Source organism: Mesorhizobium sp. ES1-1 (genome assembly GCF_020164785.1).
In the GTDB taxonomy this organism is placed as follows: Bacteria; Pseudomonadota; Alphaproteobacteria; order Rhizobiales; family Rhizobiaceae; genus Mesorhizobium.
In genome coordinates this window covers 1-114097 of sequence record NZ_JAIUGX010000008.1, presented here as the reverse complement: position 1 = coordinate 114097, position 114097 = coordinate 1, and the positions used below count along the sequence as shown (strand labels likewise).

The 114097-nt window shown below is 62.3% G+C and carries 108 protein-coding genes and 1 pseudogene (1 of these 109 cut by a window edge); 65 read left to right on the top strand and 44 right to left on the bottom strand.

Features of this window, described 5'->3' with window-relative positions; genetic code table 11:
* The 7 genes from mfd to LB513_RS15390 form a co-directional block, all read left to right on the top strand.
* Window positions 1–1216: the final stretch of a transcription-repair coupling factor gene (gene mfd, locus LB513_RS15420; RefSeq protein ID WP_224664352.1), read on the top strand. 2282 nt of this gene lie to the left of the window's left edge; only the last 1216 of its 3498 coding nucleotides appear in the window; the start codon falls outside the window, past its left edge; its stop codon occupies window positions 1214–1216.
* Window positions 1217–1385: 169 nt separating this feature from the next.
* Complete coding sequence (locus tag LB513_RS15415; RefSeq protein ID WP_224664351.1) at window positions 1386–1724, top strand: Mpo1-like protein; 339 nt, start codon at window positions 1386–1388, stop codon at window positions 1722–1724.
* Between the two features lie 5 nt (window positions 1725–1729).
* Window positions 1730–2155, top strand: a complete 426-nt coding sequence (locus LB513_RS15410) for a DUF3995 domain-containing protein (protein ID WP_224664350.1) — start codon at window positions 1730–1732, stop codon at window positions 2153–2155.
* 136 nt (window positions 2156–2291) lie between these two features.
* Window positions 2292–3665 carry a class II 3-deoxy-7-phosphoheptulonate synthase gene (locus LB513_RS15405; protein WP_224664517.1) on the top strand — a complete coding sequence of 458 codons (1374 nt, stop codon included), beginning with the start codon at window positions 2292–2294 and terminating at the stop codon, window positions 3663–3665.
* Between the two features lie 179 nt (window positions 3666–3844).
* The gene (locus LB513_RS15400; RefSeq protein ID WP_224664349.1) at window positions 3845–4261 is read left to right on the top strand and encodes a GFA family protein; all 417 of its coding nucleotides are present in this window, start codon (window positions 3845–3847) and stop codon (window positions 4259–4261) included.
* Between the two features lie 77 nt (window positions 4262–4338).
* A complete protein-coding gene (locus LB513_RS15395; protein ID WP_224664348.1) occupies window positions 4339–4698 on the top strand; it encodes a diacylglycerol kinase in 360 nt (119 codons plus the stop codon).
* 40 nt (window positions 4699–4738) lie between these two features.
* Window positions 4739–5326, top strand: a complete 588-nt coding sequence (locus tag LB513_RS15390) for a hemerythrin domain-containing protein (protein ID WP_224664347.1) — start codon at window positions 4739–4741, stop codon at window positions 5324–5326.
* 3 nt (window positions 5327–5329) lie between these two features.
* Here LB513_RS15390 and LB513_RS15385 read toward each other — a convergent pair whose 3' ends face one another.
* The gene (locus LB513_RS15385) at window positions 5330–5917 is read right to left on the bottom strand and encodes a DedA family protein (RefSeq protein ID WP_224664346.1); all 588 of its coding nucleotides are present in this window, start codon (window positions 5915–5917) and stop codon (window positions 5330–5332) included.
* Complete coding sequence (locus LB513_RS15380; RefSeq protein WP_224664345.1) at window positions 5914–6477, bottom strand: DUF1003 domain-containing protein; 564 nt, start codon at window positions 6475–6477, stop codon at window positions 5914–5916. The genes LB513_RS15385 and LB513_RS15380 overlap by 4 nt, the downstream gene beginning before the upstream one ends.
* Before the next feature lie 94 nt (window positions 6478–6571).
* Between LB513_RS15380 and LB513_RS15375 the strand changes: the two genes are divergently transcribed.
* From LB513_RS15375 to gltX, 4 genes are all read left to right on the top strand, one after another.
* Entirely contained in the window at window positions 6572–7336 is a 765-nt protein-coding gene (locus LB513_RS15375; protein ID WP_224664344.1) for a DNA-3-methyladenine glycosylase I, read from the top strand.
* 75 nt (window positions 7337–7411) lie between these two features.
* On the top strand, window positions 7412–9088 hold the full coding sequence (locus LB513_RS15370) for an NAD+ synthase (protein WP_224664343.1): 1677 nt from the start codon (window positions 7412–7414) through the stop codon (window positions 9086–9088).
* 51 nt (window positions 9089–9139) lie between these two features.
* Window positions 9140–9550, top strand: a complete 411-nt coding sequence (locus LB513_RS15365) for a GNAT family N-acetyltransferase (protein ID WP_224664342.1) — start codon at window positions 9140–9142, stop codon at window positions 9548–9550.
* Window positions 9551–9714: 164 nt separating this feature from the next.
* On the top strand, window positions 9715–11088 hold the full coding sequence (gltX, locus tag LB513_RS15360; RefSeq protein ID WP_224664341.1) for a glutamate--tRNA ligase: 1374 nt from the start codon (window positions 9715–9717) through the stop codon (window positions 11086–11088).
* On the opposite strand, the gene LB513_RS15355 is transcribed toward gltX, so the two are convergent.
* The 3 genes from LB513_RS15355 to LB513_RS15345 all read right to left on the bottom strand — a co-directional run bounded on the left by LB513_RS15355 (window position 11006) and on the right by LB513_RS15345 (window position 15541).
* Window positions 11006–12190 carry a DUF2865 domain-containing protein gene (locus LB513_RS15355; protein WP_224664340.1) on the bottom strand — a complete coding sequence of 395 codons (1185 nt, stop codon included), beginning with the start codon at window positions 12188–12190 and terminating at the stop codon, window positions 11006–11008. The two genes, gltX and LB513_RS15355, sit on opposite strands and share 83 nt — an antisense overlap.
* Before the next feature lie 72 nt (window positions 12191–12262).
* Window positions 12263–14587: an NADP-dependent malic enzyme gene (locus tag LB513_RS15350; RefSeq protein ID WP_224664339.1), complete on the bottom strand. Its 2325-nt coding sequence runs from the start codon at window positions 14585–14587 to the stop codon at window positions 12263–12265.
* 174 nt (window positions 14588–14761) lie between these two features.
* Window positions 14762–15541 carry an SDR family oxidoreductase gene (locus LB513_RS15345; protein WP_224664338.1) on the bottom strand — a complete coding sequence of 260 codons (780 nt, stop codon included), beginning with the start codon at window positions 15539–15541 and terminating at the stop codon, window positions 14762–14764.
* 117 nt (window positions 15542–15658) lie between these two features.
* On the opposite strand from LB513_RS15345, the gene LB513_RS15340 reads away from it, so the two are divergent.
* Window positions 15659–16474, top strand: a complete 816-nt coding sequence (locus LB513_RS15340; RefSeq protein WP_224664337.1) for a UDP-2,3-diacylglucosamine diphosphatase — start codon at window positions 15659–15661, stop codon at window positions 16472–16474.
* A gap of 123 nt (window positions 16475–16597) precedes the next feature.
* On the top strand, window positions 16598–17812 hold the full coding sequence (locus LB513_RS15335) for an MFS transporter (RefSeq protein ID WP_224664336.1): 1215 nt from the start codon (window positions 16598–16600) through the stop codon (window positions 17810–17812).
* On the opposite strand, the gene dgcA is transcribed toward LB513_RS15335, so the two are convergent.
* Window positions 17783–18766 carry an N-acetyl-D-Glu racemase DgcA gene (dgcA, locus tag LB513_RS15330; protein ID WP_224664335.1) on the bottom strand — a complete coding sequence of 328 codons (984 nt, stop codon included), beginning with the start codon at window positions 18764–18766 and terminating at the stop codon, window positions 17783–17785. The genes LB513_RS15335 and dgcA overlap by 30 nt on opposite strands.
* Window positions 18767–18844: 78 nt before the next feature.
* Here dgcA and LB513_RS15325 point away from each other — a divergent pair, with 78 nt between their 5' ends.
* From LB513_RS15325 to LB513_RS15310, 4 genes are all read left to right on the top strand, one after another.
* Window positions 18845–20032, top strand: a complete 1188-nt coding sequence (locus LB513_RS15325; RefSeq protein ID WP_224664334.1) for an MlaE family ABC transporter permease — start codon at window positions 18845–18847, stop codon at window positions 20030–20032.
* Between the two features lies 1 nt (window position 20033).
* Window positions 20034–20855 carry an ABC transporter ATP-binding protein gene (locus LB513_RS15320; protein WP_224664333.1) on the top strand — a complete coding sequence of 274 codons (822 nt, stop codon included), beginning with the start codon at window positions 20034–20036 and terminating at the stop codon, window positions 20853–20855.
* 14 nt (window positions 20856–20869) lie between these two features.
* Window positions 20870–22243, top strand: a complete 1374-nt coding sequence (locus tag LB513_RS15315; protein ID WP_224664332.1) for an MCE family protein — start codon at window positions 20870–20872, stop codon at window positions 22241–22243.
* Window positions 22244–22382: 139 nt separating this feature from the next.
* A complete protein-coding gene (locus tag LB513_RS15310) occupies window positions 22383–22952 on the top strand; it encodes an ABC-type transport auxiliary lipoprotein family protein (protein WP_224664331.1) in 570 nt (189 codons plus the stop codon).
* 102 nt (window positions 22953–23054) lie between these two features.
* On the opposite strand, the gene LB513_RS15305 is transcribed toward LB513_RS15310, so the two are convergent.
* Window positions 23055–30005, bottom strand: coding sequence for a kinesin (locus LB513_RS15305; RefSeq protein WP_224664330.1), 6951 nt, complete (start codon window positions 30003–30005; stop codon window positions 23055–23057).
* A gap of 270 nt (window positions 30006–30275) precedes the next feature.
* Between LB513_RS15305 and LB513_RS15300 the strand changes: the two genes are divergently transcribed.
* The 3 genes from LB513_RS15300 to LB513_RS15290 all read left to right on the top strand — a co-directional run bounded on the left by LB513_RS15300 (window position 30276) and on the right by LB513_RS15290 (window position 32255).
* The gene (locus LB513_RS15300) at window positions 30276–30644 is read left to right on the top strand and encodes an Hpt domain-containing protein (protein ID WP_224664329.1); all 369 of its coding nucleotides are present in this window, start codon (window positions 30276–30278) and stop codon (window positions 30642–30644) included.
* A 173-nt stretch (window positions 30645–30817) separates the two neighbouring features.
* On the top strand, window positions 30818–31138 hold the full coding sequence (locus LB513_RS15295; RefSeq protein WP_224664328.1) for a 2Fe-2S iron-sulfur cluster-binding protein: 321 nt from the start codon (window positions 30818–30820) through the stop codon (window positions 31136–31138).
* Window positions 31139–31226: 88 nt separating this feature from the next.
* On the top strand, window positions 31227–32255 hold the full coding sequence (locus LB513_RS15290; protein ID WP_224664327.1) for an NAD(P)/FAD-dependent oxidoreductase: 1029 nt from the start codon (window positions 31227–31229) through the stop codon (window positions 32253–32255).
* 42 nt (window positions 32256–32297) lie between these two features.
* Here LB513_RS15290 and LB513_RS15285 read toward each other — a convergent pair whose 3' ends face one another.
* Together LB513_RS15285 and LB513_RS15280 are read right to left on the bottom strand one after the other, a co-directional pair.
* Entirely contained in the window at window positions 32298–33779 is a 1482-nt protein-coding gene (locus tag LB513_RS15285) for an MDR family MFS transporter (RefSeq protein WP_224664326.1), read from the bottom strand.
* A gap of 173 nt (window positions 33780–33952) precedes the next feature.
* A complete protein-coding gene (locus LB513_RS15280) occupies window positions 33953–34570 on the bottom strand; it encodes a DUF922 domain-containing Zn-dependent protease (RefSeq protein WP_224664516.1) in 618 nt (205 codons plus the stop codon).
* A 120-nt stretch (window positions 34571–34690) separates the two neighbouring features.
* Here LB513_RS15280 and folP point away from each other — a divergent pair, with 120 nt between their 5' ends.
* The 3 genes from folP to folK are packed head-to-tail and all read left to right on the top strand — an operon-like array spanning window position 34691 to window position 36402.
* On the top strand, window positions 34691–35542 hold the full coding sequence (gene folP / locus LB513_RS15275; RefSeq protein WP_224664325.1) for a dihydropteroate synthase: 852 nt from the start codon (window positions 34691–34693) through the stop codon (window positions 35540–35542).
* 4 nt (window positions 35543–35546) lie between these two features.
* Window positions 35547–35906: a dihydroneopterin aldolase gene (folB, locus tag LB513_RS15270; protein ID WP_224664515.1), complete on the top strand. Its 360-nt coding sequence runs from the start codon at window positions 35547–35549 to the stop codon at window positions 35904–35906.
* Entirely contained in the window at window positions 35890–36402 is a 513-nt protein-coding gene (gene folK, locus LB513_RS15265) for a 2-amino-4-hydroxy-6-hydroxymethyldihydropteridine diphosphokinase (RefSeq protein WP_224664324.1), read from the top strand. The genes folB and folK overlap by 17 nt, the downstream gene beginning before the upstream one ends.
* A gap of 183 nt (window positions 36403–36585) precedes the next feature.
* On the opposite strand, the gene LB513_RS15260 is transcribed toward folK, so the two are convergent.
* Window positions 36586–37131: a DUF924 family protein gene (locus LB513_RS15260; protein ID WP_224664323.1), complete on the bottom strand. Its 546-nt coding sequence runs from the start codon at window positions 37129–37131 to the stop codon at window positions 36586–36588.
* 14 nt (window positions 37132–37145) lie between these two features.
* The gene (locus LB513_RS15255; protein WP_224664322.1) at window positions 37146–38981 is read right to left on the bottom strand and encodes a monovalent cation:proton antiporter-2 (CPA2) family protein; all 1836 of its coding nucleotides are present in this window, start codon (window positions 38979–38981) and stop codon (window positions 37146–37148) included.
* A 163-nt stretch (window positions 38982–39144) separates the two neighbouring features.
* On the opposite strand from LB513_RS15255, the gene LB513_RS15250 reads away from it, so the two are divergent.
* The gene (locus LB513_RS15250; RefSeq protein WP_224664321.1) at window positions 39145–40134 is read left to right on the top strand and encodes an AraC family transcriptional regulator; all 990 of its coding nucleotides are present in this window, start codon (window positions 39145–39147) and stop codon (window positions 40132–40134) included.
* 59 nt (window positions 40135–40193) lie between these two features.
* Entirely contained in the window at window positions 40194–41402 is a 1209-nt protein-coding gene (locus tag LB513_RS15245) for an MFS transporter (RefSeq protein ID WP_224664320.1), read from the top strand.
* Window positions 41403–41459: 57 nt separating this feature from the next.
* On the opposite strand, the gene LB513_RS15240 is transcribed toward LB513_RS15245, so the two are convergent.
* From LB513_RS15240 to LB513_RS15225, 4 genes are all read right to left on the bottom strand, one after another.
* Window positions 41460–42011 (bottom strand): hypothetical protein, encoded by a 552-nt coding sequence (locus LB513_RS15240; protein WP_224664319.1) that lies wholly within the window; start codon window positions 42009–42011, stop codon window positions 41460–41462.
* A 123-nt stretch (window positions 42012–42134) separates the two neighbouring features.
* Window positions 42135–43226, bottom strand: coding sequence for a YcjF family protein (locus LB513_RS15235; RefSeq protein WP_224664318.1), 1092 nt, complete (start codon window positions 43224–43226; stop codon window positions 42135–42137).
* Window positions 43223–44701 carry a YcjX family protein gene (locus tag LB513_RS15230; protein ID WP_224664317.1) on the bottom strand — a complete coding sequence of 493 codons (1479 nt, stop codon included), beginning with the start codon at window positions 44699–44701 and terminating at the stop codon, window positions 43223–43225. The genes LB513_RS15235 and LB513_RS15230 overlap by 4 nt, the downstream gene beginning before the upstream one ends.
* Before the next feature lie 75 nt (window positions 44702–44776).
* A complete protein-coding gene (locus LB513_RS15225) occupies window positions 44777–45280 on the bottom strand; it encodes a SixA phosphatase family protein (protein WP_224664316.1) in 504 nt (167 codons plus the stop codon).
* Between the two features lie 270 nt (window positions 45281–45550).
* Here LB513_RS15225 and dksA point away from each other — a divergent pair, with 270 nt between their 5' ends.
* Window positions 45551–45967 (top strand): RNA polymerase-binding protein DksA, encoded by a 417-nt coding sequence (gene dksA, locus LB513_RS15220; RefSeq protein WP_010909647.1) that lies wholly within the window; start codon window positions 45551–45553, stop codon window positions 45965–45967.
* A gap of 97 nt (window positions 45968–46064) precedes the next feature.
* Here the strand turns inward: dksA and LB513_RS15215 are convergent, their stop codons facing one another.
* Window positions 46065–46829, bottom strand: coding sequence for a flagellar biosynthetic protein FliO (locus LB513_RS15215; RefSeq protein WP_224664315.1), 765 nt, complete (start codon window positions 46827–46829; stop codon window positions 46065–46067).
* A gap of 223 nt (window positions 46830–47052) precedes the next feature.
* Here LB513_RS15215 and cckA point away from each other — a divergent pair, with 223 nt between their 5' ends.
* Together cckA and LB513_RS15205 are read left to right on the top strand one after the other, a co-directional pair.
* The gene (gene cckA / locus LB513_RS15210) at window positions 47053–49626 is read left to right on the top strand and encodes a cell cycle histidine kinase CckA (RefSeq protein WP_224664314.1); all 2574 of its coding nucleotides are present in this window, start codon (window positions 47053–47055) and stop codon (window positions 49624–49626) included.
* Between the two features lie 83 nt (window positions 49627–49709).
* The gene (locus LB513_RS15205; protein WP_224664313.1) at window positions 49710–50423 is read left to right on the top strand and encodes a DeoD-type purine-nucleoside phosphorylase; all 714 of its coding nucleotides are present in this window, start codon (window positions 49710–49712) and stop codon (window positions 50421–50423) included.
* Between the two features lie 102 nt (window positions 50424–50525).
* Here LB513_RS15205 and LB513_RS15200 read toward each other — a convergent pair whose 3' ends face one another.
* Complete coding sequence (locus LB513_RS15200) at window positions 50526–50831, bottom strand: ribbon-helix-helix domain-containing protein (protein ID WP_224664312.1); 306 nt, start codon at window positions 50829–50831, stop codon at window positions 50526–50528.
* 222 nt (window positions 50832–51053) lie between these two features.
* Between LB513_RS15200 and LB513_RS15195 the strand changes: the two genes are divergently transcribed.
* From LB513_RS15195 to LB513_RS15185, 3 genes are all read left to right on the top strand, one after another.
* Window positions 51054–51449: a VOC family protein gene (locus LB513_RS15195; protein WP_224664311.1), complete on the top strand. Its 396-nt coding sequence runs from the start codon at window positions 51054–51056 to the stop codon at window positions 51447–51449.
* Window positions 51450–51529: 80 nt separating this feature from the next.
* Window positions 51530–52060, top strand: coding sequence for a gluconate 2-dehydrogenase subunit 3 family protein (locus LB513_RS15190; protein WP_224664310.1), 531 nt, complete (start codon window positions 51530–51532; stop codon window positions 52058–52060).
* A 48-nt stretch (window positions 52061–52108) separates the two neighbouring features.
* Complete coding sequence (locus LB513_RS15185; RefSeq protein WP_224664309.1) at window positions 52109–53680, top strand: GMC family oxidoreductase; 1572 nt, start codon at window positions 52109–52111, stop codon at window positions 53678–53680.
* A gap of 61 nt (window positions 53681–53741) precedes the next feature.
* On the opposite strand, the pseudogene LB513_RS15180 reads toward LB513_RS15185, so the two are convergent.
* A pseudogene (locus tag LB513_RS15180) lies at window positions 53742–54139 on the bottom strand (hypothetical protein).
* Window positions 54140–54428: 289 nt separating this feature from the next.
* On the opposite strand from LB513_RS15180, the gene urtA reads away from it, so the two are divergent.
* From urtA to LB513_RS15150, 6 genes are all read left to right on the top strand, one after another.
* Window positions 54429–55739, top strand: coding sequence for an urea ABC transporter substrate-binding protein (urtA, locus tag LB513_RS15175; RefSeq protein ID WP_224664308.1), 1311 nt, complete (start codon window positions 54429–54431; stop codon window positions 55737–55739).
* A gap of 105 nt (window positions 55740–55844) precedes the next feature.
* A complete protein-coding gene (gene urtB, locus LB513_RS15170) occupies window positions 55845–57461 on the top strand; it encodes an urea ABC transporter permease subunit UrtB (RefSeq protein WP_224664307.1) in 1617 nt (538 codons plus the stop codon).
* The gene (gene urtC, locus LB513_RS15165) at window positions 57458–58684 is read left to right on the top strand and encodes an urea ABC transporter permease subunit UrtC (RefSeq protein ID WP_224664306.1); all 1227 of its coding nucleotides are present in this window, start codon (window positions 57458–57460) and stop codon (window positions 58682–58684) included. Before urtB ends, urtC begins: the two co-directional genes overlap by 4 nt.
* A gap of 4 nt (window positions 58685–58688) precedes the next feature.
* Window positions 58689–59435: an urea ABC transporter ATP-binding protein UrtD gene (gene urtD, locus LB513_RS15160; RefSeq protein ID WP_224664305.1), complete on the top strand. Its 747-nt coding sequence runs from the start codon at window positions 58689–58691 to the stop codon at window positions 59433–59435.
* A 68-nt stretch (window positions 59436–59503) separates the two neighbouring features.
* Window positions 59504–60199, top strand: a complete 696-nt coding sequence (urtE, locus tag LB513_RS15155) for an urea ABC transporter ATP-binding subunit UrtE (RefSeq protein WP_224664304.1) — start codon at window positions 59504–59506, stop codon at window positions 60197–60199.
* Between the two features lie 433 nt (window positions 60200–60632).
* Window positions 60633–61103 carry a DUF6894 family protein gene (locus LB513_RS15150; RefSeq protein WP_224664303.1) on the top strand — a complete coding sequence of 157 codons (471 nt, stop codon included), beginning with the start codon at window positions 60633–60635 and terminating at the stop codon, window positions 61101–61103.
* 389 nt (window positions 61104–61492) lie between these two features.
* Here the strand turns inward: LB513_RS15150 and LB513_RS15145 are convergent, their stop codons facing one another.
* The 8 genes from LB513_RS15145 to LB513_RS15110 form a co-directional block, all read right to left on the bottom strand.
* The gene (locus tag LB513_RS15145; protein WP_224664302.1) at window positions 61493–62641 is read right to left on the bottom strand and encodes a GGDEF domain-containing protein; all 1149 of its coding nucleotides are present in this window, start codon (window positions 62639–62641) and stop codon (window positions 61493–61495) included.
* A 139-nt stretch (window positions 62642–62780) separates the two neighbouring features.
* A complete protein-coding gene (locus tag LB513_RS15140) occupies window positions 62781–63587 on the bottom strand; it encodes a DUF72 domain-containing protein (RefSeq protein ID WP_224664301.1) in 807 nt (268 codons plus the stop codon).
* A gap of 21 nt (window positions 63588–63608) precedes the next feature.
* On the bottom strand, window positions 63609–64121 hold the full coding sequence (locus LB513_RS15135; protein WP_224664300.1) for a GNAT family N-acetyltransferase: 513 nt from the start codon (window positions 64119–64121) through the stop codon (window positions 63609–63611).
* Between the two features lie 34 nt (window positions 64122–64155).
* On the bottom strand, window positions 64156–67077 hold the full coding sequence (gene uvrA, locus LB513_RS15130) for an excinuclease ABC subunit UvrA (RefSeq protein ID WP_224664299.1): 2922 nt from the start codon (window positions 67075–67077) through the stop codon (window positions 64156–64158).
* An 808-nt stretch (window positions 67078–67885) separates the two neighbouring features.
* Window positions 67886–68164, bottom strand: a complete 279-nt coding sequence (locus tag LB513_RS15125) for a hypothetical protein (protein WP_224664298.1) — start codon at window positions 68162–68164, stop codon at window positions 67886–67888.
* A 69-nt stretch (window positions 68165–68233) separates the two neighbouring features.
* Window positions 68234–68839: an ATP-dependent Clp protease proteolytic subunit gene (locus LB513_RS15120; RefSeq protein ID WP_224664297.1), complete on the bottom strand. Its 606-nt coding sequence runs from the start codon at window positions 68837–68839 to the stop codon at window positions 68234–68236.
* 22 nt (window positions 68840–68861) lie between these two features.
* The gene (locus LB513_RS15115; protein WP_224664296.1) at window positions 68862–69350 is read right to left on the bottom strand and encodes an SRPBCC family protein; all 489 of its coding nucleotides are present in this window, start codon (window positions 69348–69350) and stop codon (window positions 68862–68864) included.
* Complete coding sequence (locus tag LB513_RS15110; protein WP_224664514.1) at window positions 69347–69661, bottom strand: ArsR/SmtB family transcription factor; 315 nt, start codon at window positions 69659–69661, stop codon at window positions 69347–69349. The genes LB513_RS15115 and LB513_RS15110 overlap by 4 nt, the downstream gene beginning before the upstream one ends.
* A 217-nt stretch (window positions 69662–69878) precedes the next feature.
* Between LB513_RS15110 and LB513_RS15105 the strand changes: the two genes are divergently transcribed.
* A complete protein-coding gene (locus LB513_RS15105; RefSeq protein ID WP_263482135.1) occupies window positions 69879–70391 on the top strand; it encodes a single-stranded DNA-binding protein in 513 nt (170 codons plus the stop codon).
* A gap of 126 nt (window positions 70392–70517) precedes the next feature.
* On the opposite strand, the gene LB513_RS15100 is transcribed toward LB513_RS15105, so the two are convergent.
* Entirely contained in the window at window positions 70518–71147 is a 630-nt protein-coding gene (locus LB513_RS15100) for a MarC family protein (protein ID WP_224664295.1), read from the bottom strand.
* Between the two features lie 430 nt (window positions 71148–71577).
* On the opposite strand from LB513_RS15100, the gene gyrA reads away from it, so the two are divergent.
* The gene (gene gyrA, locus LB513_RS15095) at window positions 71578–74382 is read left to right on the top strand and encodes a DNA gyrase subunit A (RefSeq protein ID WP_224664294.1); all 2805 of its coding nucleotides are present in this window, start codon (window positions 71578–71580) and stop codon (window positions 74380–74382) included.
* Window positions 74383–74442: 60 nt separating this feature from the next.
* Here gyrA and LB513_RS15090 read toward each other — a convergent pair whose 3' ends face one another.
* On the bottom strand, window positions 74443–74595 hold the full coding sequence (locus LB513_RS15090) for a hypothetical protein (protein WP_224664293.1): 153 nt from the start codon (window positions 74593–74595) through the stop codon (window positions 74443–74445).
* Between the two features lie 269 nt (window positions 74596–74864).
* Between LB513_RS15090 and coaD the strand changes: the two genes are divergently transcribed.
* The 7 genes from coaD to tgt are packed head-to-tail and all read left to right on the top strand — an operon-like array spanning window position 74865 to window position 79448.
* Complete coding sequence (gene coaD / locus LB513_RS15085) at window positions 74865–75365, top strand: pantetheine-phosphate adenylyltransferase (protein WP_224664292.1); 501 nt, start codon at window positions 74865–74867, stop codon at window positions 75363–75365.
* 17 nt (window positions 75366–75382) lie between these two features.
* On the top strand, window positions 75383–75970 hold the full coding sequence (locus LB513_RS15080) for a peptidylprolyl isomerase (protein ID WP_224664291.1): 588 nt from the start codon (window positions 75383–75385) through the stop codon (window positions 75968–75970).
* Between the two features lie 27 nt (window positions 75971–75997).
* Window positions 75998–76510 (top strand): peptidylprolyl isomerase, encoded by a 513-nt coding sequence (locus LB513_RS15075; RefSeq protein ID WP_224664290.1) that lies wholly within the window; start codon window positions 75998–76000, stop codon window positions 76508–76510.
* Window positions 76511–76521: 11 nt separating this feature from the next.
* A complete protein-coding gene (locus LB513_RS15070) occupies window positions 76522–76971 on the top strand; it encodes a DMT family transporter (protein WP_224664289.1) in 450 nt (149 codons plus the stop codon).
* Window positions 76972–76977: 6 nt separating this feature from the next.
* A complete protein-coding gene (queA, locus tag LB513_RS15065; RefSeq protein ID WP_224664288.1) occupies window positions 76978–78063 on the top strand; it encodes a tRNA preQ1(34) S-adenosylmethionine ribosyltransferase-isomerase QueA in 1086 nt (361 codons plus the stop codon).
* On the top strand, window positions 78056–78325 hold the full coding sequence (locus LB513_RS15060) for a hypothetical protein (RefSeq protein WP_224664287.1): 270 nt from the start codon (window positions 78056–78058) through the stop codon (window positions 78323–78325). The genes queA and LB513_RS15060 overlap by 8 nt, the downstream gene beginning before the upstream one ends.
* Window positions 78318–79448, top strand: coding sequence for a tRNA guanosine(34) transglycosylase Tgt (gene tgt, locus LB513_RS15055; protein ID WP_224664286.1), 1131 nt, complete (start codon window positions 78318–78320; stop codon window positions 79446–79448). The genes LB513_RS15060 and tgt overlap by 8 nt, the downstream gene beginning before the upstream one ends.
* Before the next feature lie 3 nt (window positions 79449–79451).
* Here the strand turns inward: tgt and LB513_RS15050 are convergent, their stop codons facing one another.
* The 3 genes from LB513_RS15050 to LB513_RS15040 all read right to left on the bottom strand — a co-directional run bounded on the left by LB513_RS15050 (window position 79452) and on the right by LB513_RS15040 (window position 81923).
* Window positions 79452–79871 carry a DUF4864 domain-containing protein gene (locus tag LB513_RS15050; RefSeq protein WP_224664285.1) on the bottom strand — a complete coding sequence of 140 codons (420 nt, stop codon included), beginning with the start codon at window positions 79869–79871 and terminating at the stop codon, window positions 79452–79454.
* 242 nt (window positions 79872–80113) lie between these two features.
* Window positions 80114–81523, bottom strand: a complete 1410-nt coding sequence (gene glnA, locus LB513_RS15045; RefSeq protein ID WP_224664284.1) for a type I glutamate--ammonia ligase — start codon at window positions 81521–81523, stop codon at window positions 80114–80116.
* A 61-nt stretch (window positions 81524–81584) separates the two neighbouring features.
* The gene (locus tag LB513_RS15040) at window positions 81585–81923 is read right to left on the bottom strand and encodes a P-II family nitrogen regulator (RefSeq protein WP_006205430.1); all 339 of its coding nucleotides are present in this window, start codon (window positions 81921–81923) and stop codon (window positions 81585–81587) included.
* Window positions 81924–82272: 349 nt separating this feature from the next.
* Here LB513_RS15040 and LB513_RS15035 point away from each other — a divergent pair, with 349 nt between their 5' ends.
* On the top strand, window positions 82273–83820 hold the full coding sequence (locus LB513_RS15035) for an NAD(P)H-hydrate dehydratase (RefSeq protein ID WP_224664283.1): 1548 nt from the start codon (window positions 82273–82275) through the stop codon (window positions 83818–83820).
* Between the two features lie 24 nt (window positions 83821–83844).
* Here the strand turns inward: LB513_RS15035 and LB513_RS15030 are convergent, their stop codons facing one another.
* Entirely contained in the window at window positions 83845–85377 is a 1533-nt protein-coding gene (locus LB513_RS15030; protein WP_224664282.1) for an acyl-CoA carboxylase subunit beta, read from the bottom strand.
* Window positions 85377–85502, bottom strand: a complete 126-nt coding sequence (locus tag LB513_RS25195; protein WP_263482134.1) for a hypothetical protein — start codon at window positions 85500–85502, stop codon at window positions 85377–85379. Before LB513_RS25195 ends, LB513_RS15030 begins: the two co-directional genes overlap by 1 nt.
* 275 nt (window positions 85503–85777) lie before the next feature.
* On the opposite strand from LB513_RS25195, the gene LB513_RS15025 reads away from it, so the two are divergent.
* Complete coding sequence (locus LB513_RS15025) at window positions 85778–87211, top strand: DEAD/DEAH box helicase (protein ID WP_224664281.1); 1434 nt, start codon at window positions 85778–85780, stop codon at window positions 87209–87211.
* A gap of 101 nt (window positions 87212–87312) precedes the next feature.
* On the opposite strand, the gene LB513_RS15020 is transcribed toward LB513_RS15025, so the two are convergent.
* Entirely contained in the window at window positions 87313–88287 is a 975-nt protein-coding gene (locus LB513_RS15020) for an alpha/beta hydrolase (protein WP_224664280.1), read from the bottom strand.
* An 86-nt stretch (window positions 88288–88373) separates the two neighbouring features.
* Entirely contained in the window at window positions 88374–89195 is an 822-nt protein-coding gene (locus LB513_RS15015; protein WP_224664279.1) for an SDR family oxidoreductase, read from the bottom strand.
* 224 nt (window positions 89196–89419) lie between these two features.
* Here LB513_RS15015 and LB513_RS15010 point away from each other — a divergent pair, with 224 nt between their 5' ends.
* The 5 genes from LB513_RS15010 to LB513_RS14990 all read left to right on the top strand — a co-directional run bounded on the left by LB513_RS15010 (window position 89420) and on the right by LB513_RS14990 (window position 93270).
* Complete coding sequence (locus LB513_RS15010; RefSeq protein WP_224664278.1) at window positions 89420–90454, top strand: cysteine synthase A; 1035 nt, start codon at window positions 89420–89422, stop codon at window positions 90452–90454.
* Window positions 90454–91197, top strand: a complete 744-nt coding sequence (locus tag LB513_RS15005; RefSeq protein ID WP_224664277.1) for an alanyl-tRNA editing protein — start codon at window positions 90454–90456, stop codon at window positions 91195–91197. The genes LB513_RS15010 and LB513_RS15005 overlap by 1 nt, the downstream gene beginning before the upstream one ends.
* A 34-nt stretch (window positions 91198–91231) precedes the next feature.
* Window positions 91232–92083: a 3-mercaptopyruvate sulfurtransferase gene (sseA, locus tag LB513_RS15000; RefSeq protein ID WP_224664276.1), complete on the top strand. Its 852-nt coding sequence runs from the start codon at window positions 91232–91234 to the stop codon at window positions 92081–92083.
* A 5-nt stretch (window positions 92084–92088) separates the two neighbouring features.
* Window positions 92089–92652 (top strand): GNAT family N-acetyltransferase, encoded by a 564-nt coding sequence (locus tag LB513_RS14995; RefSeq protein WP_224664512.1) that lies wholly within the window; start codon window positions 92089–92091, stop codon window positions 92650–92652.
* Window positions 92653–92802: 150 nt separating this feature from the next.
* On the top strand, window positions 92803–93270 hold the full coding sequence (locus LB513_RS14990) for a DUF1203 domain-containing protein (protein ID WP_224664275.1): 468 nt from the start codon (window positions 92803–92805) through the stop codon (window positions 93268–93270).
* Between the two features lie 307 nt (window positions 93271–93577).
* Here LB513_RS14990 and ald read toward each other — a convergent pair whose 3' ends face one another.
* A complete protein-coding gene (gene ald, locus LB513_RS14985) occupies window positions 93578–94693 on the bottom strand; it encodes an alanine dehydrogenase (RefSeq protein WP_224664274.1) in 1116 nt (371 codons plus the stop codon).
* Window positions 94694–94848: 155 nt separating this feature from the next.
* Between ald and LB513_RS14980 the strand changes: the two genes are divergently transcribed.
* Complete coding sequence (locus tag LB513_RS14980) at window positions 94849–95322, top strand: Lrp/AsnC family transcriptional regulator (protein ID WP_013531467.1); 474 nt, start codon at window positions 94849–94851, stop codon at window positions 95320–95322.
* On the opposite strand, the gene LB513_RS14975 is transcribed toward LB513_RS14980, so the two are convergent.
* A complete protein-coding gene (locus LB513_RS14975) occupies window positions 95323–95958 on the bottom strand; it encodes a 5-formyltetrahydrofolate cyclo-ligase (protein WP_224664273.1) in 636 nt (211 codons plus the stop codon).
* 175 nt (window positions 95959–96133) lie between these two features.
* Here LB513_RS14975 and LB513_RS14970 point away from each other — a divergent pair, with 175 nt between their 5' ends.
* Window positions 96134–97399, top strand: a complete 1266-nt coding sequence (locus LB513_RS14970) for an NAD(P)/FAD-dependent oxidoreductase (RefSeq protein WP_224664272.1) — start codon at window positions 96134–96136, stop codon at window positions 97397–97399.
* Window positions 97400–97456: 57 nt separating this feature from the next.
* On the opposite strand, the gene LB513_RS14965 is transcribed toward LB513_RS14970, so the two are convergent.
* From LB513_RS14965 to LB513_RS14955, 3 genes are read right to left on the bottom strand one after another with little or no spacing between them, the layout of a single operon-like run.
* Window positions 97457–98713, bottom strand: coding sequence for an SAM-dependent methyltransferase (locus LB513_RS14965; RefSeq protein WP_224664271.1), 1257 nt, complete (start codon window positions 98711–98713; stop codon window positions 97457–97459).
* A gap of 58 nt (window positions 98714–98771) precedes the next feature.
* Window positions 98772–99617: a DUF1365 domain-containing protein gene (locus LB513_RS14960; RefSeq protein WP_224664270.1), complete on the bottom strand. Its 846-nt coding sequence runs from the start codon at window positions 99615–99617 to the stop codon at window positions 98772–98774.
* Window positions 99618–99626: 9 nt separating this feature from the next.
* Window positions 99627–100985: an NAD(P)/FAD-dependent oxidoreductase gene (locus LB513_RS14955; protein WP_224664269.1), complete on the bottom strand. Its 1359-nt coding sequence runs from the start codon at window positions 100983–100985 to the stop codon at window positions 99627–99629.
* Between the two features lie 172 nt (window positions 100986–101157).
* Here LB513_RS14955 and LB513_RS25190 point away from each other — a divergent pair, with 172 nt between their 5' ends.
* Together LB513_RS25190 and LB513_RS14950 are read left to right on the top strand one after the other, a co-directional pair.
* Window positions 101158–101292 (top strand): hypothetical protein, encoded by a 135-nt coding sequence (locus LB513_RS25190; RefSeq protein ID WP_263482133.1) that lies wholly within the window; start codon window positions 101158–101160, stop codon window positions 101290–101292.
* Window positions 101293–101389: 97 nt separating this feature from the next.
* Window positions 101390–101680 (top strand): Dabb family protein, encoded by a 291-nt coding sequence (locus LB513_RS14950; protein ID WP_224664268.1) that lies wholly within the window; start codon window positions 101390–101392, stop codon window positions 101678–101680.
* On the opposite strand, the gene LB513_RS14945 is transcribed toward LB513_RS14950, so the two are convergent.
* From LB513_RS14945 to LB513_RS14930, 4 genes are read right to left on the bottom strand one after another with little or no spacing between them, the layout of a single operon-like run.
* A complete protein-coding gene (locus tag LB513_RS14945) occupies window positions 101650–102720 on the bottom strand; it encodes a glycosyltransferase family 2 protein (protein WP_224664267.1) in 1071 nt (356 codons plus the stop codon). The genes LB513_RS14950 and LB513_RS14945 overlap by 31 nt on opposite strands.
* A complete protein-coding gene (locus LB513_RS14940) occupies window positions 102615–103628 on the bottom strand; it encodes a GNAT family N-acetyltransferase (RefSeq protein WP_224664266.1) in 1014 nt (337 codons plus the stop codon). Before LB513_RS14940 ends, LB513_RS14945 begins: the two co-directional genes overlap by 106 nt.
* Complete coding sequence (locus LB513_RS14935; protein WP_224664265.1) at window positions 103621–104598, bottom strand: hypothetical protein; 978 nt, start codon at window positions 104596–104598, stop codon at window positions 103621–103623. The genes LB513_RS14940 and LB513_RS14935 overlap by 8 nt, the downstream gene beginning before the upstream one ends.
* Complete coding sequence (locus LB513_RS14930) at window positions 104595–105890, bottom strand: glycosyltransferase family 4 protein (RefSeq protein ID WP_224664264.1); 1296 nt, start codon at window positions 105888–105890, stop codon at window positions 104595–104597. Before LB513_RS14930 ends, LB513_RS14935 begins: the two co-directional genes overlap by 4 nt.
* A gap of 241 nt (window positions 105891–106131) precedes the next feature.
* Between LB513_RS14930 and LB513_RS14925 the strand changes: the two genes are divergently transcribed.
* The 8 genes from LB513_RS14925 to LB513_RS14890 all read left to right on the top strand — a co-directional run.
* Complete coding sequence (locus tag LB513_RS14925) at window positions 106132–107022, top strand: VOC family protein (protein WP_224664263.1); 891 nt, start codon at window positions 106132–106134, stop codon at window positions 107020–107022.
* On the top strand, window positions 107019–107879 hold the full coding sequence (gene kdsA / locus LB513_RS14920; RefSeq protein ID WP_224664262.1) for a 3-deoxy-8-phosphooctulonate synthase: 861 nt from the start codon (window positions 107019–107021) through the stop codon (window positions 107877–107879). The genes LB513_RS14925 and kdsA overlap by 4 nt, the downstream gene beginning before the upstream one ends.
* A 156-nt stretch (window positions 107880–108035) precedes the next feature.
* Window positions 108036–108401 carry a PRC-barrel domain-containing protein gene (locus tag LB513_RS14915; RefSeq protein ID WP_224664261.1) on the top strand — a complete coding sequence of 122 codons (366 nt, stop codon included), beginning with the start codon at window positions 108036–108038 and terminating at the stop codon, window positions 108399–108401.
* 383 nt (window positions 108402–108784) lie between these two features.
* Complete coding sequence (gene eno / locus LB513_RS14910; RefSeq protein ID WP_224664260.1) at window positions 108785–110059, top strand: phosphopyruvate hydratase; 1275 nt, start codon at window positions 108785–108787, stop codon at window positions 110057–110059.
* A 166-nt stretch (window positions 110060–110225) separates the two neighbouring features.
* On the top strand, window positions 110226–110549 hold the full coding sequence (locus tag LB513_RS14905) for an FtsB family cell division protein (protein WP_224664259.1): 324 nt from the start codon (window positions 110226–110228) through the stop codon (window positions 110547–110549).
* A gap of 193 nt (window positions 110550–110742) precedes the next feature.
* On the top strand, window positions 110743–111780 hold the full coding sequence (pdhA, locus tag LB513_RS14900) for a pyruvate dehydrogenase (acetyl-transferring) E1 component subunit alpha (protein WP_224664258.1): 1038 nt from the start codon (window positions 110743–110745) through the stop codon (window positions 111778–111780).
* A gap of 15 nt (window positions 111781–111795) precedes the next feature.
* Window positions 111796–113223: a pyruvate dehydrogenase complex E1 component subunit beta gene (locus LB513_RS14895; RefSeq protein WP_224664257.1), complete on the top strand. Its 1428-nt coding sequence runs from the start codon at window positions 111796–111798 to the stop codon at window positions 113221–113223.
* Window positions 113224–113240: 17 nt separating this feature from the next.
* Window positions 113241–114097, top strand: an 857-nt coding sequence (locus LB513_RS14890; protein WP_224664256.1) for a biotin/lipoyl-containing protein, incomplete at its 3' end; no start/stop codon positions are given.

Genomic DNA, 114097 nt, shown 5'->3' with positions numbered 1-114097 from the left:
AGACCTGAAGAGCGACGTCCATGTGTTGACGCTGTCGGCGACGCCGATCCCGCGCACCTTGCAACTGGCGCTGACCGGTGTGCGCGAACTGTCGCTGATCGCCACGCCGCCGGTGGACCGCATGGCGGTGCGAACTTTCATCTCGCCCTTCGACCCGTTGGTAATCCGGGAGACGCTGCTGCGCGAGCGCTATCGCGGCGGGCATTCGTTCTATGTCGTCCCGCGCATCAGCGATCTCTCTGAAATCAATGATTTCCTGAAGGCATCCGTTCCTGAGCTGAAGGTGGCGGTGGCCCATGGCCAGATGCCGCCGGGCGAACTCGACGACATCATGAACGCCTTTTACGACGGGCAATATGACGTGCTGCTGTCGACGACCATCGTCGAATCCGGGCTGGACATCCCGACCGCCAACACGCTGATCATCCACCGCGCCGACATGTTCGGGCTGTCGCAGCTCTATCAGCTGCGCGGCCGCGTCGGCCGCTCGAAAGTGCGCGCCTATGCCCTGTTCACGCTGCCGGCCAATCGCAAGCTGACCGACACCGCCGAGCGGCGGCTGAAGGTGCTGCAGTCCCTCGACACGCTGGGCGCCGGCTTCCAACTGGCCAGCCACGACCTCGATATCAGGGGCGCCGGCAATCTTCTCGGCGAAGAGCAGTCCGGCCATATCAAGGAGGTCGGCTTCGAGCTCTACCAGCAGATGCTTGAGGAGGCCGTCGCCGAAGTGAAGGATTCCGGCGAGGTCCAGGATGGCGGCTGGTCGCCGCAGATCGCCGTCGGCACGGCCGTGATGATCCCGGAAAGCTATGTGCCGGACCTGCAGCTGCGGCTGGCGCTCTACCGCCGCCTGGGCGATCTCGAGAACACCGAGGAAATCGATGCTTTCGGCGCCGAACTAATCGATCGCTTCGGGCCGTTGCCGGACGAGGTCAAGCATCTCTTGAAGATCGTCTTCATCAAGGCGCTTTGCCGGAAGGCCAATGTCGAGAAGCTCGACGCCGGGCCAAAGGGCGTCGTCATCCATTTCCGCAAGCGCGAGTTCCCCGACCCGGTCGGGCTGGTCCGCTTCATCGGCGAGCAGGGTTCGTTGGCCAAGATCCGGCCCGACCATAGCGTGGTGTTTGCCCGCGATTGGCCAACTGCCGAGAAGCGGCTGGCGGGTTCTGCCGTCGTCATGACGCAGTTGGCGCGGCTGGTGGATAAAGCCGCCTAGCATCAAAGCCGTGCTCTGTTGCAAAGGTCGCACTGCGATCGATGTATGATCAAAGCAGCCGTGACTCAGAGCTTGGGCGCGACTGGTATCTGCGACGAATCGGACCATTGAAGTATTGTGCCGTAAATGTGCAGATGGTCCCGCAACTCATCGCTCAACGGGGAAAATCATGAACCCGCGGACATTCGATGAATACTGGCTCGGCTATCTGGCTGGCCATTCAAGACCTTCAACCCGGTTCGTCCATTATCTGGGTCTGTTTTTCGCGCCGATTGCCGGGGCAATGGCGTCCGTGCTTGTCGTCTGGTGGGCATTCCTAGTCATTGTTCCGTTGTTTTATCTCGCTGCCCTGCTCACCCATCCTTTGCTTGAGCATAACAGCAACAAGCCTTTCGCTGAGCGGCCTCTATGGAGCGCCATCGCTCTATTGCGCATGCTTGCCCTCGATTTGACCGGTGGGCTTGGCCGCGAGTTGAAGCGCCTGGATGAGGTCGCTCGACGAGGATGACGCCTGTGGTCATCGCCCTCTGCTCGGCGCTTTTGATGCTTGGCGCTGGCTTTCATATCTACTGGGGCTTTGGCGGCCACATCGGCGCCAGCGTTTCGCTTCCGCAACGCGAAGACGGTGTTCCGGCTGTGAAGGAAACAGCCTTGGGCGCCATCGCCGTCGGTTTGATGCTGGCACTGGTGCTTCTGCTGCTCCTTGCCTTCACCGGGACGGTACGTTTGCCTTTGTCACAACAGGTCCTGAGGATTGGAGTCCTCGTTTGGGCCCTCATCTTCACGGCGCGGGCATTGAGCTGGTCCAGATATTTCGGGCTGTTCAAGCACGTCAGAAGCACCCGTTTCGCCAGCTACGATACCTGGTTCTATAGCCCGTCATGTTTGCTCCTGGGGTTGGGGCTCTTCTATCTCGCAGTATTGGACCACATACAGTGAGCCTTCGGCCATCATTCGCCAGCGCTGAAATTCCGGTCTAGAATAGGAAATCGGCTTCGTGTATGGAGCCGCCACCCCATATGGGGCGGGAAGTGGCGGGTGAGATTACTCGCAGGAAAGAGCGTTGGGTGCAGCGATGACGAAATGGTCGCCGAATTCTTGGAGAGCAATGCCGATCAAGCAGGTGCCCGCCTATCCGGACCTTGCCGCGCTGAAGAACACGGAAGCCCAGCTTGCCACCTTTCCGCCGCTGGTCTTTGCCGGTGAGGCTCGCAAGCTGAAGAAGCAGCTCGCCGCTGTCGCTGCCGGCGAAGCTTTCCTGCTGCAAGGAGGCGACTGCGCCGAGAGTTTTGCCGAGCATGGCGCGGACAACATCCGCGACTTCTTCCGCGTCTTCCTGCAGATGTCCGTCGTGCTGACCTTTGCCGGCGCACAGCCGGTTGTGAAGGTCGGCCGGGTCGCCGGCCAGTTCGCCAAGCCGCGCTCTTCCGACAACGAAACCAAGGGCGGTGTGACGCTGCCCAGCTATCGCGGCGACATCATCAACGGCATCGAATTCGACGCCAAGTCACGCATTCCTGATCCGGCGCGCCAGGAGATGGCGTATCGCCAGTCGGCGGCGACGCTCAACCTTTTGCGCGCCTTCGCGCAGGGCGGCTATGCCAGCCTGGAGAATGTGCATCGCTGGATGCTCGGCTTCGTTTCCGACAGCCCGCAGGGCGAGAAGTACGGCAAGCTCGCCAACCGGATCACCGAGACGATGGACTTCATGAAGGCCGTCGGCATAACCTCGGAAACCAACTATGCGCTGCGCGAGACCGATTTCTACACCAGCCATGAGGCACTGCTGCTTGGCTACGAAGAGGCGCTGACCCGTGTCGATTCGACTTCCGGCGACTGGTACGCCACCTCGGGCCATATGATCTGGATCGGCGACCGCACCCGCCAGCCGGACCATGCCCATGTTGAATATTGCCGCGGCATCAAGAACCCGCTTGGGCTCAAATGCGGCCCGTCGCTGACCCCGGACGGCTTGCTCGAACTGATCGACCTGCTCAACCCCGAGAACGAACCCGGCCGCCTGACGCTGATCGCGCGTTTCGGCTCCGACAAGGTCGCCGAGCATCTGCCGAAACTGGTGCGCGCGGTGCAGAAGGAAGGCCGAAGCGTGGTCTGGTCGTCGGACCCGATGCACGGAAACACCATCGAGGCCGCCGGTTACAAGACACGGCCATTCGACCGCATCCTGAAGGAGGTCCAGACCTTCTTCGAGGTGCACCGCGCCGAGGGCACGCATCCCGGCGGCATCCATGTCGAGATGACCGGCAAGAATGTCACCGAATGCACTGGCGGTGCGCGCGCCATCACCGCCCACGAACTGCAGGATCGCTACCACACCCATTGCGACCCCCGCCTCAACGCGGACCAGGCGATCGAGCTGGCTTTCCTCGTGTCCGACCTGCTGAAGAAGAGCCAGCCCATTCAGCATAAACAGGTTGCAAACGGCTGATCGCGGATCGCCGACCCTCGCGGGGAGCCCGGCGTTGGTCGCCTAGCGGGCCGTCGCGTGGAGAAACAATTTTCCGACGCCCCTAATGGCGCATGTCGCATTTGCTTATGACAACGGGCGGCGAAGCTGGAATCCTGACGAATACGCCAATGCAGGGCATCGTTCTTTAAGGTGACAGGATGAGCGACAATCACAAGGGATCGTGTCTGTGCGGAGCGGTTCGCTTCAGGACACAGGGCGCGTTGCGGGGCGTCGTCTATTGCCACTGCACGCAATGCAGGAAGCAGAGCGGGCATTTCTATGCCGCCACCAATGTCGCCGACGCCAATATCGTGATCGAAGGCTCGGAAAGCATCACCTGGTACGAAGCGTCCGAATTCGCCAGGCGCGGCTTTTGCAAGGCATGCGGCTCCGTGATGTTCTGGAAGCCCAGAGACAATGACTATATTTCGGTCATGGCGGGTTCATTCGACCGTCCAACCGGCCTGCAGGGCGAATGCCATATCTTTGTCGGCGACAAGGGGGACTATTATTCGATCGACGACGGACTGCCGCGATTTGAAAAGTCTACGCCCTCGATACCTGTTGCCGAATGAAGTTTCGGCGAGCCGCCTTATTCCATTGACCGGGCCGTTGCTTTATCCGTGCCGGTAATTCCGAACGGAGTTTGGGCATGCAGCGACTGATCGGTGCTTATTTCAATTCGCTGCGCGCGTTTCGCAAGCTTGCCGTCAGCGAAAAGGCTTTTCAGCAGGAGTTGGCGCTGCTCGCCCTCGCTGTGCCGCTCGGCTGGTTTGTTTCAACCTCGTGGCGCGGCTATGTCCTGCTGATCGGCGCGGTACTGCTGTTGATCATGGTCGAGGTGCTGAACACCGGCATCGAGGCGGCCTGCGACGCGTTCAGCCGGGAATTCAACGTCGACATTCAACTGGCGAAGGATTGTGGGTCGCTGGCCGTGCTGATTTCGGTGCTGATCGTCGCGGGCGTCTGGGGCATCGCCGTCATCGAGCGGATCACGGGGCTACCGATCTAGCAGCGGCCATCCCATATGACGGTCACCATAGGAGACTGTCATGTCCGAAGCCACCAATTCTTTGCTCCTCGAGCGCGGGGGCCTGCCGGAAGACTTGCGCTGGCTGGCTGAAAAGTACCCGCGTGAAAACTGGCAGAAGCACGCCAACATTCATGGTATCGCCACGATGTGGCTGCAGCGGCACGACATGTTTCGCGAGCTCGGCAGCCTTCTGACCAACGGAATAGGCGACTACCGCGAAGGCAGGCTGACGGCGCCCGATTTCGCGCGCTGGTTCGCGCCTCGCCTCAATCATTTTCTCGGTCATTTGGATGGCCACCACAATGTCGAGGATCATCATTATTTTCCGGTTTTCGCCAAGGCCGAGGCGCGGCTGAAGCGCGGCTTCGAGATCCTCGATGCCGATCATCACACCATTCACGAAGGGCTCGAGCGCAATGCCGAAGCCGCCAACGCGTTCATGAAGACGCTTCAGGAGAGCGAGGACAGACAGCGCTTCGCAGCCGACGTCTATGCCGATGAAAACAGCCGGCTGATCGCCATGCTGGCCCGGCATCTCGCCGACGAGGAAGACCTGATCATCCCGCTGATCCTCGACCGCGGTGATCGGGCACTCGGTGTGGACTGACGTTCAGCCTTCCTTGGCGCGTTCTTTCCCGGCGATATGACGGGCGACAAACCAGCCAAGGATCGCCACAGCCAGGCCTATGCCGAGCCCGACCAGCAATCGCTCATGACGCAGCAAAGCCTGGCCGATGAAGCGTTCCGCGCCCAATCCAAAGATATAGCCGATAGCGCTGAACAGCACCGCCCAGACAACAGATGAGATGGCGTTGAGGATGACGAAGCGCCACGTTGGTATGGTCGACAGACCTGCCGCGATGCCGCCAACCAGGCGCATGCCGTAGATGTAACGGTTCGACAGCACGAAGATGTCGGGATGGGTGTTCAGAAGTCGGTAGGCGCGGCCAAATCCTGGCCGCCGGCGAAATTTGTCGACCTGGCGGTTGTCAGCGAAACTCCGGCCGAGAAGGAAAAAGAGCGTGTCGCCGATAAAGGCGCCGAGGGCAGCCGCAACAATGGCCTGCCACAGCACGAATATATGCTGATGCGCGAAGAAGCCGCCGAGGATCGCCGCACTTTCGCCCTCCGCGACGCAGCCGAGAAAGACGGCGAGGAGGCCGTATTGTTCGATCAGATGATGGATCGCCTCGGTCACGAAGCCGAGTGCTGCCGTGTCAGCCTCTCGTCAATCCGCTTGACCATTTCGGCCAGTTGCCCGATCTCGTCGCGCATGCCGATGATCTGGCTGTGACGCAGTTCGTCCAGCTTTTCATGCAGCGCCATGATCTCGATCTCGGCCTTGAGGTTGACTTCGTAGTCGTGGGCGGCGTCGATGCGGTCGCGCACCGCCTGGCGGTTCTGCGACATCATGATCACCGGGGCCTGCAGGGCGGCGATCATCGACAGCACCAGGTTGAGAAAGATGAAGGGGTAGGGGTCGAACGACTTCTGCCCAAGCAGCCACCAATTGGAGCCGATCCAGAGGACCAGGAAGGCGATGAAGGACAGGATGAACGTCCACGATCCGCCGACGCGCGCGATGGCGTCGGCGATCCGGTCTCCCGCATCCTGGAGGCCGGCTAGGCTCTCATTGACATTCTCCGACAAGGGCTTGCGGTCGACTGTGCTTTGCAGCACTCGCCGTTCGGGATCGGTCAGGGTTTCCGCTGTTCGCGTTAGCCAACGGTTCGCGAGTTCGGGCACAGTCTTGTTCATGGATGTCTCCATATCAGAAGCGTCGGCTTGGCAGCTTCGTCTCCATATAGGAAGATGCCGCGCCGTCAAAAACGCGGCATCGAGATGGGAGCAAATGTCAGATTTCGCCAAGATCCGTAGGCGTGCCGCCACTCGAAAGGGCGGCGAGGCCGAGCTCGCGTCCCTGCTTGGGCCGGTGCCCGACAATGCCGCGGTGGCCGATATTGCGGACGACCGTGTGTTGTCGACCATGGCCGAGCGCGTCTTTGCGGCCGGCTTTGTCTGGCGCGTCATAGAGCAGAAATGGCCTGGCTTCGAAGAGGCCTTTCTGGGCTTCGAACCGAAGCGGCTCCTGTTCCAGCCCAACGATTTCTGGCACGATCTGGCATCCGACCAGCGCATCGTGCGTAATCCGCAGAAGATCAGGTCCGTGCGCGAAAACGCCGCTCTCGTCGAGCGCGTTTCCAAGGAACATGGTGGTTTCGGCCGTTTCCTTGCTGAATGGCCGGCCGAAGATCAGGTCGGACTGATGGCCTGGCTCGGCAAGCATGGCAGCCGGCTCGGCGGCAATACCGGACAGTATTTCCTGCGCTGGCTGGGCTGGGACGCTTTCGTTATTTCGGGCGATATGGCGGCGGCACTGCGCGATGCGGGTCTCGATATTGCCGAGAGCCCAACGTCGAAGCGGGACCTCGACAAGATCCAGGCGCAACTCAACCGGTGGGTGGCCGAGACAGGCCTGCCGCGCCGACACATCTCGCGCATCCTGGCGATGTCGATCGGCGACAATCATTCTCCGCAGGCGTTGCGCGACTATATGGGCGAGGACGGATCGCCGCCGTCCAGCCGCGCTTCGCGGTCGCCGATCGGACATGGTTGAGAGGAGTATTATCCGGTCTGATTGGTCCAAGCGAACGCCATTGCCCGGTGAATTGCGTCGCGCTAAGTCAGCAGCATGACCAAGACGCTCGATATCCTCCGCATCGCCATTGCCCAGCTCAATCCGACCGTCGGCGACATAGCAGGCAATCTCGCCAAGGCGCGCGAGGCGAGGGCGGACGCCGCCCGCCAGGGCGCCGATCTGGTGCTTTACACGGAGCTTTTTCTTGCCGGCTATCCGCCGGAGGATCTGGTGCTGAAGCCGGCGTTTCTCAAGGCCTGTGAAAAGGCCGCACAGGACTTTGCCGCCGACACATCGGATGGGGGCCCCGGAATCATCATCGGCACGCCGCTGAAGCGCAAGAGCGGCACGCACAATTCCATAATATTCGCCGATGGCGGTAAGGTCATCGCCGAGCGTTACAAGCTCGATCTTCCGAATTATGGCGAGTTCGACGAAAAGCGCGTCTTCCAGGCCGGCCCCGAAATCCAGGGGCCGGTCAATTTCCGCGGGGTGCGCATCGGCGTCCCAATCTGCGAGGACATCTGGGGTGATTTCGGCATCTGCGAGACGCTCGCCGAGAGCGGCGCCGAGATCCTTCTTGTGCCGAACGGCTCGCCCTACTACCGCGCCAAGATCGATGTCCGCCATCAGGTCGTCATTCGGCAGGTCATAGAAAGCGGCCTGCCGATCCTCTACGCCAACCAGCTTGGCGGCCAGGACGAGCTGATCTTCGACGGCGCGTCATTCGCCATAGGGTCGGACAAGCGGCTTGCCTTCCAGATGAGCCAGTTCGAGGAGGCCGTGGACGTCACGGTCTGGAAGCGTCAGGGCGAGGGCTGGGTCTGTTCCCAGGGGCCGATGTCGAAGATCCCGGAAAGGGACGAGGCGGATTACCGCGCCTGCATGCTTGGGTTGCGCGACTACGTCAACAAGAATGGCTTCAAGAATGTCGTGCTCGGTCTGTCGGGTGGCATCGATTCGGCGATCTGCGCCGCCCTTGCCGTCGATGCGCTCGGCGAGGAACGGCTGCGCGCTGTGATGATGCCTTACCGCTATACGTCGAAGGACTCTCTGAAGGACGCCGAGGATTGCGCCCGTGCGCTTGGCTGCCGTTACGACATCGTGCCGATCTTTGAGCCGGTCGAAGGGTTCCTGCATGCGCTGGCACCGCTTTTCGAGGGCACCAAGGAAGGCATTACCGAGGAGAACCTGCAGAGCCGTGCGCGCGGCACCATCCTGATGGCGATCTCCAACAAGTTCGGCTCGATGGTGGTCACCACGGGCAACAAGAGCGAGATGTCGGTCGGCTATGCCACGCTCTATGGCGACATGAATGGCGGCTTCAATCCGATCAAGGACCTCTACAAGATGCAGGTCTACGCGCTGTCGCGCTGGCGTAACAGCCATGTGCCGCCGGACGCGCTCGGACCCTCCGGTGCAATCATTCCGAAGAATATCATCGACAAGGCGCCGTCGGCGGAACTGCGCGAGAACCAGACCGACCAGGATTCGCTGCCGCCCTATCCGGTGCTGGACGACATTCTCGAATGCCTGGTCGAGAATGAGATGGGGGTCGATGACATCGTCGCGCGCGGCCACGACCGGGCGACCGTGACGCGCATTGAGCACCTGCTTTACATCGCCGAGTACAAGCGCCGGCAGGCGGCACCGGGCGTCAAGATCACCAGGAAGAATTTCGGCCGCGACCGCCGCTATCCCATCACCAACCGGTTCAGGGATCGCGGGTAGGCGACACGCTGCGCGCAACCTCCCGCCATGCCGCCGGCAAGGGGTGTAACCATGCCCGATTGCGAGATCAGTTTCGAGCTGTCGCGGATCGATTTCCGAGCGACATCCGACCTTTTGATGGCGAGTTATTGGGGCGCCGGACGGAGCGATGCGCTTCATCATCGCGCCTTTGCCAATTCGTTGTGCGCGGCTGCCTATGTCGACGGCGAACAAGTCGGCTTCGCCCGGGCGATCACCGACTGCACAGCCTTCGCCTATCTCGCCGACGTCATCATCTGGCCCGGACACCGCGGGCAGGGCATCGGGACACGGCTGGTGAGCGCGCTCATCGATCATCCAGAGCTTGTCACGGTATCGCACTGGAGCCTGTCGACCGCAGACGCGCACAAACTCTATGAGAAGCTGGGGTTCAAGGCGTCGACGGATGGTCGATACATGCGCCTCGATCGCGTGCCTGGATAAGCGGCGGCCGATCGATACCATCTCTGCAAAGAAGCTTTTCACTGGCGGTCGTCTTGGCGATGCCCGTTGCCTCTCTATATGAAGGTCAGCGGGCTGTTTTTGCCCGCTGCAGCGGCGCGGGGGCGCTCCTTGTCAATTCCAGAGCCATCCGGTACGCCCCGCCCATGACAGTTACCGTTCGTTTCGCTCCATCCCCGACCGGCCGCATCCATATTGGCAATGCGCGCACAGCTCTGTTCAATTGGCTGTTCGCCATGAAGAACAAGGGCCGCTTCATCCAACGCTTCGATGACACCGACATTGCGCGCTCGAAGCAGGAATTCTCCGACGCCATCCTCTACGATTTGCATTGGCTGGGGATTTTTCCGGACGCCACCGAGTATCAATCGCGGCGCTTCGATGTTTACGACGCGGCGGTCGAGCGGCTCAAGGCGGCGGGCGTTCTCTATGCCTGCTATGAAACTCCGGAGGAGCTCGATCTGAGGCGAAAAGTGCGCCGTACCCGTGGGCTTCCTCCGGTCTATGGCCGTGAGGCCTTGACGCTGACGCAGGAGCAGGTGGCCGAATATCACGCCGATGGCCGCCGGCCGCACTGGCGTTTTCTGCTGCCCAATTTTGCCGGCGATCCACAGCAGCCTGAACGCACCGAAATCCATTGGGACGATCTGGTGCGCGGCGAAGAGACGGTCGATCTTGCATCACTGTCCGACCCGGTCCTGGTGCGCGAGGACGGTACCTATCTGTATACGCTGCCTTCGGTTGTCGACGATATCGAGATGGGCGTCAGCCATGTCATTCGCGGCGACGATCATGTCACAAACACCGGCGTACAGATCGCCCTGTTCCAGGCACTCGGTGCCGCGCCACCCGTGTTCGGCCACCACAATCTTCTGACCACCGCGTCAGGCGAAGGGCTGTCGAAGCGCTCCGGCGCGCTCTCGATCGAGAGCCTGCGCGAGGACGGCATCGAGCCGATGGCCGTAGCATCGCTGGCCGTGCTTGTGGGAACGTCCGAGAATGTCGCGGCGGTGACGACGATGAGCGAGCTGGCCGAACGTTTCGATCCTGCAGCGACATCCAAATCCGCGGCGAAATTCGACCCTGACGAATTGTTCGTACTCAACCGAACGCTGCTGCATCACATGCCGTTTGCTGAGGCGCGCGACCGGCTCATCGTGCTCGGCATTTCGGGCGACCGGGCGGAGGCTTTCTGGCTGGCGGTGCGGGGCAATCTCGACAAGCTGGCCGACGCGCCCAAATGGTGGCGCGTGCTGCGCGAAGGTCCAGGCGAGGCTCCGGAGTTTTCGGATGATGACCTCGGCTTCCTCCGTCAGGCCTTCGACCTGCTGCCCGAAGAGCCTTGGGGTGCAACGGTCTGGAGAGAATGGACGGACAGGATCAAGGAAGCGACGGGCCGCAAGGGCAAGGCATTGTTCATGCCGCTCAGGCTGGCGCTTACCGGACTGCCTTCGGGGCCGGAGCTTGCAGATCTATTGCCGCTGATGGGTCGGGAAGGAACGTTGGCCCGACGACCCTGACCTTGCGTTGTTCGGGCGGCAGGGTCGATACCGGCGAAGCCACCGGCCCGACGGACACCCGCTCGATGGTCGCGCCATCGAGCGGGTCTTGCATATTGGCCGGGGTTTGCGAGTCGGCGCCGGGATCGGGATCGGAGACGGGCGTCAGGATCGACGGCGAACCATCCGCGGGCGGCTCTGACGTCCCGCTCGGCGGACTGCCGGCGATGACCTCGAAGTTCTGCGCGGCGTTGCATCCGCAGGCTGGTGGCCGCGATATGTCGGACCGCTTGTAGACATAGGCGGTCGGCAACTCGCTGTAAGGCCTGCCGGTCACCGATGACGTCATCGAGGCCGAGTCACCGCCCATGCCGCGGGAGTAGAAGACCTGCATCTCCGTGCCGGGGCAGCTGGATTCGCAGTTCTTCTGGTCGCGTTCGAAATCGCCGAGCGAGGCGGCATTCGACATCGGGAAAAAGTAGCCATCGCAGGTGCGAACACAGGAGGTGTGGAACTCACCGCCCCGGCCCGGAATGCCGGACAGCTTAAGTACCTGGCGAGCATTGCGCTCCTCGCCTGGACCGGCGGCCTGTTCGAGCGCATCGATCTGCCGTGTGTCGCCGCCGAAAAGCTGATCGAGCAGGTTGGTCCTGCCGTCTTCGCGGTCAGCTTCCAGTTTCTGAGCACGGCGGGGTGCTGCGGTCTCGTTTCGGCAACCAATGGCGTCGAGCGCCGCAAGGATGCGCGCCTTGTCCCGGCGGGAGCCGCCTCCCTCTAGGCGCCGGCGTTTGCCTTGCAGCGCTTCGAGGTTGGCGCTCATGCGGTCGATGGTGGCGTCGAGCGCCGCGCATTCCTTGGTGTTGCGGCCGAACAGCGAAAAGCCGCAGCCGGCGCTGCTGGACTGGCCGCGGACCTTCGAGATCTGCTCGCGCTGCTTGCCGATGGCCACATCGTATTTGCGGATCAGGGCCTGGCCTGCGGCGCCGCGCGAGGCGGCAAGCTCACCCTGCAACCGGCCGCAGGTCCGCGAGGCGGCTTGCGACTCCCGCGCAACAACGCTGCAAAGCAACAAGCCAAGCAGGAGTGGGGCGGAATGCGACCGCTTCAACCCTCCGCTTCTCATCCATCCAAACTCCGCCTGATCGGCCGGAGACTAGCGCATTCATGGTTAACCGCAGTTTACCGCCACCATCGGTCAGCCCAGATTGACGACCGCCTGCGCCTTGTGAGCCGCTTCGACCACCGCCAGCGCGGTCATGTTGACCACGCCGCGCGAGGTGACCGACGGCGTCAGGATATGGGCCGGCTTGTCGGTTCCGAGCAGGATCGGGCCGACATGCAACGCATCCATCATGGTGCGGAGCGCGGTCAGCGTGATGTTGGCCGAGTCCAAGTTGGGAAAGACCAGCAGATTGGCTTCCCCCTGGAGCCTCGAGTGGGGATAGACGCGCTGGCGCAGAGGCTCCGATAGGGCGGTATCGGCATGCATCTCGCCGTCGCATTCAAGGTCGGGGGCGATGCGTGCCAGGATGGCAGCCGCCTGGCGCATTTTGATCGCGCTCGGCGAATCACGCGAACCGAAATCCGAATGCGACAGCAGGGCGGCCTTGGGTTCGATGCCGAAACGCTGGATCTCTTCCGCCGCCAGCACCGTCATCTCCGCGATCTCTTCGGCTGTGGGGTCAACGGTGACGTGGGTATCGGTCAGGAAAATGATGCCACGCTGCGAAATCAACATCGAAAGCGTGGACAGGTCGTGGTCCTTGATGCCGGCTCGCGGACCGATGATCAGCGCGACATTGCGCAGGTGCTTCTCAAAACGGCCTTCGAGCCCGCAGACCATGGCGTCGGCGTCGCCGCGCTTCAGCGCCAGTGCAGCGATCACCGTATTATCGGTGCGCACCATTGTACGCGCCGCTTCGGTGGTCACGCCGCGCCGTCCGGCAAGCTCGATCAGCAGATCGACATAGTGGCGGTAGCGCGGATCGTCCTCGGGGTTGATGAGGCCGAAATCGACACCCGGCTTGATGCGCAACCCGTAGCGCTTCAGCCTCACCTCGATCACATGAGGTCGGCCGATCAGGATGGGCTCGGCAATGCCTTCCTCCAGCACCACCTGCGCGGCGCGCAGCACGCGTTCGTCTTCGCCGTCAGCGTAGATGACGCGCTTGGCGACCGACATCTTGGCGGATGAGAACACCGGTTTCATGACCAGGCCGGAGCGGAAGACGAAGCGATTGAGCTTGTCGATATAGGCAGCAAAGTCGGTGATCGGCCGCGTCGCCACGCCGGTGTCGCAGGCGGCCTTGGCGACGGCCGGCGCGATGCGCAGGATCAGGCGTGGATCGAAGGGCGAGGGGATCAGGAAGTCCGGTCCAAAGATCGGTGTCTCGCCTGAATAGGCCCGTGCCGCCACGTCGGATGGCTCCTCGCGCGCAAGAGCGGCGATGGCGCGCACTGCGGCCATCTTCATCTCCTCGTTGATGGCGCTGGCTCCGCAGTCGAGTGCGCCGCGAAAAATGTAAGGAAAACACAGGACATTGTTGACCTGGTTCGGGAAATCGGACCGGCCCGTGCAGATCATGGCGTCGGGGCGGGCCGCTCGCGCCAGTTCCGGCATGATCTCGGGGTTGGGGTTGGCCAATGCAAGGATCAGCGGCTTCGGCGCCATGTGCCGCAGCAGCTCGGGTTTCAGGACTCCGGCTGCCGAGAGCCCGAGGAAGACGTCGGCGCCGGGCAAGACATCGGCCAGCGTGCGCGCGTCCGTGTCCTTTACATAAGGGTCCTTCCAGCGGTCCATCTCGTCCGTGCGCCCCTTGTAGGCGACGCCGAAACGGTCGGTGACCCAGATGTTTTCGACCCGCGCCCCGAGCGAGACGAGCAGATTGAGGCACGCCAAGGCAGCGGCTCCAGCGCCTGACGTGACGATTTTGATGTCCGATATGGTTTTGCCGGCGAATTCCAGGCCGTTGAGCACGGCGGCCGCGACAATGATGGCGGTGCCATGCTGATCGTCGTGGAATACCGGTATTTTCATTTGTGCCTTGAGGCGTTCCTCGACCTCGAAGCACTCGGGCGCCTTGATATCTTCGAGATTGATGCCGCCAAAGGTCGGCTCAAGCGCCGAGATCGTCTCGACCATCCGCTCGATGCCGGGCGCGTCGATCTCGATGTCGAAGACATCGATGCCGGCGAATTTCTTGAACAGGACGGCCTTGCCTTCCATCACGGGCTTGGAGGCGAGCGGGCCGATGTTGCCGAGACCCAGAACCGCCGAGCCGTTGGAGACGACACCTACCAGATTGGCGCGCGCGGTATAGTCGGCGGCCGCCGTCGGGTCGTCGCGAATCTCGAGGCAGGGAGCGGCGACGCCCGGCGAATAGGCGAGGGCGAGGTCACGCTGGTTGCCGAGCGGCTTGGTCGCCTGGATCTCGAGCTTGCCCGGCCGGGGATGCTTGTGGAAGTAGAGGGCCGCTTCGTCGAGGTCCGAACGCGCCGGTTTGTTGTTCTCGCCTTCCATGCGGCCGCTCCCACGAGATCTGCTGAAGAGCCCTTCTAGCATGCGGCCCAGGTTTTCCGCGACGCTAATCAGCGCGCCGCGGGTCTCGCCGCTTTAGGCGTGAAAATCGCACCATATCAACTGGTTAAGCCGATCTCGCCGCCGGCGACTGTTCTCGCCTCACGGACAAGTTGATCAAAAAGCGCTGACGTAGAGGCCGCCATCGACCGGGATGTTCTGCCCGGTCAGATAGCCGGCATGGACCGAGCAGAGGAAGGCGCAGATCTGGCCGAATTCTTCCGGCGTGCCCAGGCGCTTGGCCGGAACATCGGCGCTGATGCGGGTCTTGCGTTCGGCTGCGGCGGTCGGGTCTTCGACCGTGCCGGCCTCATGCGGTCCACGCAGCCGGTCGGTGTCGAGCTTGCCCGGCAGGAGGCTGTTGATGGTCACGTTGCGGTCGACAACGGTTCGCGCCACGCCGGCCAGGAACGAGGTGAGGCCGGCTCGCGCGCCCGAAGACAGATCAAGGCCGGGAATAGGCACGTAGACCGACAGCGAGGTGATGTTGACGATGCGGCCGAATCCGCGTGCCGCCATGCCGTCGATGACAGCCTGCACCAGTTCGATCGGCGTCACCATGTTTTGGGTAACACCTTCGAGGATCTTCTGTCGGTCAAGCTCACGGAAATCTCGCAATGGAGGTCCGCCATTGTTGTTGACGAGGATATCCGGTTCGGGACAGGCCGATAGCAGCGCCTTCTGCACTTCCGGCCTCGAGACATCGCCGACGACTTCGGTCACCGTCACGCCGAAGCGTTCGCGCAACTCAGCGGCTGTCCTGCCGACCAACTCGGCATTGCGTCCGTTCACGACGATGTCGCAACCGGCCTCGGCCAGCGCCATGGCGCAACCGCGACCCAGGCCCTTGCTCGAAGCGCAGACGATGGCCTTCTTTCCCCTGATGCCGAGATCCATGACGATTTCTCCTTTGATTTGTCCGGCAAGCTAGCGTCTCGGCTGGACCAATCGCAACCGTCATACGGTTGTTGCATGAATCGGCGCATAGGCTGCGAAAGCAACGGTGACAACGCAATGTCTGGCGAACCGCCCCGCACTTTCCGCAGCATGTTTATCTCCGACATCCATTTGGGTTCGAAGGCGGCCAAGGCCGAGTTCCTGATCGATTTCCTCAGGCATCATGACGCCGATATCATCTATCTGGTCGGCGACATTGTCGACGGCTGGCGGCTGCGGCGCAGCTGGCACTGGCCGCAAAGCCACAATGACGTCGTGCAGAAGCTCCTGCGCAAGGCGCGCAAGGGTGCGAGCATCACCTACATAGCCGGAAACCACGACGAATTTGCCCGCCAGTTCCAAGGCGTGCATTTCGGCGGCATCGTCGTCGCCGACCGCGCCATCCACGAGACCGCGGATGGCAAGCGCCTGCTCGTCATCCACGGCGACCAGTTCGACACCGTCGTCCACAATGCGCGTTGGCTCGCCTATCTCGGCGACCATGCCTATGACGCGGCCATGCTGGTCAACCGCGTGGTCACACGGCTTCGCCAACTGCTCGGCCTGCCTTATTGGTCGTTTTCGTCATGGGCCAAGTCCAATGTGAAGAAGGCGGTGAACTTTATCGGCTCGTTCCAGACCATGCTTGCGGAAGAGGCGCGCCGCTCGCATGTCGACGGCATTATCTGCGGCCATATCCATCATGCGGCCATCGAGAATTTCGGCGATGTCCGCTACGTCAATACGGGCGACTGGGTGGAAAGCTGCACAGCCGTGGTCGAGCATTTCGACGGCCGGCTGGAGATCCTGACCTGGGCGCAGATACTGCCTGAGGTGCCGCAAGAACCCTTTATCCCTTTGCTGATCGAGGCTCGGGTCGGGCAGGCGGCATAGGTTTCGGCGTTCGCCCCTGCGCCGTCAATCAGTTGGGCCAGCCGGTTCCGCCCGGTTTTGAGCCATGTTAAGTGATCGATGCCTGCGGCCGACCGACCGAGCGCGGCCATATTGGATCGATTCATGCCCCTGCCGCCGCTTTCTCCCGAACAGCTCGTCAAGCCACGGCATTTCGAACTGCGCATGAGCCTGATCTACGCGACTTTATTTGTCTCGCTCGGGACGCATGTGCCTTACTTTCCGCTGTGGCTGGAGGCCAAAGGGTTCGATGCGCGGGAGATCGCGGTCATCCTGGCCGCGCCCATGTTCCTGCGTGTGGTGACGACGCCTTTGCTGACCGCGCTGGCCGACAGGGCCGCGGACCGCGCCAATGTCTATATCGGGTTGGTGGGTGCCGCGCTGTTGCTGTCGGCCGGATATTTCCTGCCCCCGACCTACGCCATGGTCCTGACGGTTTCGATGGCGCTGACCATAGTCTGGACGCCGCAGTCGCCGATGGCCGATTCGCTGGCGCTTTCGGGCGTACGCCGCTTCGGCTCCAACTATACCAGCATGAGGAAATGGGGATCGATTTCGTATCTGTTCGCCAATGTCGCCGGCGGCTTCATCCTGGCTGCGACGGGCTCCGGCGCTGTCCCGGCGATTATTTTCATGGCGCTGGCCGCAGCGCTCGCCGCTGCCCTGCTGGCGCCGCGCATGGGGCGTCCGCGGCGATCGTCGCCACTGTCGGCCGCCGACATCCAGCACTCGGCGCCCAAACTTCTCAACGCCTATTTCCTGTATTTCTCCATCGGTGTCGGCGTCATCACCGCCAGCCATGCCTTCCTCTATGGTTTCGTCTCCATCTACTGGAAATCGATCGGTATTGGCGATTCGGTTGTGGGTCTGCTGTGGGCCTGGGGCGTGGTCTCCGAAGTCTGCATGTTCATGATGTTCACGCGCTTCTTCAATTCCTTTTCCGTGGTGTCCATCATGGTGATGGCCGGGGTCGGGTCCATCGCGCGGTGGATCGCGTTTCCGTTGGTCTGGCCTCTCGGCCTCGGCATTGCCGGGTTTTTCGCGGTGCAGACATTGCACGCGGTCTCCGTGGCGCTGGTGCTGATCGGCCTGCAGAAGATGATCGGCGAAACCATTTCCGAGGAACGCACGGGCGCCGCGCAAGGCATCGCCTATTTCTCCAACGGCTTCTTCATGGCCCTGGTGACCCTCGCATCCGGCCCGCTCTATGACCGCTTCGGTGTCGACGGGTTCTTCGCCATGGTTCCGGTTGCCCTGGTCGGGCTTGTGCTCATCGGGCTTGCAGCCCGCTCAGCCCCACAGCGCCGTGTCGGGCGGTGAGACCAGCGAGCCGTTGTAGACAAGCCTCGGCACACGATCGCGGGCAAGCAGCAGCGGACCATCGAGATCGACGAAGTCGGCGTCCTGGGCAAGCAGCACCGCCGGCGCCATGGCCAGCGACGTACCGACCATGCAGCCGACCATCACGCCGAAGCCCAGTTCGCGCGCGCGGTCGCGCAGGATGAGCGCCGCCGTCAGCCCACCCGACTTGTCGAGCTTGATGTTGACTGCGTCGTAGAGACCGAGGAGGGAGCCTAGGTCCCTGGCTTCGTGCACGCTTTCATCGGCGCAGATCGGCACGGGATGCGCGATATGGCGCAGGATTTCGTCCCGGCCCGCGGGCAGCGGCTGTTCGATCAGCGCGATGCCGTGTCCGGCGGCAAAGGCGAGGTTGGCAACGATGTTATCTTCGGTCCAGCCCTCATTCGCATCGAGGATGATGCGGCTGTCGGGCGCTGCATGCCGGACAGCGCGGATGCGGGCCATGTCGTCGTCTGTGCCGATCTTGACCTTGAGCAGCGGCCGCGAGGCGTTCGCGCGAGCCTGCGCGGCCATCGCTTCGGGGTCGCCAAGCGACAGCGTGTAGGCCGTTTCGAGAGGCCGTAAAGAATCAGCACAAATGCTGAAGGCGATGGGTTTTCCGCTCACCTTGGCTTCCAGGTCCCACAGCGCGCAGTCGATCGCGTTACGCGCAGCGCCCGCCGGCATGGCGTCGAGCAGGGCTGACCGGTCCATGCCGCCGGCGATCGGGCCCTGCATGGCTTCGATTGCCTGGCGTACGCCGTCCATTGTCTCGCCGTAGCGTTTGTAGGGGACGCATTCGCCGCGGCCGGCTTGGGCGCCTTCGCTGATTGTACAGCTTATGACCTCCGCTTCAGTCTTCGACCCGCGCGAAATGGTGAAGGTGCCGGCAATCGGGAAACGCTCGGCCTCAACCGAAATGACACGCGCCATATTTTTCTGCTCCGGCTATGCAAGAACACGGGTGTCGGCAAATCGACAGCTTGGTCCCGTCAGGCTAAAGAGGACGCCATGTTGACCATCGGCAAGCGCGACGCAAGCGGCACGACCCCCGAGGAGGCTGACCACGATCCGCGCGTCGCGATCGGCGAGGAGAACGGCATTCTCGGTTGCGCCTTCTCCGGAGTGTGGACGACACGGACGGTCGCGTCGATCGACGCCAATATGCGCGAAATCGAGAACCGGAGCGGATTCAAAAGCTTGGCGCTCGATCTTTCCAACATAGAGAAGATGGACACTGCCGGCGCGTGGCTGATCGATCGGTTGGTCAGCGCCTTCGAGGCAAAGGACGTCAAGGTCACGCTGCAAGGCCAGAGCGAGATCGCATCCATCCTGCTCGATGCTGTCGGCGAAGCCGCTCGGCGCGAGCCAGATTCGCCGGCCCCGACGCCGCCCAATTTCGTCATTCGTACCCTGGAGGCCGTCGGTCGACGCGTCTACGACATGCGGGACGATTTCCTCGCGTCGATGAACATTCTCGGCGCCACAATACGCGGCGCGCAGATGAAGCTCGGGCGTGGCCATGCGGTCAACCCGGCGGCGATCTTCAACCAGATCGACCGGATGGGCGTCGGCGCCATTCCGGTCGTGGTGCTGATGTCGGCCATTGTCGGCGCCATCGTCGCCCAGCAAGGCGCCTATCAGCTCAGCTATTTCGGCGCGGACATCTTCGTCGTCGACCTGGTCGGCGTGCTGATCCTGCGCGAACTCGGCGTGCTGATGACCGCGATCATGATCGCGGGCCGTTCCGGCAGCGCGATCACCGCCGAGATCGGTTCGATGAAGATGCGCGAGGAGGTCGACGCCCTCAAGGTCATCGGCCTGAACCCGATCGGCGTCCTGGTCTTTCCGCGCCTTGTGGCGCTGGTCATCGCATTGCCCTGCCTGACCATCGTCGCGAATTTTGCGGCGCTTGCAGGCGGCATCCTGGCCGCATGGCTCTACTCGGACATCGCGCCGGCCGCCTTCATCGACCGGCTGCGCGTTGCGATCGACCTCAGCACCATCTTCGCCGGACTGATCAAGGCGCCTTTCATGGCCATGATCATCGGCACGATTGCTTCCGTCGAGGGCATGAAGGTCGGCGGCAGCGCGGAATCGCTGGGCCAGCATGTCACGGCTTCGGTGGTGAAATCGATCTTCGTCGTCATCATACTCGACGGATTGTTCGCCATTTTCTACGCAGCGATCGAGTTCTGAGATGAGTGTGGACAGCACGACAGAGGCGACCAAGGTCGCGACCGATGGCCGGGACGGCGACGTCGTGCTCTCGGCGCGCGACATCACCGTGTCCTTCTCCGACAAACTCATTCTCGACAAGCTGTCGCTGGACATCAGGCGCGGCGAGATCCTTGGCTTTGTCGGTGCCTCGGGCGCCGGCAAGTCAGTTCTGCTGCGCACGATACTAGGCCTGACCCAGAAGCAGTCGGGGACGATCAAGCTTTTTGGCGTCGATGTCGCCACGGCAACCGAAAGGGACCGCTTGCGCATAGACATGCGGCTTGGCGTGCTGTTCCAGCACGGAGCCCTGTTCTCGGCGCTGACCGTGCTCGAAAACGTCCAGGTACCGATGCGCGAATATCTCGACCTGCCGCGCAAGCTGATGGACGAACTGGCGCTGCTCAAGATCGAACTGGTCGGTCTACCGCCAGACGCGGCGCATAAATTTCCATCCGAGCTGTCGGGCGGCATGATCAAGCGCGCCGCACTTGCGCGGGCACTGGCGCTCGACCCGGACATCGTGTTCCTGGACGAGCCGACATCCGGCCTCGACCCCATCAGCGCGGCGGAATTCGACGCGCTGGTCGTCAAGTTGCGCGATACGATGGACCTGACCGTCTATATGGTGACGCACGATCTCGACACACTTTTCACAGCCTGCGACCGCGTGGCGGTGCTCGGCAACAAGAAAGTGCTGGTCGAAGGCACGATCGAAGACATGCTGAAGAGCGAGGAACCTTGGGTAAAGTCGTATTTCCGCGGAAAACGCGCGCGGCAACTTGATCTTGCGGCGCGCGCATAGCCATAAGTGAGGCAATGGAAACCAGAGCCAACTACGTCATTGTCGGAATCTTCACGCTGGCCGCGATTCTTGCGGCTTTCGCGTTCGTCTACTGGACGGCGGCGATCGGCGACAAGGGAGAAACCACGCTGCTGCGCGTGCGCATCCCAGGCTCCGCGTCGGGCCTTGGTCGCGGCAGCTTCGTGCTGTTCAACGGCGTCAAGGTCGGTGACGTCAAGCGCGTCTATATCGACGTCGACAATCCGACGGTCGCGATCGCCGATACCGAGATCGACCGCATGACGCCGATCACCAAGTCGACCCAGGCCGATATCGGGCTTGCCGGCTTGACCGGGCAGGCCAATATCGAACTCAAAGGTGCTGACCCCAAGGAAGTAAAACTTCTCGACCAGGCTGAAAAAGAGGGCAAGGTCGCCGAGATCGTTGCCAATCCGTCGGCCGTGACCAACCTGCTGCAGACGGCGCAGGATATCTTTGGCCGTGCGGACAAGGTGCTGTCGGAGCTGGAAGGTTTCACCAGGGATGTTCGCGGGCCGCTGACGCAGACCGTGCAGAACGTGCAGACATTCTCCGATGCGTTGGCCAAGAATTCCGACGGAATCGACAAGTTCCTGTCTGCCGCCAGCACGCTGGCCGACGAGCTGAAGGGCGTCTCCGGCAAGCTCGACGGCACGTTGAAGGCCGCGGAAGGTCTGCTGAACGCCGTCGACAAGGACAAGATCAAGATCATCGTCGCCAATGTCGACACGGTGACGGGCAATCTCAAGGAAACGTCCCAGCAACTCGACGGCGTGATGAAGAACGTCAACACCGCCGTGGGCTCTGTGAATGATTTCGCCAAGCAGACGCAAGGCACCCTGGCCAAGGTCGACGGGGTACTTGACGGCATCGATCCGGCGCAGGTTCGAACCGCGCTGGCCAACATCCAGAAGGCCAGCGAAAGCGCCGACAAGGCTGCCGCAGACATTGCCAAGGTCACGAACAAGTTTGCTGACCGGGCCGATGACATCAACGAGACGATCAAGGATGCCAGGCAGCTCGCGCAGCGCCTGAATGACGCTTCGGTGCGCGTCGACGGCATTCTCCTCAAGGTCGACAAATTGCTCGGTTCGGGGCAGGCCGATGGCGTGATGGCCGACGCCAGGAACACGCTGAAGTCGTTCAAACAGGTCGCCGACACGCTGAATTCGAGGCTCGGCGTCATAACCAACAATCTGGCGCGTTTCTCGGGTCAAGGGCTGTCGAATGTCGATGCGCTGGTGCAGGACGGCCGCCGTGCGATCAGCCGTATCGAAGAAGCGGTCACCGATCTCAGCCGTAACCCGCAGCGCATCCTTTCGGGGGGCGAGGGAGAGGTTCGGCAGTTCGACGGCAGGGCGCGGCGTTGACTTCGGCCTTCGCGCGCCCCAGAAACAGTGGTTGCGCCAAAAACAGGCGTTGCAAGTGCCGGTCGTATTTTAAGTCCAGGCATAACGGTACCGGGAACAATAGGGATCGCGCGTGAAGTCCATAGTATCCAGATCGTGCGTGGCACTGCTTGCCTTGGCCCTTGCGAGTTGCGCGGCGCTTCCTGGCGGCGGACCCGCTCCACTCGACACTTTCGAGCTTTCAGCCCCGTCCATCGATGGCCGCGGCCATAGCCGTCGCCAGATCCTGATCGCCCAACCGTCGGCGCTCAAGGCGCTGGACAGTCAGAACATCGTCATCAAGCCTTCCGAGCGATCGATTCAATATCTCAAGGGCGCGCAATGGGCCGACCGGCTGCCGCTGATCGTGCAGGCACGGCTGGCCGAGACTTTCCAGCGCTCGGGCAGCTTCGCTGGCGTCGGCAAGCCGGGCGAGGGCCTTGCGATCGATTACCAAGTGATCGTCGAGATCCGCTCCTTCGAAGTGCGCGTCGCCGGTGGTGAACATGCCGAGGTCGACCTGTTCGTGCGTATCCTCAACGACCGCAACGGCGAGGTTCGGGCCTCCAAGAGTTTCACAGCGTCCGCGCCTGTCTCGGGCAGCGGCAATCCCGCCTATGTCAAGGCGCTGGACAACGCGTTCGGGGATGCGGCCAGGCAGATCGTTGGCTGGACGGATTCCGTCATCTGAGCCTCGCAAGGTTTGATCGCGCGACACTACTTACAGAATCGGCGGACGAAAAAAGGCGGGAAATTTCCCGCCTATTTGTTTCGGCTTCGTGCTGTCAGCCGATCAGTGCAAACGCCCGCTGGCATGGGCAAGCATGGTGTAGACCTTGCCGGTGTCCGAGGTCAGATAGGTCTGCGCCATGATGTTGTCGCGGTCGTTGCGAGACACATCCTTGAGCAGCTTTTCGAAATCGTCGCAGTAACGGTCGACGGCGGCTCGGAACTCCGCCTCCGCCTGATATTTGCGGCGGATTTCATCAAAGGTCTGCTGACCTTTCAGGGTGTAAAGGCGGCGTGTGAACACGTCGCGCTCACCACGCCGGTAGCGGTTCCACAGCTCGATCGAGGCATCATGGTCGATGGCCCGTGCGATGTCGACGGAGAGCGAGTTCAACGATTCCACGACATGCAGCGGCGAGCGCTGGGCGGGTGCCTCGCGCGGTGCTTCCGCGGGTGTCGAAGGCCTGAGCTCTTCATCGTTAGAAGCCGCACTCAGGAGATCGCGTACCCAGCCGCCCTGCTGTGTGCGGGGCGCGGCATCGGCGCGCGGGCGCGCCGGCGTTTCGGCCGGACGTTCGAGGTCCAGCGCACCACGCAAGGCGGGACCGTTCAACGGCGCCTGGGGCGAGCGCAGCTCAGGCTGCGGTGCAGGCGGCGCGCGGCGCGCCGGCTCGGGCCGTGCTGGCGGGGCTGCCGGCGGAGCCGCACGCAGAGCACGCGGCTCCGAGCCGTCGCCGCCGCGACCGGACTTCGCAACGATCTCCGACAGTTCCTTCAAGGCGTTGATCTGCTCTGAAACGGCACGGCGTATGGCCGAGGTCGATTCCTTTGCCTCCTCGGGCATTTCGACGACGCCCTTCTTGAGTTCGGCCCGGGTAAGGTCGAGTTCGCTTTTGATCGAGCCTGCCGTGCGCCGCATCTCCTCGGTCGCATCGGCAAAGCGCTTTGTTGCCGAATCAACGACCTCGGTGATCGCGGTGCGGATCTTGTCGGCCGATTCCATCGTCTTGCCTTCGGCGTTCTGCAGCGTCTGGCCGACAAGATTTTCGAAGGAGCGCATGACCCTTTCGAGATCTTCCGACTTCTTCACCAGTCCGACGGCGAGATCTTCAAGCGACGACTGCCTCTCGAGCGTGTGCTCGAGATTGCTCTGGGCCGAGCTCAACAGGTCCGACGCGCTGGCAAGCAGACGGCTGTGTTCGTCGAACTTGGTGGCGATCGACGCCACTTCCCGCAGGGTCGCTGATGACAGCTCCGTCAACCTTGTGGTGTTCGAATCGACCAGGCGCGCCGAACTTGCGAAGGTTTGGGCCGCTTTCTCGGTGGTAGCCGCAAAGCTCTGGGTGCTGCCGGTGAGGCGCTCGTCGACCTCGCCCAAATTGACCGCGGCCTGCTCGATCAACTGACCGAGCTGCGTGCTGGACTGGGTCATGCGGCCAATGAGGTCGGCAACGCTGTCTGACAGCGTGGAGCGGGCCCCTTCTACGGCCGACAGTGTCTCGGCGGTTCGGCTGGCAAGCGCGTTGACGAGTGCGGCATTCTCGCTGCGCAGTTTCTCGGTGGCGCGCTCGGTGACTTCTTCCATGCTCCTTTGGAGTTCCGAGCCACCCTGTGCAAAACGCTCGACCAAAGGCCGCGCCGTCTCGTCGAGGATTTTCGACATTTCGGCGGAACGCGCCGCGAGCATCGTGTTGAGCTCCCGGGTGTTGGCGCCGATAGTCTTGGCCGCGTCATTGGTGCTCTGGCCGATGTGCTGGCCCACCGCGGTGAAGGTTTCCGCGATGACATTGGCGCGGGAAACCAGTTGCGCCTCTGCGCTGGAAACCTGCTCGTTGAGCTTGCGGCCCATGGTTTCAGCCGTGTAGGCGAGGCGGTTTTCGACGCTGGCGATCTGCTCTTCGACACGGGCGGCCGTCGCCGCGGCGCTCGATGCCAGCCGCTCGTCGGCGCCGGCAAGCGCCTGCTCGATCTGCCGGGCATGCACGGCCATCTCCTGGCCTGTCTGCCTTGCCCGTTCCGCGACCCGCTGTTCGGTGTCGGCAAATGTACCGACGATGATCTCGGCATGCTCGCCGATCGCCGAGGTGCTGTTGGCGATGCGGGACACCAGACGCTGGTCGGCTTCGTCGAAGATCCGGCCGATTTCCGATGCGCGGCCCGACAGGGCTTCCGAGCCCTCGGCGATACGCGAGACCAGTTGCTGGTCGGCGGCGTCGAAGATGCGGCCGAGATCCGTCGCACGGGCCGCGAGCGCCTCAGCCGATTCGCCGATGCGCATCCCGAGACGCTGGTCGGCGCTCTCGAAATTGCGCAGGATGTCGCCGGCGCGGGCGGCCAGCGACTGTGCCGTCTCGACAGCGCGGGCAACAAGCTTCTGGTCGGCGGCGTCGAAGGCGCCGGCAATCTCGTCGGCGCGGGCGGCCAGATGGTCCGCCGTGTCCTGAGCGCGGGCGGCCAACTGGTCTGTGGTGGCCTGCGCGCGGGCCGCCAGTTTCTGATCCGCGACGTCGAACGTGCCGACGATCTCGCTTGCACGGGCGGCGAGCTGCTCGGCGGTTTCGTGTGCCCGGGCCAAAAGGGAGCTCGAGACATCGTCGGCGCGGGCAAGCAAGGCGTTCGACGTGTCCTGGGCTCGGGCATGCAGCCGGCGATCGGCGTCCTCGAACGAGCGGGCGATGTCCTCGGCTCTCGCCAGCAAGGCGGCGGAGGTCTGTTCGGCGCGCTCGGCGATCCTGCGGTCGGCATCGCTGAACGCGGCGCCGGCCTGCTCGTGCAGCGTGCTGGTGACTTCGAGCACCTTTTCACGCAAGGCGCCGGCAACGAAGACGGCGCTCTTCTCGAGCACGCCGCGGACATTGTCGACGCCTGTGGAGAGGGCACGTTCCATTGTGCCCGCGCGTTCCTCGATGATTCCGGTCTGGCGGCTGAACGCCTGCTCGATCTTCTCCACATCGGCGGCGATTGCCGCGGAAATGTCCGTGCTTCTGCCGGCGATCTGATCAATGTGCCCGGCCAGCGAACGGTCGACATCCCTGCGGGTCTCGGCGAGCTTGCCAAGATCATCTTCCAGCGCGCGGGTCAGCATGTCCCTGCCTTCGGCCAGCTTGCCGACATGTCCGGCGATGATGTCGTCGATATCGGCGCGGCTCGCAGAAAGCTTCTGCAGGTCGGCTTCCAACGCCCGTTTCAGGATATCGCGGCCTTCGGCCAGCTTCTCGACCTGACCGGCGACCAGCCCATCGATGCTCGAGCGGCTTTCGGCCAGCTTGGCAAGGTCGTCTTCGAGCGCCTTCGACAGGGTCGAGCGTTCCTCGACAAGCCTCTGCGCGTGGCTGTTGACCAGCCCGCTCACAGTGTCGAGGTCGGCTTCGAGAGATCTCGACAATGTGGTGCGATCCTGGACCAGCTTTTCGGAATGGCTGTTGACCAGATTGCCGACATTCTCGAGGTCCGCCTCGAGTGCCTTCGACAGTGTCGAACGCTCCTGGACAAGCCTTTCGGAATGATTGTTGACCAGGCTGTTGACGCTTTCGAGATCGGCTTCAAGTGCGCGGGCGAACTGCGCACGGTCATCGACCAGTCTCTGCGACTGGTCGGCAACGGTGCCTTTGATTGTATTCAGATCGGCCTCCAGCGCGCGGCGCAGGATGTCGCGGCCTTCTGCCAGTTTCTCGACCTGGCCGGCGACCAGACCGTCAATGCTGGAACGGCTGTCGGCGAGCTTTGCAAGGTCATCCTCAAGCGCCTTCGACAGGATCGACCGATCCTGGACGAGCTTTTCGGAATGGCTGGCGACCAGGCCGCTGACGCTTTCGAGATCGGCCTCGAGTACGCGGGCGAACTGCGCACGATCTTCGACCAGTTTCTGCGACTGGTCGGCGACCGTGCTCTTGATGGCACTGAGGTCGGCTTCAAGGGCACGCCGCAGGATATCGCGGCCTTCGGCGAGTTTCTCAACCTGGCCGGCGACCAAACCGTCTATGCTGGCGCGGCTATCGGCCAACTTGGCAAGGTCATCCTCAAGCGCCTTCGACAGGATCGAGCGATCCTGGACGAGCTTTTCGGAATGGCTGTTGACCAGATTGCCGACATTCTCAAGGTCGGCCTCGAGCGCCTTGGACAGCGTCGAACGGTCCTGGACAAGTCGTTCGGAATGGTTCGCGACCAGGCCACTGACGCTTTCGAGATCGGCCTCGAGCACGCGGGCGAACTGCGCACGGTCATCGACCAGTTTCTGCGACTGGTCGGCCACGGTATTCCGTATGGCATTGAGGTCGGCTTCGAGAGCGCGGCGCAGGATATCGCGGCCCTCGGCCAACTTCTCGACCTGGCCGGCGACCAGCCCGTCGATACTGGAACGGCTGTCGGCGAGCTTGGCAAGGTCATCCTCGAGCGCCTTCGACAGGGTCGCACGATCCTGGACGAGCTTGTTCATATGGTCCGCGATGACGCTGTTCACATTCTGCAGGTCGGCTTCCAGGACCCGTGACAGCTCGCCCCGATCCTCGGCCAGCTTTTCCGACTGGCTGCTGATGACGCCCTTGATCGTATTCAGGTCCGATTCCAGCGCGCGCCTGAGAAGATCGCGACCTTCCGCGAGCTTTTCGACCTGGCCGGCGACCAGGCCATCTATGCTCGACCGGCTTTCTGCCAGCTTGGCAAGATCGGCCTCGAGCGTCTGCGACAGCAGGCCACGGTCCTCGGCCAAACGTCCTGAATGGTCTTCGATCAGACCGCGTATGCCGGAGAGGTCGTTCTCGAGCGAGTTGGAAAGCAGCGTGCGATCTTCGGCCAGCTTGGCGGAATGGGTCTCGATCAGGCTCTTGATGCCGATGATGTCGTTTTCCAGCGCCTTGGCAAGCACGGCGCGGCCTTCGGCGATCTTCTCCACCTGACCGGCGACGAGACCGTCTATGTCGGCGCGGCTCTCCGATAGCTTGCCGAGGTCGGCCTCCAGGGCGCGCGACAGGATATTGCGGCCCTCAGCCAGTTTTCCGACATGTCCGGCAACCATTTCGTCAATGATCGTACGGGCTTGAACAAGCTTTCCAGAGTCTTCGTTCAAGGCAAGGGAAAGCTTGTTTCGACCTTCTTCCAGCCTTTCGAGGTGGCTGCCGAGAGATGCGTCGATGGCGGCGCGTGACTCATTGACTTTGCGCAGATCCTCTTCAAGCGCGCGCGCGATGAGGTTACGGCCCTCGGCGAGCTTCTGCACCTGGCCAGTCACGGCGGCGTCTATGTCGGCGCGGCCCTCGGCGAACTTCTCGAGGTCTGCGTGCATTGCCGCAGCCATGCGCTCGCGGCTCTCTGCGAGCTTACGGCTATGGTTCTCGACGGCTTCCTCGATCCCAACCCGGGCGTCGGCAAGTCGCTGGATGTCGTCATCGAAGGAGCGCGAAACGACATGTCGCGCGGCTTCCATGCGTCCGGCGAAATCACTGGCGCGGGCTTCGAGCATGGACGAGGTCGAGGTGACGATGTCGGCCATGTCGGCGCCGATCTGGGTCTTGCCCTGATCGATCATCGCCGACAGCGTTTCCTTGCTTTCGGTAAAGGTGTGAGCGATCTCACGGGCGCGCTCGACCAGGGTCTCGTTGATCTGGCGGGCGCGCGCCTCGAGCGCTGCATTGAGCTTCTGCGTTCCGGTGTCCAGCGCCTCGGCACGGGTCTGGAATTCGCTGATCAGCGCCTGGCCACGCTCGGCGAGCGTGCGCTCTATGCCGTTGAGGCTGGCTTCGAATTCCGAATTCAGGGTGCGCGCCGCGCCGCCGAGCAGGGATACCATGCCGGTGGTGCGGTCATCGAGAAGATCGGTCAGCGAACGGGTAAGACCGTCTGTGGTGTCCGTCAGCTTGGCAATGCGGGTATCGAGCAGGCTGGCGAAGGCTTCACCCGAGGTCGACAGCCGCTCGGTGATCGCATCGAGCCGGCCCTCCACCGAATCGAAGATCGACATCGAGCTATCATTGATGCGGTCGATAAGCGTGTCGCCGGAATTGGTGATCGTCATCGACAGCTTGGTCGACGCGTTGAGGATCGAGTCGCGAATGATGTCGCTGGCGGCGCCGATTTCGTCCTTCAGCGTCTCATGTGCCCCGGTGATCGAGGCACGCACGCGTTCGGCGTGGGTGACAACGGCTTCGCGCTCGCTGCCCAGCCCGTCGACCAGTGACCGTATGCGGGATTCATTCTCCGAATAGGAACGTTCGATCTGGTTCACTTCGCTGTGGACCAGGGTTTCGAGTTCCACGGCGCGAGCGAGCGTGCGTTCGATGCCTTCGCCCATGGCGGCGACCTCGCGGCGAACGGCTTGGCCGATCATCATGACGCGATCCTGAGCAAGGTTTTCAGGCTCGGTCAGGCGGAAGGCCACCTCCGTCATCGACTGGGCGGCGATGCGCATTTCCTGGGCGCGCCGGATCATTGCCGCGAAGGCCCAGAACAGGATGACCGGCAGGATCGCCGCGACGGCCAGGCCGATCAGTTCGGGGCGGGCAAGAAGCTGGTCGATCGTGCGTATATGCCAGATGCTCGGCCCGAAGAGGAGATTGGCCAGTGCGCCTGCGCCGGCGATCCAAACCAGGGACACGACGGCAACCACCCAATATATCGTGGTCGAAGCACGCCGGTTGAGGCTGTGGAGAAGTGTCTTGTAATCCTTCTGGCGATCGTCATTGGCTGGCGAAAAACCGGCCGGCTGGGCGCCATTGCGGGGTTCGACCGGGCGAAGCTCGGCCGGCTTGGCCTTGGGCGTGGGTTTCATGGTCTGGGATTGGTTTGCCTGGGACTGCGTGGCCTGGCCCTGGGCGACAGGGGAGGCCTGGTTTTGGCCACGACCTTCGCGCGCCAGTTCATCGGCGGCCTGGGATATCTGCGCTTCCAGATCTTCCATGGAAGCCGCGATGTCGAGATCACCGCCGCCGATATCGCCGCTGAGGTCGATATCGAGCGCCTTTTCAAGTTCCCTGGCCACGTCGCTGTCCAGTGTTCTGGTCGTCGTTGTTTTCTTCGCCATGCCTTCGCTACCCTGTACTAGCTGCCGCGGGCTTAGTTCTGCTTATTATCACCCCCGCGCAGGAGGCTGAAAATGGACTCTCGTATCGTAATGACACAGGGGGGTAAAGAAAACATGCATTCCGCGAGATACGTAAAACTTTAAATATAGGGTTAACGCAGACGTGATTTCCCGGCCGCTTTCGCAACATTTTTCCACGCCATTCATTAACGCGTTGTCCACCGGGTTCGCCTAGTTTTCCGGCGGCTTAGCAAACGGAGTTGCAATTTCATGCGTGGCGAGAGCGGTATTGCCTTTTCAATGCCCGGCGGAGACGTGTCGGGGCAAGGGCGGGCGCGGCCGGTCGATTTGGCACACCTTGCCCGCCAGACGATGGGCGACCGGAGCCTGGAGCAGGAAGTGCTGGCGCTTTTTGTGCAGCAGGCACTGTCGGTGCGGGACCAGATTGGCGGCGCCAGCATCAAGGATCGGCTGCTTCTCGCTCATGGGCTGAAGGGCTCGGCGCGGGGCGTTGGCGCATTCGCCATCGCCGATTGCGTCACCGAGATCGAGGGCCGGCCCGAAGACAGCGAAGCCCTCACGCGGCTGGGCGCACTGATCGATGAAGTGCGCGATTTCGTCGCCGCCATCAGCCGCTGAGCCGGTCTGCCGAAAAAACGTCATCTGGCGGCGCTTTCGTGCGGCAGTTGACTTGTCGCTTAGTGTCTTGAATCTGCAATCGGCCAGTTCGCGCCCGCATGGGAGCGAATCAGGCGAACTCTAAATCACGGCGCCAGGGTGACTATCCCGTTGACATTCCCATCAGGTGACAAATGACCAAGCTGACATTCATCGCCCATGACGGCACTCATTTCGAGATGGATGCCGAGAACGGCTCGACGGTCATGGAGAACGCTATCCGCAACGCGGTTCCGGGCATTGAGGCGGAATGCGGGGGCGCCTGCGCCTGCGCGACCTGCCATGTGTATGTCGACGAAGCATGGACAGCGATTGTCGGCGAGCCGGAGGCGATGGAGGAGGACATGCTAGACTTTGCCTACGACGTCCAGCCGAACTCGCGGCTGTCCTGCCAGATCAAGGTTCGCGACGCGCTTGACGGCCTGGTCGTAAGGGTGCCCGAACGTCAGGGCTGATCCTCGCCCGCCGATTTTTCAGAGCTCCGCTTGGCAGCGGGCCGGCGGTCATGCAGTCTCTCTACCTATGCAGCAGCGAGGCCATGGCATGACCGGCACCATCAGCACGGACGTTCTCATTGTCGGGGCAGGGCCGGTGGGCCTGTTTGCCGTGTTCGAACTCGGCCTGTTCGACATGAAGTGCCACCTGATCGACATTCTCGACCGTCCCGGCGGCCAATGCGCGGAGCTCTATCCGGAGAAGCCGATCTACGACATTCCCGGTTGGCCCTCGATCTCGGCGCAGGGGCTCATCGACAGGCTGCTGGAGCAGATCGCGCCTTTCAAGCCGGACTTCACCTACAACCGCATGGTTTCCAGCCTTGAAAAGCTGGAGGACGGCCATTTCCGTGTCACGACCGACGAGAATGAGGTGTTCGAGGCCAAGGTGGTGGTGATTGCCGCCGGCGGCGGCTCTTTTCAGCCCAAGCGCCCCCCGATACCGGGCATCGAACTCTATGAAGGCAAGAGCGTCTTCTATTCGGTGCGCCGGATGGAGGATTTTCGCGGCCATGACCTTGTAATTGTAGGAGGCGGTGACTCCGCGTTGGATTGGACCCTGAACCTGCAGCCCGTGGCGAAGAGCGTCACGCTAGTGCACCGGCGGCCCGAGTTCCGCGCCGCCCCCGACAGCGTCAACAAGATTTACGCCATGCAGGAGATGAAGCAGCTGCGGTTCCAAGTCGGCCAGGTGACCGGACTTACCGGCGCCGACGGCCAGCTCTCGTCGGCTGTCATCAAGGGGCCGGACGGCGATGTGGAGATGCCTTGCACCCGCATGTTGCCGTTTTTTGGATTGACCATGAAGCTCGGACCGATCGCCGAGTGGGGGATCAATCTTCATGAGAACCTGATTCCGGTCGACACCGAAAAGTTCCAGACCTCGGTGCCCGGCATCTTCGCAGTCGGCGACATCAACTGGTACCCGGGCAAGCTCAAGCTGATCCTGTCGGGCTTCCATGAAGTCGCCTTGATGGCCCAGGCCGCCAAACGTATCGTCAGCCCAGGCGAGCGCATCGTGTTCCAATACACAACTTCGTCGAGCAGCCTGCAGAGGAAACTCGGCGTGGTCGAATGAAACGCCGGCCGGTTCTTTGGAAACGCGGCGGAAGAACGAATGCTATTCCGCCATCACCGCCGCGTGCTCGGCCTTGCCGCGCAAGGCCTTCTCCGGCATCAGCCAGAGCGCTATCAGGGCCAGAACCAGCGTTGCCGCGGCGACGAGAAAGATCATCACGAAGGGTTCGGCGGATATGACCTGGCCAACGGCCAGCGTCCCTTCTCCGGCGGCAAGAGGCAGGCCGTAGCCGAGGGCGACCGCACCAAGCATGGCGACGCCCAGGGCGCTGCCCAGCGAGCGCAGGAAGGTCAGAACGCCGGTGGCGACGCCTAAATGCGGGCGGTCGACGGCGTTTTGGACCGAAACCGTTGCGACGGGGAAGGTGGTTCCGCTGCCCAGCCCTATGCAGATCGTCAGGATCTCGACAAGCAGCAGCGAGGCATGCGCCGCGACGACGGCGAGCAGGCCGAGGCATAGTATGGAGAAGAGCACCCCGACCATGGCGATCCGTTTGTAGTGGGTAAAGCGCTGTATCATGCGGCCGCTGAACGTGGCGCCGGCCACCGTGCCCAAGAGCAGGCCGAGCATTGCGAGGCCGGATTCGCTGACCGAAAGCCCAACGATCGACTGCAGATAGACAGGCAGATAGACCGCCAGGCCAATATTGGCGGCTTGCAAAAGGAACATGGATGCGGTGCCGCCTAGGACGATTCGATTGCTCAGCACCTCGAGCGAGATGAGCGGCTCGGCCGCGCGCAGCAGCCGCAGCGAAAAACCGGCCCAGAATACTGCCGATGCCGCAAGCAGCCCAAGGATCTCACGCGACATCCACGGATATTCGCTGCCGCCCCAATTCAACGCCAGCAGCAGCAATGCGGTGGCCACGACGAGAAGCCCCGCGCCCAGCCCGTCTATGCGATGCCGCTTGGCGGCGATCGGCAGTTTCTTGAGGGGATTGTTGATGATCACCATGGCCAGAAGGCCAAGGGGAATGTTGATCCAGAAGATCAGCGACCAGTGGAGATGCTCGGCGAAAGTACCCCCAAGCAGAGGCCCGGCAATGCTGGCGACGGCCCAGGTGCCGGAGACCCAGGCGGAGTAGCGAGCCCGCTCGCGCGGCGGGACGAGGTCGCCGATGACGGTCTGCGCCAAGGTGAACAGGCCGCCGCCGCCGGCGCCCTGGATCGCCCGTCCGATCACAAGCACCAGCATGTTGGGTGCCAGCGCGCTGACCAGCGAGCCCGCAAGGAAGATGAGGATTGCTGCGTAAACGGTCGGCCGGCGCCCATAGACGTCGGAAATCTTGCCGTAGAGCGGCGCCATCGCGGTCGCGGTCAACAGGTACCCGGTGACGATCCAGGGCAGATATTGCGCATGACCCAACGCGTGCCCGATGGTCGGCATGGCCGGTGCGACGATGGTCTGATCGAGTGCCGCCAATAACATCGACAGGAGAACCCCGGCGATGATGGCGTTCTTCTCGCTTTCCGTCAGCGGCGTGCCTGTTCCCCCCATCGTGTTCCTGTCGACAGCCTGGTCCATGTCACTTCGTCCGTAAGTTCACGACCCTGCGGCGGCGTGTTTCGTTCGCTTGATCGCATAGCTATTGCAGCGGGCGCCCGGTACATGGCGTCCCATAGGCCGATTTCGAGGGGTCATTGGACGTTTTTCCTCGCTGGCACCACGCTTCGACGGATTTTGGCTTGCGTGCCCGTTCAGGCTGGAGGCAGCCGACCATTGTCCAGGCGTTCGATGCGGTAGCGCAGCAATCTCAGGATGCGGCTCTCGAAATTGACGCCTTCTACGCGGTCGAACCGCATTTGATCCCGGTCATGTTTGGCGAGGATGGAAGCGGTGATCGCAGCGGCTTTTGCCTTGGCCGCTTCGCAGGTCTTCTCGGGATAGGTTGCCTTCAGCGCGTCTTCGAGTTCGCGACCGTGGTTCTTCGCAATCTCGACATGCCGTTCCTCATGACGCCTGATGTCGGCGGCCAGCGTATCCCAGAACAGTCGTACATCGCCGTCCGCCTTGCGCGGGCGGCGCCACTCAGGAAGGATGACCTTTACCTTGATGGTCACCACAGCGTCGGCGATGCGGCAGGAACTCGCTGACTGCGCGTAGCTGATACGGGTGGTGAAGGCCATACGGGTAGCGCCGGGATGCCGCATTCCCGTGCTCTTGACCTCGGGGCCGTGTTCGGAGAGCTGGGTCTCGATGTCCTCCAACGTGCTGCCGCCTATGGAGAAGTAGCTGTATGACTTGACGAGATTTGCCGCGCCCGCCGGCCAGGCGGTGCCGCCGAGTAGCAGAGCGCACAGCAGGTATCGTTTCATGCCAGGGATGGATCGGTTCATTATGTTGCCTCTTTGGCCACCTTGCTTTAGGGGCGTGGCCGGCGCAACGCAATTGATCCGCAACGGATCACACATGGGTGATGACCTTTGGTTCATGGGGTGGCGACAAGGCGGTGGCGGTTGGCTCATGGGCGTCATCTCGACCTTGGCGGCAAGGCCGTGGTTGTCGGGATCCTCAACGTTACCCCCGACAGCTTCTCGGACGGCGGTCTGTTTGACGCTCCGGAAAAAGCGCTGGTCCAGGCCCGCCGCATGGTGGTGGAAGGAGCGCAGGTCATCGACGTCGGTGGAGAATCGACGCGCCCCGGCGCCGCGCCCATCTCGGCAGCCGAGGAACAGGATCGGATCCTGCCGGTAATCGATGCCTTGGCGGATTTCGGCGAGATGCTGATTTCCGTCGACACCTATCGCGCGGAAACCGCGCGTCTGGCGGTCGCCGCCGGCGCCCATATCGTCAATGACGTCTGGGGTCTGCAGCGGGAACCCGATATTGCACGCATCGCCGCCAACATCGGGGCCGGGCTGGTGATCATGCATACCGGGCGCGGGCGCGAGAAGCTGCCGGATGTGATCGCCGACCAGTTGGCATTCCTCACGACATCGCTGGAAATCGCCCGCTGCCATGGCGTCGCCGATGATCAAATCGTGCTCGATCCGGGCTTCGGCTTCGCCAAGGAGACGGCCGAGGAAAATCTCGACCTGATGGCCCGCTTCTCGGAGCTGCATGCACTCGGCTTCCCGCTGATGGCCGGCACATCGCGCAAGCGATTCATCGGTACCGTCACCGGCCGCGATGCGGCTGACAGAGGCGCGGGTACTGCGGCGACGAGCGTCATTTTGAGATTGCAGGGCGCGCATCTGTTTCGCGTCCACGATGTCGCATTCAACGTGGACGCGCTGGCCCTCGCGGATGCTATGCTTGCGCGTCAAACCGATCAAACGGGCCGCTGAAGCAATGTATGTCATTCGTCTGAAGAATTGCGCTTTCTTTGCGCGGCACGGCGTGCTGGACGAAGAAGAACGGCTCGGTCAGCGCTTTTATGTCGACGCTGTCCTCACGGTCGATCCAGGCCGCGCGTTGGTTGAGGATTCGATAGAAGATACAGTGAATTACGGCATCGCCTTCACGGAGATCGAAAAGATCATCACCGGACAGCGCCGCTTTCTGATAGAGTCCCTGGCGCTCGAGGTCGCGCGTGCACTGACAGCGCGGTTTCCGCAGATCAAGAAGGCCGAGATCACGGTGCGCAAGCCGAACGCGCCGGTGCCTGGCGTGCTCGATTACGTCGAGGTGACCGTTGTCTGGCCAGAATAATACCGTCTACCTGAGCCTCGGCGGCAATCTGGGCGATCCGGAAGCGTCGATGGCTGCCGCGCTGCGGATACTGGACGCCGATGCCGATACCAGGGTCGCCGCCGTCTCCTCGCTTTATCGGACTCCGCCCTGGGGCAAGCTCGACCAGCCTGATTTCCTGAACGCCGCCGCCGGCCTGTCGACCCGCCTGTCGCCGCGCGCGCTTCTGGATCTCTGCCTCGATGCCGAGCGAAGGCTCAAGCGCGTGCGCGAGGAGCGCTGGGGACCACGCCTCATCGATATCGACATTCTGGTGTTCGGCGACCGCATCATCCAAGAAACCGGGTTGGAAGTGCCGCATCCGCGTATGCTGGAACGCGCCTTCGTGCTGGCGCCGCTGGCCGAGATCGCGCCGGAGCTCGCCATCCGCGAACAGAGCGTATTGGAGCGACTGCGCTCGGTCGACGCGGCGGGTATCGAGCGCCTGCCATCCGGCCGGGACTGGTGGCTGCGCTAGAGCAATTCCAGGAAAAGTGCGAAACGGTTTTCCATCCGGAATTGCGTCAGAACAAACAGTTGGGCGGTTTGCCGTTCCGTGAAACAGTGAACCGCTCCAGGGGCGGGCGCCTTCGTCAGACGGGGCTGAATGAGCGGCGTTGCCTGCAGAACCCGAGCTCTCTTGCGAAATGCGTCCCCGGCGTCAGCCGGAGAAGCCACCTCCGTCCAGGAAAGCCCGTTCAGCCAGAGTCGTTTCCCGGCCAAGCATGCTGTTTCGATGCGGAAAGCGACCAAAACGCTGGATGATGTCGCGGTGCTCTTCGGCATATTTCAGATAGGGTTCGGCCCTGGTCCGGGTCAGTTCGACCGACAGGTCCTGGTCGGCCATGACCTCGGAATGCTCATACGGCAGATAGACGAAGACGCGGATTTTCTCGTCGAGATCAAGATCGTGGCCGGCGGCGATGGCCTTCGCGGCGAAATATCTGGCGAGCGGATCGGTCGCGTACATATGCGCGGTGCCGCGAAAGCAGTTGCGGGGAAACTGGTCGAGCAGGATCATCAGCGCGAGCGACCCTTCGGCATGGCCCGACCAGCCGTCGCATTGCCGCCGCGCCACGGCATAGTGTAGATCGAGGAAGCGGCGGCGAAAATCGGCGTCGAAGGCCTCGTCCACCTTGAACCATGCGTCCTCTCCGGCATCGCGCCAGAAGCCGGTGACCGACCGCGCCCTGATGTCCAATTCCATTTGCTGGTCCTCGCTCAATCTGGCGGATCGGATTTGTGCAGCACACCGGCTGTCTCTTCGCTCAGCGCCCGACCGGGCCTGCGCGGCGTCGAGAGCGGTGTCGGGATCGGTGTGCCGATATTGCCCTTGAGGAAGCGTTGGCCGGAGCGAATGCCTTCGGCGAGCTGCGTCTCGAAGCGGGCCGTATCGCGCCGGCGGACATCCTCGATAACATCGGCAACGTCTTCCGGAGCGACGCCCAGCGCTTCGAGGGCCGAACCGCCGAACACTAGCGCCGACTCAAAGGTCTCACGCAACTGGAAGTCGACGCCGGCGCGAATGAGCTGCAGCGCGGTTCCCCTGTCATAGGCGCGCGCCAGCACCGTGAGCAGGGGGAATTCGGCCTTGATCAGCTGGGCGATGCGAACGGCCACATCCGCCTTGTCGACGCAGATGAGGACCGCGCGCGCCCGGCCGGCCCCTGCGGCGTGCAGGATGTCGAGCCGCGTGCCGTCGCCATAATAGACCTTGAAGCCGAAATCCGCCGCCGCCTGGATCATTTCGACTTCGTTGTCGATGATCGAAACATCGATGCCGCGCAGCAAGAGAGGCTGGCTGGCGATCTGGCCAAAGCGCCCAAAGCCGATGACCAGGACGCTTCCGGTCAGGCCATCGGCGACGTCGACGCCGTCAAGCGACTGCTCGTCGAGTGGCGTAATCGAGCGCAAGGCGATGATCGCCAGCGGCGTCAGCACCATGGAGATGATGACGATGGCCGTCAGCGTGGCGTTGGCCTGGCTGTCGATGATGCCAACCGCCGCAGCCGCCGAATAGAGGACGAAGGCGAATTCACCGCCCTGGGCCATGAAGACGGCGCGTTCAAGCGCTTCCCGATGACCGGTTCTCATGGCGCGGGCGACGACATAGATGCCGAGTGCTTTCATCACCATATAGGCGACGACGTAGATTGCGACCATCCGCCAGTTCTCGGCGACGACATGCAGGTCGAGCGACATTCCCACTGCAAGGAAGAACAGGCCGAGCAGGATGCCGCGGAACGGCTCGATGTCAGCTTCCAGCTGGTGACGAAAGGTCGATTCAGAGAGCAGCACGCCGGCCAGGAAGGCGCCCATCGCCATCGACAGGCCGCTGAGTTGCATGGCGAGCGCGGATCCTAGAACGACCAGCAGGGCCGCTGCCGTCATCACCTCGCGGGCGCGCGCATCGGCCAGGACGCGGAAGAATGGGTTGAGCAGATAGCGGCCGGCCAGCACAAGACCGGCGATCGCGGCAAGCCCGATGCCGATTTCGGTCAGTCGCTGGGTCAGGCTTGTGTCAGCCCCGCCCGGTGCCAGGAACGCTATCAGCGCGAGCAGCGGGACGATGGCGAGGTCTTCCAGCAACAGAATGGAGACGATGCGCTGGCCTTTGGGCGCAGCGATTTCACCGCGCTCCTCCAGAAGCTGCATGACGATCGCCGTCGACGTCAGCACGAAGCCGGCGCCGGCAACGAAGGCCTGCGCCACCGGAAAGCCGCCCGCTACGCCGACACCGGTAAGCAGGACCGCGCAGACGCCGACCTGCAGCGCGCCGAGGCCAAAGATTTCGCGGCGCAGGCCCCACAGCCGCGACGGCTGCATCTCCAGCCCGATGATGAAAAGGAACATCACCACGCCCAGTTCGGCGACATGCAGGATGGCTTCCGATTCGGAAAACACGCCGATGCCGAACGGGCCGATCACGACGCCGGCTGCCAGATAGCCGAGGATGGAGCCGAGGCCCATGCGCTTGAAGATGGGAACGGCGATGACCCCGGCGGCCAGCAACGCCACCACCTGGATGAGGTCGCTGTCCGATGCTTCCGCTGCCATGCCTCTTTTCCCCTTGTCCGACAGCACTCCTTGCATGCTGTTGGAGCAGGAGGCAAGGGCGGGCGGCCTGCCCGGGCAGCCAGGGTAGCCTTGAGGCGATGCGCGTGTTGTGAAACAACGGTCTTCGCTTGCCTGCCGGACGTTTGGTGTTTATGTCGATGGAATGAATGACCATTCGTCCTGGCCGTCACCACAGCAGCATATCCCCATGGATGCGCTCAGCGAGGTCCTGCAGGACTTTCGCTTGAGCGGCGTCAACTATGGTCGTTGCGAATTGCGGCATCCATGGAGCATCGCCTTTCCGCAACAGCCGCTGCTTCGTTTCCACTTTGTCGGCCAGGGTCCGTGCTGGATCCATACCGAAGCACAGGGTTGGCAAGAGTTGCGCGATGGCGACCTCGTGCTGCTGCCGCAAGGCATCGCTCATCGGCTGGCGAGTTCGCCGGAGGTTGCCGGCGGGTCCCTCGAGGATTGCCAGGTTACCAAATTCGGAGGCAACGTCTGCGACGTGGTGCGGGAAGGCGCCGGCGCGACTAGCACCCTGTTCTGCGGCTCCATGGCCCTTGGCTCCTGTGCGCTGAACCCGTTGATTATGTTAATGCCGCCTGTCATCAAGGGGTGCGACGTGGCCGGAAATGACCCAATTGTCGGGCCTCTGCTGGCTGCCATGACGCAGGAGGCGGCACAGCCACAGATGGGCAGCGCCACCATCCTGTCGCGCATGGCGGACTTGCTGACGGCCCGGCTCATCCGCTGCTGGGTCAATTGCACCGCCGCCTCGACCACCGGTTGGCTCGCCGCTATCCGCGATCCGCATATCGGCCGCGCCCTTGCGGCCATGCACAGAGACCCAGGCCGCAACTGGACACTGGAAAGCCTCGCCGGCCTCGCAGGCCAGTCGCGCTCGATTTTTGCCGAACGCTTCAGCGCTGTATTGGGAGAGGGCGCCGCACGCTATCTCGCCCGACTGCGCATGCAGCTTGCCCGCGAATTGCTGGGGCAGAACGGCCTGTCGGTGGCCGAGGTCGCTACCCGCCTGGGCTATGAGTCTGAAGCCTCCTTCGCGCGCGCCTTCAAGCGCATCACTAATGTCTCCCCGGGCGTTGTGCGCCGCACAATTCCCGGACGAATAGACATGAATTTCGGACTTTAGGATACATATCATCCAAGTGGACTGGCCTATAAGCATCTCCAGAATTTGGAGATGCTTCCGTGACAGACACAACATTAAAACTTGAGGACGCCGCGATAGACGTCGATCCGGTTGCGCCGGCCGCTTGGAGCGCAACCACCTGGTTCGCGGTCATTTCATTGGCGGCCACCAGCTTTGCTCTGGTATCAGCCGAATTTCTGCCGGCAGGCCTGTTGACGCCGCTGGCGCGTGACCTCGGCATCAGCGAAGGCACGGCCGGACAGGTCGTTACCGCTACCGCCTCGGTCGGCGCGGTGACGGCCATGTTGAGCAATGTGCTCATCGGCCGATTGAACCGCAAGGCAGTGCTGGTTGGCCTCAGCGCCCTGGCGGTCGGCTCCAACATCCTTGCAGCGCTGGCGACCGATTTCTGGCTGTTGTTGCTGGGCCGCGCCGGATTGGGGGTAGCGCTCAGCGCCTTCTGGGCACTTTCGGTCGCCGTTGTGGCGAGGCTGGTCGGGGCCAATGCGACCGGGCGGGGCATGGCTATTGTCACCCTCGGCGTTTCGCTGGCCACCATTGCCGCACCGTCGATGGGCGCGCTGATCAGCGATTGGCTCGGCTGGCGCAGCGCCATGGCCATGACAGCGGGGCTGGCCTTGCTTGCCATGCTTTTGCAGTTGCTAAGCCTGCCTTCCTTGCCGGCAACGGCGAGCAACAGTCTTGCAGACGTTTTCAGCCTGATGCGGCGGCGTGGCGTCCAACTCGGCATGCTCGCCATCCTCCTGCTGATGACGGGGCATTTTGCCGGCTCCGTCTATGTGCGTCCATTCCTCGAACATGTGACGCACCTTGCAACCGGGCAAATCGCCTTGGCCTTGCTCGGCTTTGGCATCGCCGCAGTGATCGGCAATATTGCCGGCGGCCGCATGGCGGACGCCAACATTCAAACGGCTCTGGTGGTCAACACCATCCTGATGGCGCTGGCTGCGCTGGTCCTGGTGCTCTGGGGCGTGCACATCGGCGTCGCTTTCGGCTTCGCGACGCTGTGGGGCTTTGCCTTCGGCATGGCGCCCGTGGTGCTGCCGACAAACCTGTCTCGCGCAGCGCCCGACGCGCTGGAAGCAGCGGGCAGTCTGATGGTCGCTTCCTTCCAGGTCGCCATTACCATCGGCGCGGTTGTCGGGGGCTATGTCGTCGACACCTATGGCCCAACGGCGCCTTTGACCGTGACGGCGATCCTTGCGGGATCGACGGCCGTCTTGGCGCTGCTGCAGCCGCGAAGCTGAGCAGCCGCAGTCGGCGGCGGCGCGATGTTGGCGCGCGCCTCAATTGACGCGATGCGCTCAGTTCGGCGCGATGGAGCCGACCTCGACGGTGTCGACGCGTTTCAGGCTCATTCCGATAACCGGCACCAGTTGATCCTGAACGCGCACGGCAATCGTCACCGTCATCGAGTTGTCATCGGGAATGCGGGCCTGCATGACGCCGCGCAACTGGTTGCGATTGATGGTGAAGACCACCTTGCGTGGATCGACCACATTGCCGCCAATGATGTCGAGGCCCGCGCCCGCAGCGCCTCCCATGAAGGAGCCCTTGTAATCGCGGCCCTTGCGCTCGATCCTGGCCGACATTGGCTGGGTGAAGACGCCGACGCGGCAGCCACCGTCCAGCGCCATGCCCATCTTGCCGTCAGGTGAGGAGCCGGTAAAGCTGCAGTTGAACTTGGTGCCCTTGTACTTGCCGGCGACGATTTCGCCGGGTCCGACCCATTTGCCTTCGGCCGATTCGAAGAATTGCTTGTCCGGTTCCGCCGCGACAGCCTTCCCGGCGATGCCGACGGTTGCGGCGAATGCGAGCGCCATCGGCACGACACTGGACAGAACTAGGCTTTTCATCGACGACACCCGGCAACAAAGACTCTGTTTGGAACCGGTTTGAGCATGAAGAAGATTGGTTAATGCTTCGTCACCCTTACACCCACATAGCGCGGTCCGGTAAGCATCCAGAGGGCCGCGATGCTATTTGCGGGACTCTGCGGTTTCGGCACCTTTCCGGCTCGCGAACGATGTCAATGCCGAGAGGAAATCGCCCAGTCCGGGCCGCTTCGCAGCGCTGAACGGCAGGGGCCTTGCGGTTTCCATCGCCGCAATGCCGATGCGCGCCGTCATCATGCCGTTGACGACGCCTTCACCCAGCTTCGCCGATAGCCGCGCCGCGAGACCGTGGCCAACGATCTGCTGGACGAAACTGTCGCCGACCGCGATCGAACCGGTGACGGCGAGGTGAGCTAGCACGCTGCGCGCCAGGCGGAAAAAGCCCAGTGTTCCCGGCCGACCGCCATAGAGTTCCGACAGCCGACGGATCAGCCGCCCGGCCTCGAATACGACATAAGCGACATCGACGAGAGCGCGCGGACTGACCGCCGTCACCAGCGAGACGCGCTTGGCGGCTTCGAGGATCATCATTTTCGCCCTGGCATCGAGCGGGCCGAGGATCTCCGTTTCGGCCAGACGCACCAGATTGCCGCCGTCGATGATCTCGTCGCGCAAATCGGCAAGCGCGCGGCGGCCGGCGGCGGTTTCCGGCTTGGATGCAACAAAGGCCGACAATTCGTTGACAACCGATCGCGCTGCCTTCGGATCGTCCCGGGCTATGGCGTCGAGCGCCCGCCTTTGCAGCTTTTCGACTTCGGCGAGGCGTGAGATCGCCAGGAATTCGCGAACCAGGATGACCAGAAGCGCCAGCAGGGCTATGCCGGCCATACCGGCCGCCAACCAGCCCAGCCATTCAGCGCGCGCGAACAGCTCGCCGATGAGTTGATCGGTCCACAGCCCGACCGCCAGCGAAACCAGCACGCCGAACGCACCGAAGAAAATGCTGCCGAGCAGCGAGCGTCTTCTTGGGACAATGGCAGGCGGAGGTTCCGCGGTGACGATGTCGGGCTCGTCGAAGACATCGACTTCCGCCGGGATGACCATCGCGATGTCGGTTTTCAAGGCGCTGGGCTTCCTCGAAGGGTCAGCCGGGGTAGGACGCGTTTGCGGCGTCCCTTTTCTTGGCTCGACCTCCGGTTCGATGCGGAAGGCCGCCGGCTTGCGGGGCGGGTTCATGCCAGATGGTCTCCGATCAGAAACTGCAAGGCGCGGTCGAGCCTGATATGTGGCAGCGACAGTGTGACACCTTCGGCCGTGCGTTCGAGTTTGGGAGGGCGGAACCGGACGAAGCGAATGGCCGGGTTGGGGGTGCCCGGTCCGTCTCCTGGTCGCGAAGCTTCGAACACAGCATCACTGTTCTGCGGCAAGTCGCCGGGAAATATGGCGGTTTCCGAGTTTCCATCGAAGGTTTCGCCGTCGATCTGCTCACCGGCGATCGGTGTGCCCATGATGACCGGCAACGTCTCTCGGCCTTGCTTGACGGTGCCTTCCCGTGTCGCGCGCACCGCCGCCATGGCGACGACATCGACATCGGCGCCGGTCAAATTCGCCCGTGAGACGGCTCGATCGGCAAGCCGCCGCACGATTGCCTGGAGACGGTCGTGGCTCTCGTGGTGCAGGTGATCGGCTTTGGTGGCGGCGACCAGTATGCGGTCGATACGCCGTGAAAACAGGTCGGTGAAGATGCTGCCGCGGCCGGGACGGAAACAACTGAGGATTTCGGTCACGGCGCGCTCGAGGTCGGCCATGGCGCCGGGACCGGCGTTCAATGCCTGCATGGCGTCTATCAGCACGATCTGCCGGTCGAGACGGGTGATGTGCTCGCGGAAGAACGGTTTGACGACATGTGTCTTGTAGGCCTCGTAGCGCCTTTCCATCATGCCGTGCAGCGATCCCTGGCGCGGACGCCTGTCGCCGAGTTCCGTCAGCGGCGCGAATGTCAGCGCCGGCGAGCCTTCGAGGTCGCCCGGCATAAGGAATCGTCCCGGCGGCAAGGTCGAAAGGGCCCGCTCGTCGAGCTTGCAGGCCTTGAGATAGGCGGCGAAGCTCTCGGCCAGCCGGCGTGCCGTCATCTCATCGGCGTCAGCATTCGCATCGACCTCGGTCGCTAGTGCCCGCCATTGCCGCGATAGGTCCTCGCGCACCGGAAGGTCCGCCATTTCGAATGCCTCGCGGGAGAAATCGGCGAAGGATTTGCCGAGCAGGGGCAGGTCGAGCAGCCATTCACCGGGATAGTCGACGATGTCGACGGACAGTTTTCCCGAGGAGAACATCCGGCTCCAGCCTGAGGCCGACTCGTATTCGATGGTCAGCCGCAGTTCCGAAATGGCGCGGGTCGAGTCGGGCCAGGAGCGCCCGTTGATGAGGGCGGCGATGTGATCCTCATACTGGAAACGAGGAACGGCATCGTCCGGCTGCTGCTCGAGGAAAGCGCGCGCAATACGCCCGGATTTCTGCGCTTCGAACAGCGGCAGCCGTCCGCCATGGATCAGATTGTGGACGAATGCCAAAATGAAGACCGTCTTGCCGGCGCGGGAAAGTCCGGTGACGCCCAGCCGCAGCGACGGAGAAAAAAGGCCGCTGGCACGGCCCGACAATGTATCGAGGGCAATCCTCGCCTCGTCGGTGAAAGTCGTCAGCGATGATGCCAAAATATGATCTCTCGGGCTTGTGCCCGCCGGATATAGGCGCTGCAACCAGGCTTTGAAATGGCGTCGAGGCCGGGATCAAAAATCGGCCGGTGTCAGAAATGCGTCGAGATAGCCGGCGCCCTGGGCGGCCTTCGCCAGATCGCTGTCGAAGCGGATGACCGCCAGGCCCGCCGTTGGGAAGCCGTTATTGAGCTTTGCCCGTGCTGTCTCGTCGCCGGCTCCCGAAAGCGCGACGGCGAGATCCTCCATCATCGGGTTGTGTCCGATGACGAGCAGCGAACCCGGTCCCAAATTGTCACGGATGAGGCGGAGATAACCGGCGGCATCTACGCTGTAGAGCGTATCAGAGAACAGTACTTTCCCGGTATCGGCCATGCCGGCCAGGGCCTCGAGCGTCTCCTTCGCGCGCGTGGCCCTGGAGCACAGGGTAATGTCCGGAATGTAGGCCCGGGCCCGCATGGCCGCGCCGATCGCTTCGGCCTCCACCCGTCCGGACGCGTCGAGCGGCCGATCGAAGTCGCGCATGCCCGGCAGCGCCCACCCGGCCCTGGCGTGCCGCAAAAGAAAAAGTCTGCTCACCCAACCTCCGCTCGTGCCAGCCGCCGAAGCAGCCCGATTAGCCATGAGAATGTCCCGGTGCACAATGGCTCGTGCCATGGAGCCTGACGAACCAGCCATAAATCGGCGCGCACGACAGACCTATCTCAGCCGCCAGGACGCGTATTCTTTCGCTCACCGACGCTGGCCACACACTCTGACAATTGCTTGAGACGGTGGCTGTTTGCGCTTGTACAGGCGTCGGCCGACGAATATATAGGCGCCAAATTTGGGGCAGTTTGGGTGAGTCTAATGAACGACATCGTTACCGCCGATTACGTACCCTCCGAAGACGAGCCGTTCATGAACGAGCGGCAAAAATCCTACTTCCGCCTGAAGCTCGTGACTTGGAAGAATGACATTCTGCGCGAGGCGCGCGAAACACTCGAAATCCTGCAGCAGGAAAACGCAAACCATCCCGACCTCGCCGACCGGGCATCATCAGAAACAGACCGTGCTATCGAACTAAGGGCTCGTGACCGCCAGCGTAAGCTGATCGCGAAGATCGATTCGGCCTTGCAGCGCATCGACGAAGGCACTTACGGCTATTGCGAGGAAACAGGTGAGCCGATCGCCCTCAAGCGGCTGGACGCACGCCCGATCGCGACATTGTCCATCGAAGCGCAGGAGCGGCACGAGCGCCGCGAGAAGGTCTACCGCGACGATTGACGCCGAACCTGGCGACACGCCGTATTGGCGACATTGGTTTCAAATGGCCGGATTTCCGGCCATTTTCGTTTCCGGAATGCTGGGGTGCCGTCGCCGCTTACCGCTTCTGGCTGGAGAGTTCGCCAAGTAGCTTCGTCATTTCGTCGTCGAGAGACGGGGATGCCTTTGCCTGCGGCTTGCCCAATGGGACAACTGGGCGGGGCTCGTCCAGCGAGACCTCCAGTTCCTTCATCAACGCATCGTCGATGCTGTCGTCTTCCAACGGCGGTGGGGGCGCGTGTCGGACAGTATTGGCATTGGCCGAGCCGTAGGCGGGCAGCGGCCCCGACTTGGCCGACTGGTAGCTTTGCACCGGTGTCCTCGGTGGCGGAGTCGGCACTGGTTCGGGCGCGGTCTGGCGCTGGCGAGGTGCTGGCGCGGCGCTTACCGGCTGCGGAGCCGGCGGCTGTCTTGAGAGGACAGGAGCTGGGGCGGGTTGAGGGGCGCGTGGCCTTGGCGCCGCAGGCGTCGCCGTTGTCGGGACCTGCTGCGGTCCACCGTCGCCGGTCATCGCCGGGCGGCGCGGCGCCGAAAGCCTTATGTCGCGTTCGACGACCACATCGGTCGGGCCGCCAATCAGAAGGAGATGCTCGATGTCGTCGCGGCGCACCAGCACCAGCCGGCGATGGCTGTCGACGGCGGTGGCGTCCATCACGGCCAGGCGTGTCTTGCGGTTCCTGCCGCCGGCGACAAAGGTTCCGAATGTAAGACTTCGCACCAACCTGATGATGACGAGGACGATGACCAGCAGGATAAGCGCCGCGAATGTCCACACCAGTGCCGCGGCATAACCGGGGCCAGCCAAATTATCCAGCCACTGCATTGTTCTCCCCCGATCGCCCTTGCAAGTGACGCGAGACTAGACCGTCGCGACGGGCCACCGCAAGTTGCCTTTCGCCGTTGTTGAACAGGTTCAAAACTCCAGAGGCGACCGGATGTCATTTTTATCCGACATTTGCCGCCCAGCCCTTTTCCGGACTAGGAGAATATGATTCAACCCGCTAGGGGCGGGTGTCGGAACACCGGATTTCACGAGCAGGGGGCACATGGCCAAGGAAGCGCGCGGCGATTTCTATCCGGTACCGATCGTCGACCAGAATACGCGGCCCGGCGCCGTCACCCGGCTTATCATCTTCATCGTCGTTCTGACGGGCGCGGCAACCGTCTTCGGACTTTTCCGCGAGCACCTCGGCGATCCTTTCCTGCTCGGCATGCTGGGTGTGCTGGCCATGATCGGTGTCGGTTTTCTGTTCGCCACCGCAATCGGCTTTGTTCAGATCACGCCGCGATCGACAGGCGACGAACTGTCGAAATCCTTCGTCGATTCCATGTCGCAGGGGCTCTTGGTAACCGATACCAAGGGCCGTGTCGTCTATGCCAACCGTGCCTATGCCGACATGACGGGCGCGTCGTCCGCGGCCGACCTGAAGACGGTCGAGGGGCTGTTGTCGGATGTTCCGGAAGCCTCGGTAACCATCTATCGGCTGGCGTCCGGCCTGCGCGACGGTCAGCCCGGCGACGGCGAGTTCCGGCTGGCGCAATCCATACGGCCCGGCGCCGAACCGGGTGCCCGTTGGTACCGGGCACGCGCCCGCACCTTCAATGTTCCGGGGCAACGGCAGCCTATGCTGGCTTGGCAGCTCGCCGACATATCTCAGGAGCGGGCCGAGCAGGAGCGCTTCTTTCTCGACCTCCAGAAGGCGATCGATCACCTTGACCACGCGCCTGCCGGCTTCTTTTCGGCCGACCAGGAAGGCCGTGTCACCTATATCAACGCCACGCTCGCGGAATGGCTGGGCATCGACCTCGCCAGCTTTACCCCGGGCGCCGTTTCCCTGCCTGACATCGTCGCCGGCGACGGCATGGCGCTGGTGCGCTCTGTCAAGGCCGATCCCGGCACGACGCGCAACGCAGTCATCGATCTGGATTTGACCACGATGACGGGCCAGGCGCTGCCGGTGCGCTTCATGCATCGCGTCTCGGCCAGCCGCGAGGGCGTCAATGGTCCCACACGCACGATCGTGCTCAATCGAACGCAGGGTGAAGACGCCTCGGCCGACCTGCGTGCCTCGGAAGTGCGCTTCACCCGCTTCTTCAACTCCACACCGATGGCCATCGCCGGCGTCGACCATAATGGGCGCATCCTGCGCACCAATGCACCGTTCCTGTCTCTATTCTCGTCCGTCGTCGACCGGGACGCCGTCGATCGGCGCGTGCGCCTCGATACGGTGATCCACGAGCGCGACCGGCCGGCTTTCGCCGTGGCCTTCGAGAAGGCGCGGCAACGGCAAGCCGACATCGAGCCGATCGACACATTGCTGCCAGGCAACGAAGAGCGGCACATCCGTTTCTATGTCAACGCAGTGGCCGATGGCACAGGCGGCGAGGGCGCCGAGGAGTCGGCAATCGTTTACGCCGTCGAGACGACCGAACAGAAGGCCCTTGAAGGGCAGATGGCGCAAAGCCAGAAGATGCAGGCGGTCGGCCAACTCGCCGGCGGCATCGCGCACGATTTCAACAACGTGCTGACAGCCATCATCATGGCGTCGGATCTCTTGCTGACCAACCACCGGCCGTCGGACCCATCCTTTCCCGACATCATGAACATAAAGCAGAACGCCAACCGAGCGGCATCGCTGGTGCGGCAGCTGCTGGCCTTCTCGCGCAAGCAGACGCTGCGCCCGGAGGTGCTCAACCTGACCGATGTGCTCGCCGACCTCAGGATGCTGCTTGCCCGCCTGGTCGGCAACGACATCAAGCTCAAGGTTGACCACGGCCGCGATCTGTGGCCCGTCAAGGTCGATATCGGCCAGTTCGAGCAGGTGGTGGTCAACCTTGCGGTCAATGCGCGCGACGCCATGCCGGCGGGCGGCGACCTCACCGTGCGCACCCGCAATGTGACAGCGGATGAATCCAAAGCGTTTTCCTACCGGGAACTCACCCCGGGCGACTATGTGGTCGTCGAGGTGGAGGACACCGGCAGCGGCATCGCGCCCGATGTACTGAAAAAGATCTTCGAGCCGTTCTTCACCACGAAGGAAGTCGGCAAGGGGACGGGGCTGGGCCTGTCGATGGTCTACGGAATCATCAAGCAGACCGGCGGCTACATCTTCTGCGATTCCGAAGTCGGCAAGGGCACGACGTTTCGCATCTTCCTGCCGCGCCATATCGCGGAGGTGAAGAAGGCAGGCGAACCGAGCGATGTGCCGGCGGTGCCGGTCAAGGTCGCCGATGTCGCAAAGGACCTCTCCGGATCGGCGACCGTACTGCTCGTCGAGGACGAGGACGCGGTGCGCATGGGCGGCGTGCGAGCGCTGGTGTCGCGCGGGTATACCGTCCACGAAGCGTCCTCGGGCGTCGAGGCGCTGGAAGTCTACGAAGCGCTGGGCGGCAAGGTCGATATCGTCGTTTCCGACGTGGTCATGCCTGAAATGGATGGACCAACGCTGCTTGGCGAGTTGCGCAAGCGTCAGCCGGACATCAAGTTCGTCTTCGTGTCCGGCTACGCCGAGGATGCCTTCGCCAGAAACCTTCCCGCCGACGCACATTTCGGTTTCCTGCCGAAACCGTTTTCGCTCAAGCAGCTGGCGACGATCGTCAAGGACATGCTGGAGGCCTAAGCCTTTCGTATGTGCGCTTGCGCTATGCCGTCACTACGCCATGATTACGGGCGAAATGGCAGGCGTGCTTGGGGGAGCAGCGGTTGACGATACACATCGAGGCTGAAAAGGGCGATATCGCCGACACGGTGCTGCTGCCGGGCGACCCGGAGCGGGCCGAATGGATGGCGAAAACATTCCTGCAGGCGCCGCGTTGTATCAATCGCCGGCGCGGGGCTCTGGGGTTCACCGGAGAGTTTCGGGGCAAACCGGTCAGCATCCAGACGACCGGCATCGGCGTGTCGTCCTTCCTGATCTACGCGCATGAATTGCTGGACTATTACGGAGTGCGCACCCTGATCCGCACGGGCACATGCGGCGGACTGACCGCTGCGGTAAAGCTGCGCAGCCTTGTGATCGCGCGCTCGGCACGACCCGAAAGCGAGAAAAGCGGCAAGGTTTTCGGTCTCTATGATGCTGCCTCCGGCCCTGATCCAGCGCTTTTCGCCAGGGCCTTGACCAAAGCGTCCGAACTCGGCATCGACCACCATGCCGGCCTTATCGCCAGCAGCGATATCTTCCATCATCCAGAGGGTCACGCTCGCTTTGCCGATGCGCGGGCCGCGGGTGCCCTGGCTGTGGACATGGAAACCAGCGCGCTCTACCGCATCGCCGGGCATTTCGGGGCGCGGGCGCTGTCGATCTGCACCGTGGTCGACAACATCGATACCGGCGAATTCACCGACTATTCCGAACGCCAAACGCTTTTCACCCCTATGGCCTGCCTAGCGCTTGAGGTCACCGTGGATCAGCCGTGACGAGAGCAATTCCAAGAAAAGTGTGAAACGGTTTCAGGTCCGGAATTACGGCAAGACAACCAGCTAGAGCGGTTTGCCGTTTCGATGAAACAATGAACCTCTCTAGGCGGCTTGCCGCTTCGGCGCGACCTGCTCGTCCAGGTCGGGCCGATGGCCGCGGAGATAGAGCGCGCAGGTGGTGCGCAGCATCGAGGCGAAGTTGGGGATGGCCCCATTGATCTCGATGGCCTCGTCGTAGAGTTTCGAGATGAATTTCGGCGTGGTCAAGCCTTGGCTATCAGCGATCTCGTCGAGCAGCGCCCAGAACGTGGCTTCGAGCTGGATGCTGGTCGAGTGTCCGTCGATACGGATCGACCGGTTGATCTGACGATAGCCTTCGGGATCCTGCCCCGCAAACACCCTGCACATCCGACAAACCTCCCATGATTGTTGGTCTTGGGTGGACGTCCGGGTTGCAAAGCGGTTCGTCCCCGGAATCACTTTCCGGCAAAATGGCCGTCACGGCAATCGGACTTTCGTCCGGATCGCTTCTCGGAGAAAGGTCCTCCCTTTCTCGCGTGGTAACCGGCTGCCACCATCTTTCGCCGGGGCCGCTCATAATCGCTCAGCACCGCAACTACGGAGACTGATTTGGCGAAGGCGATTCATTCCATGATCCGGGTCCTCGATGAGGCCCGGTCCGTCGATTTTTACAGGCACGCCTTCGGGCTCGATGTCGCCGACAGGCTGGAATTCGAGACATTCACGCTGGTCTATCTCAGCAATGCCGAGGCGGCGTTCGAGGTCGAGTTGACCGTGAACAAGGGCCGCCAGGAACCTTATGCACTGGGGGACGGCTACGGCCACCTCGCTGTCTCCGTCGCCGATCTCGACAGCGAACATGACCGGCTTGGCGCGATTGGCCTCAACCCGAAAAAGATCGTCGAGTTCAACCATGATGGCTCGCTGATCGCCCGCTTCTTCTTCATCGAGGACCCCGACGGCTACAAGATCGAGGTTCTGCAACGGGGAGCCCGCTTCCAGTAGACGATATCGCAGCCGCGCCTCCGCGCGCGGAGCCAGCAACCGCGCGTTCCGACGCGCAAATAGCAAGCAGGGAGGAAAATATGGTCACGATCTATGACGCCAAGCCTGGACTCTCTCGTCGTGAACTTCTGAGACGTGGCGGCATCGGCGCGTTGCTCGTCGTCTCGGGCAGCGCCGTCATCAGCCCCGAACATGCTTGGGGGCTCGAGACTTCAGCGCTCAAACCTGAAACCATGGCGACGCTGATCCAGATGGCGCGCGACGTCTATCCACACGATCAGGTTCCCGACCGATTTTATGCCATCGCCGTGAAAGGTCATGACGAGAAGGCCGGCAAGGACCCGGCCTACAAGTCGATGATCGAAGACGGGATCGCCGACCTCGACAAGAAGTCAGGCGATGGAGGCTACCGCGGTCTTGGATGGGAGGAGCAGCGGGTCGCGGTGCTGAAGCAGATCGAGACGACGCCATTCTTCCAAACCGTCCGCGGCGGACTCGTGGTGGGCCTCTACAACCAGAAGGAGGTCTGGCCGATCTTCGGCTACGAGGGCGAGTCCTATTCCAAGGGCGGTTACATCGCGCGCGGTTTCGGCGACATCGACTGGCTCTGAGCCGCCATCGTTCTCGAGACGCGCAATCAGGAATTCTGGGAGGAAACCATGGCAGCAGCATTTGACCTGAACAATGACGGCGTGGTCGTCATCATCGGCTCGGGGGCCGGCGGCGGCACGCTGGGCAACGAACTCGCGCAGAAGGGTATCGACGTTGTTATCCTCGAGGCGGGCGCGCGCCACGAATATGAGGACTTCATCAATGACGAGTGGGATTCGTTCTCCCAGCTCGCCTGGACGGACAAACGCACGACTTCGGGCGACTGGCGGGTTGCGAAGGATTTCCCAAACCTGCCGGCCTGGATCGTCAAAGCCGTCGGTGGCTCGACAACGCACTGGGCCGGAGCCTCGCTGCGCTTTCAGGAACACGAGTTCAAGACGCTCTCGACCTACGGAAAGGTCGAGGGAGCGAACCTGCTCGACTGGCCAATCACGTTGGCCGAGATGGAGCCCTATTACGCCAAGGCCGAAGCCAAGATGGGCGTCACCGGGACCAATGACTGGCGGAGGCTGCCAGGCAACAACAATTTCAAGGTGCTGAAGGCCGGCGCCGACAAGCTCGGCTACAAGGAGTGCCATACCGGGAACATGGCCATCAACTCCGTCCAGCGCGACGACCGTAATTCCTGTCAGCAGACGGGCTTCTGCTTCCAGGGCTGCAAATGGGGGGCCAAATGGTCGACGCTCTATACGGAGATTCCCAAGGGCGAGGAGACCGGGCATCTCGAGGTCAGGCCGAACTCCATGGCCATCAAGATCAACCACGATGCCGCCGGAAAGGTCACCGGCGTCGTCTATGCCGACAAGGATGGCAAAATGCACGAGCAGAAGGCCCGCATCGTCGCCGTCGCGGGCAATTCCATCGAGAGCCCCAGGCTGCTGCTCAATTCTGCATCAGCTAAATATCCGGACGGTCTCGCCAACTCGTCGGGACAGGTGGGCAAGAACTACATGCGCCACACGACCGGCTCGGTCTACGCCATTTTCGACAAGCCGGTGCACATGTATCGCGGCACCACAATGGCCGGCATCATCCGCGACGAGGCGCGTCATGATCCGTCGCGTGGCTTCGTCGGCGGTTACGAGTTCGAGACACTGTCGCTGGGGCTGCCATTCATGGCAGCTTTCCTTGACCCAGGTGGTTGGGGGCGGTCCTTCACCACGGCGCTCGATCACTACGACCACATGGCCGGCCTGTGGATTGTCGGCGAGGACATGCCGCGCGCGGAGAACCGTATCACGCTGCATGCGGACATGAAGGATGAGCATGGGATGCCGGTCGCCGACGTGCATTTCGACGACCACCCGAACGACACCGCGATGCGCAGCCACGCCTACAAGCAGGCCGCTGCGCTTTACGATGCGGTAGGCGCGACCCGCACCTTCCCGACGCCGCCCTATCCGTCGACGCACAATCTCGGCACCAATCGGATGAGCGAGAAAGCGGAGGACGGCGTCGTCAACAAGCACGGACAGACCCACGACGTCAAAAACCTGTTCGTGTCGGACGGCAGCCAGTTCACCACGGGCGCCGCGGAAAACCCGACGCTCACGATCGTGTCGCTGGCCATCCGCCAGGCCGATTACATCGCCTCGCAGATGTCGGCCAAGACCATCTAGTCATCCTGCCGACTGCTTCCTGGCGCGGATCCCTTGGGTTCCGCGTCCTTTATCGGGCGTCTCAGCCCTTGGTGCAGGTAGACGCGGTGAAGGCGCCGTCGGGCTTTCTCATAATGATGTCGAAAGAGGGCTGACCGGGACCGTCGAGCGTTGCCTGGGTCAATGAGATCGAGTTGCCGCCCGCAGTATAGCCGCCCAATGGCCCGAGCCACGAGATCGCGCCATTGGCATCCATCCGATAATTATAGGCTTGTCGTGAGGCGCCGTAGATGACCGGGCCACTATAGACGGTGCCTTTGATGGTGATGTCGCCCAGATTGATGAACATGCCAGCAGATAGACTTCGCAGTGATAGGTGCCGTCCGGCAGTCTGCCGTCCTGGAAGTCGGCGCGTGCGGCGCCGATTGTCGCCGCAATAAGCGATGTGATGACAATGACGCGAGAGAGAAGAGCTTTCATTTCAGCGCTCGAGTTGGACGATGGATGCCGTAGGCCGTTGCAGACATCGTAGCGGCGGGAACAAAATATAGGCAAAATAGCAAATTGACCAAAATTTCGGCAGGTGGCGTACTCGATGCGCAAATTCCTCTCACCACCTTTTTCGCTCCCTCCTTTGTTCTTCGGAGCTAATATAGCAAGTGATTGATAACGCTTCCGAATAGTCGGCAGTCTGCCGGACATTGGCGGATTGGCACGGCGGTTGCATCGCACTCCAGCGGTAAGATCAACCAGGCTTGGAGTGTGCAATATGAGGGGCAGTTTCTCTACAATAATAAAAACGTTTTCAGCGAGCGTGGTCGCGGCGGGTGTGTTGATGTCCGTCCCGGCCCGGGCTGCCGAAGACACGATAAAGGTCGGCATTCTTCATTCGCTTTCGGGGACGATGGCGATTTCGGAGACGACGCTGAAGGACGCCATGCTGATGCTCATCGACGAGCAGAATGCCAAGGGCGGCCTGCTTGGCAAGAAGCTCGAAGCCGTCGTCGTCGATCCGGCGTCCAACTGGCCGCTGTTCGCCGAAAAGGCCCGCGAGCTGATCTCCAAGGACAAGGTCGCGGCGGTGTTCGGCTGCTGGACCTCGGTGTCGCGCAAATCGGTTCTGCCGGTGTTCAGCGAACTCGACAACATCCTGTTCTACCCCGTCCAGTACGAGGGCGAGGAGAGCGAGCGCAACGTGTTCTACACCGGTGCGGCGCCGAACCAGCAGGCCATTCCGGCGGTCGACTATCTGATGAGCGCGGATGGTGGCTCGGTTAAGCGTTGGGTGCTTGAAGGCACCGACTACGTCTATCCGCGCACCACCAACAAGATCCTCGAAGCCTATCTGAAATCCAAGGGCGTCGCGGCCGAAGACATCATGACTAACTACACGCCGTTCGGCTTCTCCGACTGGCAGACCGAAGTTTCTGCGATCAAGAAGTTCGGTTCGGCCGGCAAGAAGACCGCGGTCGTCTCGACCGTCAACGGTGACGCCAACGTGCCGTTCTACAAGGAGCTCGGCAACCAGGGCATCAAGGCCGAGGACATCCCGGTCATGGCGTTCTCCGTCGGCGAGGAAGAGCTTGCCGGTCTCGACACCAAACCGCTTGTCGGCCATCTCGCCGCCTGGAACTATTTCGAGAGCGTCAACACGCCCGAGAACAAGAAGTTCATCGCCGGTTGGCACAAGTTCATCAAGAATAACAAGCGGACCACCAACGACCCAATGGAAGCGCACTATATCGGCTTCAACATGTGGGTGAAGGCGGTTGAAAAGGCCGGCACCACCGATCCGGACAAGGTCATCGACGCAATGATCGGCGTCTCCGTTCCGAACCTGACCGGCGGCTATTCGACGATGATGCCAAACCACCATATCACCAAGCCGGTGCTGATCGGCGAAATCCAGGCCAACGGCCAGTTCGAAACCGTTTCGAAGACGCCAGGCCTGGTGATGGGCGACGAGTGGTCCGACTACCTGCCCGACTCCAAGGACCTGATCTCCGATTGGCGCGCGCCGCTCAACTGCGGCAACTTCAACGTCAAAACCGGCAAGTGCGGCGGCAAGGGCACGAACTGATCTCCCAGGGCAGGACCTTCGGGTCCAACCCGTGACCGCGTGCGTCCGGACAGTGCAGCCACTGTCCGGACGCCCAGTTCAACCCTCGAGAGCCATCAAGAACCGATGAAGATTCTCCATGCTATCGGCCTGACATTTGTGCTCCTGCTGGCGACGCTGTCGTCTTCGGACGCCGCCGAAGCCGAGTTGCGTGCCATAATCGCCAAATTCGCGACAGCCACCGACTTCTCCGAGACAGGAGCCGTCGTTCGCGAATTGACAGCGACAGGCGATCCGGCTGTCGAAAGGCCACTCGCCGCTTTGGCGGACGGTAATCTTTACGTTCGCACGACGGACTCGATGGTGTTTGTCGGCCAGGAAGGCGACGAGACCTTTCAGCTGTTCGATCCGCTGAGCGGCGAGGCAGCGGGAGAGGCCTCCGGTGACGACATTACCAAGATCAGCGTCAACAACACGCTGCGCCGGGCCATCCGCGATGCTTTAGGCACGTTGACGCTTGGCTCCAAGAACCCGGCTGTGCGCATCGCCGCCGCTGACACGATGTTCAAGACGCCGGACGCTTCCAATATCGGCCCGCTCGACGCGGCAATTGCCGGTGAAATCGATGCGGTCGTCAAGGCTTTGCTTGAGCAGGCTCGTGCCGCCTCGGTCCTGGTGTCGGATCAGCCTGAGGCGGACAAGCTTGCCGCCATCGCGCTGATCGGCTCCCGCGGCGATCGAGACGCGGTTTCGCTGCTCACCTCCGTCGAGGCCAACGCCTCCGGATCAGTGAAGGACGCGGCGACCGCGGCCATTGCGAACATCAATTCGACGCTGGCATTGTGGGATGCAGGCCAGAACATCTGGTACGGCATTTCGCTCGGGTCGGTACTGCTGCTGGCCGCGATCGGGCTTGCGATCACCTTCGGCGTCATGGGCGTCATCAACATGGCCCATGGCGAGATGGTCATGCTCGGCGCTTATACCACGTTCGTTGTTCAGCAGGTGATCCGCACCTCGTTTCCCGATCTGTTCGACTGGTCCCTGGTCATCGCGCTGCCACTGGCGTTTCTCGTCTCGGCCCTGGTTGGTCTGATCATCGAGCGGGGCGTCATCCGTTTCCTTTACGGCCGTCCGCTGGAGACGCTGCTGGCGACATGGGGCGTTTCGCTCATCCTGCAGCAGACCGTGCGCTCGATCTTCGGTCCGACTAACCAGGAGGTTGGCAACCCATCCTGGATGTCGGGCTCCTTCAACGTCGGCCAACTCGCCGTCACCTGGAACCGGCTCTGGATCCTGGTGTTCGCACTCACCGTATTCGCCGTGCTGCTCTATGTGATGAAACGCACGCCTTGGGGCCTGCAGATGCGCGCCGTCACCGCTAACCGGCGCATGGCCGCCTCGATGGGCATCCGGACGCCATGGGTCGACGCGCTGACATTTGCGTTGGGGTCGGGAATCGCCGGCATCGCCGGCGTCGCGCTCAGCCAGATCGACAACGTGTCGCCCAATCTCGGACGCGGCTACATTATCGACAGCTTCATGGTCGTCGTCTTCGGCGGTGTCGGCAATCTATGGGGCACACTGGTCGGCGCCTTCTCGCTCGGCATCATCAACAAGTTCCTCGAACCCTATGCCGGCGCGGTGCTGGGCAAGATCGTCGTGCTCGTGCTGATCATCCTGTTCATCCAGAAGCGCCCGCGCGGGCTGTTCGCGCTCAAGGGCAGGGCGGTGGAAGCATGATGTCAGGACGCTTCTTCGCCTCCGGCGCGGACCGCCGGATCGCCATCACCATCTTCATCCTGCTGGCGGTGGCCGTCATCGTCCCGGTGCTCAACCTGGCGGTCTCGCCGACCAGCGCCTTCTACATCCCGTCCTATATCGTCGCCCTGACCGGCAAATATCTCTGCTATGCGCTGCTCGCGCTCGCGCTCGACCTCGTCTGGGGATATTGCGGCATCCTTTCGCTGGGCCATGGCGCGTTCTTCGCGCTTGGCGGCTACGCGATGGGCATGTACCTGATGCGCCAGATCGGCTCGCGCGGCGTGTACGGCAACCCCGTCCTGCCGGATTTCATGGTGTTCCTGAACTACAAGGAATTGCCGTGGTTCTGGACAGGCTTCGACCAATTCTGGTTCGCCGCGCTCATGGTGTTGGCCGTCCCCGGGCTGCTTGCCTTCGTGTTCGGCTGGTTCGCCTTCCGCAGCCGCGTCACCGGCGTCTATCTTTCGATCATCACGCAGGCCATGACCTATGCGCTGCTGCTCGCCTTCTTCCGCAACGATATGGGCTTCGGCGGCAATAACGGCCTGACCGATTTCAAGGATATTCTGGGCTTCAACGTGCAGGCCGATGCGACTCGTTCGGCCTTGTTCGCGGCGAGTGCGGTGACGCTCGCACTTGGTGTGTTGGTCACCTGGGCAATCGTCGGTTCGAAATATGGCAAGCTGCTGATGGCGGTGCGCGACGCCGAGAGCCGTACGCGTTTCCTCGGATGGCGCGCCGAGAACGTGAAGCTGTTTGCCTTCACTGTGTCGGCGGTGATGGCCGGCATAGCGGGCGCGCTCTACGTGCCGCAGGTCGGCATCATCAATCCGGGCGAATTCGAGCCGTCCAACTCGATCGAGGTGGTGATCTGGGCGGCGGTTGGCGGTCGCGGCACCATCGTCGGACCGATCATCGGCGCGCTCCTCGTCAATGCCGGCAAGTCCTGGTTCACGGGCGTGCTGCCGGAATTATGGTTGTTTGCGCTGGGCGGCCTGTTCGTCGCCGTCACGCTGCTCTTGCCCAAGGGCATCATTGGAATGTGGGATTCCTGGCGCGGCAATGCCAAGGCGCGACGGGCCGCATCGCTGGCGGAAGAGGCTGGCACCGATGGCCAGGTCGTCGAACCGAAGATCGTTCGCGGCGCGGCGCGGACCTCCGGCGACTGGTCGTCGCCTGCCGAACCGCAACCGGCGGAGTAGAGCCATGTCGAAGAGCAACACCATCCTCTATCTCGACGGCGTCTCGGTCTCCTTCGACGGATTTCGCGCCATCAACAATCTGTCGCTGGTGCTCGACAAGGGCGAGATGCGCGCCATCATCGGCCCCAACGGGGCCGGCAAGACGACGATGATGGATATCGTCACCGGAAAGACACGCCCCGACGAGGGGGAGGTGTTCTTCGACGGGCAGGTGGACCTGACCAAGCACGACGAAGCCGAGATCGCAATGATGGGCATCGGCCGGAAGTTCCAGAAACCCACGGTCTTCGAGAGTCACACGATCGAGGAGAATTTGATGCTGGCGCTGAAGGGGCCGCGCTCGATCTTTCCGGCGCTTTTTCATCGCCGCTCGGCGGGGGAGGCGCGGCAGATCGACGATATTCTCGGCATCATCCGCCTTGGCAACAAACGTGACCAATTGGCGGCCAATCTCAGTCACGGGCAGAAACAGTGGCTGGAGATCGGCATGCTGTTGGCGCAGGACCCGAAGCTGCTGCTGGTCGACGAGCCTGTCGCCGGTATGACAGACGCCGAGACGGAGGAGACCGCAAGGTTGCTCAAGGACATCGCGCGCGACCATTCGGTCATCGTGGTCGAACACGACATGCATTTCGTGCGTGAACTCGGTGTCAAGGTCACCTGCCTGCACGAAGGCGCGGTGCTCTCCGAGGGCACACTCGATTTTGTTTCGGCCGACGAGCGCGTCGTCGAAGTCTATCTGGGGAGATGACATGATCTGGCGTGTTCAATTTCATCGCTTCGACCTGGCCTTCCTCAGGTTCTGGAAAAGGCGCTGACATGCTCGAGGTTTCGAACGCCACGCTGCACTACGGCGCTGCCCAGGCGCTGCGTGGCGTATCGCTGAAGGCGGGGGCGGGCAAGATCACTTGCGTGCTCGGCCGCAACGGCGTCGGCAAGACCAGTTTGATGAGATCGATCGTTGGCCATCACCGGTTGACGAGCGGAAGCGTTGCCTTCGAGGGGAAGGCGCTCGACCGGAGCGCGGCGTATGATCGCGCCCGGTCGGGCATCGCATTCGTGCCGCAGGGAAGGGAGATCTTCCCTCTGCTCACGGTACGCGAAAACCTGGAATCGGGGTTCGCGCCTTTGAGGCGCTCCGACCGCAATGTCCCAGCCCATGTCTTCGAGTTGTTCCCGGTGCTGAAGCAGATGCTCGGCCGCCGCGGCGGCGACCTATCCGGTGGCCAGCAACAGCAGCTGGCGATTGGCCGCGCGCTGGTGATGCGGCCGAAGCTCCTGGTGCTCGACGAACCGACAGAAGGCATCCAACCGTCGATCATCAAGGATATCGGCCGCGCCATCCGCTATCTGCGCGACCAGGCCGGCATTGCCATACTGCTGGTCGAACAATATCTCGATTTTTGCCGCGAGCTCGCAGATGAGGTGAACATCATGGATCGCGGGATGATCGTGCATACGGGGCCGGCGGAAGACCTGGATCGCGCTGATGTCCGTAAATTCCTGACGGTTTAGAAGCGCGCTAGACTTAAATCCGACGAGACGAAGTGCGTTCTCTGTCGGTCGGCGATCTCTTGTCAGGGCCAGCAGAATCGCGCGCTGGCCGAACGCCTTCAATGAGGTCTCGATATCGAAAATGCCGCGCCCCGGTGGGGCTGGCCGGACCACTCCAATTCCGATCCGGCTGAGCCCGTCGCGATCATACTCGGAGGCTTCGCTCCGGAAGGAACCCTTCGTCCGGTCGCGGGTTGCAACTGCTCCAAGTCAAGCAAGACGCATGGACCGAGCAATGAGGATGGCGATGTTCATGCGGTTATCGTCTGGACAAAGACCAGCGCGAGGACATGCTAGAATATCGCGTTAGCGGAGGCTGTCGTCGCGGCCTCCATGTTCTGAAAGCCCGAAGGAGGCGGCCGTGCAAATCGTTCGAACGGAAGTCACGAGAGCGTTGACGCCGGATGGCCTGCCGATCCTGCGCGTGATGTTTTGCGGCGAGGGCCATGCATGCGTTACCGTGGACATGCCCGATGAAGCAGCCGAGGACGACGCGCTGAACAGGGCCAAGGCTATTCTGCTCAAGACGGCAACATTCGATCTTGCTGCCAATGATTATGATGCGGCCAGCAACGGCAATTTCGACCAGGTGGAAGTAACCTCCGCCAGCGACAGCGCTGGTGAAGTGTACATCTTTGAATATCGGGACGGAGATGCTGCGCGGCGTATCCCACCATCAAGAATGCCGAGCCCCGAGGCGGCGCGGTCGGAAGCCATCCGCTGCGCGGTCGATCTCCTTGTCGATCTTCAGCCGGGCGTCGACGATCTATCCGGTTGGTTGGTTCGGGTGACCAGCGAAAATGGCGAGTTGTTGTGGGTGGTCGATGTGGCCGAAGCGGAAGCGGCAAGGCAGGCCCATCAGTAGCGGCCGGACTGCCGCTGGCACGCGGCGAACGAGTTGCTGCGCAGCTATTAGCGCACTAAGGCCAACGTGCCCATTTTCCAAGTAGATGGGTCATATCCACGTCGAACAGTCTTTGACGTGGAACATCGAAATACCAGATGCCGAAAGCGGTGAAGACCGCAACCATGATCATCGGATACAAAGGGTCGAACACGAAGTTGAGCGGATGACGCTTTGGTTTTTCCGGTTGTCTCCGCTCCCGGCCGTATCTGAATTCATAGCCCAAAATATCACCCGCGCGTCGCAGGACTGATCCTAAACGATATGATCTTAAGAAACTCTATCAGCAGTTGCTAACCTAGTGTCGTGGCGCCGGCGTGTCCGAACGTTGTTGCAGAGGCTGAGTGTTCTTAGCTTGCGCGCCGGTAGTGCGAAGCATTGACGCGGTTTCGCCCGCCGCGTTTGGCGTCATAAAGAGCCCTGTCGGCGGCGCTGAGCACTTTGTCGAAGCTGAGGCCTTCCTTGGCGCCGAAGGCGAAGCCGGCGCTGACCGTGCAGATGAAAGAGCCGGTTTCGGTCTTGAACTGGCGCGTCGCGAAACCAGCTCTTATGGCCTCGGCGGCGGACGCCACCGTTTCGGGCAGCGTGCGCTTGAACACCAGAGCGAACTCTTCGCCGCCCATGCGCGCTGCGACGTCGGAAGGACGCAAATTGCTCGCGAGCTCCTTGGCGAAGACCTTGAGAACTTCGTCACCGGCGGCATGGCCGAACTGGTCGTTGATCGCTTTGAAATTGTCGAGATCGAATACTATCACGGCGGTGAACGCGCCGACGGGGGCATCGCCATGCAGGTCGAACAGCGCCCGACGATTGAGCAGGCCGGTCAAGGGGTCGGTCAGCGCGTTGCGGCGATGATGCCTGGCGAGGCGGCCCTGATTGAGCGCCAGCGACAGGGCGCCGATGCCAGTCATGCTGGCGATGACGATGATAAGGCTCAGTTCCTCTGCCCAGTTACTGGGCGCGTGTCCAAGGGTCAGCCTTCCGTCGATGGCCAGAACCATGCCGCAGAGCGCGAAGGACCCCGCCGTGGCCGAGTACAGGGCGGTAATGCCGATCGTCAAGGCGGGAGCTTCGTCTCGGCCCTTCCAGTATTCGCCTGCCGTCGCAAACAGCAGCAAGGCGGCAAACAGGTTTTCGAACATAAAGGCGAGGCCGTCATAGCCCAAAGCCATTGGCGGCAGCGCCACAACCAGCGACAAGCAGCCGACTATCGTGCGCGGCATCGGCGAGTTGCCGGTTCTGAATTGATAGGCGGCTCCGAGCATGATCGAAAAGCCAAGCAACAACAGGGCAAGCGTCGCCATGCCCAGCAGCCGTCCGGGCATGTCGATATAGGCGTCGTATGCAAAGATGTCGCTGACCACAAAAAACAGGCTGACTGCCCAAGTCAGCAGAAATCTTTCCGAGCGAGCGGTCAGCCACATGCCAAACAATGTGAGGCCAAGGCAGGCCGCGGAGAACCCTACGGCCAGCAGAAGTGAAGTGTAGTCCAGCGACATGCCCCTCGTTCCTTGCCGGCGGCGGTTAGCTCTGCGGCTTGGCGTGCGCAAACATAAGGGCAGGAAGTATCGATAAGGTTACGATCGTGCCTAATATGTCACGTTCGTCCGGGTGGTCGGCGCGACCGGTGCGATGCAGTCAATTCGAGACCCGTCTCATCAGCGCCATGGCTCCGAACGGCGCGCGGACTTTACCCTCGCTGATGAAATAGATGAACACATCCCGCGGTTTGACCGGTGCTTCGGTTGTGGGATCGGCACGGCGGAGGTCGGCTGGTACTTTCCCACCCGCCCAGATGTTTGCCCGCTCGGCCCACTGGTCGAGCGCGCCGGGCGTGTAGCAGTCCGGATTGTCGTCGCTGCCTGTCTGCAACCGCGCATAGATGAAATCACCGGTCGCATCAGCGATATCTGGATACTTGGCATGGTCGGCATAGACGATCGCTACCCTGTATTTGCGCGCCAGTGCCGCGAACTCCGGGACGATAAAACTGTCGTTGCGAACTTCCACCGCGTGACGCAGCGCCACGCCCTCCTGCCTTTCGGGCAGGAGTTTTAGAAAAGCCTCGAAATCGTCCGGATCGAACTTCTTCGTCGGCGCGAACTGCCACACGATCGGCCCTAGCTTGTCGCCGAGCGCCACGAGGCCCGAGCCGAGAAAGCGCTCCACGGATTCGCCGGCCTCGCCCAGCACGCGGCGGTTGGTGACGAAGCGGTTGCCCTTCAGTGCATAGACAAAACCGTCCGGCGCCTCATTGGCCCATTTGACGAAGGTCGGTTCCTTGAAGCTGGAATAGTACGTGCCGTTGACCTCGATGCTTGGCACCTGGCGGCTGGCATAGTGGAGCTGCTTGGCCTTGGACAATTTGTCGGGATAGAAGGATGTGTCCCAGGGCTCAAACGTCCAGCCTCCCATGCCGGCACAAATTGTTCCAGACTTGCTCATTATCGTCCTCCCAGGCGGAAATCAGGCCGACATGATCCCGCCGACTGGCTTTGTCACGTCACTGGCCGGATCTGCCGTGTCGCTGACTGTCTTTGCCATGTCGACGAGTATCCATCCTGGCCGGTATGGATTGGGCCGTCGACCGGTTTGGTGAAAACCATAGGCGAGATAAAGCGCGATGTTCCGCTCCATCTTTGCATTGGTGTAGAGCCTTATCTCAGGCAGGCCCCACAAGCGCGTGTGTTGTTCGGCGAAGTTGAGCATCGCCACGCCCAAGCCCTTACCTTGAAATTCCGGTGCGACGGCGAGGGAGAAGATCATCGCGTGATCCTCGCGCCTTTCCAGCGTGATCGATCCGGCAAGCCGGGCGCCATGCTCAAGGAGCCAGACCTCGCCGCGCGCGATGCGCGGTGCGTAATCCTCGGTGACGGGGATCGGCGGCGCCCCCAGCAGCGCGGTATAGGGCGCATAGGCTGATTGGGTCAGCGAAACGATGGCCGGCAGATCGCTGTCGAGCGCCCTTCGTGGGGTCATTGAAAAGCTCCCTGGGCGCCAACAGTCTCGCTCATCACTCCGCCGCTTCGCGCTTGCCTCCGGGACGCCGCTCCAGCAATTCCTTGAGGAATTGGCCGGTGTAGCTGCGCTTCTCGCGCACGATCGCTTCGGGCGTACCCTGGGCGACCAGTTCGCCGCCGCCGTCGCCACCCTCGGGGCCGAGGTCGAGCACCCAGTCGGCGGTCTTGATCACTTCGAGATTGTGCTCGATGACCACGACCGTATTGCCCTGGTCGACCAGTTCATGCAGCACTTCCAGAAGCTTGGCGACATCGTGGAAGTGGAGTCCGGTGGTCGGCTCGTCGAGAATATAGAGCGTCTTGCCGGTCGCCTTGCGCGAAAGCTCCTTGGCGAGCTTGATGCGTTGCGCCTCGCCGCCAGAAAGCGTCGTCGCCTGCTGGCCGATATGGATGTAACCAAGGCCAACCTGGTTCAGCGTTTCCAGCTTGTCGCGCACACCCGGAACGGCGGCGAAGAAATCGACGCCTTCCTCAACCGTCATGTCGAGCACGTCGGCGATCGACTTGCCCTTGAACAGGACGTCCAGCGTCTCCCTGTTGTAGCGCTTGCCGTGGCAGACGTCGCAGGTGACATAGACGTCGGGCAGGAAATGCATCTCGATCTTGATAACGCCGTCGCCCTGGCAGGCCTCGCAGCGGCCGCCCTTGACGTTGAAGGAGAAGCGCCCCGGCTGGTAGCCGCGCGCCTTGGCTTCCGGCAGGCCGGCGAACCAGTCGCGGATCGGCGTGAAGGCGCCGGTATAGGTGGCCGGATTCGAACGCGGCGTGCGGCCGATCGGCGACTGGTCGATGTCGATGACCTTGTCGAGGAACTCCAGACCCTCAATGCGGTCATGCTCGGCGGGGTGCTCGCGCGAACCCATGATGCGGCGCGACGCTGCCTTGAACAGCGTCTCGATCAGGAAGGTTGACTTGCCGCCGCCCGAAACGCCGGTGACCGCGGTGAACGTGCCGAGCGGGATTTCGGCTGTGACGTTCTTGAGATTGTTGCCGCGCGCGCCAACCACCTTCAGGCGCCGGCCCTTCTTGGCCTCGCGTCGCACGCCCGGCGTCGCCACTTCGAGTTCGCCGGAAAGATATTTTCCAGTGATCGAATTGGGATTGGCCATGACCTCGCGGGGCGTGCCCTGGGCAATGATCTCACCGCCATGAACGCCAGCGGCCGGGCCCATGTCGACGACATAGTCGGCATGCAGGATGGCGTCCTCGTCATGCTCGACGACGATGACCGTGTTGCCGATATCACGCAGATGCTTGAGCGTATCGAGCAGTCGCGCATTGTCGCGCTGGTGCAGGCCGATCGACGGCTCGTCCAGCACATAGAGCACGCCGGTGAGGCCGGAACCGATCTGCGAGGCCAGACGGATGCGCTGGCTCTCGCCGCCGGACAGCGTGCCGGAATTGCGCGACAGGGTGAGATAGTCCAGCCCGACGTCATTGAGGAAGCGCAGGCGCTCGCGGATCTCCTTGAGCACCCGCACCGCGATCTCGTTCTGCTTGTCGTTGAGATGAGCCGGCAGTGCGGTGAACCAGCTGTCGGCGCTGCGGATGGACTGCTCCGTGACCTCGCCGATATGCTTGCCGGCAATCTTGACCGCAAGCGCTTCCGGCTTCAGCCGATAGCCCTTGCAGGCGGGGCAGGGGGTCGCCGACATGAAACGCTCGATCTCCTCGCGCATCCAGGCGGATTCGGTCTCCTTCCAGCGGCGCTCGAGATTGGGGATCACGCCCTCGAAGGTCTTGGTCGTCTTGTAGGAACGCAGACCATCATCGTACTGGAAGGTTATTTCGCGCTCGCCGGTGCCGCGCAGGATGGCTTCCTTGGCCTCTTCGCTAAGGTCCCTGAACTTGTCGCCGAGCTTGAAGCCATAGGCCTTGCCTAACGCCTCGAGCGTTTGCGCGTAATACGGCGAGGTGGACTTCGCCCAGGGGCTGACGGCGCCGTCGCGCAGCGACAGGTTCTCGTCGGGGACGATCAGATTGCCGTCGATGGCGCGCTGGCTGCCCAGACCGTCGCAGGCCGGGCAGGCGCCGAACGGGTTGTTGAAGGAAAACAGCCTGGGTTCGATTTCTGGAATGGTGAAACCTGATACGGGGCAGGCAAACTTCTCCGAGAACAGGATGCGCTCATGCGTCTCGTTCTTCGACTTGTTGACCGAATCGACGCCGGTCTGGCTGGCGTCGAGCGGTTTGTCGGCGAATTCGGCCACCGCCAGCCCATCGGCCAGTTTCAGCGCGGTTTCGAGGGAATCTGCGAGCCTGGTTGCGAGATCGCCGCGCACGACGATGCGGTCGACAACGACGTCGAGGTCATGCTTGTACTTCTTGTCCAGCGCCGGGACATCAGCGATCTCGTAGAAAACGCCGTCGACCTTGACGCGTTGAAAGCCCTTTTTCTGCAGCTCCAGCAGTTCCTTGCGGTACTCGCCTTTGCGGCCGCGCACCATCGGCGCCAGGATGAACAGGCGTGTTCCTTCCTCGAGCGCCAGCACACGGTCGACCATCTGGCTGACCGTCTGGCTTTCGATTGGCAGGCCAGTGGCAGGCGAATAGGGGATGCCGACACGGGCGAACAGAAGCCGCATGTAGTCATAGATCTCGGTGACCGTGCCGACCGTCGAGCGTGGGTTCTTCGACGTGGTCTTCTGCTCGATCGAGATGGCCGGCGACAGTCCGTCGATCTGGTCGACGTCCGGCTTCTGCATCATTTCGAGGAATTGGCGCGCATAGGCCGACAGGCTTTCGACATAGCGACGCTGGCCCTCGGCGTAGATCGTGTCGAAGGCGAGCGACGATTTGCCGGAGCCCGACAGGCCGGTCATGACGATGAGGCTGTCACGCGGCAGATCGAGATCGACATTCTTCAGATTGTGTTCGCGCGCCCCGCGAACCGAAAGGAATTTATGGTCGGCCATAGCCGGTCGCCGCCTCGGATCTGGAATTCATGGGATTGGCGGGGTTTTCCCGACCATTCCCTATGTAGGTCTTTTTGCCGCCACGTCGAGAGACGCCACAATTCCCGACGGGAGTCGTTTAACCGTCTTTCGCACGGGCGGGCAAGCAGAAAGAACAAAGACTGAACAGCATCCTGACAACAGCCGTGCATGCAGGGGTGACCTCAAGCGCCGGCGATCACATTTTTCTAAATCGGCTATTGAAAGGTTGACGTCGTCGAGTGCGGGGAGCAGACTCCAGAACGTCACCGAGGCCAGCCGTCATTCGATGGCATCGCCGCCCAGAGGCGGCCTGCGAGACGCCGCAGGCAGTCGCGATATGCGCTTGGAGACAGCAACGTCGCAATGGACTAGGAGCGGAGCATGACGCCACCTGATAGTCCCCAAGGGCTCCAGATTTAGCTGGAGCCGCGGCAGGCATGGTGCCGGGTTCAGGCGTCAGCGCCGCGCGGCAAACGTCGACCTGCCGTATCCACAAAAATCAGAGACTGCTAGTCGGATCGTCGGCTGAATGCCGCGAAGCATCCGAAACGAAAAGCCGGCAGCACACTTCCGGCAGAAATGGATTTGATATCCATGCAAGCCCCGCCAGACTGCCAGGCAGCGGCGGGGCTCACATCTTAAGTTGCCTCTCGCGATGGCTCAAAGTTGCACAATACGGGAGCCCCGCGGAGTGAAGAGCAAAAGCGCTGCAGCCACCGCCACCGTCTTGGATTTCGCAAAATAGAAACTCAGCGACGCAGGACATTCCGTCAGCAAAGCCGGCGTTTTAGTGGTTCGGAATCCGCGTCCCGCCCGTTCTCATATCGACCGTTATGCCGCCGCCGATCCTGACATCGGTGTTGCCAATCTTGAAACTGCCGTCATCGTTGGCCGGCAGCGCGTCGTCGGGTTCGGCTTGTGTCGCCGGTTTGGCGATGCGGTAGTCGCCGGTTACGCCTGGCAATGCCTTGGACGTGCTATCGTCCCCGAAGGCTGCAGTGCAGGCCAGCAGCGCGGTTGCAAACGCGGTGAAGGCGATATGCACCTGTCTGGATGTTCTCGTCATCCGCTGATCATAAGGCCCGGATGGGAGTGAGACCAGACGCGCGGCGATCAACTTGCCGCGCGTGAAATCTCACGCCGCTTTCTTGCGTGTGTCGAACACATGGTCGACGATGCCCCAGGCCTGGGCTTCGCGCGCGGTCATGAAATGGTCGCGGTCCAGCGTGCGCTCGACCTCCTCGAGGCCGCGGCCGCAATGGTGCGCGTACAGTTCTGCCATGCGTTGTTTCGTCTTGCCGATGCGCTCGGCATGGCGCTGGATATCGGAAGCCTGGCCCTGGAATCCGCCCAGCGGCTGATGCAGCAGGATTGTGGCGTTCGGCAGCGAGATGCGGCGGCCCGGCGTGCCCGCCATCAGCAAGAACGAAGCCATCGATGCCGCAAAGCCCATGCACACGGTCGAGACCGGGCAGTTGATGTACTGCATCGTGTCGTAGATGGCGAAGCCGCTGGTCACCACGCCGCCCGGCGAGTTGATGTAGAGCGATATCTCTTTATCGGGATTGTCCGATTCCAACGACAGCAACTGCGCGCATACAAGTGCCGAAATATCGTCATTGATCTCGCCGTTGATGAAGACGATGCGCTCGCGCAGCAGTCGCGAGAAAATGTCGAAGGCGCGTTCGCCGCGGCTCGATTGCTCGATCACCATCGGCACCAGACTGGCAACACCGCTCATTTTTATTCTCCGGTTTCCGTGGTCATGCCGCGCGGGGCATAAGACGCGACATGTTCGCGGCGATGGAGTTTCCGGACCGGCGCGCCCCCAGCGAGAGCCGGCAGCCGGCGCCCGCAACGGCTGGCATCTTCCTGCGCGCAAAGCCGTCATGGACAATGCGCAGATGGGTGCCGCCGGAAGCGGTGCGGGCAAGCGTGAAGGTGACGGTGCTGTCGAGCGCATCCTGCCGCGCGCCGTCCGTCGGCTGTTCGCGCCAGGAGTAGCGTAGCAGGCGTTCGGGCTCGGCGTCGAGGATTTCGCATTCGATCGCGGCCTCGCTTCCGGCGAAGCCGAAACGCTTGCCGATCTCCGGCCGCATGTCGTTCGGCATCATCCAGGCGGCGAGCAGGTCAGGCACGGTCAGCGCCCGCCAGACCTTCTCGGGCGGCTCGGCGAGATCGTATTGGAACTCGAGCGCATCGGGGGAGGCATCGCTTCGGCTCTCCGGCATCGTCGATTCGATATCCATCATTGGTCCATGTCCTTCAAAACGGTCTTCAGCCTTTCGATGCGCTCCGGCCAGAACGTGCGATAGCGCTCAATCCAGGACAGCAGCGGGGCAAGTCCCTTTGGATCGGCGCGATAATAGGCGTTGCGGCCCGCCCGCCGTTCGGTCACGAGGCCGGCGCCACGCAGCACGGCCAGATGCTGCGACACGGCCGGCTGCGACACTGCCAGGCCGCCGCGCAACTGCGACACGCTCATCTCGCCGGCGGCGAGGCGCTCGAAGACGGCGCGGCGGGTCGGGTCTGCCAGGGCGCGGAAGATCTCTGCCTCGATCATCGAAAAAGCATAAGTGAACACTTATTGATTTGGCAAGTCCTGTTTTACGCAGCGGTCACGCGCTGCTGCCAGTCCTTGACAATCTGCGATGGGAAGTATAGGAACGAATGGGGAACAAAAACCTTGTGGGAAAAGCCAGCCTTTGCGGGCGGTTTCCGTCCGCAGCTTGTAAGGTGCTGCGACAGGAATTTGTCTCGGACTAGCGCGGAGAAGTATCATGGCGGGTAGCGTCAACAAGGTCATTCTAGTCGGTAATCTTGGCGCCGATCCAGAAATACGTCGCCTGAATTCCGGCGAGCCGGTAGTCAACATCCGCATCGCCACATCGGAAAGCTGGCGTGACAAGAATTCCGGCGAGCGCAAGGAAAAGACCGAGTGGCACAATGTCGTCATCTTCAATGAACAGCTGGCCAAGGTGGCCGAGCAGTATTTGAAGAAAGGCATGAAGGTCTATGTCGAAGGCCAGCTGCAGACACGCAAATGGCAGGACCAGACAGGCAACGACAAATACACGACCGAAGTCGTCCTGCAGAAATTCCGCGGCGAACTCCAGATGCTGGATGCGCGCGGGCAAGGAGAGGGCGGCCAGGTTGGCGGCTATTCCGGCGGCGGAAGCCGGGGATCCGATTTCGGCCAGTCAGGCCCAGGCGAGAGCTTTAATCGCGGTGGCGGGGCTCCCAAGGGCGGCGGCGGTTCTTCGCGCGAACTGGACGACGAGATTCCGTTCTGAGTGCGTGATCAGCTCATCGGCGACAACCGTCTGACCGACCGCCCCGCGTACGATGCCGGGGCAACAGCGTCGCGATAGGCGGTTTGCCATGACTGCCGCCGAGACGTGTTGCTGGCGGCAGACCCGTTACATCGCCATCAGCGCCTTGACGCCGTCAGCGACGAATTGCACAGCAAGTGCGGCGAGGATGACGCCGAGCAACCGCGTCAGGATCGAGCGCCCGGTGTGGCCGAGAATACGGTCGATGCGCTCGGACAGCACGAACACCAGGTAGGTTATGGCGAGGCAGACGAAGATGATGCCCACCAACGCCGCCTGCGCTGCGAAGCCCTGAAACGAGCCGGAGAGAAGAACCGTCGCCGAAATCGCTCCGGGGCCGGCTATCAGCGGGATCGCCAGCGGGAAGGCGGCGATGTTGTGGATCATGTCCTTGGTGATGGCGACGTCGCCGATCTTCTCCTTGCGGTCCTGCCTGCGCTCGAACACCATTTCGAAGGCGATGAAGAACAGCAGGAACCCGCCGGCGACGCGAAAGGCCGGAAGCGTGATGCCGAACACGGCCAGGATCGAGGCGCCTGCAAGCGCGAAGAGCGCCATGACCAGGAAACCGATGATCGAGGCGCGCACCGATACCTGCTGACGCTCCTCCCGGTTCATGCCGCGCGTAACCGCAAGGAACAGCGGCGCCAGGCCGGGCGGATCGATGGTCACGAGGATGGTGACGAAGGCGTTGAACAGGCTGTCGAAGCTCGGCATCTCTGACCCCCTCCGCCCGGACGCCGCCGGACCAGATAGTCCTAGAGCAAAGCCGACCTGGAGCAAAGCTCGTCTCGAGAAAAGTCATGGCTGAAAGCGACCGAAACCTGCAGTCCAAGGGGCGGGCGGTCTCGACTTTGGGGGCGGCCAAGCGAGGGTCTTCGCGAATGAGCCGATGATCCCGTCGTGCGTCATCACGACGGACAATGGCGTGCCGGACATCAAAGAGTTGGGATGCAGGTGCCAGCGTGGCGCCGGGCCAGCGCATCGCCGTAGTTGGCGAGACTCGGTTCGGCATATCGTCGCAATAGGCGGTATCCATTTGAAATTGCCGGCAAATATGACAGCGGAAAAGCGCCCCAAACATTGGAGTTTCGGGGCGGCTTCCTATATAAGCAGCAAGTGATTCCTGTAGAGATTGTGACCCGATTTGACTGACCAAAATACACCGCGCGGCGGCGACGGCGGCCCAACCGGCATCGAGCCGATTTCGATCATCGAGGAGATGCAGCGTTCCTACCTCGATTACGCGATGAGCGTGATCGTCAGTCGGGCGCTGCCAGACGTGCGTGACGGCCTCAAGCCGGTGCATCGCCGCATTCTCTTCGCCGCGCATGAGAGCGGCTATCACTGGAACCGCAAATATGTGAAGTCGGCGCGCCCCGTAGCGGACGTGATGGGTAAATACCATCCGCATGGCGACGCCTCGATCTACGACGCCCTTGTGCGCATGGCGCAGGACTGGTCGCTGCGCGTGCCACTGATCGATGGGCAGGGCAATTTCGGCTCGATCGACGGCGATCCGCCTGCGGCGATGCGCTACACGGAATCGCGCCTCACCAAGGTCGCGCACGAGCTCTTGGAGGACATCGACAAGGACACCGTCGATTTCCAGGACACATACGATGCGTCCGGCAGCGAGCCGAAGGTGCTGCCCGCACGGTTCCCCAATCTCCTCGTCAACGGCTCGGGCGGTATAGCCGTCGGCATGGCGACGAACATTCCGCCGCACAATCTGGGTGAGGTCTGCAACGCCGCCATTGCCATCATCGACAATCCCGCCATTGACCTGCCGGCGTTGATGGAGATCATTCCGGGGCCTGATTTCCCGACCGGCGGCATCGTGCTCGGCCGCTCCGGCATCTACAGCGCCTATTCCACCGGTCGCGGCTCCATCGTCATGCGCGGCAAGATCAATATCGAGCAACGCGGCAACGACCGTGAATCGATCGTCATCACCGAGGTTCCCTATCAGGTGAACAAGTCCTCGATGATCGAGAAGATGGCCGAACTGGTGCGTGACAAGCGCATCGAGGGCATTTCCGATATCCGCGACGAAAGCGACCGCCAGGGGTATCGGGTCGTCATCGAGCTCAAGCGCGACGCTGTCGCCGATGTCATCCTCAACCAGCTTTACCGCTTCACGCCGCTGCAGACGTCCTTTGGCGCCAATATGGTTGCGCTGAACGGCGGCAAGCCTGAATTGCTGACCCTGACCGACATGCTGAAGGCGTTCGTGTCGTTCCGCGAAGAGGTGATCAGCCGGCGGACGAAGTTCCTGCTGCGCAAGGCGCGCGACCGCGCCCATGTGCTGGTGGGGCTTGCCATCGCCGTCGCCAATATCGACGAAGTCATCAAGCTGATCCGCACCGCGCCGGACCCGCAGACGGCGCGCGAGCAGTTGATGGAACGGCGCTGGCCATCCGGCGACGTCGAATCGCTGATCCTCCTGATTGACGATCCGCGCCATCGCATCAACGAGGATGGCACCTACAATCTCTCCGAGGAACAGGCGCGTGCCATCCTCGAATTGCGCCTGCAGCGCCTGACCGCGCTTGGACGTGACGAGATCGCCGATGAACTGAACACGATCGGCGACGAGATCAAGGATTATCTGGACATCCTGTCGTCGCGGGCGCGCATCCAACAGATCGTCAAGGACGAACTGGCCGCAGTGCGCGACGAGTTCGGCACGCCACGCCGCACCGAGCTCACCGACGGTGGCGCGGATATGGAAGACGAAGACCTGATCCAGCGTGAGGACATGGTCGTGACCGTGAGCCATTCGGGCTACATCAAGCGCGTGCCGCTGTCGCTCTACCGGGCGCAGCGCCGCGGCGGCAAGGGCCGCTCCGGCATGTCGACCAAGGACGAGGATTTCGTCACCCGGCTGTTCGTTGCCAACACGCATACGCCGGTGCTGTTCTTCTCCTCGCGCGGCATCGTCTACAAGGAAAAGGTCTGGCGGCTGCCAATCGGCAATCCACAATCACGCGGCAAGGCGCTGATCAACATGCTGCCGCTGGAGCAGGGCGAGCGCATCACCACCATCATGCCGCTGCCCGAGGACGAGACGAGTTGGGGCGAACTCGACGTGATGTTCGCGACCACGCGCGGCACGGTCAGGCGCAACAAGCTTTCCGACTTCGTCCAGGTCAACCGCAACGGCAAGATCGCCATGAAGCTGGAGGAAGAGGGCGACGAGATTCTCGGCGTCGAGACCTGCACCGACAATGACGACGTGCTGCTGACCGCGAGTTCGGGCCAGTGCATCCGGTTCCCGGTCGGTGACGTGCGTGTGTTCCAGAGCCGCAATTCGGTTGGCGTGCGCGGCATCACCATGGCCGAGACCGACCGCATCATATCGATGTCGGTGATCGAGAATGTCGATGCGTCACCAGCCGAACGCGCCGCCTATCTGAAGCGGGCGGCGGCGGAGCGGCGGCTTGCCGCCGGCATAGCTGCCGGTGAGGAGGAAGAGATCGCCCTGACCAATGAAGAGGTTGGCGAAGAGACTGAGCTTTCGGACGAGCGCTACGAGTTCCTGAAGGCACACGAGCAGTATGTGCTGACCGTGACCGAATTCGGCTACGGCAAGCGGTCCTCTTCGTATGATTTCAGGCTGACGGGACGCGGCGGCAAGGGCATCCGCGCGACCGATGTGTCGAAAGCGATCGAGATCGGCAGGCTGGTTGCAACCTTCCCCGTCGGCAATGACGATCAGATCATGCTGGTCTCGGACGGCGGCACGGTCATTCGGGTCCCGGTGGCCGGAATCCGGTTTGCCAGCCGCGCCACCAAGGGCGTGACGATCTTCAATACCGCTGAAGGGGAAAAGGTGGTGTCGGTCGAGCGGATTTCGGAGCCGCAGGCCGAGGAGGATCTCGAAGAGGGCGGCGTGGATGCCTCCGGATCCGCCACGGTTCCCGACGGTGCGCCGGACACAGCGGACTAGCCGACGCTTCGGTCATCTGGCTACGCCGGCCCAGCGGTCGGCGTGCGCCAGATCAGCTGTTTAATAGTTGCGATACAACTTGCGCTGACCGAAGCCTTCGTAGCGTTTCGTGGTCGCCTTGACGCGGACGCGCTGTGCTTCCTGATGCAACCCGAATACGGTGGCGATCAGCATGGCGACGGTCATTGCGGTGGCTAGCATGTAGATCAGCATGTGCGTGTTCTCCTGCGCCTTACAACGAGCAAATGGGGCTTTGGTTTCATCCAATGAAGGGCCAAGCTAGTGAACGCTGCGTGAAGACTTCGTGAGCGGCGTGTTCATCTGTCGTTCATGGTCAAGAAAAGGTTCACGGCGCGCTCGTGGTGGACTGGAGATTGAACATCTCAGCGTTGATTTGCGCATGGTCTTCAGGACCGACGAAAACCGAAGGTCGGCAAAAACCGGTTTCCACTTTTGGGGATCATGCATTAGAAGCACCATCCATGACTGAACGCATTGCCCTCTATGCCGGCTCCTTCGACCCGCTGACCAACGGCCATCTCGATGTGCTGAAGGCGTCGCTTGCGGTCGCCGACATCGTTTATGCCGCGATCGGCATTCACCCGGGAAAGACGCCGCTATTCTCCTTCGACGAGCGGGTGGCCCTGATCGAGACCACCGCGAAAGCCGAATTGGGTTGTGATGGCGATCGCATCAAGGTGGTCTCCTTTGATGGGCTGGTCATCGACGCGGCAAGGAAACAGGGCGCATCGATCATGATCCGTGGCCTGCGCGACGGCACCGATCTCGACTATGAGATGCAGATGGCCGGCATGAACGGAACCATGGCGCCCAACCTTCAGACGGTGTTTCTGCCCGCCAGCCCTTCCGTGCGCACCATTACGGCCACACTTGTGCGCCAGATTGCCTCGATGGGGGGCGACATCCGCCCCTTCGTGCCGGCCGCGGTTGCCGGCGCGCTCACCGCCAAATTCGCCAAATAAGCCCGGAGAAAATCCTTATGCAGCTCAAAAGGCTCGCCTCGTTCCTTCTCGTGCTCGCCGGTCTTTTGACCGGGTCCGTTTCTGCCCATGCCGCCGATGCGGAAAACACCATGATCATCACGCTGAAGGATGGCGACGTGACCATCGCGCTGCGTCCCGATCTCGCGCCCAAGCATGTCGCGCAGATCAAGAAGCTGGTGCGCCAGGGTGCCTATGACAATGTCGCCTTTCATCGCGTCATCGGCGGCTTCATGGCTCAGACCGGCGACGTAAAGTTCGGCAATCTGAAAAAGGGCTTCAGCGCCGAGGCCGTCGGCACCGGTGGGTCGGACCTGCCCGATTTGCCAGCCGAATTCTCGCAGACCGAGCGCTACAAGCGCGGTGTGGTCGGCATGGCCCGCTCGCAGGACCCGAACTCAGCCAATTCACAGTTCTTCATCATGTTCGCGCCTGCGCCGTCGCTGGACGGCCAATACACCATCGTCGGCAATGTCGTCAGCGGCATGGACCTGGTGGACCGTATCAAGAAGGGTGACGAGGCCGACAATGGCACGGTTTCCGACCCCGACCGCATGATCAAAGTGCGCATCGCCGCCGACAAGTAATCTGTTTTTCAAAAGAGGATATCTGACATGGCCGACATCAAAGACCGCGAGAACGCGCTCATCATGGAGACGACAAAGGGCAAGGTCGTCATCGAACTTTTCCCCGACCTGGCGCCTGGCCATGTCGCCCGCATCAAGGAGCTCGCACGCGAAGGCGCCTATGACGGCGTGGTCTTTCACCGCGTCATCGAGGGTTTCATGGCGCAGACCGGCGACGTGAAATTCGGCAACTCCAGCAAGCCTTCATTCGCTCCGTCGCGGGCCGGCATGGGCGGCTCCGAAAAGCCCGACCTGAAGGCCGAATTCTCGAATGCCAATCACGGCCGCGGCACCTGTTCGATGGCCCGTTCGCAAAACCCGAATTCGGCCAACTCGCAGTTCTTCATCTGCTTCGACGATGCGGCCTTCCTCAATCGCCAGTATACGGTCTGGGGCCAAGTTATCGAAGGCATGGACAATGTCGACAAGATCAAGCGCGGCGAGCCGGTGCCGGATCCCGACAAGATCGTGTCGCTGAAGGTCGCGGCCGACGTCGAATAGGGAAAACGACAATGATGGGCGTCGTCTGGTCGATTCTCGGCATCCTGTCCGGCGCCTTCATTGCCATTCAGGCCCCGATCAATTCGCAACTTGCGCGCGGCCTGGGTCTCCCGGTCGCGGCGGCGGCTTTTTCGTTTCTTTCAGGCGCTGTCGTGCTCGGCATCATCTCCTTTGCTGTGGTGAGGCTGCAAGGCATATCCCTCGACTGGAAGGCGCCGGCGCCTTGGCTGTTCGTAGCCGGCGGCATGCTGGGCGGCTTTTACGTCACCTTGTCGACGATACTCACTCCACGCATCGGGGCCGCCGCTCTCATGGCGTTTCTAGTGGCCGGCCAGTTGCTGGCCGGCATGCTGATCGACCGGATCGGGTTCCTCGGCGTCGCGGTGCGTGAAATCTCGCTGGGCCGAGTCGCTGGCGCGGTGCTGCTCTTGGCCGGAGCGCTACTCGTCCGGCTGTTTTGATTTCCAATGCGTGTCGACCTTTTTGATTTCGACCTGCCTGATGACCGCATCGCGCTTCGCCCAGCACAGCCGCGCGACAGCGCCAGTATGCTGGTGGTCAGGCCCGGCGAAGGTCTGGACGACCGCAGGGTGAGTGACCTGCCGTCCCTGCTCGGGGCCGGCGACGTGCTGGTGTTCAATGACACCAAGGTCATTCCCGCGCAGCTCAGGGGTGTCCGACAGCGCGGCGAGGCACGGGCGCATGTCGATGCGACGCTGCATATGCGCGTGGCGCCGGATCACTGGCTGGCCTTTATGCGGCCCGGCAAGCGCATCGCTGTCGGAGACCGCATCCATTTCGGCCATGACGGGAGTTCATGCTTCCTGGGCCAGCTCGACGCCACTGTCGTCGAGAAGGGCGAAGGCGGCCAGGCGCTGCTCGGCTTCGACCTGTCGGGTCCGTTCCTCGATGAGGCTCTGCACGCGGTCGGCCACATTCCGCTGCCTCCTTATATCGCCTCCAAACGCGCCGAGGATGAGCGCGACCGCGCCGACTATCAGACCATTTACGCACGGGAGGAGGGCGCCGTCGCAGCGCCCACGGCGGGCCTCCATTTCACGCCCGAGTTGTTCGCGGCGCTCGAGGCTAAGGGCATTGAGCGCCACTTCGTCACCTTGCATGTGGGTGCTGGCACGTTCCTGCCGGTGAAGGCGGACGACACGGCCGACCACAAGATGCATGCCGAGACCGGCTCGGTCAGCCAGGCGACGGCCGATGCCTTGAACGCGGCGAAGGCGAGGGGCGGGCGCATCATTGCCGTGGGGACGACGTCGCTGCGTCTGCTCGAGAGCGCCGCGCGCGCCGATGGCACGCTGGCGCCCTGGTCCGGGCCGACCGAGATTTTCATCACGCCCGGCTACCGTTTTCGCACCGCCGATATGCTGATGACGAACTTTCACCTGCCGCGCTCGACGCTGTTCATGCTGGTTTCGGCTTTCAGTGGCCTCGACACAATGCGCGCTGCCTATGCGCATGCGATCGAGAGGAGCTACCGATTCTACTCCTATGGGGATGCTAGCCTGCTTTATCGAGCGGAGATGAGCGATGGATGATGACCTGCAAGCCTTCGACCGCGAGCGCCTGATCGCGGAAGTGAAAAAGTTGCGCGCCGGCATCCGGGCGCACCGTGATACTTCCGGTCATGATCTATGCTGGCACCATCCCGATCTGTGGGATCTGCTGCCCGAGAAGACCGAGCCATCGATCGCCGTGCCGCCCTGGCCGAAATTCATGCGCGGCTGCGTAAAATACCGCGAGTCGCTCGACAGGCAGGCACCCGGCGCGCCGCTCCACGACAAGGAATTCAATGACTAAGCCGTTCACCTTCAAGGTTCTGGCGACCGACGGCAAGGCGCGGCGCGGCGTCATCGACATGCCGCGCGGCGAAATCCGCACGCCGGCCTTCATGCCGGTCGGCACCGGCGGCACCGTCAAGGCCATGTATATGGACCAGGTGCGCGGCGTCGGTTCCGACGTCATCCTTGGCAACACGTATCATCTGATGCTGCGCCCGGGCGCCGAGCGTGTGGCGCGGTTGGGCGGGCTGCACGAGTTCGCCCGCTGGCCGCACCCCATCCTCACCGACAGCGGCGGCTTTCAGGTGATGTCGCTGTCGAAGCTGCGAAAACTGACCGAGAAGGGCGTCACCTTTCGGTCGCATATCGACGGCGCTGCCTACGAGATGTCGCCGGAGCGCTCCATCGAGATCCAGGGGCTGCTCGATTCCGACATCCAAATGCAGCTCGACGAATGCACTGCGCTGCCTGCGGAGGTCAAGGAGATCGAGCGCGCCATGGAGTTGTCGCTGCGCTGGGCAGAGCGCTGCAAGACGGCCTTCGGCGACCAACCGGGCAAGGCGATGTTCGGCATCGTCCAGGGCGGCGACAATGCGGGACTTCGCGTGCGTTCGGCGCGCGCGCTGAGCGCGATGGACCTGAAAGGCTACGCGGTTGGTGGGCTCGCGGTTGGCGAGCCGCAGGCGGTGATGCTCGACATGCTCGACATCACCTGTCCTGAACTTCCTGACAGCAAACCGCGCTACCTGATGGGGGTGGGTACCCCGGACGATATCCTGAAATCGGTAGCGTGTGGCATCGACATGTTCGACTGCGTGATGCCGACGCGGGCCGGCCGCCATGGCCTCGCCTACACAAGGCGCGGCAAGGTCAATCTGCGCAATGCCCGCCATGCCGACGACCACCGTCCGCTCGACGAGGAAAGCGACTGCCCGGCCGCACGCGACTATTCGCGCGCCTATCTCCACCATCTGGTGAGATCGCAGGAGGCGCTCGGCGCCATGCTGCTGACCTGGAACAATCTTTCCTACTATCAGAGGCTCATGCAGGACATTCGCGCCGCCATCGAAGGAGGCACATTCCAAGCGCGAGGGGCCGAGATCACAGAGGGCTGGGCGAAGGGCGATATCCCGGCGCTGTGACCCTCATGTGCTCAGCGAATTCGAGGCGCGCAAGCTGCAGCCGGTGATCTGGAACGTGCCGTCGGGCTGCTGTTGCAGCGTATACACCGCCTCGTAGTCCTTGCCGTCCGGGCCGACGATAAGCACCTGCTGGACGATCGAACCCGGGCCGGTCTCCTCCACCTTGCCGAAAGAATAGCTTTGCGGCTTGCGAACCGGCGGATAGCCGTTGGTCACCATGTTCATGAAGGCATCCACGGTCGGGAAGATCTGCTTCACATTCGGTGCGGCGAAGCTGTAGGCCTTGGCCCCGTCATTGGCGATGAGGGCTTTGAGCTGGCCGTCGATAACGCCCTGGCCGGCCTTGATTTCAGCATCCCCGGCGAATGCCGACGACGCCAAGATGAATGGAATGACTGCGTATGCCAAATAAAGGCGGCGCATGGCTGTCTCCGTTTCCCTTGAAAGATCGTGCCCCGGACATGATGCCGTCCGAAGATGCATCATAAAATACGCTTGGCGGGCGATCTGGGTTTCAAGGATCGTGAAGATCGGCCAACCACCATGGCGGGCCTGTTTAGGCGCGTGGCACTAGGCGCGGACAGGCATCACGCAGCCAACACGACGACAGCAAAAAGGCCCTTGAAGGAGGGTATCCTTCAAGGGCCTGGGATGTCGGATATATCTTAGACCGAGTAATACATGTCGTATTCGACGGGATGCGGGGTCATTTCGAAACGCATCACCTCGGCCATCTTCAACTCGATGTAGCTGTCGATCTGATCGTCGTCGAAGACGCCGCCGGCTTTGAGGAAGCCGCGGTCCTTATCGAGGCTTTGCAGCGCCTCACGCAGGGAACCGCACACGGTCGGGATCTTCTTCAGTTCCTTCGGCGGCAGGTCGTAGAGATCCTTGTCCATGGGCTGGCCGGGATGGATCTTGTTCTTGATGCCGTCCAGGCCGGCCATCAGGAGCGCCGAGAACGCCAGGTAAGGGTTCGCGCCCGGATCCGGGAACCGAACCTCGACGCGCTTGGACTTGGGCGATGAGCCGAACGGGATGCGACAGGAAGCGGAGCGGTTGCGTGCCGAATAGGCGAGCAGCACCGGCGCTTCATAGCCGGGCACCAGGCGCTTGTAGGAATTGGTCAGCGGGTTGGTGAAGGCATTGATCGCCTTGGCGTGCCTGATGACGCCCCCGATAAAGAACAGGCAGCTTTCCGAAAGGCCGGCATATTCATTGCCCGCGAAAGTGGGCTTGCCATCCTTCCAGATAGACATGTGGACGTGCATGCCGGAGCCGTTGTCGCCGAAAATCGGCTTCGGCATGAAAGTCGCCGTCTTGCCGTAGGCGTTGGCAACCTGATGCACGACATATTTGTAGATCAGCATCTTGTCGGCGTTGCGCACCAGCGCGTCGAACTTGATGCCGAGCTCATGCTGGGCGGCCGCCACCTCATGGTGATGCTTCTCTACGCGCACGCCCATCTCGGCGAGCACGGTCAACATCTCGGAGCGCATGTCCTGCGCGGAATCGATCGGCGGCACCGGAAAATAGCCGCCCTTGACGCGTGGGCGGTGGCCGAGATTGCCGGTCTCATAGTCAGTGTCGTCGTTCGACGGCAGTTCTGTGGAATCGAGCTTGAAGCCGGTGTTGTAGGGATCGGCCTTGTACTTGACGTCGTCGAAGACAAAGAACTCGGCCTCGGGGCCGACAAAGACGGTGTCGCCGATGCCTTCCGCCTTCATGTAGGCCTCGGCCTTCTTGGCCGTGCCGCGCGGATCGCGATTGTAGGATTCTCCCGAAACCGGGTCGAGGATGTCGCACAGGATGACCATGGTCGATTGCGCGAAGAACGGATCCATATGGACAGTGTCCGGGTCCGGCATGAGAACCATGTCGGACTCGTTGATGGCCTTCCAGCCGGCAATCGAGGACCCGTCGAACATGACGCCGTCGGCGAACATGTCTTCCTCGACCTCGACGACATCCATCGTCACGTGCTGCAGCTTGCCCTTCGGGTCGGTGAAGCGCAGGTCGACGAATTTCACGTCGTTGTCCTTGATCTGCTTCATGATGTCTTTGGCTGTCGTCATGTCATGTGTCCCTGTTTAATGACGTTTCTTGGTAATGACGTCCCGGTGCATGGCGACCGGATCAGACCGCGTCCATGCCCGTTTCGCCAGTGCGGATCCGCACGACCTCCTCGATGTTGGAAACGAAGATCTTGCCGTCGCCGATACGACCCGTCTGGGCCGCCTTGCGGATGGCCTCGATCGCACCTTCGACCGCGTCGTCTCCAAGCACAACCTCGATCTTCACCTTGGGCAGGAAATCGACGACATATTCGGCGCCGCGATAAAGTTCCGTATGGCCTTTCTGACGTCCGAAGCCCTTGGCCTCGGTGACGGTAATGCCCTGCAGTCCGGCCTCCTGAAGCGCTTCCTTCACCTCGTCCAGCTTGAATGGCTTTATGATCGCTTCGATCTTTTTCATGTAAAAACGGCCTCCACTGCCAAAAAGAACGGGTTGAGAGCCCGCTTGCGCCTCCATCAAGCACGAACCGTGCCAATCCGATGAATGCGAAGCGGTCTCATATGATTGCCAAGCTCCGTCGCGCCGGGATGCAAATTCGCATCATTCGCCCCCCGGGAAGCCGCTGGGCCGCTGCAACACGTATAGCGCAAGCTTGTCTGTTCGCGAAATAAATGGGCACTCTGCCCACCAAACAGGCAGTCCTCGCCGGAGATGTGGTGTCCGGATGGTCGCGGATCGCGCCTGTGCCTCCCTGTTTGCTTCGCATCGAAAATTGGACAATGCTTGATCGGATGCGGATCGGCAATGCATGAGCTACGAACTTCTTTCTCCCGCTGAAATGAGCGAGGCCGATCGGTTGACAATCGAATCCGGTCCAGCCGATGGCATCAGTCTGATGCACAGGGCCGGCGCGGCGGTCGCCGCCGTCGTCCTCGAACGCTACCCGGCCGCGCGCCGCGTGCATGTCCTGTGCGGCCCTGGCAACAATGGCGGCGACGGTTATGTCGTTGCCCGCCTGTTGGCCGAGAGCGGCGTGGACACCGTGGTCTGGGCGCAGGGCGCGCCGAGGCCCGGAAGCGATGCGGCGCTCGCGTCCGCGGAATGCCCGGTAGAGCCACGGCCATTGTCGGAGCTTGATCCCGAAGAGGGTTCCATGGTGGTCGATGCGCTCTACGGAGCTGGGTTGTCCAAGGCACTGTCGGGCGATACCGCCAGGGCTGTCGACATCGTCACCAGTCGGAGATTGCCGGTTGTCGCGATCGACCTGCCTTCCGGTGTCTCCGGCGGCAGCGGCGAAGTGCTGGGAGGCAAGGCCTTACTGGCCGCCGTCACCGTCACCTTCGCGCGCAAGAAGCCTGGCCATCTGCTGCTGCCGGGCAGGGAGCGATGCGGCGAGGTCGTCCTCGCCGATATTGGCATTAGTGACGGGATCATTGCCAGCCTCCGGCCTCGGACCTACGAGAACACGCCGGCGCTTTGGCTGCAGGATTTTCCGGTGCCGGCGGTCGACGCGCATAAGTACAAGCGCGGCCATGCCGGGGTATTTTCCGGTGGCCCGAGCAGCACAGGCGCTGCCCGGCTATCGGCACTTGCCGCCGCCAGGAGCGGGGCGGGGGCGGTAACGGTGCTGTCGCCGGCGAACGCCATGCAGGTCAACGCCGCGCAGCTTACGTCCATCATGCTGCACAAGATCGACGACGCGGCTGATCTCCGGGGTTTTGTCGAGCAACGCCGGCCATCGGCTTTTGTCCTAGGACCCGGCTTCGGTGTTGGCGAAAGGGCTAGGGCCTTCGCGTTGGCGCTGCTCGCGTCGGGCAGACCACCCGGCAACCCAGGTGCCATCGGCCGCGCCCAAATCGATGGCCTTGTGTTCGATGCCGACGCCATCACCTCATTTCGCGAGAAGCCGGACGTTCTGTTCGATGCTTCTCGCAACGCCGATGCGCCAGCTCTGGTCATGACCCCGCATGAGGGAGAGTTTGCCAGGCTGTTTCCCGATCTTGCCGAAGACGCGGCCTCATCCAAGCTGGACAAGGCGCGCATGGCCGCGACGCGGGCCAACGCTGTCATCGTCTACAAGGGCGCCGATACCGTGATTGCGTATCCAGACGGCAGGGCGGCCATCAATGCCAATGGCCCGCCATGGCTCGCCACCGCCGGGTCGGGCGATGTGCTGTCGGGAATCACTGCAGGCCTGCTGGCGCAAGGCATGCCGGCGTTCGAAGCTGCCTGCGCCGCGGTCTGGATCCATGCCGAGGCCGGCAGCCGGTTCGGCGCTGGGCTGATCGCCGAGGATCTGCCATTGGCGATGGTCCCGGTGCTGAACGAACTGATGGCCTTTCGGCGCAACCGCTAAGCGGCTGTTCCGCTCTCAGATAGGTCACAACGGAATATTGTCGTGCTTCTTCCAGGGGTTCTGCATGTCCTTGTTGCGAAGCATCCGCAGCGCCCGCGCGATCCGCCGGCGGGTCGAGTGCGGCATGATCACCTCGTCGACATAGCCGCGCTCAGCCGCTACGAAGGGTGATAGGAAGCGGTCTTCGTAAGCCTTTGTATGCGCTGCGATCTTTTCCGCGTCACCAATGTCCTTGCGGTAGATGATCTCGACCGCGCCCCTGGCGCCCATCACCGCGATCTGCGCCGTCGGCCAGGCATAGTTCATGTCGCCGCGCAGATGTTTTGATGCCATCACGTCATAAGCGCCGCCATAGGCTTTGCGGGTAATGACGGTGATCTTGGGAACGGTGGCCTCGGCATAGGCGAACAGGAGTTTTGCGCCGTGCTTGATCAGGCCACCATATTCCTGCGCGGTGCCGGGCAGGAACCCCGGAACATCGACGAAAGTAACGAGCGGGATCGAAAAGCAGTCGCAGAAGCGCACGAAACGCGCCGCCTTGCGGCTGGCGTCGGAATCGAGCACGCCGGCCAGCACCATGGGCTGGTTGGCGACGAAGCCGACGGTGCGGCCCTCGACGCGGCCGAAGCCGGTGACGATGTTCTTGGCGAAATTCTGCTGGATCTCGAAGAAGTCGCCCTCGTCGGCGACTTTCAAGATCAACTCCTTGATGTCGTAGGGCTTGTTGGCGTTGTCGGGTATCAGCCGGTCGAGCGACAGATCGTGGTCGGTCACCGACTGGTAGCATTCGATTTCGGGAATCTCGGATGTGTTCGAAGCGGGCAGCAGGTCGACCAGCCTCCGCATCTGCAGCAGCGCCTCGACGTCATTGTCATACGCACCGTCGGCAATGGAGGATTTGGTCGTGTGGACTGATGCACCGCCGAGGCTTTCGGCGGTGACGGTTTCGTTGGTGACGGTCTTGACCACATCCGGCCCGGTGACGAACATGTAGGACGTATCACGCACCATGAAGATGAAATCGGTCATGGCGGGCGAATAGACGTCGCCGCCGGCGCAGGGGCCCATGATCACCGAAATCTGCGGAATGACGCCGGATGCAAGCACATTGCGCTGAAAGATCTCGGCATAGCCTCCAAGCGCCGCCACGCCCTCCTGGATACGCGCGCCGCCGGCATCGTAAAGGCCGATGATCGGCGCCCGGTTGCGCAGCGCCATCTCCTGAACCTTGATGACCTTCTCGGCGTGGGCCTCTGACAACGAACCGCCGAACACGGTGAAATCCTTGGCGAAGAGATAGACGGGACGGCCGTTGATGGTGCCCCATCCGGTGACGACCCCATCACCCGCGAACTTGGTCTTCTCCATGCCGAAATCGGTCGAGCGGTGCTCGACATACATGTCGAACTCTTCGAACGAGCCTTCGTCCAGGAACACCTCGATGCGCTCGCGCGCGGTGAGCTTGCCCTTCTTGTGCTGGGCATCGATGCGCGCCTGGCCGCCACCCATGCGGGCGATCTCGCGGCGCCGCTCGAGTTCCTTCAGCACATCCTTCATCAGTCGCCCTCCCAGACCGTCTGCATTTCGTGGTAATCGCGACGGTCGCGCAGCGCAAGCGCCGTGCCCGCGAGTTTTTTGCGCTGCAGCATGAAGTCCTTGCATTTCGGAGCGAACTGGGCCATATGCGGCGGCATAGGCGCTTGGGCCGGGATCAATCCGGCCTTCTCGAATGAGACTGGTTGCGTCTGTTTTCCCTCTTTCCGGTATATCGGCCTTTTTCCGGTACATCACAAAGCGGCGAAAAAGCCCCGTGGCATGATGCCTGCGGGCACGACAGCGCAGCCGAGTGGACGTGACAGTTCGCCCGCCTTGTCGTTCATGACAGATTTTTCGACGGCGGGTTGCGCCCCGCCGCCATCGATGTTTGCGGCCGTGCGCCGCGTGAAAGAAGACTATTTTGACCAATGAAAACACCTTAGCCGGCAACAACGCTCTAGCCGGCAACACCGCGGAACTGACCGGTTTCGCGGCACTCGGAATTTCCGGCGCGCTGCTCAAGGCAACCAACGCCGCCGGCTTCACAGAGCCGAAGCCAATCCAGTTGCAGGCGATCCCGCCACAGATGGAAGGCCGTGATATCTTCGGCATCGCCCAGACCGGCTCGGGCAAGACGGCCGCCTTCGCGCTGCCGATACTGTCGAAGATCATCGCTCTCGGCACCAAGCGCCGGCCGAAGACGGCGCGCGCGCTGATCCTGGCGCCAACCCGCGAGCTTGCCGTGCAGATCGAGGACATGATCAAGCTGCTCGCCAAGGGCGCGCATGTCTCCACAGCGCTGGTGCTCGGCGGCGTCTCGCGTTTCAGCCAAGTGAAGAAGGTTGCCCCCGGCGTTGACATACTGATCGCTACGCCGGGCCGTTTGACCGATCTCGTGCGGGAAGGCGATCTCGTCCTCACTGACACCAAATGGCTGGTGCTCGACGAAGGCGACCGCATGCTCGACATGGGCTTTATCAACGACGTCAAGCGCATCGCCAAGGCGACCGCCCCCGACCGTCAGACGGTCTTGTTCTCGGCGACCATGCCGGCCGAAATCGCCGAACTGGCGAAAGGTCTGTTGAAGAACCCGATCCGCGTCGAAGTCGCTCCCCACAGCACGGCTGCGGCCGAGATCGTGCAGGGCGTCGTCTTCGCCCGCACCAAGCAGAAGCGTCAGGTTCTGGCGACCATGCTGGCGGACGAAGCGATGAAATCCGTCATCATCTTTTCGCGCACCAAGCATGGCGCCGACAGGGTGACCAAGGACCTCGAGCGTGACGGCATCAAGGCCGCCGTGATCCATGGCAACAAGTCGCAGAACGCCCGCCAGAAGGCACTCAACGACTTCCGCGATGGTGCGGTTCGCATCCTGGTGGCGACCGACATCGCCGCGCGCGGCATCGACGTGCCCGGCATCAGCCATGTGGTGAATTTCGACCTGCCGGACGAGGCCGAGAGCTACGTCCACCGCATTGGTCGCACCGGCCGTAACGGCATGGACGGCATCGCGATCACGCTGTGCGATCCATCCGAGAACAGCAAGCTGCGCCAGGTCGAGCGCATCATCCGCACCAAGCTGCCAATCGTTGCCGACCATCTCGGCAGTCCGGACCCGCTGCGCAATCCGGCTGAGAAGAACGAACGCTTCGAGCCCGCCAATGACAGAAACGACCGCAATGGTCGTCGCGATGGCAGGCGGCCGGGCGGTGAGGGCAATGGTTTTGGCAAGAAGCGCTTCGGCGACAAGCCGGCGTTCGCAGGCGAGCGCAAACCGGAAGGCGCCAAGCCTGGCTTCAAGGGCAATAACAAGCGCCGCTTCGGCGGCAAGCGTCCGGCGGCGCGGGCGGCGTAAGCCAATCGCGCTTCGATCTGCCGGCCCAGGGCCGGCTGACCGGCCGTGAAAGACAAAGGCGAGGGCGGCTGAAGCGATTCAGCCGCCCTTTGCGCGCCGTCCTATTTCACCACCGCTTCGATCCACACCACGATCCTTTGCGCGAGAAAGGCCGTGGTCGATGGCGACAAGGCATCACCTGCAATGACGTGATTGTCGGGATCGCCCGTGGTTTCGATCGGAACCAGTTCGTGCCCGCCGCCCCAGCGCGCGGCGATCTCGCGGGTGCGCTCCGCCCGCACGATCTTGTCCGAATCCGAAAGGATGAACAGGGCAGGGATCGTCGCCTTTTCCACCGGCGCACCATAGGCAAGCTCGGTCAGGGCCTGCATGGGCAGTGTCGCGGCGATCGGATAGCTGTGAGTCCAGAATTTCTCGTGCAGCGCGTTGCGCGGCACGAAGCCGCGTTCGGTGCCAGCGACAAGCTGGGCGATCTGCTGGCCCCAAGGCTTTGTCAGGATTTCGGCTCCGGATGTCCTTACGCCGAAATTCGGCGAGATAAACGCGATCGCCGCCACCCCGTTCGAGCCGCCCGGTTGCGTTGCAGCCCATGCCGCCAGCGAGCCACCTGTCGAGGTCGAGATGACGATGACCTTGTCGCCGATGGCCCGGCCGATGGCAATCGCCTCCTCATAGTCGTTGATCCAGGCATTGACGCTGCCTTGCGTCATCGCAGCGCCGTCCTGCCCATGGCCGGTCAGCCTGGTGTAAAAGAGGTTGGCGTCCAGTTGGTCGGCCACATCGTCGGCCAGTGGCCGGATCTCGCCCTTCGATGCGGAAAAGCCGTGGATATAGACGATCGCGAGCGGCGTCCTGGCATGAACCATCGGGTTCGCCCAGACGATCTCCTTCTCTAGCCCGTCGCGAATACCGGGAACCGCGGCTTCCACCCTTGCCACATAGGCCTGTGGATCGTCACCGATAGCCGCTGGATCGAAACGGATCGTGGTGTCCACTGGGACGCGTGGACCGAGCACGTAGGCGAGTGCAAGGAAAACGACCACGCCCAGTACGGCAAGCACGACCAGTCGCCCCATCGCGAGCTCCACGCAACAATGTCTCAACTACGACCGCACCCATAAACAGGCAATTCGCGGTCAGCGGGTGGGGCGGGCCGACCGCGCTATTCGCTTGGCGGCTTGCGGTCGTAATGCAATGGTCGTGCCTTCCACCCGGTCATGACCCCGATAACCCATTGGCACACCGGTCTAGGCATCAGCTCAAGCAGTTTCAGCGGCCAGCTGGTCCGGCGAGGGAAACTCACTTCGAAGCCGCCGGACTTGATGCCTCGCGCCATGCGGCGCGACGCGCGGTTCACGGGCATAAGTCCCGGCATCGGCAGCATGTTCTTGGCTGTCAGCGGCGTGTCTACGAAGCCGGGATTGCAGACTTGCATCCGCACATTCATCTTGTCGAAATCGTACTGCAGAGATTCGGCCAGGATATTGATCGCTGCCTTGGTGCCGCCATAGGCAGCCGTGGTCGGCCAGCCGAAATAGGCCGTGACCGATCCAACCAGGACGATGTGGCCGCGGCCGCGAACGCGCATGCGTTCCACGACAGGCACCAGGCCGTTGATGATGCCAAAATAATTGACTTCGAAGGAGCGGCGAAAATCGTCGACGAGAAGTGCCTCTCCGGGGGTGGATATATAATTCCCGGCGTTGAAGACAGCCAGCACGATGGGGCCGAGTTGCTTTTCAATGTCGGCGACCGTTCTTGCCATGCGCGGCTCGTCGGTGACGTCGCAGGGGAAGGCGGTGACACTGCCGGGCATCTGCGCGGTCTCGACAACAAGCGTGTCGATCGGCTCGTTGTCCAGCGCCGTGACCGCCACGGCGAAGCCGTCCGACGCAAGATCCTTGGCCAGCGCGCGGCCGATACCGCTGCTACCCCCGGTGATCCAGGCGACGCCGTGCTTCGGGTTTGCCCGATAGAGTGTCATGCTGCGCCCTGTGGACTTCTGCTTGCCTGCTCTAGCGATGAAGGAATCGAATGAAAAGGGGGCTTTTGAAGGCCGGATTGAAATGAACGGTGCAGGACCATAATGGCTTCGTGCCGCAGCGGCGCACCGTGCGCGTTGGAAAGCGACTGGACCAGGCAAATTCTTGCCTTGAAACCGATGCATCGGGTTTCTAGGGTTTCGCGCACCTCCAGAAGGAATCCCGAATGAACCGTTCTGTGATCGACGTGATCGGCAACACGCCTCTGATCCGCCTCAACAAGGCCTCCGAAGAAACCGGTTGCGAGATCCTCGGCAAGGCTGAATTCATGAATCCCGGTCAGTCGGTCAAGGATCGCGCTGGTCTGTTCATCATCCGCGATGCCGAGCAACGCGGTTTGCTGAAGCCCGGCGGCGTCATCGTCGAGGGAACGGCCGGAAATACCGGTATCGGGCTGACCCTGGTGGCCAAGGCGCTCGGCTACCGAACCGTCATCGTCATTCCCGACACTCAGAGTCAGGAAAAGAAGGATACGATCAAGCTGCTCGGCGCGGAGCTTATCGAGGTGCCAGCAGTGGCTTACAAAAATCCGAACAACTACGTGAAACTGTCGGGACGGCTGGCCGAGCAGCTGGCGAGGACGGAGCCGAACGGTGCCATCTGGGCCAACCAGTTCGACAATACGGCAAACCGCGATGGCCACATCCGCACCACGGCCGAAGAGATCTGGAGCCAGACCGGCGGCAAGGTGGATGGCTTCGTTTGCGCCGTCGGCTCGGGTGGTACGCTGGCCGGGGTCTCCAGAGGGCTGAAGGGAAAGAGCAAGGACGTCAAGATCGCGCTTGCCGATCCGCTGGGCGCCTCGCTCTACAATTTCTACACCAGCGGCGAGCTGAAGGCCGAGGGCAGCTCGATCACCGAAGGCATCGGGCAGGGGCGCATCACCGCCAATCTCGAAGGTTTCACGCCTGACTTCTCCTTCCAGATCAGGGACGAGGAAGCGTTGCCGATCGTTTTCGACCTGATGCAGGAGGAAGGTCTTTGCGTCGGAGGCTCGACCGGCATCAACATTGCCGGTGCGATCCGCCTGGCAAGGGAACTTGGCCCCGGCCACACCATCGTGACTATTCTTTGCGACTATGGCACGCGTTACCAGTCGAAGCTGTTCAACCCGGATTTCCTGCGCGAGAAGAATCTGCCGGTCCCGCATTGGATGGAAGAGCGGAGCACCATTTCGGTGCCGTTCGAAGAGGTCGCTTGATGGCTTACAAGACGGAAGCCCTGTTTCGCGATGATGCCTATCTGCGCAGGGCTGACGCGACCGTCCTTGGCGTGAACGACCGTGGCGGTATCATTCTCGACAGGACGATCTTCTACGCGACGTCGGGTGGCCAGCCAGGCGACACGGGCCGTCTCGAACGCGCAGATGGCAGCGTCATCGTCATTGCCGCCACCATCACCGGTGAGAGCAAGGAGGAGATCATCCACGTTCCGGCGCCGGGCCAGGCGCTGCCGGCGGTGGGCGAGAAGGTGGCGCTCGCGATCGACTGGGAGCGGCGGCATCTGTTGATGCGCATGCATACGGCCTGCCATTTGCTCACGGTCGTCTGCCCTTTTCCTATAACGGGCGCTTCCGTGTCGGAAGATGACAGCCGTGTCGACTTCGACATTCCCGATGCCAGCTTCAGCAAGGAAGAGGTCACGGCGAGCCTGATGGATCTGGTGCGGGCCGATCATCCCGTCTTCACCAGGCTGATCACCGACGACGAACTGGCGGCCAACCCCGGCCTGGTGAAATCCAAGAACGTGCGTCCGCCGGTTGGCACCGGTAAGATCCGTCTGGTCTGCATTGGCGACAACGGCGGGGTGGACAGCCAGCCATGTGGCGGCACGCATATCAAAAGCATCGGCGAAGTCGGTGAAATCCATATCGGCAAGATCGAGAAGAAGGGTCGTGAGAACCGCCGCTTCCGAATCCGTTTTGGCCCGATGCCGACGGCCTGACAAACGACGGACCCCAGCAAAGCAGGAGAGACGAATGGCCGAAGACAGTCCTTTCACCGTCGATGCAGACTGGCTGCAGGACCGACTGGGCCAGCCGGGTCTGGAGATCATCGACGCGTCCTGGTATCTCCCCGCGCAGAACCGCGACGCGCGCGCCGAATATGAGGCGGCGCATATTCCAGGCGCCCGGTTCCTTGATCAGGATGCGATTTCGGATCCGGATTCCCCCTTGCCGCACACCCTGCCAACGCCGCAGCATTTCGCGCAATATGCCGGCGCAATGGGCATTTCGGCCGAAGACACGATCGTTGTCTATGATGGTCCGGGCTTCTTCGCCGCGCCGCGGGCATGGTGGATGTTGCGGGTGATGGGCGTCTCCCAGGTCTACGTCCTGGAAGGCGGTCTCGACGGCTGGAAGGCCGCAGGACGGCCGGTAACGGCGGAGCCGACCAAGATCGCGCCGAACGTTTTTCACGCCGATTTCAACGCCGGTCGCGTGGCCGGTCTGGCCGATATGCGGCGGGTTGTCGGAACCGGCGAAAGCCAGATCGCCGATGCGCGTGGGCCTGGCCGCTTCACGGGAGCCGAGCCCGAGCCCCGCGCCGGGATTCGATCCGGCCATATGCACGGCGCGTACAATGTTCCCTATTCGGCGCTTTCGGAAAATGGCGTGCTCAAATCCAAGGACGGCCTCCGCAAGGCCATCGAGGAGGCAGGCATCGATCTGTCCAAACCGATCATCACCTCCTGCGGTTCCGGCGTCACCGCCGCCGTGATCACGCTGGCGCTGGAAACGCTTGGTCATACCGACAACAAGCTCTACGATGGCTCCTGGGCGGAGTGGGGCTCTCTCCCGGATACGCCTGTGGTCACGGGCAAGGAATGACGACGATGGAAAACGGCACGCCGAGTGACATCGACGTCACCGTGACCTTTCTCGAAATGCATGTGCCGCCGGCCTACTCGCCGCCCGCGCCCTACAACCGCCAGATCGCGTTGCTTAAGACAAAGGAGATTCCTCTCCACTTTTACCGCTATCTGATGGACCGGGTGGGGCGAAAATGGCACTGGGTCAACGTGTTGAGACTGGATGACGACGAACTTTCCGCAGGCATACATCGCGAGGACCGCGACATCCGGGTGCTCTATCTCGATGGCGCGCCGGCCGGTTTTTTCGATCTCAAGCCGCATCTTCCGGACGAAGTCGAGCTAGCCTATTTCGGCATGATGGAGCACGCGACAGGCCAAGGCATAGGCCGCTGGTTCCTCGGTGCGGCGATAGCCGCCGCATGGTCGCATGGACCGCGGCGGGTGACGGTACAGACCTGCACGCTCGATCATCCCGCCGCCCTGCCGCTGTACCAGAAGCTCGGTTTCACGCCGGTGGCGCAGAAAAAGGAGACCGTTCGGCCCATGCCCTTTGTGGAACGTTCCGCCAGCGTCATGCGGCCCTGATCCGACAGGCTTCCAGCCGGCCTGTGGGCGAGGCTCGCATCCGTCAGGCAGGCCTGTAGATAAGCCCGCCCCTTATCGTTTGCACGAATCGGGTGGGAAGCACGGGCCCAAGGCAATAGTTTCCGGACAATCGAAACGGAGATTTCTGCCATGGTCTTCCAGTTCACAGCCCTACCCACCGCGCCTGTAAGGGCGTTGCAACGCGGCGAGCCTGACGCGTACGGCCGCACGCCGGAGCTCAAGATCTCGGATGGCGACGGCATGCCCTGCCGTCACTGCCTGAAAAACATCGCAGCCGGGCAAGGCTACCTTGTCCTGGCCTATCGGCCATTCCCCAAGCTGCAGCCCTATGCGGAGACCAGACCGATCTTCCTGCACGCCCAAGAATGCGAGCGAGCCGTCGCAGGCGACATGCTTCCCGAGATTCTTGAAAGTCCGGATTACATCGTGCGCGGCTACGACAGGGACGACCGCATCGTCTACGGCAGCGGCGGCGTTATCCCTACCGGGGCAATCGCGGCCCGGGCAGAGACCCTGTTTGAAAGCAGCAAGATCGCCTACCTGCATGTCCGGTCGGCGCGCAATAATTGCTACCAATGCAGGATAGAGCGAGCCTGACGGGCAAGAGCATCCTCACCCGAAACAGCTGTCGTACTCCCGTCGCATTGGCGCGCTAGAAAGCCATTGTCGATCGATTGGCCGACCGCGGATGAACCGGCGGCACATCTCGACGTCTAGGAAGCGGGGCCCTGGCTCCGCTTTTTTGTTGCCTTCGAGCGGCACAGAGCAAGAAGGTCGACCGGTCTGGCAGAAGAAGTCCGCCAGCGTAGCTGGCGGACTTGGAATGTTTGCTTTGAGGACGTCCAGGTCGAGCTTTGTCGCCGTGAACGCCGGCAGGTTCAGCGAGCTCGGCCCGGAGCGAGTATCAAGCCGCGAGGACGGCTTTTGGTTCGACGAGCTCGTAGCCAAGGGCTTCGGCGACCGCCCGATTGGTGATCTTGCCCTTGTGGACGTTGAGGCCGTTGCGCAGGTGATGATCGTCGATCAGCGCTTTCAGGCCTTTGTCGGCAAGCTGAAGGCCATAATGCAGCGTCGCATTGTTGAGGGCGTGGGCCGACGTCACCGGCACCGCGCCGGGCATGTTGGCGACGCAGTAATGTATGACGCCGTCAACCTCGTAAGTCGGTTCCGCATGGGTGGTGGCGTGCGAGGTCTCGAAACAGCCACCCTGGTCGATGGCGACATCGACCAGCACCGAGCCCTTCTTCATGCCGGAAAGCATTTCCCGCGTGACCAGCTTCGGCGCCGCGGCACCGGGAATCAGCACGGCACCGACGACGATATCAGCCGAAAAGCACTCTTCCTCGAGGGCCTCGACCGTCGAATAACGGGTGTGGACGCGTCCGGCGAACAGATCGTCCAGCTGGCGCAGCCGTGGGATCGAGCGGTCGATTATAGTGACGTCGGCGCCAAGCCCCGCCGCCATCCTGGCCGCATGCAGGCCGACGACACCGCCACCGAGCACCGTGACCTTGCCTGGCAGCACGCCGGGCACACCGCCCAGCAGCACGCCGCGGCCGCCATTGGCTTTCTGCAGCGCCGTCGCCCCGGCCTGAATCGAAAGACGTCCGGCGACTTCCGACATCGGCGCCAAGAGCGGCAGGCCGCCGCGCTCGTCGGTAACCGTCTCGTAAGCGATCGCGGTCACGCCCGAAGCAAGCAGGCCCTTGGTCTGCTCCGGGTCCGGCGCCAGATGGAGATAGGTGTACAGGATCTGACCTTCGCGGAGCTGCGCCCATTCATTGGGCTGCGGCTCCTTGACCTTGACGATCATATCCGACTTGGCAAACACATCGGCGGCGGTCTTGGCAATAGTAGCGCCGGCAGCGCGATAGGCATTGTCATCGGCGCCGATGCCTGCGCCCGCGCCCGTTTCGACCAGCACTTCATGGCCGTGGGCGACATATTCGCGGACGGAGCCGGGCGTCAGCCCGACGCGATACTCATGATTCTTGATTTCCTTGGGGCAGCCGACGCGCATTATTCTCTCCTGATCCGGCCCTATGGGCTAGTTCCCTGCAGCAGGGGATTGAACCACGAATCAATGTGCACGTCTTTGCGAATGCGGTTGCGCCGCCTTTCGGCTTTCGATAATCATTGCGTTATTTGCAGCAATTTTCGAAGGATTCACTAATAATGCCGCTCGATAGGATTGATATCGCCATTCTAGAGGCGCTGCAGAAGGATGGTCGAATTCCGAACGCGGCCCTCGCCGAGAAGGTCGGCCTGTCGCAGTCGGCGTGTTCGCGCCGGTTGGACAATCTGGAGAAGTCCGGGACCATCCGCGGCTACCACGCGCGTCTCTCCAACGCGGCTCTTGGTCACCAGATGACGGCGATCGTGCATATATCGCTGTCTGGCCAGTTCGAGAAAACCTTGTCCGATTTCGAGGCAGCGATCAAGCGCTGCCCAAATGTGCTGTCGTGCCACCTGATGTCGGGGGAGTATGACTACATCCTACGCATCGCGGCCAAGGATCTGGTCGACTATGAGCGCATCCACAAGGAATGGCTGTCGGCGATGCCGCATGTCACCAAGATCAACTCCTCCTTCGCCCTGCGCGAGATCGTCGATCGAACCGCGATGGGCATGAAGCCGGAGATGGCCTAGCTAGACCGCAGCCTCCGTGACCACCCGATCCATCGGGATATCATGCGGCTGCGGATGGATCGTCGCAATGCGCTGCAGTTCGTAGCCGACGCCGATGACCAGCGGCTTGACGGGCATCGCCGCCAGCGTCCGGTCGAAGAATCCACCGCCATAGCCCAGGCGGTAATTCGCGGTGTCGATGCCGACGATGGGCGAGATGACCACGTCCGGCAGCACAGGATCGCCCTCGGCCGGGATCGGGATGTTCCAGACGCCCTTGTCCAACCGGTCGCCGGGCACATAGGCGCGAAAGATCAGCGGCCGGCCGACCTCGATGACGACGGGCAGGGCGGTGCGGCCGCCCCGTTCATTGATCGACGCCATCCAGTGCCGCAAGTCCGGCTCGCCACGAAACGGCCAGTAGAGGCTGACCGTGCGGCCGGCAACGTCGCCGACGATGGCGTCGAGGCCCTCGGCGATGCGTTGCGACATGATGGAGCGCGTGTCTGCCGGCACTTCGAGGCGCGCTGCGATCAGTCGCTCGCGCTCGGCCTTGCGCCATCGTTTGATCTCGGCCCAGTCGGACATGGGCGCGCCATGCGACGAATAGTGCGATGAGCCATCGTTGTTCTGGGCGTCCTCATGATCGCTGGTCATCCTTACCTCCCGGATCTCGTTGCTGAAGCTATACAAGCTGCGGGCACGCGGCATGTGCATTCACTACATGGGACGACCGATGCCGCGCGTCTGATGCAGGACAGGCTTGCGTGGCGCGACGTTGTTGCGATGCACAACGGCACTACATAAAGCGCAGATAAATTGGACGAATGAGATGAGTGAAATCAACCATCAAGTCGTCGTCGTCGGCGCTGGGTTCGGCGGTCTCGAATTTACCCGTGCGCTGGCCGAGGCGCCGGTCCGGATCACCATGATCGACAAGCGCAATCACCACCTGTTCCAGCCGCTGCTTTACCAGGTGGCGACCACGGCGCTGGCCACATCCGAGATTGCATGGCCGATCCGGCACCTGTTGCGAAAACGCAGGGATGTGACCACGCTGCTCGCCAATGTCGTCGGTATCGACCGGCCCGGCAAGCGCGTGATGCTCGATGACGGCAGCGCGCTCGCCTACGATACGCTGGTGCTGGCCACCGGCGCGCGCCATGCCTATTTCGGCCATGAGGAATGGGAGCCGTTCGCGCCTGGCCTGAAGACACTGGAGGATGCCACCACGATCAGGCGGCGGATCCTGCTCGCCTTCGAGCAGGCCGAGCGCGAGACCGATCCCGTCAAGCGTCAGGCACTGCTGACTGTGGCGATTGTTGGCGGTGGCCCAACTGGGGTGGAACTGGCCGGCACGATCGTCGAGTTGGCACATGACACGCTGCGTGGCGAATTCCGCAACATCGATACACGCTCGATCCGGGTTGTCTTGATCGAGGCAGGCGATCGCGTCCTTGCCAATTTTGCGCCGGAGCATTCCGACTATGCCGAAAAGGCACTCGAAAGGCTGGGGGTGACGATCGAACTCGGCAGGGCCGTGACGCGGTGCGACGCGGACGGGGTCGTCTTCGGCGACAAAGAACTGGCGGCGAAGACAATCCTGTGGGCCGCGGGCGTGGCCGCATCGCCGGCCGCCGAGTGGCTTGGCGCTGAAGCGGACCGGGCCGGCAGGGTGCTCGTGGCGCCCGATCTCACGGTGCCGGGCAATCCGGAGATTTTCGTCATAGGCGATGCGGCGCATGTTTTGCGACCGGACGGACGGCCCGTCCCCGGCGTTGCGCCTGCCGCCAAGCAGCAGGGCAAGCACGTCGCCGCCCTGCTGAAGGCGCGTCTGGCCGGCGACGCGACGCCTCGGCCGTTCCGCTACAGGCATGATGGCGATCTCGCCACCATCGGCAAGCGTGCGGCGGTCATCGATTTGGGCTGGCTCAAGCTGACCGGATGGCCGGCCTGGTGGCTGTGGGGAGTGGCCCACATTTACTTCCTGATCGGCTTTCGCAACCGACTTGCCGTTTCGCTAAGCTGGCTATGGATCTACGCGACGGGCCAGCGCAGCGCGCGGCTGATCACCCAGGGCGACGAGGACAAGGTCTGAGCTTCATCCGTCTTAGACCATTGCCAGGCGACCATCTCCGACGCGTCAAGCATCGACTTAGGCCTTGTAGATCACCTGGCGCACGTCGATGTAGCTCGCACGAAAGCCGGCTTCGCAATAGTGAAGATAGAACTCCCAGAGCTTCTTGAAGCGGTCGTCGAAACCCAGCGGGACGATCTTCTCCCAGGATCCCCAGAACCGTTCGCGCCATTCTGCAAGCGTGCGTGCATAGTCCTGCGGGAACACGCGCTCGCGGAGTTGGGAAAGGCCATGATCCCTGCCCAAAGCCTTGAGGATCGACGGCGTCGGCAACATGCCGCCGGGAAACACATAGCGCTGGATGAAATCGGGCCTGGCGCGATAGGTCTCATAGGAGTCTTCATTGATTGTGATGATCTGCAGTCCGGCGGTGCCGCCGGGTTTCAGGCACGACTTCATCTTGCTGAAGAACACGGGCCAGTATTTTTCGCCGACGGCTTCGAACATCTCGATGGAAGCAATGCGATCGTAAGTGCCTGTTTCGTCGCGATAATCCTGCAATTTGATGTCGACCTTTTCGCTCAGCCCAGCTTTCTGTATCCGGGCCTGGGCATAGTCGTGCTGTTCACGGCTGATCGTCAGGCCGGTGACGTGGCAGCCGATCTCGCGCGCCGCGAATTCGGCGAAACCGCCCCAGCCGCACCCGATCTCCAGCACATGATCGCGTGGTCCGATACCGGTGTCCTTGGCCAGCGCCCGGTATTTGGCCGCCTGTGCGCTTTCCAGATCATTGGCGCCGTTGGCGTAGAGCGCCGACGAATAGGTCATGCTCGGGTCGAGCCATTCCTTGTAGAAGGCATTGCCGAGATCGTAATGGGCAGAGATATTGCGCCGCGAGCCGGTGCGCGTGTTCTCGTTGAACCAATGGCGAATCCGCTGGACCGTGTTGATCAGCCAGCTTGCACCCCCGGCGATGCGTTCGCCGGTCGCCGAATTGACTACGAACAGTTCAAGGAAGCTGGTGACGTCAGGGCTTTCCCAATCGCCATCCATGTAGGATTCGGCAACGCCGATCGTGCCGCCGGAAAACGCACGGCCTGGCAGGCGCCAGTTCTTGAGAACAAGCTCCGCATCCGGTCCGGGCCCCTTGCCGCCAACGAGGACCGCGCGGCCGTCCGGCATCCGAACCTTGAGCGAGCCGCGCGGCAGGTTCATGGCTGCGGACAGGACCATGCGCGCCTTAGCCGGCAGGCCCTTGACGATCTCGGCGAAATTGAACTCGTCCAGCCTGATCGCTTCGCTCAACGCCGTGCCGTGATGTTCCCCGTGCGCCATTCCATGCCCCTGGATTTCCGTGTTCCGGCGCCGATCGCCCCGCCACGGTTCTCTTGGATCATTCGCCGGGTTCGAACGCCGTTGCCTGATCCCGGTAACTGACCGGTTCGGCGACGGGCGGGCTCGAACGAAAGCGCGCGCCCTTCAACCAGAGCTTCAGCGCTTCCCAGTGAATCCCGGCCACAATCTTCCACGTCATGAGGGGGAACTTCAAGAGGCAGCCTGCAAGCTGGGCTGTGCCAAGTGTTTTTCCCTCGCCTGCAAAGGTCGCCGACAGCAACGGTTCGCCCTTTTCGGTCTCATGGATACGCAGGCGAACGACCTTGCCCGGCGGCAATATGTGGAAATTGTAGCGCGCACCCATGTCGATGAACGGCGATACATGGAAGATCTTGGTGCGCGACTGGCGCACACCAGCTTGACTGACATCTCCCGCCTCGACCGGGGCCACGTAGGTGTGCCGCTGGCCGAAAGTATTGCGCACGGCGTAGATCATGGCGATGAGTCTGTCGGCCCTGTCGTAGCAGAAATAGACCGAGATCGGATTGAAGACGTAGCCCAGCATGCGCGGATAGGCGAGCAGCAGGATGCGCGCGGCGGGTTCCGTCAGTCCCGCGCCGGCGAGCAACCGGTCGGCAAAGGCCCGTAGCGTCTCGCCGGAGCGCTCGACATGGTCGCTTTCATGGAATGACGACAAGCCTCGGCGGTTGACGCCCAGCAGGAAGGTGGCGCGGCCAAGTTCGGCAAGTCGGTCGATGTCGACCAGCAAGGAAAAGACTGAGTAAGTGAAGCGGTGGCCGAACGGCTTCAGCCGGGCATGCATGACTTCGCCCGGATATAGCACGCCCGCCGCCCGCGGCGGCGGTCCGTTTTCCGCCATTGTCGAGACGCGCTGCCTGGTCATCGGTTTGCACTATTCAGCTGCCAGGGCGCGTTCGGGAAATTCGCTGGAGGCGGCATGCCATGGCACTTTCGCGCCGAAGGCGACGGCCGCCGCAAGACCTGAGCGCAGTCCGTCTTCATGAAAGCCATGGCCGGTCCAAGCCCCCGCGAAATAGGTACCGCGCACGCCCTGGATGTCATCGAGCCGGGCCTGCGCAGACAAAGCGCGGGCGTCGTATTGAGGGTGGTCGAAACTCCATTCGCCGAACACCAGATCCTTGCGTGGCTCGACCACGGGATTGAGGGAAACGAAGAGCGGCTTGGCCGCATCTATGCCCTGCAATTTGTTCATCCAGTAGGTGACGGAGACTTCAGGCTCGTTGAGATCGTGCGACGACCGAAGGTAGTTCCACGCGGCCCAAGCGGCCCGCCGCTTGGGCATCAGTCTCGTGTCGCGATGCAGGACAACGCGATTGGGCCGGTACGGAATGGCGGACAGGATAGTCTCCTCGACACTGGATGCATCGCCTAGCATGGCGAGCGCCTGATCGCTGTGAGTCGCGATGATCACATTGTCGAAACGGTCAGAGGGCTGGTCGCCAGCCCAAACGGTGATCCCGAACGCGTCCCGGACGATCGTCTTGACCGGGGTCGAGAGCCGCACGCGGGTGCCGAGCGGCGCCAGCAATCTGTGCAGGTAATTGCGCGAGCCACCGCTGACCGTGCGCCATGTCGGGCGCTCGCCGTGGATCAGGCGGTGGTTCTCGAAGAACGAGATAAAGCTTGCAGCAGGATAGTCGAGCATTTTCGCCCGCGGGGTCGACCATATCGCGGCTGCCATCGGCATCAGGTAATTGTCGCGGAACGCGGGCGAATAACCCTTCTTGTCTAGGTAGTCGCCAATGGTCGTATGGCCGAGCGAGCCGCTGTCGCGGTCGACAACGCATTCCTTGTTGAAGCGCAGGATTTCGCGCAGCATCCACAGAAATCCGGGCGAGAAGACATTGCGCTTCTGCGCGAATATCGTGCGCAGCGTCGAGCCGCACCATTCAAGCTTGCCGCCATCAAGCGACAGCGAGAACCCCATGTCGCTTTCGTGGGTGGCGACGCCGAGATGCGAGAACAAAGCGCAAAGGTTGGGATAGGCGAGTTCATTGTAGACGATGAAGCCGGTGTCGACGGAGATCGGGGTGCCGTCATAGTCGATATCGACGGTGGCGGTGTGACCGCCCGCGCGATCCGATGCCTCGAACAACGTCACATCGGCCGTCGGGTGAAGCGCCCACGCGGCGGCTGCTCCCGACACCCCCGATCCGATCACTGCTATTTTCTTCCTGCCGCCTTCTCCGCCACGGTTGATAGGCACGATATTCATCTTGTCCCTTTGCATCGACTCATCCGCTTTCGGCGGCCCCTCCACGCCTAGGCGTGGTCAATGAAAGGTACGGGCGAACCGCCGCCGAGTTTCACGACGGCGGAGTCTTTCGCTCGTCTGCGACCATCCGAGCCAAACCCGCCAAGACGCCTATGGCGGCGGGCCAGATGATGGGATAGCTTTAGCAATGCGTTACGTAATCATCATCAGCGCGCTTGCGTTTTTCCTCATCTGGGATGGCCTCTACAATCAGGGTCGCTACCTGGACACGACGGTCAGGCAAGTGAGCCACGTGGTGCGATACGTCACCGCGAAGTTTTAGCCTCTGCAAGAAGGGCCTGCCGCCGCGACATCCTGCCGGTTGACGCTCTGCTCATGACGTCACAAAAGGCCTCGGCAACCAGATCGAGGAGGCGGGATTGATCCGGCATATCGTTTTCTTCAGCGCTCGGCGTAAGGAGGATGTGGAAGCGGTCCGCACCGGCCTGCTGGCGCTTGGTGAAATCCCTCATTCCAGCTTTTTCGAAGTGACTCTCAACACCAAGGTCGATCCGCTGTCGGACGAGGTCGATGTGGTTGTCTACGCGGAGTTCGCCGATCAAACGGCGCTGGCGGCCTACAAGGCGCACCCGCTCTACGCGCAGACGACCAGCAAGGTCAAACCATTGCGAGAGCTGCGTTATTCCGCCGACGTCGTGGCAAGGACCTGACCGAGACCGCGCTCAAGCACACGCCTTTTTCTACGCCCCACGAAATAACCTGGCAGCACATGGAGGCCGCCGGGCAGGTTGCGGGCTCTTCGCCAGGCCTTCACCTCGTCCAACGCGACGCGGAAATGGCCCTGTGCGGCCGCTTTCAACGCGCCGCGCAGAGTCAGGTAGCTGAGGATCGATTCATAGCCGTTGGATCGGTAGTCGGGACAGCGGGCGACCAGGTCGTCCAGCCCCGCTATATAGCCCGAATGGGTGCGCGACATCGAGTTGCCCGACCGGTATTTGAGGACGTCGGTGGCCGCCCCGAAGGCGATGTGGCGCTGGCCTACCAGACGCAACAGCAGTTCCCGATCCTGATGGCGGCGCAGCTCCGGATCGTAGCCGCCGATGCCGATAAAGGCCGAGCGGCGAATGGTAAGGGTCGAATTGGTCAGCGGGATGCAGTGGCACAGCAGCAGTTGCCGGAGTTTCTCCGGATCGGGCGTCGTGACGGGCAGCTGGTGCACGCGCTCCACGTTGGCCGAAATGTCCCGGAAACCGTCTATGGTGCAGTCTATGCCCGGGTTCTCGTCGAAGAAGCCGATTAGCCGGTCTATCCGGTCGGGCCGAAAGGCATCGTCGGAATCGAGAAAAGCAATGAGCGGCGCACGGGAAAGTGCCGCTCCCTCGTTGCGAGCCCGATTGGCTCCAACTGCTTGCGGGAGGCGGCGCCAAGCCAGGCGGGCGTCGTCGACAGAGGCCAGATAGCTCTCGGTTCCGTCCGTCGATCCGTCGTCGATCACGACCAGTTCGATATCGGCTCGCTGGCTGCAAAGAACGGATGCCATTGTCCGGGGCAGGCTGTCTCGGCGGTTTCTGGCTGGCACAACCACGGCAAGGCGAGGCAAGGCGACCCCGGCGATTTGTATGGCGGGGGGTGCCGGCAGGGCTGTCACAACCGGAACTCGTGCATGCTGGCGCGCGTACAACCGAAGCCCGCCTTGAATGGCTCGTCGCCGATGGTGAAGTCGAAAGCGGTGCCGCCCTCGGCGGCCCATGCCGCCATTGCGCGGTCCAGAATGAGGATGCCCGGGGAAAAACGCCCATAAGCGCCGTAATCACAGGCGAGCAGAATGTAGCGGAAGCAAGTGCCGTCTACCAAGCCGAAGACAAGGGCGATCGGACCATCCTTGCCGGCGAGGCGCCATGTTCGGGCCAGGCCTGACCGTGCACCATTCGTCGCGACCTCGATATAGAATTGGAGCCCGTGCGCCGTCACAAGCGGATCGTCGGGAAAACGTCCGATGCGCCAATCGCACGCCGCCACAAGCGCCGGACGCACTTCGTCCGGCTCCAGCAGTTCCAGCCGCGGCCCGCTTTCCTGGTCCAGCTTGCGCGCCTTGCGGTCGAGGCCGGCCGCGCGGCGGATGCCAAGACTGCCCCTGCGCGATTCGGCATAGGGACTACCGTAGCGCACGGCATGGGCGCCGAAATCGAGCGTCGAGGGTTCAATCCCCAGGAGAGAACGCCATTGCCGCAGATGGCTTTGATGAACCGGCCCTATTCTGACCCCGGCATGAGGACCAACCGCGTCGCGGAAAGACTGCGCGGTTCGGGGGCCGAGACTCGTGCCCCTGGCGATCACCGGACAGGCATAGTCAGTGACGCCGAGAAAGGCGTATTCGATCCAGCCTGCCGCGTTGCCGTCTTGGCGCCGGACAAGTGGCACCAGCAACTGCAATTCGCCGTCTTCGTCCCGGCCGGTGATCACCAGTGGCTCTGCGTCATGCGCCGGGGCCATGGTTCGGTAGAAGGCCGCGAGCCAGTCTGGGTGCTGGAATGCCGATGCCGATGCGCGGGAGAAAAGCCGCCGATAGTCCCTGGAGTCGAAATCGAAGCGACTGGTCGCTTCGAGGAGGATTGGGCGGTCGGGAGCCGGACTTTCCGACGCAGCGAGGTCAAGCACGCTTTATCCCCTGGAACAGTCTTCTGAGCGCCTGCTGTGGCACCAGGTCGGGGTCGTCGAGGGCAATGCGGTTGCCGGCCGGCGTGTTGACCGCGCGCAGGGCGGCATACAGCCGGTCTTCCGCCAGCTTCTGCGTCTCCACCCTTTCAGGAAAGGTGTCGCGATAAATCTCGCGGTGGGAACCGTGCGCGGGATTGGTGTTGATCTCGAATATCTGGGGGCGCCCGTCGACCAGCGAAAAGTCGGCGCGGCCATATTCGATGCCGGCAAGATCGAAGGCGCGGCGCAGCACGTCCTCATACATGTCGCCCTCGACGAAACGACGCTCGTTCTCGAGAAAGGCCGCAAACATCGGATGGGCGCGCAGGCGCGCAGGCTGCCGCAGGTCCTTGGCCGCCCAGCGGAAATCGACGACATTGTGATGGGCGATCAGCCGGTCGCCGGCGCGATAGGTAGCGAAGCGCTGCCAGAGGCCTGGGCTCACCTCCTGGCCTGCGTACTCGATCACCAGTTTGCCGGCCAGCGGCGCGCCGTTTGCCCTCATTCGGCCGATCGTGGCATCAAGCCCCGGCTGATCGGCGATCAGCTCGAGGTCTGCGGAAAGATGGTCGAACTCGTTGCGGATGAAGACCGGGAAGGAATTCGGGCGCGGCTGATGCTCGCAGCGCCAGGCCGAAAAATTGTTGATCCCCGCCGCGTTGAGGGCTTTCAGCAGATCATGCCGACCGCGCACACGCGCGGGATGATTGAGCACGCGAGCGCCGCCGCGTTCGAGCCGGTTGGCGACCTTGGCGGCCAATGCGATCTCGAAGTTCGAAAGCCGCTCGTGATCGGTGAATATCCATGTGCCGGAACGCAGCTGCTTTTGCCGGAACAGGCGCTCGTAACTCCAGCCGCGTGCATCGCCCAATTGTCGGATCAAGTGACGGACGGTATAGGCGTGGCTGCGCGTGGTGACGAAATTGATCACGCGCCATCCGGCGAGCCGCCGTCCTCCTGCAACGACATGATAGCGATTGGCTGTCGTCTGCCATGTTTCGAGCCGGCGAGCACCGAGCCATAAAGCTCGAGGTTGAGCACGACCGCCGACGCCAGCGAAAAATCCTTGGCGCGCCGCCGTCCTTGCGCAATCAGGGCCTCCCTGGCCTGGTCATCGGAAAGCAGCCGCAGCGTGCGGTCGATGAATTCCTGTTGCCGCCCCTCTGGCACCAGCGCCAGTGCCTCGGGTCTGCCAGCCACGTCGGTAACCCCGCCGACGGCATAGGCAACCGCCGGCACCTCCGCCGCCATGGCCTCGAGTAGGACGCTGCCCAGCACCTCGCGCCGCGATGGCAGGATCAGGACGTCGGAGATGCGAAGAGCCTTCTTGACCTCAGCTGGAGAGACAAATCCGGTAATGGTCCATGACCCCGGACGCGCGATCGCGGTGAGCACCGCTTCCAGCTTTCGCCGATCAGGGCCATCGCCGCAGATCAGCAGGAACGCTCCTTTCTCGGACAGGTGCGTCACCAGGATCGGCAAATCCTGCCAGCCCTTCTCGGGACTGATGCGGCCTATGAAACTGACGATCGCACGGCCATGCGGGATGCCGTGCTCGGCGCGAAAGGCCTCAAGCAGCTTGGCAGCGATCGGGCGTTGAAAGGCGTCGATGTCGATGGCGTCCGTCACCACGTCGACGCGCGAGGCGTCGAGCCCCATTTCGCCCGCGGCGCTCCTGCCATAGGTTTCGGTCAGGGCCACGACCCGGTCCGCCGACCGCAAGGCCATCCGCTCGAACCAGCGGGTGATGTCGTAGGGCTTGCCCTTGAGCCGAAACGCCGACTGAAAACCCGCCCAGAGGGACGTGTTCATCGAGACGACGAGCGGCACGCCCAGAGCTTTCACCAGGACGGCCATCACCCTGCACCAGATCGAGTGATTGAAATGGATATGAACGAGATCATAGCGCTTTCGTGCGCGAAGGAGCTCGGGTATGGCGCCCAGGAACCAGCTGAAGCAGAGCATCGGTCCGGCCAGGAATTCCGGCAGCCAGAACCCCGTGCATTTGACGCGCATCGTCGTCGATAGCCGCACGTTTCTTGGGCTGCCGGGGATGTAGCTGGTCAGAACCGTCTGGGTTGTGCCGGCCTTGTCCAGGCCATGCGCGATCGTCCATGACTGGTTCTGCAATCCACCGACCGGATCGAAGGCGACCGGCCATGTGCCGGGTCGGTAGAAATGCGGCGTGATCCGCAGGATCCTGAGCATCCTCTTGCCCGTCATGGTCAATCAATTTCAGCCGTGGGGCAGGGCAATGTTCGCCGGTCATTGTCGAATCTCAAGACCGTTCGATGATCGTCCAGGGTGGGATCGGGAGCATCCCCCGTGCGGGGGATATCCTCACGTCAATTCTTGATGCGTGAGGATATGACGGTGTATCGCTTGCATGTTGCGTCGCCATCTGGGCGCGGCGGTCACGATCAAGCCTTGAACCTCGGCGTGGAATGATGCACATCGCGCCCGCATGATCAGAACACCTTCATCCAGCACTCATCCCATCGATCACCTGGTGCTGCCGACGCAGAGCGTCGAAGTCGCGCGAAGGCGGCTCACATCCCTCGGCTTCCTTGTCGCCCCGACCGGCATTCATCCCTTCGGGACAGAAAACTGCTGCGTTTTCCTAGCCGATGGCACGTATCTCGAACCACTCGCGGTAGGCAATCAGCAGGCCGCAATGCAGGCTGTCGCCGACGGCAACGTGTTTGTCGCGCGTGACCGTCTCTATCGCGACGTTCTTGGCGACGAGGGGTTTTCCGCGGTCGTGCTGGGCACCCCGCATGCCGATGCCGATCAAGCCCGGTTTGTCGATGCCGACCTGTCGGCCGGAGACATGCTGAGCTTTTCTCGCGCCTTCACGGATCCTGATGGAAAGAGTGAAATCGCCTCCTTCACGCTCGCCTTCGCGGCTGGCCGCAAGGCGACGGACGCCATTCTCTTCGCCTGCGAGCGGGTCAATGCGCCGAAGGTAGACCGCGCGGCTTTGCAGGCCCATGCAAACGGCGCCACCGGGATTGTCGAGATCGTGGCGGTCAGTGATCGGCCTGAAGAACAGAACCGATTGATTTCCGTCGCTATCGACGATCCCAATCTTGAAGATCGGGGCGGCGTTTTCCGCCTGCCCAACGCGGTTCTAAGCGTCCTTGATCCGGCGTCCTTCAGCTCGCGCTTTGGCCTGCCGCTCGGTCCGCCGACGGAGCTTCGCTTCGCCGCAATTGTCTTTTCGGTCGCGCACGCGGATGCCACGTCGAGGCTGCTTGCGGCCAACGCTATCGAGCACGATATATCGGGCAGGGATATCGTGGTGCGGCCCGCGCCGGGGCAGGGCGCTGCCTTCATCTTTCGGGAGATTCAATGACCAACCTCCAAGCGGCCCATTCGATGGCGCCCAACTCATCGGTCACCGTCGGCAATGTGGTCTTCGACAATAGGGCGGCCCTGTCGCTGATCGCCGGCCCATGCCAGTTCGAATCGCGTCAGCATGCGTTCGACATGGCCGGCGCGCTGAAGGAATTGACCGGCAAGCTCGGCATTGGCCTCGTCTACAAGACCAGCTACGACAAGGCCAACCGCACCTCGCTGTCTGCGACGCGCGGTGCCGGAATGGACGCGGCGCTTCCCGTCTTCGACGAGCTTCGCAAGGAATTTTCGCTTCCTGTGCTGACCGACGTCCACACCGAGGAGCAATGTGCGATCGTCGCCCCGCATGTCGACGTTCTGCAGATACCGGCTTTCCTGTCGCGACAGACCGACATGCTCGTCGCCGCCGCGAAAACCGGCAAGGTGATCAACGTGAAGAAGGGGCAGTTCCTCGCTCCGTGGGACATGAAGAACGTCGTCGCCAAGATAACCGGCTCCGGCAACGCCAATGTGCTCACCACCGAGCGTGGCGCCTCCTTCGGCTACAACACGCTGGTCTCGGACATGCGTGCCTTGCCGATCATGGCCGAGATCGGAGCGCCGGTCATCTTCGATGCCACGCATTCGGTCCAGCAGCCGGGCGGACAGGGTGGTTCATCGGGTGGCGAGCGGCGCTTTGTCGAGACGCTGGCCCGCGCGGCTGTGGCTGTCGGCGTTGCAGGCGTGTTCATCGAGACCCATCAGGATCCCGACAATTCGACGTCTTCCGATGGCCCGAACATGTTGCCGTTGAAGGACATGCCGGCCCTGCTGGAAAGGCTGATGGCCTTCGACCGTATCGCAAAGGGTCTCTGAAGCAGCACTCGCTTCAGACACTTTTGACCGCAGATCGATGCACCGATGCAACGCTCTTTCCAGCCCAATTTGCCTGGCTCGGCACTAACAAATGGGGGAACCTTCGTTCCGGCTACTCATTGTCGAAGTACGATTCAACGACATGAGGAGCAGATCATGACGACACCGACAGGTCATACTGAAGCAATCGCCGCTTCGCGAGTCATCGGCACCTCGGTTTACAACACCGAAGGCTCCAGCATTGGCAGCATCGAGGATATCATGCTGGACAAGACGTCGAATGGGATCATGTTCGCGGTGATCGGATTCGGCGGGTTTCTTGGCATAGGAGAGAAATATCACGCGGTTCCGTGGGCGAGCCTCGACTACGACGAGGACAAGGGCGGCTACGTCGTGCCGTTCTCCAGGGAGGAGTTGAAGTCGGCGCCTGCCTACTCGATCAACGAACTGGCGGGAGCCGATGGCCAAACCGCGCGCGACGCATCCTATGAGTACTACAAGGTCACGCCGTACTGGCACTGATCTTGCGGCTTGACCACGGAAGGGGCGCTGTCACCGGACGGCGCCCCTTCCTGATTCAATATGCTGCCTCACCACTGATGTGCACTGGCGAGACGGCCTTTGGTGGCGACTGTTGAGTGTCGCACGAGGTCAGGAACGCAGCCGCAATGAACAACAGACTGACGATACCGCTCAACTCAGACATGGCGAAACTCCTCTTGTTTCGCCCCGCGCGGCAGCATTCATACTCCAGATCTTCTCCCCGAAGGCATGACTTATGATGACAGAAATTTGCGCTTCGTGAATCGCGTCGACTTCAAGATTCGCCCTTGGGCCGATTGCCTTTTGTATTGCTTTGGCTAAGACGGGCGCCAACGCATCATAGATCAATCGGGGACATCGCTATGACCGCCATCATCGACATTGTCGGGCGTGAAATCCTGGACAGCCGTGGAAATCCGACCGTCGAGGTCGATGTGGTTCTAGAGGACGGTTCGATGGGCCGTGCCGCCGTGCCGTCCGGAGCGTCGACCGGCGCTCATGAAGCGGTTGAGCTGCGCGACGGCGGCGCGCGCTATCTCGGCAAGGGTGTCTTGAGGGCTGTCGAGGCAGTCAATGGCGAACTGTTCGAGGCGATTGGAGGCATGGAGGCCGAGAACCAGATCCATATCGACCAGACCATGATCGAATTGGACGGCACTCCCAACAAGAGCAGGCTCGGCGCCAACGCAATTCTCGGCGTCTCCCTGGCGGTGGCCAAGGCAGCCGCGGATGCCGCCGGTCTGCCGCTCTACCGCTATGTCGGCGGCACCAAGGCGCATGTCCTGCCTGTGCCGATGATGAACATCATCAATGGCGGCGCGCATGCCGACAATCCGATCGACTTCCAGGAATTCATGATCCTGCCGATCGGTGCGCCGACTCTGCGCGAAGGCGTTCGCTGGGGTTCGGAAATCTTCCACACGCTCAGGAAGAAGCTGAAGGACGCCGGCCATAACACAAATGTCGGCGACGAAGGCGGCTTCGCGCCGAACCTGAAGAGCGCGCCGGTGGCCCTGGACTTCATCATGGAATCGATCGAGCAGGCCGGCTTCAAGCCTGGCGAAGAGATCGCGCTCGGCCTGGATTGCGCGGCGACGGAATTCTTCAGGGACGGCAACTACGTCTATGAGGGCGAGAACGAGACGCGCGACCCGAATGCCCAGGCGAAATACCTTGCCAAGCTGGCCGCCGACTATCCGATCATCTCGATCGAGGACGGCCTCGCAGAGGACGACTGGGAAGGATGGAAGTACCTGACCGATCTTATCGGCAAGAAGACGCAGCTTGTCGGCGACGATCTGTTCGTCACCAACACCGCCCGGCTGCGCGACGGCATCCGCATGGGCGTCGCCAATTCGATCCTGGTCAAGGTCAACCAGATCGGCTCGCTCACCGAAACGCTCGACGCCGTCGAGACCGCACACAAAGCCGGCTACACCGCCGTCATGTCGCACCGTTCTGGCGAAACCGAGGATTCGACCATCGCCGATCTCGCTGTCGCGACCAATTGCGGACAGATCAAGACCGGCTCTCTATCGCGCTCGGACCGCATGGCCAAGTACAACCAGCTTATCCGTATCGAGGAAGAGCTCGGAAAGCAGGCGCTCTACGCCGGCAAGTCGGTGCTGAAGGGCTGAACCGAAAAACAAACGGGTGGATGGATTTTGGAACAAGGGCGGGTCATTCCCGCCCTTGTTCGTTTCGTGGCCACCGGGCCGGCCTGCGTAACCGTCCGTTAAGCACAATCGGGCCAAAAAGATCGGGTGCCGCAGCCTTGAGTCCGCGGCCGCGAGGGAACGGGCGATGTGGACGCGTCAGCACAAGCAGAGAAACACCGGACGGCTGATCATCCCGTCGCTTTGCGTGGCCTTCCTGGCCTATTTCGGTTTTCACGCCTATCACGGTGAGTTCGGTATCAACTCCAAATATCAACTCGAGGCCCAGACGGTCGCCTTGCAGGGGCAACTCGACGCGATCAAGGCTCGCCGACTGGAGCTCGAACGCCGCGTTCGCCTCATGCATGAAGGCACGCTGGAGAAGGACATGCTCGACGAGCAGGCGCGAAGGGCGCTGAACCTGTCGCAGGCCGATGAAATCACCATCATGTTGCCGGCGCCAGCAAAATAACCGATTTCAGGTTAATCACCAATATTTTCAATGATTTTAAACGGTTAGTCGCATGCCAGCTATGCATATTCGGCATGGCGCAACGCCTTTACGCGTGTTAGCCTCCCAAAAATCGATGGGGAGGCGCTGATCTCCCCGGAGCGGATTTCATCTTGCTCCAATGTCCGCGAAGAGACGCAACAGGGAGTCATGCATGGCCACCGCCGCGAAAAAAGCGCCTGCGAAATTTAAATCCGATGGCAGATCAGGGCTTTCGACGCCAAGCCCCGCCGACTTCAGCAAGGACGAAGAGCTTGCCGCCTACAGGCACATGCTGCTCATCCGCCGTTTCGAGGAAAAGGCCGGTCAGCTCTACGGCATGGGCTTCATCGGCGGCTTCTGCCATCTCTATATCGGCCAGGAAGCTGTCGTCACCGGCATGAAGATGGCGCTAATCGACGGCGACCAGATGATCACCGCCTATCGCGACCATGGCCACATGCTGGCGATGGAGCTTTCGCCGCGCGGTGTCATGGCCGAATTGACCGGCCGCCGCGGCGGGCTATCGCGGGGCAAGGGCGGCTCCATGCACATGTTCTCCAAGGAAAAACACTTTTACGGCGGCCACGGCATTGTCGGCGCGCAGGTGTCGCTGGGCACTGGGCTGGCCTTCGCAAACCGCTATCGCGACAACAACAATGTTTCGCTGACCTATTTCGGCGATGGCGCGTCCAATCAGGGCCAGGTCTATGAAAGCTTCAACATGGCCTCGCTGTGGAAGCTGCCGGTGATCTACATCATCGAGAACAACCGTTACGCGATGGGCACCTCTGTCTCCCGCTCTTCGGCCGAGACGGATTTTTCGCACCGCGGCGCTTCCTTCAAGATTCCCGGCATCCAGGTCGACGGCATGGACGTGCGGGCCGTCAAGGCGGCCGGAGATCTCGCTACCGAATGGTGCCGTGCCGGCAATGGCCCGCTCATCCTCGAGATGCAGACCTATCGCTACCGCGGCCACTCCATGTCCGATCCGGCGAAGTACCGCTCGAAGGAAGAAGTGCAGAAGATGCGCTCGGAGCATGATCCGATCGAGCAGGTCAAGGCGCGGCTGATCGAGAAGAAGTGGGCCACCGAGGATGAATTGAAAGCCATCGACAAGGAGGTTCGCGACATCGTGGCCGATGCCGCCGAATTTGCCCAGAACGACGCGGAGCCGGATCCGTCCGAGCTCTGGACCGATATCGTATTGTAACGGGAGGGCAAGGACATGCCGATCGAAATTCTCATGCCCGCTCTCTCGCCGACCATGGAAGAGGGCAATCTTTCCAAGTGGATGAAGAACGAGGGCGACAAGGTCGTCGCCGGCGACGTCATCGCCGAGATCGAAACCGACAAGGCGACGATGGAGGTTGAAGCCGTCGACGAGGGTACGCTGGGCAAGATCCTGGTCGCTGCCGGCACCGAAGGGGTCAAGGTCAACACGCCGATCGCTGTATTGCTGCAGGAAGGCGAGAGCGCAGGCGACAACGACGGGGGCGGCAAGGCCGTGCCGGCCTCAACTCAGGACGCGGTGTCCGCCGGCGGTCAGCGCACAGATGCATCTGAGGAAGGCTCGAAAGCAGCACCCCAGGATGCCGGCGAGGCTCCCAAGGCTGTCCCGGCTGCTCCGGCAGCCAAAGCTGCCGCCGACCCAGATATACCTGCCGGTACCGAGATGGTCTCGACCACGGTGCGCGAGGCATTGCGCGACGCGATGGCGGAGGAAATGCGCCGTGACGGCGACGTCTTCGTGATGGGGGAGGAGGTGGCCGAGTACCAGGGCGCCTACAAGATCACCCAAGGATTGCTGCAGGAGTTCGGGCCTCGGCGCGTCGTCGACACGCCGATCACCGAACACGGCTTTGCCGGCGTCGGCGTCGGCGCGGCGATGGCCGGCTTGAAGCCGATCGTCGAGTTCATGACCTTCAACTTCGCCATGCAGGCCATCGACCAGATTATCAACTCGGCGGCCAAGACCCTCTATATGTCCGGTGGCCAGATGGGCGCGCCGATCGTGTTTCGTGGTCCGAACGGTGCCGCAGCCCGCGTCGCCGCCCAGCATTCGCAGTGCTACGCCGCATGGTACAGCCACATTCCCGGGCTGAAAGTGGTGATGCCCTATACAGCCGCCGACGCCAAGGGCTTGCTCAAGTCGGCGATCCGCGATCCCAACCCCATCATCTTCCTCGAGAACGAGATCCTTTACGGCCAGTCTTTCGATGTGCCGAAACTGGATGATTTCGTGCTGCCGATCGGCAAGGCGCGCATCCACAAACCGGGCAAGGACGTCACCATCGTGTCCTTCGGCATCGGCATGACCTATGCGGTGAAGGCTGAAGCCGAGCTGCGCGGTCTGGGCATCGATGCCGAGATCATCGATTTGCGCACGATCAGGCCGCTCGATTTCGACACCATCATCGCCTCGGTCAAGAAGACCAACCGTCTTGTCGTCGTGGAGGAGGGGTATCCGCAGAACTCCGTCGGCGATCACATTGCCAACCAGGTTTCGCAGCGCGCCTTCGACTTCCTCGATGCCCCAGTGATCACCATCGCCGGCAAGGACGTGCCGATGCCTTATGCGGCGAACCTCGAAAAACTGGCGCTGCCCAATGTCGGCGAGGTCATCGAGGCGGTCAAAGCTGTCACGTATCGCTGAACCGGCGGGAGGACGAAATGCCAATCAACATCACCATGCCGGCGCTCTCGCCCACGATGGAAGAGGGCAATCTTTCCAGGTGGCTGGTCAAGGAAGGCGACAAGGTATCGCCAGGCGATGTTATCGCTGAGATCGAGACCGACAAGGCGACGATGGAGGTCGAGGCCGTCGATGAGGGTACGGTCGCCAAGCTGGTTGTTCCGGCTGGCACGGAAGGCGTCAAGGTCAACGCCTTGATCGCGGTGCTTGCCGCCGAGGGCGAGGATGCTGGTGCCGCCTCGAAGAGGGACGTTAACGCCGCACCGGTGAAAGCCGAGGCTAAGCAGGACAAGGAGCCCATCTCCCCACCCATGGGGGAGATGTCGGCGAAGCCGACAGAGGGGGGCGCTGCCTCGCCGACGTCCGAGCCTGTCGCGCCCCCCTCTGCCCTGCCGGGCATATCCCCCACAGGGAAGATCAGCCAATCGCCGGATGTAGGCCGCACCTTCGCCTCGCCGCTTGCCCGGCGTATCGCCAGGGAAGCCGGCCTTGATGTGTCTGCCGTGTCGGGCTCCGGTCCGCATGGACGTGTGGTCAAGGCCGATGTCGATGCGGCAATCGCGACCGGTGGTTCCAGTGCGGCGGCTTCGGCGAAGGCCGAACCCGCGGCCAAGGCTCCTGCCGGCGCGCCGGCAGCCGCGCCAGCCCCTGCCGTGAAGGCGATGGCTGACGATCAGGTGCTTCGCCTGTTCGAGGAAGGCTCCTACGAGCTTGTCCCGCATGACACTATGCGCAAGACCATCGCGCGGCGGCTGGTGGAGGCCAAGACCACCATCCCGCATTTCTACCTGACGCTCGACTGCGAGCTCGACGCGCTGCTGGCATTGCGCACGCA

Bases quoted from the DNA above. Each gene is read 5' to 3' on its own strand.
- LB513_RS15415 (WP_224664351.1), top strand. From the start codon at position 1,386: ATGAACCCGCGGACATTCGATGAATACTGGCTCGGCTATCTGGCTGGC.
- LB513_RS15405 (WP_224664517.1), top strand. From the start codon at position 2,292: ATGACGAAATGGTCGCCGAATTCTTGGAGAGCAATGCCGATCAAGCAG.
- LB513_RS15400 (WP_224664349.1), top strand. From the start codon at position 3,845: ATGAGCGACAATCACAAGGGATCGTGTCTGTGCGGAGCGGTTCGCTTC.
- LB513_RS15395 (WP_224664348.1), top strand. From the start codon at position 4,339: ATGCAGCGACTGATCGGTGCTTATTTCAATTCGCTGCGCGCGTTTCGC.
- LB513_RS15390 (WP_224664347.1), top strand. From the start codon at position 4,739: ATGTCCGAAGCCACCAATTCTTTGCTCCTCGAGCGCGGGGGCCTGCCG.
- LB513_RS15380 (WP_224664345.1), bottom strand. From the start codon at position 6,477: ATGAACAAGACTGTGCCCGAACTCGCGAACCGTTGGCTAACGCGAACA.
- LB513_RS15375 (WP_224664344.1), top strand. From the start codon at position 6,572: ATGTCAGATTTCGCCAAGATCCGTAGGCGTGCCGCCACTCGAAAGGGC.
- LB513_RS15370 (WP_224664343.1), top strand. From the start codon at position 7,412: ATGACCAAGACGCTCGATATCCTCCGCATCGCCATTGCCCAGCTCAAT.
- LB513_RS15365 (WP_224664342.1), top strand. From the start codon at position 9,140: ATGCCCGATTGCGAGATCAGTTTCGAGCTGTCGCGGATCGATTTCCGA.
- gltX (WP_224664341.1), top strand. From the start codon at position 9,715: ATGACAGTTACCGTTCGTTTCGCTCCATCCCCGACCGGCCGCATCCAT.
- LB513_RS15355 (WP_224664340.1), bottom strand. From the start codon at position 12,190: ATGAGAAGCGGAGGGTTGAAGCGGTCGCATTCCGCCCCACTCCTGCTT.
- LB513_RS15350 (WP_224664339.1), bottom strand. From the start codon at position 14,587: ATGGAAGGCGAGAACAACAAACCGGCGCGTTCGGACCTCGACGAAGCG.
- LB513_RS15345 (WP_224664338.1), bottom strand. From the start codon at position 15,541: ATGGATCTCGGCATCAGGGGAAAGAAGGCCATCGTCTGCGCTTCGAGC.
- LB513_RS15340 (WP_224664337.1), top strand. From the start codon at position 15,659: ATGTCTGGCGAACCGCCCCGCACTTTCCGCAGCATGTTTATCTCCGAC.
- LB513_RS15335 (WP_224664336.1), top strand. From the start codon at position 16,598: ATGCCCCTGCCGCCGCTTTCTCCCGAACAGCTCGTCAAGCCACGGCAT.
- dgcA (WP_224664335.1), bottom strand. From the start codon at position 18,766: ATGGCGCGTGTCATTTCGGTTGAGGCCGAGCGTTTCCCGATTGCCGGC.
- LB513_RS15325 (WP_224664334.1), top strand. From the start codon at position 18,845: ATGTTGACCATCGGCAAGCGCGACGCAAGCGGCACGACCCCCGAGGAG.
- LB513_RS15320 (WP_224664333.1), top strand. From the start codon at position 20,034: ATGAGTGTGGACAGCACGACAGAGGCGACCAAGGTCGCGACCGATGGC.
- LB513_RS15315 (WP_224664332.1), top strand. From the start codon at position 20,870: ATGGAAACCAGAGCCAACTACGTCATTGTCGGAATCTTCACGCTGGCC.
- LB513_RS15305 (WP_224664330.1), bottom strand. From the start codon at position 30,005: ATGGCGAAGAAAACAACGACGACCAGAACACTGGACAGCGACGTGGCC.
- LB513_RS15300 (WP_224664329.1), top strand. From the start codon at position 30,276: ATGCGTGGCGAGAGCGGTATTGCCTTTTCAATGCCCGGCGGAGACGTG.
- LB513_RS15295 (WP_224664328.1), top strand. From the start codon at position 30,818: ATGACCAAGCTGACATTCATCGCCCATGACGGCACTCATTTCGAGATG.
- LB513_RS15290 (WP_224664327.1), top strand. From the start codon at position 31,227: ATGACCGGCACCATCAGCACGGACGTTCTCATTGTCGGGGCAGGGCCG.
- LB513_RS15285 (WP_224664326.1), bottom strand. From the start codon at position 33,779: ATGGACCAGGCTGTCGACAGGAACACGATGGGGGGAACAGGCACGCCG.
- LB513_RS15280 (WP_224664516.1), bottom strand. From the start codon at position 34,570: ATGAAACGATACCTGCTGTGCGCTCTGCTACTCGGCGGCACCGCCTGG.
- folB (WP_224664515.1), top strand. From the start codon at position 35,547: ATGTATGTCATTCGTCTGAAGAATTGCGCTTTCTTTGCGCGGCACGGC.
- LB513_RS15260 (WP_224664323.1), bottom strand. From the start codon at position 37,131: ATGGAATTGGACATCAGGGCGCGGTCGGTCACCGGCTTCTGGCGCGAT.
- LB513_RS15255 (WP_224664322.1), bottom strand. From the start codon at position 38,981: ATGGCAGCGGAAGCATCGGACAGCGACCTCATCCAGGTGGTGGCGTTG.
- LB513_RS15250 (WP_224664321.1), top strand. From the start codon at position 39,145: ATGAATGACCATTCGTCCTGGCCGTCACCACAGCAGCATATCCCCATG.
- LB513_RS15240 (WP_224664319.1), bottom strand. From the start codon at position 42,011: ATGAAAAGCCTAGTTCTGTCCAGTGTCGTGCCGATGGCGCTCGCATTC.
- LB513_RS15235 (WP_224664318.1), bottom strand. From the start codon at position 43,226: ATGAACCCGCCCCGCAAGCCGGCGGCCTTCCGCATCGAACCGGAGGTC.
- dksA (WP_010909647.1), top strand. From the start codon at position 45,551: ATGAACGACATCGTTACCGCCGATTACGTACCCTCCGAAGACGAGCCG.
- LB513_RS15215 (WP_224664315.1), bottom strand. From the start codon at position 46,829: ATGCAGTGGCTGGATAATTTGGCTGGCCCCGGTTATGCCGCGGCACTG.
- cckA (WP_224664314.1), top strand. From the start codon at position 47,053: ATGGCCAAGGAAGCGCGCGGCGATTTCTATCCGGTACCGATCGTCGAC.
- LB513_RS15200 (WP_224664312.1), bottom strand. From the start codon at position 50,831: ATGTGCAGGGTGTTTGCGGGGCAGGATCCCGAAGGCTATCGTCAGATC.
- LB513_RS15190 (WP_224664310.1), top strand. From the start codon at position 51,530: ATGGTCACGATCTATGACGCCAAGCCTGGACTCTCTCGTCGTGAACTT.
- LB513_RS15185 (WP_224664309.1), top strand. From the start codon at position 52,109: ATGGCAGCAGCATTTGACCTGAACAATGACGGCGTGGTCGTCATCATC.
- urtA (WP_224664308.1), top strand. From the start codon at position 54,429: ATGAGGGGCAGTTTCTCTACAATAATAAAAACGTTTTCAGCGAGCGTG.
- urtB (WP_224664307.1), top strand. From the start codon at position 55,845: ATGAAGATTCTCCATGCTATCGGCCTGACATTTGTGCTCCTGCTGGCG.
- urtC (WP_224664306.1), top strand. From the start codon at position 57,458: ATGATGTCAGGACGCTTCTTCGCCTCCGGCGCGGACCGCCGGATCGCC.
- urtD (WP_224664305.1), top strand. From the start codon at position 58,689: ATGTCGAAGAGCAACACCATCCTCTATCTCGACGGCGTCTCGGTCTCC.
- urtE (WP_224664304.1), top strand. From the start codon at position 59,504: ATGCTCGAGGTTTCGAACGCCACGCTGCACTACGGCGCTGCCCAGGCG.
- LB513_RS15145 (WP_224664302.1), bottom strand. From the start codon at position 62,641: ATGTCGCTGGACTACACTTCACTTCTGCTGGCCGTAGGGTTCTCCGCG.
- LB513_RS15140 (WP_224664301.1), bottom strand. From the start codon at position 63,587: ATGAGCAAGTCTGGAACAATTTGTGCCGGCATGGGAGGCTGGACGTTT.
- LB513_RS15135 (WP_224664300.1), bottom strand. From the start codon at position 64,121: ATGACCCCACGAAGGGCGCTCGACAGCGATCTGCCGGCCATCGTTTCG.
- uvrA (WP_224664299.1), bottom strand. From the start codon at position 67,077: ATGGCCGACCATAAATTCCTTTCGGTTCGCGGGGCGCGCGAACACAAT.
- LB513_RS15125 (WP_224664298.1), bottom strand. From the start codon at position 68,164: ATGACGAGAACATCCAGACAGGTGCATATCGCCTTCACCGCGTTTGCA.
- LB513_RS15120 (WP_224664297.1), bottom strand. From the start codon at position 68,839: ATGAGCGGTGTTGCCAGTCTGGTGCCGATGGTGATCGAGCAATCGAGC.
- LB513_RS15115 (WP_224664296.1), bottom strand. From the start codon at position 69,350: ATGATGGATATCGAATCGACGATGCCGGAGAGCCGAAGCGATGCCTCC.
- LB513_RS15110 (WP_224664514.1), bottom strand. From the start codon at position 69,661: ATGATCGAGGCAGAGATCTTCCGCGCCCTGGCAGACCCGACCCGCCGC.
- LB513_RS15105 (WP_263482135.1), top strand. From the start codon at position 69,879: ATGGCGGGTAGCGTCAACAAGGTCATTCTAGTCGGTAATCTTGGCGCC.
- LB513_RS15100 (WP_224664295.1), bottom strand. From the start codon at position 71,147: ATGCCGAGCTTCGACAGCCTGTTCAACGCCTTCGTCACCATCCTCGTG.
- LB513_RS15090 (WP_224664293.1), bottom strand. From the start codon at position 74,595: ATGCTGATCTACATGCTAGCCACCGCAATGACCGTCGCCATGCTGATC.
- coaD (WP_224664292.1), top strand. From the start codon at position 74,865: ATGACTGAACGCATTGCCCTCTATGCCGGCTCCTTCGACCCGCTGACC.
- LB513_RS15080 (WP_224664291.1), top strand. From the start codon at position 75,383: ATGCAGCTCAAAAGGCTCGCCTCGTTCCTTCTCGTGCTCGCCGGTCTT.
- LB513_RS15075 (WP_224664290.1), top strand. From the start codon at position 75,998: ATGGCCGACATCAAAGACCGCGAGAACGCGCTCATCATGGAGACGACA.
- LB513_RS15070 (WP_224664289.1), top strand. From the start codon at position 76,522: ATGATGGGCGTCGTCTGGTCGATTCTCGGCATCCTGTCCGGCGCCTTC.
- queA (WP_224664288.1), top strand. From the start codon at position 76,978: ATGCGTGTCGACCTTTTTGATTTCGACCTGCCTGATGACCGCATCGCG.
- LB513_RS15060 (WP_224664287.1), top strand. From the start codon at position 78,056: ATGGATGATGACCTGCAAGCCTTCGACCGCGAGCGCCTGATCGCGGAA.
- tgt (WP_224664286.1), top strand. From the start codon at position 78,318: ATGACTAAGCCGTTCACCTTCAAGGTTCTGGCGACCGACGGCAAGGCG.
- LB513_RS15050 (WP_224664285.1), bottom strand. From the start codon at position 79,871: ATGCGCCGCCTTTATTTGGCATACGCAGTCATTCCATTCATCTTGGCG.
- glnA (WP_224664284.1), bottom strand. From the start codon at position 81,523: ATGACGACAGCCAAAGACATCATGAAGCAGATCAAGGACAACGACGTG.
- LB513_RS15040 (WP_006205430.1), bottom strand. From the start codon at position 81,923: ATGAAAAAGATCGAAGCGATCATAAAGCCATTCAAGCTGGACGAGGTG.
- LB513_RS15035 (WP_224664283.1), top strand. From the start codon at position 82,273: ATGAGCTACGAACTTCTTTCTCCCGCTGAAATGAGCGAGGCCGATCGG.
- LB513_RS15030 (WP_224664282.1), bottom strand. From the start codon at position 85,377: ATGAAGGATGTGCTGAAGGAACTCGAGCGGCGCCGCGAGATCGCCCGC.
- LB513_RS25195 (WP_263482134.1), bottom strand. From the start codon at position 85,502: ATGGCCCAGTTCGCTCCGAAATGCAAGGACTTCATGCTGCAGCGCAAA.
- LB513_RS15020 (WP_224664280.1), bottom strand. From the start codon at position 88,287: ATGGGGCGACTGGTCGTGCTTGCCGTACTGGGCGTGGTCGTTTTCCTT.
- LB513_RS15015 (WP_224664279.1), bottom strand. From the start codon at position 89,195: ATGACACTCTATCGGGCAAACCCGAAGCACGGCGTCGCCTGGATCACC.
- LB513_RS15010 (WP_224664278.1), top strand. From the start codon at position 89,420: ATGAACCGTTCTGTGATCGACGTGATCGGCAACACGCCTCTGATCCGC.
- LB513_RS15005 (WP_224664277.1), top strand. From the start codon at position 90,454: ATGGCTTACAAGACGGAAGCCCTGTTTCGCGATGATGCCTATCTGCGC.
- sseA (WP_224664276.1), top strand. From the start codon at position 91,232: ATGGCCGAAGACAGTCCTTTCACCGTCGATGCAGACTGGCTGCAGGAC.
- LB513_RS14995 (WP_224664512.1), top strand. From the start codon at position 92,089: ATGGAAAACGGCACGCCGAGTGACATCGACGTCACCGTGACCTTTCTC.
- LB513_RS14990 (WP_224664275.1), top strand. From the start codon at position 92,803: ATGGTCTTCCAGTTCACAGCCCTACCCACCGCGCCTGTAAGGGCGTTG.
- ald (WP_224664274.1), bottom strand. From the start codon at position 94,693: ATGCGCGTCGGCTGCCCCAAGGAAATCAAGAATCATGAGTATCGCGTC.
- LB513_RS14980 (WP_013531467.1), top strand. From the start codon at position 94,849: ATGCCGCTCGATAGGATTGATATCGCCATTCTAGAGGCGCTGCAGAAG.
- LB513_RS14975 (WP_224664273.1), bottom strand. From the start codon at position 95,958: ATGACCAGCGATCATGAGGACGCCCAGAACAACGATGGCTCATCGCAC.
- LB513_RS14970 (WP_224664272.1), top strand. From the start codon at position 96,134: ATGAGTGAAATCAACCATCAAGTCGTCGTCGTCGGCGCTGGGTTCGGC.
- LB513_RS14965 (WP_224664271.1), bottom strand. From the start codon at position 98,713: ATGGCGCACGGGGAACATCACGGCACGGCGTTGAGCGAAGCGATCAGG.
- LB513_RS14960 (WP_224664270.1), bottom strand. From the start codon at position 99,617: ATGACCAGGCAGCGCGTCTCGACAATGGCGGAAAACGGACCGCCGCCG.
- LB513_RS14955 (WP_224664269.1), bottom strand. From the start codon at position 100,985: ATGCAAAGGGACAAGATGAATATCGTGCCTATCAACCGTGGCGGAGAA.
- LB513_RS25190 (WP_263482133.1), top strand. From the start codon at position 101,158: ATGCGTTACGTAATCATCATCAGCGCGCTTGCGTTTTTCCTCATCTGG.
- LB513_RS14945 (WP_224664267.1), bottom strand. From the start codon at position 102,720: ATGGGCCGCCGAGGGCGGCACCGCTTTCGACTTCACCATCGGCGACGA.
- LB513_RS14930 (WP_224664264.1), bottom strand. From the start codon at position 105,890: ATGACGGGCAAGAGGATGCTCAGGATCCTGCGGATCACGCCGCATTTC.
- LB513_RS14925 (WP_224664263.1), top strand. From the start codon at position 106,132: ATGATCAGAACACCTTCATCCAGCACTCATCCCATCGATCACCTGGTG.
- kdsA (WP_224664262.1), top strand. From the start codon at position 107,019: ATGACCAACCTCCAAGCGGCCCATTCGATGGCGCCCAACTCATCGGTC.
- LB513_RS14915 (WP_224664261.1), top strand. From the start codon at position 108,036: ATGACGACACCGACAGGTCATACTGAAGCAATCGCCGCTTCGCGAGTC.
- eno (WP_224664260.1), top strand. From the start codon at position 108,785: ATGACCGCCATCATCGACATTGTCGGGCGTGAAATCCTGGACAGCCGT.
- LB513_RS14905 (WP_224664259.1), top strand. From the start codon at position 110,226: ATGTGGACGCGTCAGCACAAGCAGAGAAACACCGGACGGCTGATCATC.
- pdhA (WP_224664258.1), top strand. From the start codon at position 110,743: ATGGCCACCGCCGCGAAAAAAGCGCCTGCGAAATTTAAATCCGATGGC.
- LB513_RS14895 (WP_224664257.1), top strand. From the start codon at position 111,796: ATGCCGATCGAAATTCTCATGCCCGCTCTCTCGCCGACCATGGAAGAG.